107 protein-coding genes and 4 tRNA genes (1 of these 111 cut by a window edge) are annotated in these 112298 nt (G+C 65.2%); 57 read left to right on the top strand and 54 right to left on the bottom strand.

Annotation, left to right across the window (positions count from 1 at the left end):
* Nucleotides 1–71: 71 nt before the first annotated feature.
* From FGF80_RS15640 to FGF80_RS15650, 3 genes are read right to left on the bottom strand one after another with little or no spacing between them, the layout of a single operon-like run.
* Nucleotides 72–1232 (bottom strand): nicotinate phosphoribosyltransferase, encoded by a 1161-nt coding sequence (locus FGF80_RS15640; protein WP_138655029.1) that lies wholly within the window; start codon nucleotides 1230–1232, stop codon nucleotides 72–74.
* 30 nt (nucleotides 1233–1262) lie between these two features.
* The gene (locus tag FGF80_RS15645) at nucleotides 1263–2825 is read right to left on the bottom strand and encodes an Hvo_1808 family surface protein (protein ID WP_138655031.1); all 1563 of its coding nucleotides are present in this window, start codon (nucleotides 2823–2825) and stop codon (nucleotides 1263–1265) included.
* A gap of 51 nt (nucleotides 2826–2876) precedes the next feature.
* The gene (locus FGF80_RS15650; protein ID WP_138655549.1) at nucleotides 2877–4589 is read right to left on the bottom strand and encodes an Hvo_1808 family surface protein; all 1713 of its coding nucleotides are present in this window, start codon (nucleotides 4587–4589) and stop codon (nucleotides 2877–2879) included.
* A gap of 267 nt (nucleotides 4590–4856) precedes the next feature.
* On the opposite strand from FGF80_RS15650, the gene FGF80_RS15655 reads away from it, so the two are divergent.
* From FGF80_RS15655 to FGF80_RS19320, 3 genes are all read left to right on the top strand, one after another.
* Nucleotides 4857–5429 (top strand): cysteine hydrolase family protein, encoded by a 573-nt coding sequence (locus FGF80_RS15655; protein ID WP_006183881.1) that lies wholly within the window; start codon nucleotides 4857–4859, stop codon nucleotides 5427–5429.
* Between the two features lie 107 nt (nucleotides 5430–5536).
* Nucleotides 5537–5701 carry a hypothetical protein gene (locus tag FGF80_RS19315; protein ID WP_006183882.1) on the top strand — a complete coding sequence of 55 codons (165 nt, stop codon included), beginning with the start codon at nucleotides 5537–5539 and terminating at the stop codon, nucleotides 5699–5701.
* Nucleotides 5702–5842: 141 nt separating this feature from the next.
* Nucleotides 5843–6007, top strand: a complete 165-nt coding sequence (locus FGF80_RS19320; RefSeq protein ID WP_162831885.1) for a hypothetical protein — start codon at nucleotides 5843–5845, stop codon at nucleotides 6005–6007.
* Between the two features lie 55 nt (nucleotides 6008–6062).
* On the opposite strand, the gene FGF80_RS15660 is transcribed toward FGF80_RS19320, so the two are convergent.
* The 3 genes from FGF80_RS15660 to FGF80_RS15670 all read right to left on the bottom strand — a co-directional run bounded on the left by FGF80_RS15660 (nucleotide 6063) and on the right by FGF80_RS15670 (nucleotide 7828).
* Nucleotides 6063–6242, bottom strand: a complete 180-nt coding sequence (locus FGF80_RS15660; RefSeq protein ID WP_238705305.1) for a nitrous oxide reductase accessory protein NosL — start codon at nucleotides 6240–6242, stop codon at nucleotides 6063–6065.
* A gap of 21 nt (nucleotides 6243–6263) precedes the next feature.
* Nucleotides 6264–6755: a PaaI family thioesterase gene (locus FGF80_RS15665; RefSeq protein ID WP_006183885.1), complete on the bottom strand. Its 492-nt coding sequence runs from the start codon at nucleotides 6753–6755 to the stop codon at nucleotides 6264–6266.
* Between the two features lie 188 nt (nucleotides 6756–6943).
* A complete protein-coding gene (locus FGF80_RS15670) occupies nucleotides 6944–7828 on the bottom strand; it encodes a hypothetical protein (RefSeq protein WP_138655033.1) in 885 nt (294 codons plus the stop codon).
* Nucleotides 7829–7884: 56 nt separating this feature from the next.
* Here FGF80_RS15670 and FGF80_RS15675 point away from each other — a divergent pair, with 56 nt between their 5' ends.
* The 3 genes from FGF80_RS15675 to FGF80_RS15685 all read left to right on the top strand — a co-directional run bounded on the left by FGF80_RS15675 (nucleotide 7885) and on the right by FGF80_RS15685 (nucleotide 9940).
* Nucleotides 7885–8598 carry a lipoyl protein ligase domain-containing protein gene (locus tag FGF80_RS15675; protein ID WP_138655035.1) on the top strand — a complete coding sequence of 238 codons (714 nt, stop codon included), beginning with the start codon at nucleotides 7885–7887 and terminating at the stop codon, nucleotides 8596–8598.
* Between the two features lie 89 nt (nucleotides 8599–8687).
* On the top strand, nucleotides 8688–9242 hold the full coding sequence (locus FGF80_RS15680) for a class I SAM-dependent methyltransferase (protein ID WP_138655037.1): 555 nt from the start codon (nucleotides 8688–8690) through the stop codon (nucleotides 9240–9242).
* A gap of 131 nt (nucleotides 9243–9373) precedes the next feature.
* Nucleotides 9374–9940 (top strand): DUF7529 family protein, encoded by a 567-nt coding sequence (locus FGF80_RS15685; RefSeq protein ID WP_175417046.1) that lies wholly within the window; start codon nucleotides 9374–9376, stop codon nucleotides 9938–9940.
* A 6-nt stretch (nucleotides 9941–9946) separates the two neighbouring features.
* Here FGF80_RS15685 and nadC read toward each other — a convergent pair whose 3' ends face one another.
* From nadC to nadA, 3 genes are read right to left on the bottom strand one after another with little or no spacing between them, the layout of a single operon-like run.
* Complete coding sequence (gene nadC, locus FGF80_RS15690) at nucleotides 9947–10762, bottom strand: carboxylating nicotinate-nucleotide diphosphorylase (RefSeq protein ID WP_006183890.1); 816 nt, start codon at nucleotides 10760–10762, stop codon at nucleotides 9947–9949.
* 1 nt (nucleotide 10763) lies between these two features.
* Nucleotides 10764–12302: an L-aspartate oxidase gene (locus FGF80_RS15695; RefSeq protein ID WP_138655039.1), complete on the bottom strand. Its 1539-nt coding sequence runs from the start codon at nucleotides 12300–12302 to the stop codon at nucleotides 10764–10766.
* 2 nt (nucleotides 12303–12304) lie between these two features.
* The gene (gene nadA / locus FGF80_RS15700; RefSeq protein ID WP_138655041.1) at nucleotides 12305–13438 is read right to left on the bottom strand and encodes a quinolinate synthase NadA; all 1134 of its coding nucleotides are present in this window, start codon (nucleotides 13436–13438) and stop codon (nucleotides 12305–12307) included.
* A 205-nt stretch (nucleotides 13439–13643) separates the two neighbouring features.
* On the opposite strand from nadA, the gene gfo6 reads away from it, so the two are divergent.
* Nucleotides 13644–14714, top strand: coding sequence for a D-xylose 1-dehydrogenase Gfo6 (gene gfo6 / locus FGF80_RS15705; protein WP_138655043.1), 1071 nt, complete (start codon nucleotides 13644–13646; stop codon nucleotides 14712–14714).
* A gap of 142 nt (nucleotides 14715–14856) precedes the next feature.
* Here the strand turns inward: gfo6 and FGF80_RS15710 are convergent, their stop codons facing one another.
* The 3 genes from FGF80_RS15710 to FGF80_RS15720 all read right to left on the bottom strand — a co-directional run bounded on the left by FGF80_RS15710 (nucleotide 14857) and on the right by FGF80_RS15720 (nucleotide 17426).
* Nucleotides 14857–16284: a sodium-dependent transporter gene (locus FGF80_RS15710; protein ID WP_138655045.1), complete on the bottom strand. Its 1428-nt coding sequence runs from the start codon at nucleotides 16282–16284 to the stop codon at nucleotides 14857–14859.
* Nucleotides 16285–16488: 204 nt separating this feature from the next.
* Nucleotides 16489–16560 (bottom strand) — tRNA-Thr (locus tag FGF80_RS15715).
* Between the two features lie 98 nt (nucleotides 16561–16658).
* On the bottom strand, nucleotides 16659–17426 hold the full coding sequence (locus tag FGF80_RS15720; RefSeq protein WP_138655047.1) for a DUF7114 family protein: 768 nt from the start codon (nucleotides 17424–17426) through the stop codon (nucleotides 16659–16661).
* 60 nt (nucleotides 17427–17486) lie between these two features.
* On the opposite strand from FGF80_RS15720, the gene FGF80_RS15725 reads away from it, so the two are divergent.
* Both FGF80_RS15725 and FGF80_RS15730 read left to right on the top strand, forming a co-directional pair.
* On the top strand, nucleotides 17487–18191 hold the full coding sequence (locus FGF80_RS15725; protein WP_138655049.1) for an enoyl-CoA hydratase/isomerase family protein: 705 nt from the start codon (nucleotides 17487–17489) through the stop codon (nucleotides 18189–18191).
* An 88-nt stretch (nucleotides 18192–18279) separates the two neighbouring features.
* On the top strand, nucleotides 18280–18831 hold the full coding sequence (locus FGF80_RS15730; protein ID WP_138655051.1) for a GNAT family N-acetyltransferase: 552 nt from the start codon (nucleotides 18280–18282) through the stop codon (nucleotides 18829–18831).
* Here the strand turns inward: FGF80_RS15730 and FGF80_RS15735 are convergent.
* On the bottom strand, nucleotides 18828–19622 hold the full coding sequence (locus FGF80_RS15735; RefSeq protein WP_138655053.1) for an NAD+ synthase: 795 nt from the start codon (nucleotides 19620–19622) through the stop codon (nucleotides 18828–18830). The two genes, FGF80_RS15730 and FGF80_RS15735, sit on opposite strands and share 4 nt — an antisense overlap.
* A 367-nt stretch (nucleotides 19623–19989) precedes the next feature.
* Here FGF80_RS15735 and FGF80_RS15740 point away from each other — a divergent pair.
* A tRNA-Gly gene (locus FGF80_RS15740) sits at nucleotides 19990–20060 on the top strand.
* Nucleotides 20061–20148: 88 nt separating this feature from the next.
* On the opposite strand, the gene FGF80_RS15745 is transcribed toward FGF80_RS15740, so the two are convergent.
* From FGF80_RS15745 to FGF80_RS15770, 6 genes are all read right to left on the bottom strand, one after another.
* Nucleotides 20149–20724 carry a hypothetical protein gene (locus tag FGF80_RS15745; protein WP_238705306.1) on the bottom strand — a complete coding sequence of 192 codons (576 nt, stop codon included), beginning with the start codon at nucleotides 20722–20724 and terminating at the stop codon, nucleotides 20149–20151.
* Between the two features lie 418 nt (nucleotides 20725–21142).
* The gene (locus FGF80_RS15750; RefSeq protein WP_006183920.1) at nucleotides 21143–22108 is read right to left on the bottom strand and encodes a transcription initiation factor IIB; all 966 of its coding nucleotides are present in this window, start codon (nucleotides 22106–22108) and stop codon (nucleotides 21143–21145) included.
* A gap of 107 nt (nucleotides 22109–22215) precedes the next feature.
* A complete protein-coding gene (locus tag FGF80_RS15755) occupies nucleotides 22216–23721 on the bottom strand; it encodes a hypothetical protein (protein WP_138655057.1) in 1506 nt (501 codons plus the stop codon).
* Between the two features lie 116 nt (nucleotides 23722–23837).
* Entirely contained in the window at nucleotides 23838–24266 is a 429-nt protein-coding gene (locus FGF80_RS15760) for a universal stress protein (protein WP_006183922.1), read from the bottom strand.
* A gap of 78 nt (nucleotides 24267–24344) precedes the next feature.
* Nucleotides 24345–24707 carry a hypothetical protein gene (locus FGF80_RS15765; protein ID WP_138655059.1) on the bottom strand — a complete coding sequence of 121 codons (363 nt, stop codon included), beginning with the start codon at nucleotides 24705–24707 and terminating at the stop codon, nucleotides 24345–24347.
* A gap of 1 nt (nucleotide 24708) precedes the next feature.
* Nucleotides 24709–24948: an amphi-Trp domain-containing protein gene (locus tag FGF80_RS15770; RefSeq protein ID WP_006183924.1), complete on the bottom strand. Its 240-nt coding sequence runs from the start codon at nucleotides 24946–24948 to the stop codon at nucleotides 24709–24711.
* Nucleotides 24949–25272: 324 nt separating this feature from the next.
* Here FGF80_RS15770 and FGF80_RS15775 point away from each other — a divergent pair, with 324 nt between their 5' ends.
* Nucleotides 25273–26109 (top strand): NAD(+)/NADH kinase, encoded by an 837-nt coding sequence (locus tag FGF80_RS15775; RefSeq protein WP_138655061.1) that lies wholly within the window; start codon nucleotides 25273–25275, stop codon nucleotides 26107–26109.
* Here the strand turns inward: FGF80_RS15775 and FGF80_RS15780 are convergent, their stop codons facing one another.
* From FGF80_RS15780 to FGF80_RS15790, 3 genes are all read right to left on the bottom strand, one after another.
* Nucleotides 26110–26763 carry a DsbA family oxidoreductase gene (locus FGF80_RS15780; RefSeq protein ID WP_138655063.1) on the bottom strand — a complete coding sequence of 218 codons (654 nt, stop codon included), beginning with the start codon at nucleotides 26761–26763 and terminating at the stop codon, nucleotides 26110–26112. It lies immediately after the preceding gene.
* Between the two features lie 100 nt (nucleotides 26764–26863).
* Nucleotides 26864–27622: a hypothetical protein gene (locus FGF80_RS15785; RefSeq protein WP_006183927.1), complete on the bottom strand. Its 759-nt coding sequence runs from the start codon at nucleotides 27620–27622 to the stop codon at nucleotides 26864–26866.
* Nucleotides 27623–27844: 222 nt separating this feature from the next.
* Nucleotides 27845–28765 (bottom strand): nucleotidyltransferase domain-containing protein, encoded by a 921-nt coding sequence (locus FGF80_RS15790; RefSeq protein ID WP_138655065.1) that lies wholly within the window; start codon nucleotides 28763–28765, stop codon nucleotides 27845–27847.
* A gap of 403 nt (nucleotides 28766–29168) precedes the next feature.
* Between FGF80_RS15790 and tnpA the strand changes: the two genes are divergently transcribed.
* From tnpA to FGF80_RS15805, 3 genes are read left to right on the top strand one after another with little or no spacing between them, the layout of a single operon-like run.
* The gene (tnpA, locus tag FGF80_RS15795; protein WP_138655067.1) at nucleotides 29169–29561 is read left to right on the top strand and encodes an IS200/IS605 family transposase; all 393 of its coding nucleotides are present in this window, start codon (nucleotides 29169–29171) and stop codon (nucleotides 29559–29561) included.
* Nucleotides 29562–29563: 2 nt separating this feature from the next.
* Nucleotides 29564–30823, top strand: coding sequence for an RNA-guided endonuclease TnpB family protein (locus FGF80_RS15800; protein ID WP_138655069.1), 1260 nt, complete (start codon nucleotides 29564–29566; stop codon nucleotides 30821–30823).
* Between the two features lie 60 nt (nucleotides 30824–30883).
* Nucleotides 30884–31087 (top strand): hypothetical protein, encoded by a 204-nt coding sequence (locus FGF80_RS15805; protein WP_138655071.1) that lies wholly within the window; start codon nucleotides 30884–30886, stop codon nucleotides 31085–31087.
* Between the two features lie 219 nt (nucleotides 31088–31306).
* Here the strand turns inward: FGF80_RS15805 and FGF80_RS15810 are convergent, their stop codons facing one another.
* Nucleotides 31307–31720, bottom strand: a complete 414-nt coding sequence (locus tag FGF80_RS15810; protein ID WP_006183930.1) for a hypothetical protein — start codon at nucleotides 31718–31720, stop codon at nucleotides 31307–31309.
* Nucleotides 31721–32441: 721 nt separating this feature from the next.
* On the opposite strand from FGF80_RS15810, the gene mptA reads away from it, so the two are divergent.
* The gene (gene mptA, locus FGF80_RS15815; RefSeq protein WP_006183931.1) at nucleotides 32442–33368 is read left to right on the top strand and encodes a GTP cyclohydrolase MptA; all 927 of its coding nucleotides are present in this window, start codon (nucleotides 32442–32444) and stop codon (nucleotides 33366–33368) included.
* On the opposite strand, the gene FGF80_RS15820 is transcribed toward mptA, so the two are convergent.
* A complete protein-coding gene (locus FGF80_RS15820; protein ID WP_006183932.1) occupies nucleotides 33365–34168 on the bottom strand; it encodes a TrmB family transcriptional regulator in 804 nt (267 codons plus the stop codon). The genes mptA and FGF80_RS15820 overlap by 4 nt on opposite strands.
* Before the next feature lie 81 nt (nucleotides 34169–34249).
* On the bottom strand, nucleotides 34250–35887 hold the full coding sequence (locus tag FGF80_RS15825) for a DUF255 domain-containing protein (RefSeq protein ID WP_006183933.1): 1638 nt from the start codon (nucleotides 35885–35887) through the stop codon (nucleotides 34250–34252).
* A 132-nt stretch (nucleotides 35888–36019) separates the two neighbouring features.
* Between FGF80_RS15825 and FGF80_RS15830 the strand changes: the two genes are divergently transcribed.
* The gene (locus FGF80_RS15830; RefSeq protein ID WP_006183934.1) at nucleotides 36020–36613 is read left to right on the top strand and encodes an FxsA family protein; all 594 of its coding nucleotides are present in this window, start codon (nucleotides 36020–36022) and stop codon (nucleotides 36611–36613) included.
* A 79-nt stretch (nucleotides 36614–36692) separates the two neighbouring features.
* Nucleotides 36693–36766, top strand: a tRNA-Ile gene (locus FGF80_RS15835).
* 1116 nt (nucleotides 36767–37882) lie between these two features.
* On the opposite strand, the gene FGF80_RS15840 is transcribed toward FGF80_RS15835, so the two are convergent.
* The 4 genes from FGF80_RS15840 to FGF80_RS15855 all read right to left on the bottom strand — a co-directional run bounded on the left by FGF80_RS15840 (nucleotide 37883) and on the right by FGF80_RS15855 (nucleotide 41468).
* Nucleotides 37883–38242, bottom strand: a complete 360-nt coding sequence (locus FGF80_RS15840) for a hypothetical protein (protein ID WP_138655073.1) — start codon at nucleotides 38240–38242, stop codon at nucleotides 37883–37885.
* Between the two features lie 243 nt (nucleotides 38243–38485).
* On the bottom strand, nucleotides 38486–38941 hold the full coding sequence (locus FGF80_RS19325) for a hypothetical protein (protein WP_175417047.1): 456 nt from the start codon (nucleotides 38939–38941) through the stop codon (nucleotides 38486–38488).
* Nucleotides 38942–39362: 421 nt separating this feature from the next.
* Nucleotides 39363–40127 carry an IclR family transcriptional regulator gene (locus tag FGF80_RS15850; RefSeq protein WP_138655077.1) on the bottom strand — a complete coding sequence of 255 codons (765 nt, stop codon included), beginning with the start codon at nucleotides 40125–40127 and terminating at the stop codon, nucleotides 39363–39365.
* A gap of 177 nt (nucleotides 40128–40304) precedes the next feature.
* Entirely contained in the window at nucleotides 40305–41468 is a 1164-nt protein-coding gene (locus FGF80_RS15855) for an acyl-CoA dehydrogenase family protein (protein WP_006183938.1), read from the bottom strand.
* A gap of 276 nt (nucleotides 41469–41744) precedes the next feature.
* On the opposite strand from FGF80_RS15855, the gene FGF80_RS15860 reads away from it, so the two are divergent.
* From FGF80_RS15860 to FGF80_RS15875, 4 genes are all read left to right on the top strand, one after another.
* Nucleotides 41745–42782 carry a TAXI family TRAP transporter solute-binding subunit gene (locus tag FGF80_RS15860; protein ID WP_049907781.1) on the top strand — a complete coding sequence of 346 codons (1038 nt, stop codon included), beginning with the start codon at nucleotides 41745–41747 and terminating at the stop codon, nucleotides 42780–42782.
* Between the two features lie 8 nt (nucleotides 42783–42790).
* Nucleotides 42791–44974, top strand: coding sequence for a TRAP transporter permease (locus FGF80_RS15865; RefSeq protein ID WP_138655079.1), 2184 nt, complete (start codon nucleotides 42791–42793; stop codon nucleotides 44972–44974).
* 105 nt (nucleotides 44975–45079) lie between these two features.
* Nucleotides 45080–46633: a long-chain-fatty-acid--CoA ligase gene (locus FGF80_RS15870; RefSeq protein WP_006183942.1), complete on the top strand. Its 1554-nt coding sequence runs from the start codon at nucleotides 45080–45082 to the stop codon at nucleotides 46631–46633.
* Nucleotides 46634–46766: 133 nt separating this feature from the next.
* Entirely contained in the window at nucleotides 46767–47906 is a 1140-nt protein-coding gene (locus tag FGF80_RS15875) for an acyl-CoA dehydrogenase family protein (protein WP_006183943.1), read from the top strand.
* A gap of 205 nt (nucleotides 47907–48111) precedes the next feature.
* Here the strand turns inward: FGF80_RS15875 and FGF80_RS15880 are convergent, their stop codons facing one another.
* Nucleotides 48112–49254: a thiolase family protein gene (locus FGF80_RS15880; protein ID WP_138655081.1), complete on the bottom strand. Its 1143-nt coding sequence runs from the start codon at nucleotides 49252–49254 to the stop codon at nucleotides 48112–48114.
* Between the two features lie 171 nt (nucleotides 49255–49425).
* Nucleotides 49426–49776, bottom strand: coding sequence for a hypothetical protein (locus FGF80_RS15885; protein WP_138655083.1), 351 nt, complete (start codon nucleotides 49774–49776; stop codon nucleotides 49426–49428).
* 256 nt (nucleotides 49777–50032) lie between these two features.
* Here FGF80_RS15885 and FGF80_RS15890 point away from each other — a divergent pair, with 256 nt between their 5' ends.
* From FGF80_RS15890 to FGF80_RS15900, 3 genes are all read left to right on the top strand, one after another.
* Nucleotides 50033–50920 carry a 3-hydroxyacyl-CoA dehydrogenase family protein gene (locus tag FGF80_RS15890; protein ID WP_138655085.1) on the top strand — a complete coding sequence of 296 codons (888 nt, stop codon included), beginning with the start codon at nucleotides 50033–50035 and terminating at the stop codon, nucleotides 50918–50920.
* 354 nt (nucleotides 50921–51274) lie between these two features.
* Nucleotides 51275–54349, top strand: coding sequence for an FAD-binding and (Fe-S)-binding domain-containing protein (locus FGF80_RS15895; protein ID WP_138655087.1), 3075 nt, complete (start codon nucleotides 51275–51277; stop codon nucleotides 54347–54349).
* 668 nt (nucleotides 54350–55017) lie between these two features.
* Nucleotides 55018–56271, top strand: coding sequence for a Cdc6/Cdc18 family protein (locus FGF80_RS15900; RefSeq protein ID WP_006183948.1), 1254 nt, complete (start codon nucleotides 55018–55020; stop codon nucleotides 56269–56271).
* Nucleotides 56272–56727: 456 nt separating this feature from the next.
* Here the strand turns inward: FGF80_RS15900 and ahbB are convergent, their stop codons facing one another.
* Nucleotides 56728–57768 (bottom strand): siroheme decarboxylase subunit beta, encoded by a 1041-nt coding sequence (gene ahbB / locus FGF80_RS15905; protein ID WP_006183949.1) that lies wholly within the window; start codon nucleotides 57766–57768, stop codon nucleotides 56728–56730.
* Nucleotides 57769–57897: 129 nt separating this feature from the next.
* Complete coding sequence (locus FGF80_RS15910; RefSeq protein WP_238705307.1) at nucleotides 57898–58224, bottom strand: hypothetical protein; 327 nt, start codon at nucleotides 58222–58224, stop codon at nucleotides 57898–57900.
* A 403-nt stretch (nucleotides 58225–58627) separates the two neighbouring features.
* Between FGF80_RS15910 and FGF80_RS15915 the strand changes: the two genes are divergently transcribed.
* The 6 genes from FGF80_RS15915 to FGF80_RS15945 all read left to right on the top strand — a co-directional run bounded on the left by FGF80_RS15915 (nucleotide 58628) and on the right by FGF80_RS15945 (nucleotide 65144).
* A complete protein-coding gene (locus tag FGF80_RS15915) occupies nucleotides 58628–59710 on the top strand; it encodes an anthranilate phosphoribosyltransferase (RefSeq protein ID WP_138655089.1) in 1083 nt (360 codons plus the stop codon).
* Nucleotides 59711–59915: 205 nt separating this feature from the next.
* A complete protein-coding gene (locus tag FGF80_RS15920) occupies nucleotides 59916–60713 on the top strand; it encodes an enoyl-CoA hydratase/isomerase family protein (protein ID WP_138655091.1) in 798 nt (265 codons plus the stop codon).
* A gap of 710 nt (nucleotides 60714–61423) precedes the next feature.
* Nucleotides 61424–62356 (top strand): ferritin family protein, encoded by a 933-nt coding sequence (locus tag FGF80_RS15930; RefSeq protein WP_138655093.1) that lies wholly within the window; start codon nucleotides 61424–61426, stop codon nucleotides 62354–62356.
* Between the two features lie 82 nt (nucleotides 62357–62438).
* The gene (locus FGF80_RS15935; RefSeq protein ID WP_138655095.1) at nucleotides 62439–63602 is read left to right on the top strand and encodes a CaiB/BaiF CoA transferase family protein; all 1164 of its coding nucleotides are present in this window, start codon (nucleotides 62439–62441) and stop codon (nucleotides 63600–63602) included.
* Nucleotides 63603–63675: 73 nt separating this feature from the next.
* Nucleotides 63676–63882: an AMP-binding protein gene (locus FGF80_RS15940; protein WP_138655097.1), complete on the top strand. Its 207-nt coding sequence runs from the start codon at nucleotides 63676–63678 to the stop codon at nucleotides 63880–63882.
* Entirely contained in the window at nucleotides 63876–65144 is a 1269-nt protein-coding gene (locus tag FGF80_RS15945; protein WP_138655099.1) for an acyl-CoA dehydrogenase family protein, read from the top strand. Before FGF80_RS15940 ends, FGF80_RS15945 begins: the two co-directional genes overlap by 7 nt.
* Before the next feature lie 213 nt (nucleotides 65145–65357).
* Here FGF80_RS15945 and FGF80_RS15950 read toward each other — a convergent pair whose 3' ends face one another.
* Entirely contained in the window at nucleotides 65358–66143 is a 786-nt protein-coding gene (locus tag FGF80_RS15950; protein WP_138655101.1) for an SDR family NAD(P)-dependent oxidoreductase, read from the bottom strand.
* Nucleotides 66144–66304: 161 nt separating this feature from the next.
* Here FGF80_RS15950 and FGF80_RS15955 point away from each other — a divergent pair, with 161 nt between their 5' ends.
* The 5 genes from FGF80_RS15955 (at nucleotide 66305) to FGF80_RS15975 (ending at nucleotide 72378) form a co-directional block, all read left to right on the top strand.
* Nucleotides 66305–67453 carry a thiolase family protein gene (locus tag FGF80_RS15955; protein WP_138655103.1) on the top strand — a complete coding sequence of 383 codons (1149 nt, stop codon included), beginning with the start codon at nucleotides 66305–66307 and terminating at the stop codon, nucleotides 67451–67453.
* Between the two features lie 159 nt (nucleotides 67454–67612).
* Nucleotides 67613–68863, top strand: coding sequence for an acyl-CoA dehydrogenase family protein (locus FGF80_RS15960; RefSeq protein ID WP_138655105.1), 1251 nt, complete (start codon nucleotides 67613–67615; stop codon nucleotides 68861–68863).
* Nucleotides 68864–69076: 213 nt separating this feature from the next.
* Complete coding sequence (locus FGF80_RS15965; RefSeq protein WP_049907787.1) at nucleotides 69077–70087, top strand: FAS1-like dehydratase domain-containing protein; 1011 nt, start codon at nucleotides 69077–69079, stop codon at nucleotides 70085–70087.
* 130 nt (nucleotides 70088–70217) lie between these two features.
* Nucleotides 70218–70964, top strand: coding sequence for an IclR family transcriptional regulator (locus FGF80_RS15970; RefSeq protein ID WP_138655107.1), 747 nt, complete (start codon nucleotides 70218–70220; stop codon nucleotides 70962–70964).
* 655 nt (nucleotides 70965–71619) lie between these two features.
* Nucleotides 71620–72378 carry an SDR family NAD(P)-dependent oxidoreductase gene (locus FGF80_RS15975; protein WP_138655109.1) on the top strand — a complete coding sequence of 253 codons (759 nt, stop codon included), beginning with the start codon at nucleotides 71620–71622 and terminating at the stop codon, nucleotides 72376–72378.
* 25 nt (nucleotides 72379–72403) lie between these two features.
* On the opposite strand, the gene FGF80_RS15980 is transcribed toward FGF80_RS15975, so the two are convergent.
* Nucleotides 72404–73375 (bottom strand): succinylglutamate desuccinylase/aspartoacylase family protein, encoded by a 972-nt coding sequence (locus tag FGF80_RS15980; RefSeq protein WP_138655111.1) that lies wholly within the window; start codon nucleotides 73373–73375, stop codon nucleotides 72404–72406.
* Nucleotides 73376–73596: 221 nt separating this feature from the next.
* Between FGF80_RS15980 and FGF80_RS15985 the strand changes: the two genes are divergently transcribed.
* The 5 genes from FGF80_RS15985 (at nucleotide 73597) to FGF80_RS16005 (ending at nucleotide 76412) form a co-directional block, all read left to right on the top strand.
* Nucleotides 73597–74115, top strand: a complete 519-nt coding sequence (locus tag FGF80_RS15985; protein ID WP_138655113.1) for a peptidylprolyl isomerase — start codon at nucleotides 73597–73599, stop codon at nucleotides 74113–74115.
* Nucleotides 74116–74251: 136 nt separating this feature from the next.
* Nucleotides 74252–74848 (top strand): peptidylprolyl isomerase, encoded by a 597-nt coding sequence (locus tag FGF80_RS15990; RefSeq protein WP_138655115.1) that lies wholly within the window; start codon nucleotides 74252–74254, stop codon nucleotides 74846–74848.
* Between the two features lie 42 nt (nucleotides 74849–74890).
* Nucleotides 74891–75841, top strand: a complete 951-nt coding sequence (locus tag FGF80_RS15995) for an oxidoreductase (RefSeq protein ID WP_138655117.1) — start codon at nucleotides 74891–74893, stop codon at nucleotides 75839–75841.
* Between the two features lie 70 nt (nucleotides 75842–75911).
* The gene (locus FGF80_RS16000; RefSeq protein ID WP_006183970.1) at nucleotides 75912–76250 is read left to right on the top strand and encodes a hypothetical protein; all 339 of its coding nucleotides are present in this window, start codon (nucleotides 75912–75914) and stop codon (nucleotides 76248–76250) included.
* Nucleotides 76251–76328: 78 nt separating this feature from the next.
* Nucleotides 76329–76412 (top strand) — tRNA-Leu (locus tag FGF80_RS16005).
* 190 nt (nucleotides 76413–76602) lie between these two features.
* Here the strand turns inward: FGF80_RS16005 and FGF80_RS16010 are convergent.
* From FGF80_RS16010 to FGF80_RS16030, 5 genes are all read right to left on the bottom strand, one after another.
* Entirely contained in the window at nucleotides 76603–77511 is a 909-nt protein-coding gene (locus FGF80_RS16010; protein ID WP_138655119.1) for a hypothetical protein, read from the bottom strand.
* A 152-nt stretch (nucleotides 77512–77663) separates the two neighbouring features.
* Nucleotides 77664–79136, bottom strand: coding sequence for an aldehyde dehydrogenase family protein (locus FGF80_RS16015; protein WP_138655121.1), 1473 nt, complete (start codon nucleotides 79134–79136; stop codon nucleotides 77664–77666).
* A gap of 63 nt (nucleotides 79137–79199) precedes the next feature.
* A complete protein-coding gene (locus tag FGF80_RS16020; protein WP_138655123.1) occupies nucleotides 79200–79628 on the bottom strand; it encodes a hypothetical protein in 429 nt (142 codons plus the stop codon).
* Nucleotides 79629–79667: 39 nt separating this feature from the next.
* The gene (locus FGF80_RS16025; protein WP_138655125.1) at nucleotides 79668–80321 is read right to left on the bottom strand and encodes a DUF5806 family protein; all 654 of its coding nucleotides are present in this window, start codon (nucleotides 80319–80321) and stop codon (nucleotides 79668–79670) included.
* A gap of 100 nt (nucleotides 80322–80421) precedes the next feature.
* On the bottom strand, nucleotides 80422–82413 hold the full coding sequence (locus tag FGF80_RS16030) for a beta-propeller domain-containing protein (RefSeq protein WP_138655127.1): 1992 nt from the start codon (nucleotides 82411–82413) through the stop codon (nucleotides 80422–80424).
* A 191-nt stretch (nucleotides 82414–82604) separates the two neighbouring features.
* Here FGF80_RS16030 and FGF80_RS16035 point away from each other — a divergent pair, with 191 nt between their 5' ends.
* The 4 genes from FGF80_RS16035 to FGF80_RS16050 all read left to right on the top strand — a co-directional run bounded on the left by FGF80_RS16035 (nucleotide 82605) and on the right by FGF80_RS16050 (nucleotide 85363).
* Complete coding sequence (locus FGF80_RS16035) at nucleotides 82605–83741, top strand: thiolase family protein (protein ID WP_006183974.1); 1137 nt, start codon at nucleotides 82605–82607, stop codon at nucleotides 83739–83741.
* A 189-nt stretch (nucleotides 83742–83930) separates the two neighbouring features.
* A complete protein-coding gene (locus FGF80_RS16040; protein WP_006183975.1) occupies nucleotides 83931–84152 on the top strand; it encodes a hypothetical protein in 222 nt (73 codons plus the stop codon).
* Nucleotides 84153–84239: 87 nt separating this feature from the next.
* Nucleotides 84240–84557: a hypothetical protein gene (locus FGF80_RS16045; protein WP_138655129.1), complete on the top strand. Its 318-nt coding sequence runs from the start codon at nucleotides 84240–84242 to the stop codon at nucleotides 84555–84557.
* A 47-nt stretch (nucleotides 84558–84604) separates the two neighbouring features.
* Nucleotides 84605–85363 carry a TraB domain-containing protein gene (locus FGF80_RS16050; protein ID WP_138655131.1) on the top strand — a complete coding sequence of 253 codons (759 nt, stop codon included), beginning with the start codon at nucleotides 84605–84607 and terminating at the stop codon, nucleotides 85361–85363.
* Nucleotides 85364–85407: 44 nt separating this feature from the next.
* On the opposite strand, the gene FGF80_RS16055 is transcribed toward FGF80_RS16050, so the two are convergent.
* Nucleotides 85408–87093, bottom strand: a complete 1686-nt coding sequence (locus FGF80_RS16055) for an aldehyde ferredoxin oxidoreductase C-terminal domain-containing protein (protein ID WP_138655133.1) — start codon at nucleotides 87091–87093, stop codon at nucleotides 85408–85410.
* A 154-nt stretch (nucleotides 87094–87247) separates the two neighbouring features.
* Between FGF80_RS16055 and FGF80_RS16060 the strand changes: the two genes are divergently transcribed.
* The 3 genes from FGF80_RS16060 to FGF80_RS19425 all read left to right on the top strand — a co-directional run bounded on the left by FGF80_RS16060 (nucleotide 87248) and on the right by FGF80_RS19425 (nucleotide 88712).
* Nucleotides 87248–87913, top strand: coding sequence for a DUF2391 family protein (locus FGF80_RS16060; RefSeq protein ID WP_138655135.1), 666 nt, complete (start codon nucleotides 87248–87250; stop codon nucleotides 87911–87913).
* Between the two features lie 16 nt (nucleotides 87914–87929).
* Nucleotides 87930–88343 (top strand): EamA family transporter, encoded by a 414-nt coding sequence (locus FGF80_RS16065; protein ID WP_006183980.1) that lies wholly within the window; start codon nucleotides 87930–87932, stop codon nucleotides 88341–88343.
* A gap of 210 nt (nucleotides 88344–88553) precedes the next feature.
* On the top strand, nucleotides 88554–88712 hold the full coding sequence (locus FGF80_RS19425; protein WP_202978778.1) for an SHOCT domain-containing protein: 159 nt from the start codon (nucleotides 88554–88556) through the stop codon (nucleotides 88710–88712).
* 24 nt (nucleotides 88713–88736) lie between these two features.
* Here the strand turns inward: FGF80_RS19425 and FGF80_RS16075 are convergent, their stop codons facing one another.
* The 3 genes from FGF80_RS16075 to FGF80_RS16085 all read right to left on the bottom strand — a co-directional run bounded on the left by FGF80_RS16075 (nucleotide 88737) and on the right by FGF80_RS16085 (nucleotide 93975).
* On the bottom strand, nucleotides 88737–90641 hold the full coding sequence (locus FGF80_RS16075) for a cation:proton antiporter domain-containing protein (protein ID WP_049907803.1): 1905 nt from the start codon (nucleotides 90639–90641) through the stop codon (nucleotides 88737–88739).
* 188 nt (nucleotides 90642–90829) lie between these two features.
* Nucleotides 90830–92854, bottom strand: a complete 2025-nt coding sequence (locus FGF80_RS16080) for an AMP-dependent synthetase/ligase (RefSeq protein WP_138655137.1) — start codon at nucleotides 92852–92854, stop codon at nucleotides 90830–90832.
* Between the two features lie 197 nt (nucleotides 92855–93051).
* The gene (locus tag FGF80_RS16085) at nucleotides 93052–93975 is read right to left on the bottom strand and encodes an MBL fold metallo-hydrolase (protein WP_138655139.1); all 924 of its coding nucleotides are present in this window, start codon (nucleotides 93973–93975) and stop codon (nucleotides 93052–93054) included.
* Nucleotides 93976–94122: 147 nt separating this feature from the next.
* Between FGF80_RS16085 and FGF80_RS16090 the strand changes: the two genes are divergently transcribed.
* Complete coding sequence (locus tag FGF80_RS16090) at nucleotides 94123–95286, top strand: ATP-binding protein (RefSeq protein ID WP_138655141.1); 1164 nt, start codon at nucleotides 94123–94125, stop codon at nucleotides 95284–95286.
* A 51-nt stretch (nucleotides 95287–95337) separates the two neighbouring features.
* Here FGF80_RS16090 and FGF80_RS16095 read toward each other — a convergent pair whose 3' ends face one another.
* The gene (locus tag FGF80_RS16095; RefSeq protein WP_006183986.1) at nucleotides 95338–96273 is read right to left on the bottom strand and encodes a cation diffusion facilitator family transporter; all 936 of its coding nucleotides are present in this window, start codon (nucleotides 96271–96273) and stop codon (nucleotides 95338–95340) included.
* A 229-nt stretch (nucleotides 96274–96502) separates the two neighbouring features.
* Here FGF80_RS16095 and FGF80_RS16100 point away from each other — a divergent pair, with 229 nt between their 5' ends.
* The 4 genes from FGF80_RS16100 to FGF80_RS16115 all read left to right on the top strand — a co-directional run bounded on the left by FGF80_RS16100 (nucleotide 96503) and on the right by FGF80_RS16115 (nucleotide 98629).
* Nucleotides 96503–96910 carry a fluoride efflux transporter FluC gene (locus FGF80_RS16100; RefSeq protein ID WP_006183987.1) on the top strand — a complete coding sequence of 136 codons (408 nt, stop codon included), beginning with the start codon at nucleotides 96503–96505 and terminating at the stop codon, nucleotides 96908–96910.
* Nucleotides 96907–97335, top strand: a complete 429-nt coding sequence (gene crcB, locus FGF80_RS16105) for a fluoride efflux transporter CrcB (protein ID WP_006183988.1) — start codon at nucleotides 96907–96909, stop codon at nucleotides 97333–97335. The genes FGF80_RS16100 and crcB overlap by 4 nt, the downstream gene beginning before the upstream one ends.
* Before the next feature lie 137 nt (nucleotides 97336–97472).
* A complete protein-coding gene (locus FGF80_RS16110; protein WP_006183989.1) occupies nucleotides 97473–98048 on the top strand; it encodes a magnesium transporter in 576 nt (191 codons plus the stop codon).
* On the top strand, nucleotides 98048–98629 hold the full coding sequence (locus tag FGF80_RS16115) for a magnesium transporter (RefSeq protein WP_006183990.1): 582 nt from the start codon (nucleotides 98048–98050) through the stop codon (nucleotides 98627–98629). Before FGF80_RS16110 ends, FGF80_RS16115 begins: the two co-directional genes overlap by 1 nt.
* 115 nt (nucleotides 98630–98744) lie before the next feature.
* Here FGF80_RS16115 and FGF80_RS16120 read toward each other — a convergent pair whose 3' ends face one another.
* On the bottom strand, nucleotides 98745–99953 hold the full coding sequence (locus FGF80_RS16120) for a potassium channel family protein (protein WP_138655143.1): 1209 nt from the start codon (nucleotides 99951–99953) through the stop codon (nucleotides 98745–98747).
* A 123-nt stretch (nucleotides 99954–100076) separates the two neighbouring features.
* Between FGF80_RS16120 and serS the strand changes: the two genes are divergently transcribed.
* Nucleotides 100077–101456: a serine--tRNA ligase gene (gene serS / locus FGF80_RS16125; protein ID WP_138655145.1), complete on the top strand. Its 1380-nt coding sequence runs from the start codon at nucleotides 100077–100079 to the stop codon at nucleotides 101454–101456.
* A gap of 118 nt (nucleotides 101457–101574) precedes the next feature.
* A complete protein-coding gene (locus FGF80_RS19330; protein WP_006183993.1) occupies nucleotides 101575–101721 on the top strand; it encodes a hypothetical protein in 147 nt (48 codons plus the stop codon).
* 253 nt (nucleotides 101722–101974) lie between these two features.
* Here FGF80_RS19330 and FGF80_RS16130 read toward each other — a convergent pair whose 3' ends face one another.
* Both FGF80_RS16130 and FGF80_RS16135 read right to left on the bottom strand, forming a co-directional pair.
* Complete coding sequence (locus FGF80_RS16130) at nucleotides 101975–103174, bottom strand: hypothetical protein (protein ID WP_138655147.1); 1200 nt, start codon at nucleotides 103172–103174, stop codon at nucleotides 101975–101977.
* Nucleotides 103175–103758: 584 nt separating this feature from the next.
* Nucleotides 103759–105945 carry an elongation factor EF-2 gene (locus tag FGF80_RS16135; RefSeq protein WP_006183995.1) on the bottom strand — a complete coding sequence of 729 codons (2187 nt, stop codon included), beginning with the start codon at nucleotides 105943–105945 and terminating at the stop codon, nucleotides 103759–103761.
* A 261-nt stretch (nucleotides 105946–106206) separates the two neighbouring features.
* Here FGF80_RS16135 and FGF80_RS16145 point away from each other — a divergent pair, with 261 nt between their 5' ends.
* Nucleotides 106207–106962, top strand: coding sequence for a DUF5781 family protein (locus FGF80_RS16145; protein WP_006183996.1), 756 nt, complete (start codon nucleotides 106207–106209; stop codon nucleotides 106960–106962).
* Nucleotides 106963–107273: 311 nt separating this feature from the next.
* Here the strand turns inward: FGF80_RS16145 and FGF80_RS16150 are convergent, their stop codons facing one another.
* From FGF80_RS16150 to FGF80_RS16160, 3 genes are all read right to left on the bottom strand, one after another.
* Complete coding sequence (locus FGF80_RS16150; protein ID WP_138655149.1) at nucleotides 107274–107711, bottom strand: hypothetical protein; 438 nt, start codon at nucleotides 107709–107711, stop codon at nucleotides 107274–107276.
* Between the two features lie 173 nt (nucleotides 107712–107884).
* Nucleotides 107885–108493, bottom strand: coding sequence for a 30S ribosomal protein S7 (locus FGF80_RS16155; RefSeq protein ID WP_138655151.1), 609 nt, complete (start codon nucleotides 108491–108493; stop codon nucleotides 107885–107887).
* A gap of 2 nt (nucleotides 108494–108495) precedes the next feature.
* Complete coding sequence (locus FGF80_RS16160; protein ID WP_004267302.1) at nucleotides 108496–108924, bottom strand: 30S ribosomal protein S12; 429 nt, start codon at nucleotides 108922–108924, stop codon at nucleotides 108496–108498.
* 211 nt (nucleotides 108925–109135) lie between these two features.
* Between FGF80_RS16160 and FGF80_RS16165 the strand changes: the two genes are divergently transcribed.
* Nucleotides 109136–109789: a 4-vinyl reductase gene (locus FGF80_RS16165; protein ID WP_138655153.1), complete on the top strand. Its 654-nt coding sequence runs from the start codon at nucleotides 109136–109138 to the stop codon at nucleotides 109787–109789.
* A 54-nt stretch (nucleotides 109790–109843) separates the two neighbouring features.
* Here the strand turns inward: FGF80_RS16165 and FGF80_RS16170 are convergent, their stop codons facing one another.
* Nucleotides 109844–111355: an aldehyde dehydrogenase family protein gene (locus FGF80_RS16170; RefSeq protein ID WP_006183999.1), complete on the bottom strand. Its 1512-nt coding sequence runs from the start codon at nucleotides 111353–111355 to the stop codon at nucleotides 109844–109846.
* Between the two features lie 148 nt (nucleotides 111356–111503).
* On the opposite strand from FGF80_RS16170, the gene FGF80_RS16175 reads away from it, so the two are divergent.
* Nucleotides 111504–111698, top strand: coding sequence for a hypothetical protein (locus FGF80_RS16175; RefSeq protein WP_006184000.1), 195 nt, complete (start codon nucleotides 111504–111506; stop codon nucleotides 111696–111698).
* On the opposite strand, the gene FGF80_RS16180 is transcribed toward FGF80_RS16175, so the two are convergent.
* Both FGF80_RS16180 and rpoA2 read right to left on the bottom strand, forming a co-directional pair.
* A complete protein-coding gene (locus FGF80_RS16180; protein ID WP_006184001.1) occupies nucleotides 111691–112116 on the bottom strand; it encodes a NusA-like transcription termination signal-binding factor in 426 nt (141 codons plus the stop codon). The two genes, FGF80_RS16175 and FGF80_RS16180, sit on opposite strands and share 8 nt — an antisense overlap.
* Nucleotides 112117–112119: 3 nt before the next feature.
* Nucleotides 112120–112298, bottom strand: partial view of a DNA-directed RNA polymerase subunit A'' gene (gene rpoA2 / locus FGF80_RS16185; RefSeq protein ID WP_006184002.1) — the end only. Its footprint extends 1018 nt past the window's final position; only the last 179 of its 1197 coding nucleotides appear in the window; its start codon lies off the right edge, out of view — the gene reads right to left on this strand; the stop codon is at nucleotides 112120–112122.

Consider the following 112298-nt stretch of genomic DNA (forward strand, 5'->3'; position numbering starts at 1 on the left):
CGATAAAAAAGTTCAACGGTCCGATGGTTGTTCGCGGCCCGTCGACGGGCCGCCGACCGGACGCCGTCGGACTACGCCGTCGATCCGTCGAACCCGACCGCGCTGGCGTCCTCGAGACAGCGCTCGGTCGCGTCCTCGAGCGCGACCGTGCGGACGATTTCGCCGTCGCGGACGAGTGGCTCGAGCAGGGAGTCGCCCTCCTCGGGTCCGTCGCCATCGGCGAGCGCGACGTGGTGACCGCCCGCGGGCGTTCGATAGACATCCTTGACCCCCGATAGTTTGCCGCGTTTGGAGATCGGTTCGCCCTCGATTTCGACGATATCGAGGCTGAAGTCCACCGAGTCGGCACCGGTGATGTGGCTCCCGACGCCGAATCCGTCGGCAACGTCGCGCAGGGCACGGATCGAGTCGGGTCCGATCCCGCCGCTACAGAAGATATCGACGTCCTCGCGGCCTCGAGCGTCGAGTTCCCAGCGGACCTCGCGGATGATATGACGGAAGTCCCCTCGTCGAGACCCGGTGGTGTCGATCCGGACCCCGTCCAAGTCGTCACCGAGCGTCTCGGCTGCGAGCAGGCTTTCGCTTTTCTCGTCCCAGAAGGTATCGACCAGCGCGATTCGGGGCACGTCCTCGTCGACGGCCTCGTCGAACGCCGTCCACGCGTCGGCCTGATTGCCCTCGCCGAAACAAAACATGAGCGCGTGGGGCATCGTCCCGCCCGCTTCTCGATCGAGTATTTCGCCCGCCGCGACGTGGGAGAACCCGTCCAGCCCGGCCAGCAGCGACGCTCGTTCGACCGTCGAGGCGATCGTGGGATGGACGTGTCGCGCACCGAAGGAGAGGACGAGCGAATCCGGGGCGGCCAGCCGGGCCTCGAGCGCGGCCGTCGCGAAGCCGCTCGGCTGTGAGAGGAAGCCGAGCAGCGATGTCTCGAGTTCGGCGAACGCAAGGTACGGGCCCTCGATTCGGAGAACTGGACCGCCGTCGAACAGTTGGCCGTCCGGGAGCGCATCGATGTCGACGTCCCGCCCCTCGAACAGCGTCGCGACGTCTTTCACGCCAGTGAAGACGTCGAAGCTGCCGGTCGGGAACTGGTCGGCGGTCACTTCGGCGACGACGTGGGGGTTCTTCTCCGCGTGCTCGAGCGTGGCCCGCGTGCGCTCGAAGTAGGCATCGGTGGCATTCCCCTCGAGAATCGCTGCTGGGGGAACGGTGCCGAACGGGTTTGACATATCGCCGGTTTCCCGTGGGAGACAAAAAAACTACCCGTCTACCGGCGGGCGCGGCGGTTGCCGTCCCGTCTCCGGATCGGCGACGGCAGACGATGTCGGCACCGCAACGGTCGGTGCCACCGACGGGCTGACAGTCGCCGTCGACGCGACAGTGGCCCCCGACTCCAGAGCGGCCGCGGACTCGGGCGGCGATGTCGATCCGGGAGTTGCAGCGTGGATCGCCCCGAGGTCGCCGACGGCCGGTGCGCCGACGATGTCGACCGTCGTTCCGGTCTTCGAAACGCGATACGCGCCGGCAAAGGGGTCGCCGTCCGGAATCCGAAAGACGCCGGCGGCGGAGTCGACCGGCTCGGCCCCGCGGGTCTCGAGGAGCCGACGGTACGCGTCGGCGAACTCGGCCGCGTCCGCCGGGCTGTCCCACTGGAGTCGCCAGACGTGGCCGGTTCGAGTCGGCTCGTCCGCGTGCCGGTAAACCCGAATGCTGTCGCCGGCCCAGCCCGCGGTCGCGGGATGCGAGTAGTTGTACTGGGCGCGGTCCGGCGTCCCCGCAGTGAGCGGGCGGTCGATCGCACCGTTGGCCCAGAGGGTCGCGAACAGCGTCGCCTCGCCGACCGTCTCCGTTCGGGGCTCCCCGCCGGCCCCGGCGGTTCCGTTCCGGTCGTCGGTCGCATCCGCTCGGTCAGTAATGGGGTGCCAGTCGTCGCTCGAGCGGTCCGCAACGGTGACTTCGACCGGACGCGTGTCGGGATAGCGCTCGGGATGGATCAGTTGGGCGGTACTTCGGGGTGGCTCGTCGTGAGCGCGATCGACGGGATGCCAACCGTTGCGCTCGTGGAGGTCGGCGACGAACGACGGCCCCTCGGCGTAGGGGACGTAGATCGAGAGGAACAGGCCGACGTTGAACGGCCGATCGGTGAGCGCCGCGCCGGACGCCACCGGCGGCTGGGTGTCGGGGAGACACTGCCACTCGGCCCCGCAGCGACGATCGTACCGTTCGGGAACGTAGCCCGCCTCGCCCTCGAGCAGCCCGTTTTCGGCGCGGACACCGTCGATCGTCTCGCTCTCGCGTCCGATGCCGAAGTGCTGGTCCTGTAGCGCGTGTGTCAGCTCGTGGACCAGCGTTCGCCGATCGATCCGGATCTCGTCGGCGTCCTCGGTGACGATCACGATCCGGTCGTCGACGTAGTAGCCCTGGATCGAGTCGCCGTAGAGGTCGTCGAACGCCCGTTCGACGTCGGTCTCGCCGTCGACGACGAACGCGCCCCGCCAGACCTCGTTCTCGAATGCCGACGCGTTCCCGGTTCCGCCCGCCCGCCGGTCGCGGTAGGCGGCGCGGCTCACGATCTCGAGGGAGACGTCGCGCTCGTACTTCAGCCCGCGGATGGTCTCGATCCGGGCCATCGACCGGTACTTCACCGCCTCGAGTTGGGACTCGGTGAGTCCATCGGCCGTATCGAACGCGAAAATATCGTCGTGGGCGTAGTCGCCGACGTATCCGAGATCGCGGTCGGTGTCGAACCCGCTCTGGCTGCCGGGGAGTGCACAGCCCGAGAGAACGACCAGCGCGAGCACCGCGAACAGGCGAAGCCTCATTGCGTCAGTGTTCGCCGAGACCGTGAAATGGGCGTCGATCGGCCGCGTCAGTCAATCGCGATCGCGGCGGTCGGTGACGGCTCGGAACCCGGTCCCGAGCAGGGCGGTCGCGATCGCGCCCACTGCGGCCCCCGGACCGAAGCCGGACACGGTATCGCTCCGGTCGTCGATCTCGAGGGTGTCCTCGCCCTCGGGCGCGGCACCGGCCTCGACGCTCGACAGGTCGTCGACGGCGGGCGCGCGGACGATCGTCAGCGTCTCTCCCGTCCGATTGAGATAGTACGCGCCGGAATAGCCGCCGTCCTCGATCACGTAGGTGTCCTGTCGCCCGTCGACGGCGTCGGCACCGTGGTTCTCGAGCAGTCGGAGATAGCCGTTGACGAACTGCTGGGTGTCGGTCCCGGACTCCCACTGCGTCCGCCAGACGTAGCCGGCGCGGCCGGCCGCATCGGCCGGCCTGCTCGCGCTATCGGCCTCGTCGTTCGTGTAGGCGACCAGTTTGTCGCCGGCCCAGCCGTTCGTGTACGAGTGGTTGTAGTTGTAGTTCTCCGGTCCTTCGAAGAGGTCCGCGGCGTCGATCACCGCGTCCCGGTCGTCCGCGAGCGCGTCGGCGGCAAACATCGCGACCATGCCCGCCTCGCCGATAGTGTCCGTTGCGGCGTCGCCGTCGGTTCGGAGCTGTCGCCAGTCCGCGCTCGAGCGATCGGGGACGGAGACGTTTGCGGGCTCGCGCTCCGATCCTGGGTGGATCACCGCCGCGGTCGTCCGCGGCGGGTCGTCGTAGGCCGCGTTGACCGCCTCCCAGTCGTTGCCCTGGGAGCGCAGGTAGTTGACGTAGTCCGGCCCGTCGCTGTAGGGCTGGTAGACGCTGAAGTAGATGCCCCAGTTGATGTCGGGGAGCTGGCCAGTGCCGTCGTCGCGCGGGACGAGACAGTCCCACTCGCGACCGCAGGTCGCTTCGTACTCGCGTTCGACGCGGCTCGCGTCGCCTTCGATCAGCCCGCTCATGGCGGTGTCCTCGTCCTGGGTCGTCCCGTGGAACCGCGACAGGTTGAACCGCTGGTCCTGGAGCGCGTGGACGAGTTCGTGCCCGAGCGTGACCTCGTCTAACTCGGGGGTGTCGGGGTTCTCGGAGACGATGACGATCTGGTCGGTCTCGGGGTGGTAGGACCCGCCGACGGAACCGCCGTAGACCGTCTGTGTCGCGTTGGCCGCGTCGGTCTCCCGGTCGACCATGAACAGCGCCTCGTAGCCGACGTTCGCCTCGAGGCGGCTCGCCGAGGAGATGTTGGTAAATCGGTCGCCGTTGGTCTCCCGGTACTCCGACCGGGAGATGACGTTGACATCGACTTCCTCGGAGAAGGTGCGGTTACGGATTCGCTCGACGCGGGCCATCGCGCGGTAGACGACGGGGTCGAGGTCGTCCTCGTCGACGACCGCGTCGGACTGGTTGTCAACCGGCAGGGGATCGTCGTACCAGTAGCCCTCAACGTAGCCGACGGTATCCTCGGTCGAGGGGGTGTCGGGACGGGCGTCCTGGACGGCCGCGCTCGCCGGACTCGAGGCCGTCGTTCCCGTGGCCGTCGACCCCGCTGCAGTCGTCGAGTCGAGGGACGAGCCGCCGGTCGGGGTCGTGGACTGGACGGCGGCGTCGGTCGGGCCGGCGGCCGGCCCCGCCGCGAGGACCGGGCTGGCGAGCCCGCCGGTGACGAGGAGTGTCGCGAGAGCTACTGCGAGGAGGGCGGTGGAAGAACGGGTGCACATCCATGTCATCTGAATCGGATAGCTATCCGTAAGGAGAGGAGTGTAAAAAGGACGACGATTACGGGAACGGCTACGTCGGGAGGCAGTCCCACGACGGCGGCCGTCGGTGACTGGGCCGTGTTCGAGACAGGAGACACTCGCTCGCGTCTCGCGCCGCCTGACGGTTCGGGGTCGGCGGCCGACGGGCGGCGTCTCGATGGATCGCCCGCGCCGCGCTCGGGAGTCCCGCGAACGTTTTGCCGATCCCGGACGTACCGTCGCGTACTCATGCGTCTCGAGCCAGACAGCACGGCGGTGATCGTCGTCGACATGCAAAACGGGTTCTGTCATCCGGACGGGGCGCTGTACGCGCCGGGCAGCGAGGCCGTTCTCGAACCGATCGCCGACCTCGTCGATCGCGCCCGCGAGGCCGGCGCGTGGCTGCTGTTTACTCGCGACATCCACCCGCCGGAACAGTTCGACGATGCCCACTACTACGACGAGTTCGAACAGTGGGGCGAACACGTTCTCGAGGGCTCTTGGGAGGCCGAAATCGTCGACGAACTCCCGGTCGAAGCGGCCGACAACGTCGTGGAGAAACACACCTACGACGCCTTCCACAACACGGAACTCGAGGGATGGCTGAACGCTCGCGGGATCGACGACCTCGTTATCTGTGGCACCCTGGCGAACGTCTGCGTGCTCCACACCGGCGGTAGCGCGGGACTGCGTGACTTCCGCCCGATCATGGTCGAGGACTGTATCGGCGCGATCGAGGACGACCACCACGAGTACGCCCTCGAACACGCCGCGTGGCTGTTCGGCGAGGTCGAACCGAGCGCCGCGATCGAGTTCGCGTAACCGACCGGCGACGCAGCCACACCGGCGATTTTTCACGGTCTCGGTCCAACACTGGGTATGACCGCGATCCGAGCGCGCCTCGACGGGCCAAGCGACGGTGAGAGCGAATGAACCGACGGCGGTTGCGACCGCTCTATCTGGGTGGCATCGCACTGAACGCGGTGGCGTTCGCGTACGCGGTCACGAGCGGGACGTGGCTGTACGCCGCCGCGTTCGCGTTCGTGGCGGTGTATCTCGTGGTTCGTCTACGGATGCTGTCCGCCGATCGCTGAGAGACGCGTCCCGCGGTCGGCCTCGAGTGAGAGGCTTTTCCGATCGTCGGTCGAACGAGTGAGTATGAGCGGAGCGCAACCGGGGTCGACCGAGCCGATCGGTCGGGCCCGACTCGGGTCGAGAACGGGGCGGGATGTCGAATGAACGAGCAACAGCTGCGACCGGTGTACCTGCTCGGCATGGCGTGCAGCGCGTACGCGCTCTGGTACTACCTCTCGTTCGGTGCGACGGCGTACGCCGTCGTGTTCGGACTCATCACGGTGGTGCTCGTGTTCCGCCTCCGGACCGTGACCGCCGACGACTGACGCGAAACGGCGTCCCGGGCGGCCCGGACGGCTCGAGAAACGGTCTCGGTTCGACCTAGTCGACGAGGTGCTCCCACTGGCGCACGTTCCCGTCGTGGTCGTCGGCGAACGCGGTGGCCGCCTCGTACTCGGAGAAGGGGAAGTAGTCGTCACCCATCGCACCGCGTACGTCGCTGTCGACGACGTAGAAGCACTCCGTCGCGTCCGCGAACGCCGCGGCGGCCGCGTGGGACAAGCACGGGACGGCCGACGCCCGCTACTCGGATCGGAACACGCGGTATGCGCCCTGGCCGATCGCCACGGGGTTCGTCGTTCCGTCGGGGGTCGTGCTTTCGACGGTGATCTCGCTGACGCCGACGCTGCCGCCGACTCGGATCACGTCCGCAGTCGCCACGAGATCGCTCGTCGCCGGCCGGAGGTAGTTGACGTTCAAGTTGATCGTCGCGATCCGCGCATCGAACGGGTCGTCCATGGCCGTCCGCAGGGAGAGGCCGCCGACGGTGTCGATGAGCGTGGCCGCGACGCCGCCGTGGAGGTCCGCCTGCTCGTCGGCCGACGCCGTCGGTCGCGTGTTCGTCAGTTTCTCGTCGTAGGGGATCGACATCGTCATCGTCCCGTCGCCGACATCGTCGACGGTCGTCCCGAGCCACGAGAGGAACTCCTGGTTCTCGTCGAGAACGTACTGGAGCATCCCCTCGAGATCGTCGGCCTCGTCGAGTGCGTCCGTCGTCGGCGTCTCCTCGGTCATGGCCGCCCGTCCGTCGGCAACGGTCTTGACAGCTACGCTTCCCGGCGCGTCCGTTGTTCGGCGTTCATCAGGAGAAGTGCCCGACGGTCGGCTCAAACGGCGCGTTCGCGTTGGAGAGGGAAGAATATCGAGACCCGTCCTGGTACGGACACGACGGCGAACCGATGCAAGACGACTGAGCGGGCGTTTCAGAGGCCTGCGCTCGAGCGAACCCGAACCCGGACCCGTTCGCCGCGTGCGAACGAACGGTCCGGACAGATCAGTTTCGCACCGAACTCCCCGTCGCGAGCGCAGAACAGCGACAGGCCGGTGATCGGCTCGCCGTTTGCGGTGACAGTCACGTCGTCCCACGCGATCGTGCGGCCGTCGGCGACGCCGAGGCGGTCGCCGTTCAGCGAGACGGTCTGCTCGTCCGCCGCCGGCGGTTCGGGCCGCTCGAGCAGCCCGCCGCCGGCGTAGTGGGGGACGCCGCCGTCGAGGACGCCGCCGCCGTCGGCCCGTACGCCGACGAACGCCGCGCCCGGATCGGGGTGGGTCGGTGCATCGAGCACCGCGTAGGTGTCGCCGGTCGATCGAACCCGGCCGGTACCGTCCCACTCGAGCGGGCGCACCGTCGCGTCGAGGGCGATCGGGAGCGAGCCCGATGCCCGATAGGGGTTCCGGTCCGGGCTGCGAAACCCGACGTGGAGGTGGTTGTCGACCCAGGGTGCGAAAAACCCCGCGCGGACGAGCCGACCGAGCGAGTCCCCACGGTCGAGGCGATCGCCGGCATCGACCGCCGGGTCGACGTGCAGGATGCGAACCGTCAGCCCGGCGAACGGGCTGGAGTCCGCGGGCTCGAGCAGGATCAGGTGGTCGTTGTCGGGCGCGTAGGGCTTCGGCGGCGCGCGAACGGTTCGGGTCTCGCGGACGGTGCCCGCGACCGGACTCGGCGCGGCGGTCGTCCGCCCGTCGGCGAGGGTCCCGGGGTAGAGATCGATCGCACAGCCGCCGTCGTGGGCGGGATACGGGGAGTTGTACAGCGAGAAGCGCTCGTAGCGCGCCAGTACGGCCTCGGGAAGCGTGACGGCCATCGTCGTTTCGGTCTGGGTAGCGTGAACGTTTAGATGCACCGGGTCGAACGGCGGGTATGCGCGTATTTCGTGGGCGGGCATCGTCCGTCGCGGCCGATCGCGACGCGAGTCAGCGACTGCTCTCGGTGGCCGCCGCCGGCGAATCGGCCGTCCGCGTCTGGACGCCCCACCGACAGGTCGCGTTCGGCCGCCGGGACGCGCGCCGCGACGGGTACGACAGCGCTCGCGAACGCGCCGACGAGCGGGGCTTTCGGCCGGTCGAGCGCGGCGTCGGCGGGCGGGCAGTCGCCTACGACGGGACGACGACGCTGGCGTTCGCCCGCGCCGAACCGGTCGCGGATTTCCGGACCGGCTCGACCGAGCGCTACGACCGCGTCTCGGCGGCCCTCGAGCGGGCGCTTCGGACGCTCGGCCTCGAGCCGATCCCGGGGGAACCCGACGACTCGTTTTGCCCCGGAACGCACTCGTTGTCGGTCGGGGCCGCGAGCGCGGCCGGTCGAAAGCGAAAGGTCGTCGGTATCGCCCAGCGCGTCCGGAGCGACGCCGCCCTCGTCGCCGGCATCGTGCTCGTGGCCGCCCGCGAGGAACTCGCGGACGTGCTCGAGCGGGTCTACGACGCGCTCGCAGTGCCGCTCGATCCGGCGTCAGTCGGGACCGTCGCGGCCGCCGGCGGGCCGTCCGATCCCGATGCCGTCCGAACGGCGCTCGAGGAGGCGCTGATCGGCGACGCGAGCGATGTCTCGATCGAACACATCGGCGAGGGACGGTAGCGGCCACCGGCCTACGAGCAGAGGTGTGACCGCCGCCCGCCGCCGGACGGAGCCGAGAGGGTTTTCGACGCGCGGGCCGACGGTATCGTATGGGAGAAAACCACGACAGGGTGCGGGCGCTCGCCGCGTTCGCCGCATTCGTCGCCGACGGCGACCGAGAGCCGGTGGTCGTCGTTGCGGGCTGTGGCGCGGGGGCGACCGTCGCCGAGTTGCGCGCGGACGACGTGGCGGCCTACGGCTTCGACGCCTCCCCATCGATACTGGAGACGGCGGCACCGTCCACCCGGGAGCGACTGCTCGAGGCGGACGTTCGCGACGACGACCTCGTCGCGTCGCTGCGCGAGGCGTTCGGGATCGACGAGATCGACGTCTTCGTCACCGAATGCATGCTCTCGTTTCTGACCCTCGAGGAGGCGACGGCCGCACTGGACCGGCTCCGATCGCACGACCGAGTCGGGACGTTGCTCCACCTGGTACGGATCGACCCGCCGGTGGCGGCCCAGGACGGGGCGATCGACGCGACCGTACTGCCGCCGGCGGAGTGGCAAGCAGCGTGTGACCCCGACGGCGAGGATATCTGGCGTGACGCGATCGGGCCGCTCGACCTGCCGCCGTCGGACCCGAGCGATGACGGCGAGACGTAGACGCGGGTCGCCGAGCGCATCGGTCGCTCGAGGGGGACGCCGACCGGCGCAAAGAGGAGTGAGGTAACGTTTTTCCGCTCCGCGTCGTCGGCCTCGAGTATGACGACACGAACGCGATCGGAGGAGCCCCGATGACGCGCGACGAGTCGGAGCCAGCAGCCGGACCGGAAGCGACACACGAGTCAGCGGCCGCTGACGCCGCGGAACCCGGTGGCTCGCTGTGGGCGGACCTCCTCGCGGATGCGAGCGCCATCGCGGAGGAGTACCGCGACGAAGGCTGGGACGTCGTCGTCCTCGAGCCGACCGCCGTCTCGCCGGTCGATCGGGACGAACGGGTCGGGCTCGACGTAACGGTCAGCGCCGCGGAGTACGAGATCGTCGCGGACCTCATCGAGGAGGGAGCGGTCACGATCACGTCGGCGAACGTCTACTACCGCCCGGTCGCTGCCGACGGGAGCGAGCGCCGGCTCGCGTTGACGGTCGAGCGCGACGAATCGAGCGAGACGGCCATTTTCGTCCCGCTCACGTACGATCTATCGGCCTGTCGGGACGTGTTCGAAACGGCACTGCTGGAGGAACAGCTCCTGACCCACGTGACGACAGCGTCGACGGACCGGTGGGTCAGCTTCTCCCACGACGATCCGTCGCTCTTTCTCGAGGAGTCGGACGTGCGGGCGTGGAGTCCGACCGACGACTGAGGGCGGTCACTCGCCGGTCCGAAAGGAGAGGTCCAGCGCCGGTGCCGAGTGGGTCAGCGACCCCATCGAGATCACGTCGACGCCGGTCGCGGCGTAGGCCGGAACGTCCGCGACGGTGATTCCGCCGCTGGCTTCGGCCAGAACGCCCTCGTGATCGGCGAGCGCCGCGACGGCCGCCCGCGTTTCCTCGGGCGTCATGTTGTCGAGCAGGACGATGTCCGCGCCGGCCGCGGCCGCTCGCGGGGCGTCCGCGACGGCTTCGACCTCGACGTCGACCTTCGTCGCGAACGACGTGCGCTCCTGCAAGCGGGCGATCGCGTCCTCGAGTCCCAACGCCGCGATGTGGTTGTCCTTGACCATGACCATATGGGAGAGATCGAGCCGGTGGGTGTCGCCGCCACCCGCGACGACCGCGCGCTTCTCGAGGCCGCGCAGGCCGGGCGTGGTTTTGCGGGTCGCGGCGATGGCGACATCGTCGGACTCGGACCGAGCGTGTTCGACCGCCGTCCGCGTCCGCGTCGCGATCCCCGACGCGTGACCCGCGAGGTTGACCGCGACGCGCTCACCGCGAAGGAGGTCACGTGTGGTCCCTTCGACCCGGAGCAGGTCGTCGCCCGGTTCGACGGCGGTGCCGTCCGCGAGTCGATCGACGACCGTAACGCCGAGGTACTCGAAGACGGCCGCCGCGGCCTCGAGACCGGCGGCGACGCCCGCCTCCTTTGCGACGAGCCTGCCGGTCGTCTCGCCGGGAACGCGGTTCGTCACGTCGTGGTGGCCGACGTCCTCGCGGAGCCAGCGCTCGATCTGTGCGTCGGTGATCATCTCAGTCGTCCGCGGGCGGTTCGGCCGTCGATTCGTCGGCGTCGGTCGCGACGTAGTGACAGCCCACCGAATCGGTGTTCTCGCTCGCCGCACGCGCGATCAACAGCGCGACGACGCTGGCGTTGCGGAGTTCGTAGAGGTCCCGCGCCGTCCGGGTTCGGATGTAGGCGTCGACCTCGCCTTTGAGCCGCCGCAGGATGCTACTCGCGCGGGCGATCTCGTCGAGGTCGCGCTCGAGACCGAGGGACTCGTCCATCGTCCGCCTGAGACGCGTAAACTTCTCGGCGGCGAAGCGGTCGGGAAGAGCGGGGTCCCGGTTCAGGAGTTCGGGAGCCTCGACCGCTTCGGGGTCGAATCCGACCGCATCATCGCCCGCTCGGAGCCCCCAGACGAGTCCCTCGAGCAGGCTGGTACTCGCCAGTCGGTTCGCGCCGTGGACGCCGGTGCGGGCACACTCGCCGACGGCGTAGAGCCGATCGAGCGAGGTCCGGCCGCGGTCGTCGACGGCGATCCCGCCACACAGGAAGTGCTCGCAGGGCGCAACGGGGATCTCATCGCCGTCGATACTCCGATCGCGGCACTTTCCGGCGATGGCGGGGTACTCGGCCTCAAACTCGAGCGGGCTCACGTCGAGGACGACATCGCCGGTTGCCTCGCGCTCCGTTTCGACCGCGCGAGCGACGACGTCCCGCGGCGCGAGGTCGCCCTTGGGGTGGTACTCGTCCATGAAGCGTTCGCCGTCGCCGTTCCGGAGGACGGCACCTTCACCGCGCAGGGCTTCGGAGAGCAAGAACGGGTCCTCGCCGGCGTAGGCCGTCGGATGGAACTGGACGAACTCCATGTCCTCGATCTCGGCCCCGGCGAGCGCGGCCATGGCGATCCCGTCGCCGGTCGCGTCCGCCGGATTGGTCGAGCGGCCGTAGAGCGCGCCGATTCCGCCGGTCGCGAGGATCGTCGCGCCGGCGTAGATCGGGTGACCCTCAGGCGCTTCGTCGCTCACCACGCCGTGGACGCGCCCCTCGGCGGTGATTAGCTCGAGGGCGGCGGTATCCTGCCGCACTTCGATCCGCTCGTGGTCGGCGACGTAGTTGAGGAACGGCCGCAGGATGTGTGTCCCGGTCGCGGCGTCGACGTGGAGGATGCGAGACGCCGAGTGAGCGGCCTCGCGAGTGTAGTCGAACTCGCCGTTCTCGCCCTGGTCGAACTCGACCTCGAGGGTGTCGACGAGCACGTCCTCGACGGCGTCGTCGGCGTTCTCGACGAGGGTATCGACGGCGTCCGGATCCGCGGTGCCGTCGCTGGCGTCGATGATGTCGGTCTTGAGCGATGCCGGGTTCCCACGCGTCGTCGAGATCCCGCCCTGCGCCCAGTCCGTGCTGGCGTCGTCCGGTTTGGTCGCTTTGGTCAGGAGGAGGACGTCCGCGTCCTCCCGTGCGGCCGACAGGGCGGCCGCACAGCCCGCGATACCGCTGCCGACGACGAGGACATCCGCGACCTCGCCGTCGGTCGTCGTTGCCGTCCCGGTGTCTGTCTCGGTCATGGTTAGATCTCGAGCATGCGGTCGAGCGCGACGCCCGCGAGTTCCTTCTCCTCGGGGGCGACCTCGATCACGTTGTGTTCGCGTCCCGCCGCGAGTTCCTCGAGCACCCAGGTCAGGTAGTTCGGGTCGATCTGGCGCATGGCGTTGCAGTCCATACAGGCGTCGCCACAGAGCGGGACGACGTTCACGTCGGGGTGCCACCGCTGGAGGTGGTTCGTCAGGTGGATCTCGGTGCCGATGGCCCAGGTATCGCCGGGATCGGCGTTCGCGACGGTTTCGCAGATCGTCGCGGTCGAACCGGCTTTGTCCGCCGCCTCGACGACCTCGCGGCGACACTCGGGGTGAACGATGACGTTTGCGTCCGGGTTGTTCGCCCGGATCTCCGCGATGTGCTCCTCGCGGAACCGTTCGTGGACCTGGCAGTAGCCGTCCCAGAGGATGATGTCGCTTTCCGCGACCTCGTCGGCGTCTTTTCCCTCGGGGTCCCAGGGGTCCCACTCGGCGATTTCGTCTTCCATGTCGAGTCGGTGGGCGGTGTTCTCCCCGAGGTGTTTGTCGGGCAGGAAAAGGACCTTGTCACCCTTGTCGAAGGCGTACTCGAACGCCTCGTGGGCGTTCGAAGAGGTACAGACGAGCCCACCCTGGCTCGCACAGAAGGCCTTCAGGTCCGCGTAGGAATTCATGTAGGTGATCGGAATGATGTCCGCATCGGGCGCGGCCGCCGTGATCTCGGCCCACGCGCTGTCGACCTGGAGGGCCTCGGCCATCCCGGCCATCGGACATGACGCCTCCATGCTCGGGAGGATCACGGACTGGTCGTCGTCCGTGATGATGTCCGCGCTCTCGGCCATGAACGTGACCCCGCCGAAGATCACGTACTCGGCGTCGGCCTCGGCCGCCTCCTTCGAGAGCTGGTAGGAGTCACCGATGAAGTCGGCGTGCTCGACGATCTCCCGTCGCTGGTAGTTGTGTCCCAGGATGACGACATCGTCGCCGAGTTCCTCGAGCGCCGCATCGATGCGTTCGGTCCGTTCGTCTTCCTCGAGCTCCCGGTATCTCGGTGGGAGTTGCTCGAGGTTGTCGTATTTGAACAGACTCAGATCGGTATCCAGCTCCGCCGTTTCCATTTTGACCATCTTACGTCACCAGTGGCTGTTTGCATATCAGTGGCGGCTATTGAATAACTTTTTCCTTCGAAAGGCCGTTCCGGGGGAATACCATCGACGGATACGAGGTTCGAAAACCCGCTATCGGTTGTTCCGCGGGATCGATAGATCCCACGCGCTGACAGTCAGGACAGCGTTCAGTGTGGCCCTTTCCGCTGCAGGCCCTAGGAGAGGTATGGCGCTCGAGGACGCGTTCACGGACTTCACGCGACGAGACTGGGAACACGAATCGGTCGAGGGAACCGTCCGCCTCGCGGTTATCGGCATCGGTGGCTTCGCGCGCCAGCGTGCGCTTCCCGCGATTTCCGAGGGCGACAACTGCGAGACGACGGTCCTGGTCACGAGTTCGTCCGACCGGGTGAGAGACGTCGCCGAGACCTACGATGTCCCACACGTCATCGACTACGACGGCTTCTTCGCTGGAGAACGGACGGACGCCTACGACGGGATCTACGTCGCGGCACCGAACGCCTTCCACGGCGACTATGCGACCGCGGCGGCCGCGTTCGGGAAACACGTCCTCTGCGAGAAACCCCTCGAGATCACCGTCGAGCGCGCTCGGGATGTCGTCGACGCCTGTGCCGACGCCGGCGTGACGCTGATGACTGCCTACCGACTCCAGACCGAACCGACGGTTCGCCGCACGCGGGAACTCGTCCGCGAGGGCGTGATCGGCGACATCGTCCAGGTTCACGGCGGGTTCTCGAATCCGTTGCTCGAGCACGCGACTCCCGACACGTGGCGTCTCGATCCCGAACTCGCCGGTGGCGGCGCACTGGTCGATCTCGGGGTCTATCCGCTCAACACGACCCGGTTCCTCCTAGACTGCGAACCAACAGAGGTGTACGCGACCACCCACTCGCGGGGGGAGGCGTTCGACGCAGTCGAAGAACAGATCGCGTTTCAACTCGAGTTCGAGACCGGCGCGACGGCCTCGTGTACCGCGAGTCTCGACGCTCACGCCCGGAGCGCGCTCGAACTGGTCGGCACCGACGGCATGATCAACATCGAGTCGCCGTTCGGTGGCGTCGTTCCCCAGGATATGATCGTCGAGAGCGGCGACGTTCGCATGGAGTACACCGGCCCGCCGGTCGACGAGGTCCGCGAGGAGTTCGACTACTTCGGCTACTGCGTACTGACCGGCACCCACCCCGAACCCGACGGCGAAGACGGCCTCGCGGACCTGCAGGTCATCGAAGCCGCGTTCGAGTCAGCCGACACCAACTGTCGAATCGAACTCGAGTGAGCCCCGGTTCGGGTCCGGTGACGACCGATCACCCCTTCAAACCGCAGACCGGGGTCGAACCCACCGACGACTGCAACAGGACCTCGAGGCGGGAGAGGGGACGCTCGAGGGAGACCGGTGCTGTTTGAGCGACTCGTCCCAGTCAGTCCGGACTCTCGCTCGGTTGCGGCCGGCTGTCGGGGCCGGAACGGCGGGCCACGAAGACGAGCGCCAGCACCGTCAGCAGCGTCGCGACCGACAACAGTCCCGTGCCCGCAGAGAGCCCGAACAGGGCCGCGACGTCGGCGTAGAACGTAAAGAGGAGAAACGCCGGGAAGAGGGTCCCGATCGCGTATCGCCACGGGACAACCAGTGGGCGTGAGAGCTGTCCCGCGCCTTCGAGGTACTCCTCGATCGCGGCCGGACCGAGGACCCAGGCCGTGTACATCATGAACCCGGTTAGACCGAGTATCAAGAGCAGATCGACGAGCTGGTCCGCGAACAGCGTAAACACCGCGGGGCTGAACGCGTTCACGCCGCCTGTGAGGACGATCAGCGCGAACAGCCCCCGGGTCGCCGTCGACCGCTCGAGATCGAACTCGTCGACCAGAAACGAGACCGGAATCTCGAGCATGCTGATTAGACTCGTCAGGGCTGCGAGGAGAACGACGAGGAAGAAGACCGCGCCGAGAAGTCGCCCGCCGGGCAGGCTCGCGAACGCACCGGCGATCCCGATGAACAGGGCCCCGGGACCGCCCTCGGTCGGGCCCGGCGCGAACGAGAACAACAACGGGAACACCACGAAGCCGGCCAGGATGCCGATCCCGAGGTTGAACACGGCGATAGCCGAGGCGTCGAGGGGCAGCGAGCGATCGTCGTCGATGTAGGAGGCGTAGGTGATCATCGTCCCGCCACCGATCGAGAGGGTGAACAGCGCCTGGCCCGCGGCCCCTCCCAGTACCGAAAAGAAATTCTCCGCGAGGTAGGCACCGTCGAACTCGAGGTAGAACTCGTATCCCTGCGCGGCACCGGGTTGTTGGGCCGCCCAGATCGCGAGTCCGATGAGCAACACGACGACACCGGGTATCATCACCTTCGTCGTCGCCTCGATGCCGCGTCTGATCCCCGCGGCGACGATCAGAGACGTGGCCGCGAGGACGGCGAGTTGGTAGCCGAACGCTTCGGCACCGTAGCTGATCGCCGCGAAGTGGGTTTCGGGATTCGCGAAATAGGCACCCGTCACGCTCTCGAGGACGTACCGAAGGATCCACCCGCCGACGACGCTGTAGAACGACATCAGCATGATCGAAGTGACGACACAGAGCGCGCCCAACGCCGTCCAGAAACGCGATCCGGCGAGCGATTTGAACGCCCCCACTGGGTTCCGGTTCGACCGGCGACCGATCACGAACGCGGCCAGCAATCCCGGTACCCCGACGACGAGAACGATGAGTAGATACAACAGCAGAAAGGCGCTCCCGCCGTTCTCCGCGGTCATCCAGGGAAATCGCCAGATGTTCCCCAGCCCGATCGCACTTCCGACCGCAGCAAAGATAAATCCGGCACGACTCGCCCAACTCTCACGTACCATCCTGTCTCAGGGAATCGACTCGGCGCGCATAAGGTTTGTTTATCAGTGGCACAACTCCATTCGCGGTGACATAGAATCAGGCACGCTGAACACGACGCTTACTCACCTCCCGACAGACCGCCACGTTCGGAGAATCGGCAAGAAGTAGAGACGGAGCGACCAGTATCGGTCGTTATACCAACACGATGGGACCAAAGTGCGAGAAGCCTAGGCCGGGATTTGAACCCGGGCTCTCGTCCTTACCAAGGACGCGCTTTACCGCTAAGCTACCCAGGCGCGTACTTCTTCGTTGATCGGAGATGTCTTTATGGGTTTCGATTCGATCGGGCCGTGCGCCGGATTGTCGGGGTCCTCTCCGGAGGTCGACATCGACATCACGGGTCCGTCGCCGACGTGGCTCGATCGGTTGCGTGGTCCTCGAGGGACTGCTCGCGGGCCGAGGGCTCGAGGTTGCCAAGCGAGTCCTCGACCGGCGGAAACGAGGTCCCGACGGCGTCGGCGAGCGAGTCCACGATGGCGTGCAGGCGCGGTGACGGCGTTTCGCCGACCGCGACGGCCCCGGTGAGGGCGGCGAGTTCGAGCACGTCCCGCTCGAGGGTGGCGTCGAGATCGGACGCCGTCGGGTCGAGGTCGCCGTCGTCGGTCGCGAGGTCGGTACGCCGGGTCTGGTCGCGGCCGAACGACTGGACGGTTCGGACCGCCTTGTTGGCGGCGTCGGTACGGGCCAGCAGGTAGAACCCGCGGGCGACGAGGATGTCGGCCGCGAGGATCGCGAGATCGCCGTCGCCCGCGCTGGCGTCGGTCGCCGTCCAGGGTTCGTCGCGGGCGAGCGAGCGGGTCAGACGTAGACCTTCGTAGATGAGCTGGACGCCAGCCGCGTGGGTGACGACGCCGTCGGGGTTGCGATCGGCCGATCGCTCGCGTCCCCCATCGGTGGCGGAGTCGGCATCGAGGGACCGCTCGCAGTCGGGTCCAACGACGGGTCTCTCGGACCCCATCATTGCGGCGCTCTCGAGGGTGAGGGTTCCGGGTACCATCGATGCACGCTCGAGGGTGGCTTCGATGTAGTCGTGTAGCTGTGGTGGTTCGACGTCCGCGATTGCCTCGACGGCGGCACGCCGACAGCTGTCGGCATTCTCCATTAGCGGGGGGTTACGACGGGGGAGCCAAAGACCTTTGGAAACGCCCGATCGACTGCTGACATGATCGAGGTCGACGCTGACGGTCCGATTCGCACCGTGACGATGAACCGCCCCGATGCGCGCAACGCACTGACGGTCGATGGGCTCGAGGCCCTCGAGACCGCGATCCGCGAGGCCGAAGAATCCGTCGTCTACCTTCGCGGACGCGGCCCGGCGTTCTGTGCCGGTGCCGACCTGACCGAGGTCGCGGCCCTCGAAGGGGACCGCGACCGTGCAGCCGAGTTCGCCCGCCTGGGTCAGCGGGTGGCCCGGACCATCGAAGACTCGCCGGCGGTCGTCGTCGCGGGAATCGACGGCCCCGCACGCGGCGGCGGCCTCGAACTCGCGCTGGCCTGTGACGTCCGGGTCGGAACCCCCGACTCGACCTACGGGGAACCGGGGGTCAGTTTCGGACTGTTCGGCGCCTGGGGCGGCACCGTCCGGTTGCCACGCGTCATGGGCGAGGGGGATGCCCTCGAGTTCGCGCTGTCGGGTCGGTCGATCGACGCCGAGACGGCGCTCCGAACGGGGCTGATCTCGCGTCTCGAGGACGACCCCCGATCGGTGGCCGAGGGGATCGCTGATAACGCAGCCGACGCGCTGGCGGCCCTGAAACACCGGCTTCGGGACGACGGCGAGCGGGCGAGTCAGGAACGACGCGAGGCCGCGGCGTTTGCCGACCTCGTCACCGCCCACGCCGACGATATCGACGCGCTCCTCGAGTAGCGGCGACTCCGAAGCCGATATCGCTGGCGGCGCGGTGTCGGGACCGGCCCAGGGAAAGTCCTATGCTTGCTGACAGCTATGGGCGAGTATGCCCGGCCCAGTGTTTCTGAACGGCGATCGAATCGCGCTCCGACCGATCGAGGAGGCGGACCTCGAGTTCCTGCAAGCGCAGGTCAACGATCCGACGATTTGGCGGTCGATCGGGCGATCCAGACCGCTCAACGGCGAGCAGGAGCGCGATTTCTTCGATAACGTGATCTGTGGCGACGATACGGTCGACCTGCTGATCGGCGTCGATTCGACGCCGATTGGGACGATCGGTCTCTTCGAGTTCGACTGGGAGGCCCGGACCGCCGAGATCGGGTATTGGATCGCACCGGATCACCACGACCGGGGGTACGGCACCGAAGCGACGGAGTGCGTCGTCGAGTACGCGTTCGATCAGCTCGGACTCCACCGGATCGCCGCCCACGTGTTCGAGTTCAACGACCCATCACAGCGGCTTCTCGAGACGGTGGGGTTCACGAAGGAGGGCGTCCATCGCGACGCCGACTTCGTCGATGGGGAGTATCAGGACGTCTACTGGTACGGGCTTCTCGAGGACGAGTGGCGACGCCAGCGCCGCGATGGCGGTGATTAGTCCAGCGGGTCCGGGGCCGGCGGGACGGTTCGCTTGTGCTCGCTGCGGTCGTACATGCCGCGGACCCGTTCGACGGTCGCTTCGTCGACCTCGAGCAATCGCCCGGTCGCGGCGATCGACAGGGGCCCGTCGACGTGCGTCACCAGGATCGAGTCGAGCGTATCGTAGCTGATTCCGAGTTCGTCCTCGTCGGTCTGGTCGGCCCACAGTTCCGCGGTGGCGGTCTTGGCGGCGAGGTCCTCGGGGACGCCGACGTGACGGGCGAGTTGGCGGACCTGCGCCTTGTAGAGGTTGCCGATCGGGTGGCAGTCGACGGCCCCGTCGCCGTACTTGGTGAAGTAGCCCACCGCGGCCTCGCTGCGGTTGCCCGTCCCCAGAACGAGGCGCTGCTCGTGGTTGGCGACGAGATAGTTGAACACTGCACGGACGCGAGCGCGTGCGTTGCCGACCGCTTCGTGGTCGCCCTCGGCCTCGGGATAGGCCGACAGCAACGAGTCGACGATCGGCTCGATCTCGATCACGTCGGAGGTGATCTCGAGGTCCTGGGCGACCCGTTCGGCGTCGCTCATGTTCCCCTCGCTGCTGACGGTCGCCGGCAGGACGAGACCGTGGACGGCATCAGCCCCGAGCGCCTCGACGGCGAGGTGTCCGACCAGCGTGCTGTCGATTCCGCCCGAGAGGCCCAGGACGACACCGTCGGCACCCGCGGCGTCGACGCGGTCGCGAACGAACTGCGTGATGTGTTCGCGTCGCTGCTCGAGTTCCGCCTCCGAAAAGCGAACGTCGATCATGGAGGGGACTAGGGACGGCGTGACCTAATACTCTCCCCTCGCCGGGGAAAACTGACCGGACGGTCGATTTCGACGCCCGCACCCGGTTCGATGTATCGAACAGTGACCGCGACCGTCGGGAACGCCGAAGGTCCGGTTGCGAGAATCAAACGACGCGTCGCAGCCGCTCCGGCTGAAGGATCACCGCGTCTTCACTCCGGAGCACTGTCCGGCCGTGGGCCTCGCCACCACGGTAGCGAGACGAACCGCGGTCTGCAGCGAGTGGGACTCGAGGCTGGGTTCGTGGCCGACGACGGGACGGCCGACTCGAGAGCGCTACGTTCAAGTGTAACCGGCGGGTACCATCGAGTGGCGCGACCGACGGAGAGCGCTGGTGGTCTAGTGGTAGGACATGAGCTTCCCAAGCTCATAGCCCGGGTTCAATTCCCGGCCAGCGCATTCCGGGAGACCGTCGCGGCGACTTTTTGCGGCCGGATCCCTCCGCACGCGACCCGTTGGATCGTGAGCGACGTGAGCAAGGCCAGAGTCAAGTCGTGGTCGTTTCGGCGTATATCGAGATCGTTTCGTCCAGTGACTCCGGAATCGGGTTCGCAGTAACCGTGCTAGCGCGGGTGTCGACGATCACCCCGATATTGAGACGGTCTCCGGGGCGGATCGTCCGTTCCGTCTTCGAATCGACTTCGTCCTTGAGGCGGCCATCGACGAGCGTACTCCGTTCGAAACCGGTCGTGACCAGCCGCGGTCGAACCGCTGCCAACGAGTGGTCCATCTCCGCAGGCAGCGGGCTCGCCCAGCCGACGACGACGGCGGTTTCGTCCGTATTCACCGTGTATCCCCAGCCACCGGGGGGCTCGTCGTAGTCACCGTGCTCGAGCGCGTACTCGTCGTTGAACCCGACCGCGATCTCGGTCGGGCCGTTGTTCGTGACCTCGAGGAGCCGATCGACGGCCGTAACTGCGTGTTTGGAAACACCGTGTCGGCCGTCCTCCATCGCGGTCAGATCGATCTCGACCGTGCCGTTCTCGCGGACGTACCCGTCGCCCTCAGCACCGGGTTCGATACCGAGGAACGCGTTCGCATCCCCGGCTATGTCGACGGCCACCGTTCGTGTCGCGTCAACAGTACTGAACGCACTCGTTCCGAGAAGTGCGCCACCGCCCGCGATCACGCCGCCGAGCCGAGTTAAGAGTGTTCGTCGGTGAGAGGCCACAGATACGAAGAGTTGACGAAGCAGCTATTTTATGTTTCCGCTCGCTTCGTTCAAATGTCATCCATGTATTTATTTATGATTCAGTCTCGCCGCACAACCGACTCGGGACCGGGAGCGGATCGTACTCGAGATCGGCAGCCACAGCGCTCAGCGTGGGTGGAACGACCAACGCAGAAGCCCCGGCGAGACCGGGCAGTAGCGACAGTGTCTCTCGAGGCGCTTCGTGCCACCGCGTGGGGGCAGTCACCGCCGCGGCCGGCATCCGAGTGGCCCGAACACCCGTGTACCGATGCCGCGAGTTCGAGCCGTCCTATTCGTGAATGCCCATCGCCTCGATCTGTTCCTGGTACCGGTTACGGATGGTGACCTCGGTCACCTGCGCGACATCGGAGACTTCGCGCTGGGTCTTCTTCTCGTTACAGAGCAGCGAGGCGGCGTAAATCGCGGCCGCGGCGTAGCCCGTCGGCGACTTGCCCGAAAGCAGCCCCTTCTCCGTCGTCGTATCGATGATCTCGTTGGCCTTGACCTGGACCTCCTCCGAGAGTTCGAGTTCCGAACAGAACCGCGGCACGTACTTTTTGGGATTGACCGGTTCCATCTCGAGGTTGAGTTCCTGGGCGACGTAGCGGTAGGTGCGGCCGATCTCCTTGCGCTCGACGCGGGAGACGGCGGCGACTTCCTCGAGCGATCGGGGGATGCCCTCCATGCGACAGGCGGCATAGAGCGTACTCGTCGCGACGCCCTCGATCGAGCGCCCGCGGATGAGGTCTTCGTCGAGCGCGCGCCGGTAAATGACGCAGGCGACCTCGCGGACCGAGCGTGGGATGGCGAGCGAGGAGGCCATCCGATCGGTTTCGGAGAGGGCGAACTGGAGGTTCCGTTCGCCGGCGTCTTTGGTTCGAATCCGTTCCTGCCACTTTCGCAGTCGGCGCATCTGATTGCGCTTGTCCGAGGAAATCGAGCGACCGTAGGCGTCCTGGTTCTTCCAGTCGATGGAGGTGGTCAACCCCTTGTCGTGCATCGTCTGGGTCGTCGGCGCGCCGACGCGGGACTTGTTCTGGCGCTCGGAGTGGTTGAACGCCCGCCATTCGGGACCGTGATCGATGTTGGTTCCTTCGACGATGAGCCCGCACTGATCGCAGACGAGTTCGCCCTGATCCTCGCTTTTCACCAGCGTCCCGCCGTCGCACTCGTCACACACCCGCTCACGCTCCGGTTCCTGCGTTTTTTCTGTCGTTTCAGGATCGCGTTCGCGCTGACGGGTGGGGCTTGCCATGTCGTGTTGATAACGATGTTGGAAGGACTTAAGGGCTCGGCACCGAAGGACCACGGTTCGACCGTCGATCGGCTCCGGCCGGAGCGGGGCACCGGGTCGCCGGCCGCTCAGAAGTAGCCGAAGAGCGTTCCAACCAGGACGAGCAGCCACATCGCGGTGCCGACGAGCAACATGTCGTTGAACCGTGTGTTCCGAGCGGCCCGTTTGGCCGCACCGCCGGCGATCAGCCCGAGCGCGACGACGACGAGCATTCGCTGGACGACGATGTCGACGGGCAGCAAGGAGACGCCGAGCAGGCTGTAGTCGAGCCAGATCGCGACCGCGAGCGAGCCCGCGGCGACGACGGCGGCGTCGAGCCGTCGCGTGAGCCCGCGTGCGAGCAGGTAGGTCGCGACCGGGATGCCGACGCCGATCACCGGATAGAGGAGTCCGGCGATCTGGTGTGGCGTGAGGAACGCGGCCTGCCGTTCGAGCGCGAGGCCACCCATCCGGACGCCCAGATACAGCGCCAGGATGGTGAAGACGAGGAGGACGTGACCGGCCTCGAGGCGGGCGTAAGCCGCGGCGAGGCGTTTCCGGTCGACTTCGGTCAGGTGGTCGTCGATCGCGCCGGGCGTCCGCTCGGCGACGCGCTCGCTCGCGGCTCGATCGGTCCCGCTCGAGGCGGTGCCACCGCGTCGTCCGGCGCGAACGCCGACGAGCGTCGGGACGACGAGCAGGCCGGCGAGTTCGACGAGGGTCGCCCAGCCGTCGGCGTCGACGGAGTTCCTGTTGTCGAGGTAGATTCGGCTCACGTCGTCCTGAACGTCGACGCGTGGGTGTTTCATGAAATCGGTCTCGACCTTCGTCTGGGCGTCCTGGGAGCCGTGGACTCGATGCCGCAGGGTAAACCAGTCGAAGTGCTCCGAGTGTGTCTGCATGGCGACCCAGTCGTCGTCCTTGTTGGGACTCTCGTAGAGGCGGATGTGATACCGTTGCCCGAAGTAGTCGCCGTCCTCGAGCTGGCGCGTTTCGGTCGTCCAGTAGCCGCTCTCGTTCGGTCCGGGGTCGACGTAGGCGTAGCGGGTGCCGCCGTCGGCGTGCCCCCAGTTGAGGTCCGGAATGGGACCCCGTGGCTCGTCCGACGCGGCTTCCGCGGCGGTCCCGTTTTGTGACGAAGCGTTCGCCGTCGGGTCGTCGGCGGTCTCGTTGACCGGCCGGTCGCCGTCGGCGGTCGCGTTCGCCGGTTGCGTTTCGTTGTCGGAGACGTTGCCGCCGGTAAGCGAGTACGTCTCCGGAAGCGCTTCCTCCTCGGACTCGTTGACTGTCGACCAGTCACCGTCACCGCCCTCGGCGTCGGACAATACCAGCTCGACATCGTCGACGTCACCGCGGACGACCACGTTGATCGGGCTTCGTTTCTGGAACCGCTTGGTCGGACTGAGGTACTCCCAGAAGCCGCTCTCGGAGTCCTCGAACGTCACGAGTTCCGGGGTCGATTTTGTCTGCGTCGACTGAGCGGGTGGATCGGACGCCGTCTGGCTGGTCGACAGCGACAGGAACAGCGACGGCCCGCCGATCAGAAGGACGGCGAGAACGAGCAAAACGGCCGCGATCACGATCGATCGGCGCATCTCCTGATCACTAACGACGGCGGACACATCAACCCATCTGTATCACCACCCGTCCGCGCGAGCGAACTGGGCGGCCACCTCGAGCGGGGAGCGGTGGTCGTACTTCCCGGGGGCGCTCACACGTCGGGGCCGACGGTGGTGACCGGGACCGGTGCTTCGCGGACGACCCGCTGGGAGACGCTGCCGACGACGTTGCGTTCGTACTCGTCGCCGCTGGTTCCCATGACGATCAGATCGATATCGGCGTCCGCAGCGTACTCGACGATACACTCGGCCGGGTTGCCGGTATCGACGGCCGTGGTCGTCTCGATACCGTGTTCGGCGGCGCGGGTCACCGCGTCGTCGACCGCCGCGCGGGCGGTCGCCTCGAGGTCGCCGCGGACCTGCTCGATGCGATCGTCGTCGAGCACGAGGAACGCGCGGTCGTCGACGACCGAGAGGACGTGGAGGGTCGCGTTACGGGTGGCTGCGACATCGATGGCGTGGTCCGCGACGGTCGTCGCGTGGTCGCTGCCGTCCGTCGGAAGCAGGATCGTCTCGTACATTGCTATCTACGTGGACCACTCGCCCGGACGGAAAAAGGGGTTTCCCTCCGTCTTCGATGGCGGGAACGAGACGAACCGCTAGACGCCGGGAATGCCGAGCGCATCGGCCGTGACGAAGCCGATCACCGCGAGCGCATAGAGGATGCCGACCGCGACGATCCAGGCGACGAATCCGATCGCGGCCGCGGACCCCCAGCCGCCGGGATACCGCCAGTTGATGACGCCGACCCAGATGACCAACATGAGCAACACGCCGAGGATGGGGATCCAGCCGACGAAGAAACTCGTGATCCCCCAGGCGGCCGCCCCGATGAGGGCGGTCACGGCCGCGTTCACGAAGCCCGCGTCGCGATCCAACACCAGCCGCGCGCCCGCGAGGATGCCGATCGTTCCTACCAGCAGGCTCAGGACGAAGATCAGGATGGAGTCCGCGGCGGCCATATTAGGGTTTCCAACTCAGTTCGATTTCGACTGTTTCACGGTTCCCCCGGAGCATCGAGGAGCGCTCGACGGTCTCGACCGAGACATCGACGTTGTGGGGCGGGTTGAGCGATACGTTCTTGTTCCCGACCCGTATCGAGACCTCCTCGCTCTCGCTCCCGAACTCCGTCGCAAGCTCCTGGAGGTACGCGGCGAGTTCCTCTCGTGGCAGTGTTTCGTCGGCCGTCGTCCGTTGCGCCATGCGGGAACGTCGGCCTCCCGTCCGCAAAAGTATGGAGCATGAACATGTCGATAAGTGGCTATTACTGGATCGAGCCTGGCCGTAACGATTTGTTGGGCGGACCCGAAACGCCGGTCGAGCGGGATCGAATCGCCCGATAACGGAAAGAGACTCGCCTCGAGCGAGGGAGTCCGGCCCGACACCGACGGCGCGGTGGCGCGACTGCGCAAATCACTCCACGGGGGATGGTCAGCGGCGGAGTCGGCCGGCGGCGTTCGGCTGCTACCCATCGTCGGCGGCCGGACAAGCGTGGCTTTTTGACGACGGGGCGGGTAGCCGCCGACGATGGACGTCGCCGTCGGAATCGTCGCCCAACGTGACAACGAACGTGCACAGGCACTCGCCGCGAGCCTCGTCGACGCCCTCGAGCGCGAGGGAGCCAGCGTCGTCGTCGACGACGCGACCGGCGGAGCGGTCGGGACGAGTGCCGTCCCGGTCGCCGCGATGGCGGGTCGGGATCTCGTCGTGAGCATCGGCGGCGACGGGACGCTGCTGTTCGTCGCCCGCGAAGTCGGTTCGACGCCGATCCTGGGAATCAACCTCGGCGAAGTCGGCTTTCTCAACGCCGTCGCGCCCGACGACGCCCTCGGCGTCGTCACCGAACTCGCCACGGAACTCGACGAAACGGGGACCGTCGAGGAGCGCGAACTCGCGCGACTGCGGGCGACCGGCGTCGAAGCGGACTGGACGCTCGAGCCGGCGCTCAACGAGATCGTCGTCCACGGACCGCGGCGAGGGAACGGCGGCGGAGCCACTGTCGGGATCGACATCAACGGCCAACGGTACGCCGAGGGTCACGCGGACGGCGTCCTCGTGGCGACGCCGACGGGCTCGACTGCGTACAATTTGAGCGAGGGCGGACCGCTGGTCCATCCGTCCGCGGAGGCGCTCGTCGTCGCACAGATGGCCGCAACGGAATCGATGCCGCCGCTGGTCGTCGAACCCACGACCGAGATCACGCTCACCGTCTCCGGAACCGAAACCGCCTACGCGATCAGCGACGGCCGAAACCGCCAGCGTCTCGATCCCCCCGCCGAGGTGTCGGTCTCGCTCGCGAACGAAGCCGTCAGGCTGGTGGGTCCGCAGGCGAACTTCTTCGACGGGCTGGACAAGCTCGAGTGATTACCCGTCGCCCTCAACGAGTCGTTCTAAGTGCGCCGGCGGGACCGAGCCACGGGCGACGTGGCCATCCGAGACGAACGTCGGGACACCCGTAACGCCCCGCTGCTGTGCCTCGGCAACCGTATCCTCGAGTGCCGCCCGGATACCCTCGTCGGCGACCGCGTCGCGGATCTCGTCGGTCGGGAGGCCGATGTCCGCCGCGAGAGCGACCAACACGTCGGTCTCGCCGATGTCGCGACCGTCCCGCCACAGCGCCGTGTAAATCGCCTCGTCGAACGCCTCCCACCGTTCGGGGTACTCCTGTGCGACGTACCACGAGGCGACCTGTGCGTCGAACGAGTCGACGTCGGTCGCGAGATCCTGGGCCATCTCGACGTCGAACTCCTCCTGAAGCCGGTGGATGTTCCGTTTAGCCCGCTCGTAGTACGCGTCGTCCTTGCCGTCCGCGACATCGTGATCGATCGACCCGTCCGCGTTCCGCTGGCCGCTGCGCAGGTCGAAGGGGTGCCACTCGACCGCGAGCGGCTCGTCGCGGCTCTCGCGATACTGTGCGAGCGATCGCGTCCCCAGATAACAGAACGGGCAGACGTAGTCGGCGTAGATTTCGATTCGATCGGTCGGCTCGGCCGCCGATCCGAAGTCCCCGTCGGTCATAGCGCGGCTAGGGACCTCGGAGGGAAAAGCCGCCGGTCACCGGCAGCCGACTCGAGACGAGTGACCCAGGTCGACCGGACCCCGGACGATGACCGCGCCCTCAGCTCTCGGTGCCGACGGCCGCGTCCGTGGCTTCGGTCTCCGATCCCGTCACGTCCGGCAGGTTCGGGTCCCGATAGGGATTGCGCCCGTAGGCCGGCAGGTCGTCGTCGAGTTGAGACGTGAGGACGCGGCGCAGTCGGTTCAAACTCGTCGTGTCCAGCCCGTACTCGGCCGCGAGCCGCTCGAAGGCCGCTTCGTCGGTGATGTCGTGTGCACGATACCGGCCGAACAGCTCCTCCATCCGGTCGGCGGAGAGCGCTCGAGCATCGATGTCGTCCAGCCCGAAGTACTGCTGGCGGTCGACATCGACGACGTGACGGATCACCACGAGCGCGACCTTCTCGATCGCACGCTGGCTCCCGAACTCCGTGAGGTCGATCTCGTCCATGACGCCCAGCGCGAGATCCCGTTGCCACGGCGTCACCTCGAGAGCGTTGCAAAGCGCCTGCGTCGTTCGGAGCCGGTCGAGTCGGTGTGCGCGCTCGCTGTAGCCCGGCGTCGCCGCGTGCTGTTCGTCGTGGAGGCGACGAACGCTCTCGGAGAGGTCCGCGTCGGCCGAGTCCGCGCGGCCGATGACCGTCGCGCTCGGCGTGACGACGCCCCACTGGCGGACCGTCGAATCGCGCTGCACGTCGGCCCGCGAGAGCGATCCGGACCCGGGCCGGGTCTCGAGGCGGCGGTCACGGGCGGGCTCCGGTTCGACGCCGTCCACGGCTCGCTCGGAACCTGGACCAGAGTCGGCACCGTCGTCTTGCATCGTCTGTCGCTCGGAGAGGGAGCGTGAAAAAGGCTCGCTCCGTTCGATTTGCCAGGGAATCGGACAAACAGCAACTCTAACACGTCTCGGCGGGGTGCGTCCTCGATCGGAACCGGGCGCTCGCTGGTCGAGGTGCCTGGTCCGCGAAAAGCCCTTCGTAGCTTCACCTTGTGACCAGAGACACGTAAAGAGCGGCTCGGAAGCGAGGTGGGTCCGTCGGCGTCACTGGACCGCGGCGAGCAGGTCGTCGATGAATCCGTCCAGTCGGTCGGTATCGGGGCCATCTCGAGCGTGAGTATCGGGATCGATCGTTTTCGGCGGGTGGGCGAACTCGCGGCCGACGGCGTCGCCGATCTCGGTCGCGCCCTCGCCCGCCCGTTTCCGCTCGAGCAACTCACGAGCGCGGTCGATTCGATCGGCGTCGAAGACGGCGGGCGCGTGCTCGGTCAGGAACGTCTCGAATTCGAGGGCGGGTAACTCGTGTGCGCCACGTTCCCCGGTTTCCACGAGGTAGTATGCGAACATGGCTGCCCGGTAGATGGTCAGGTTTCGCTTCACCGTCGGTTTCGTCTGGGTCTCGCTGAACCGTTCGTCGTCGGACGGGACGGTCGTCGTTCCGTCGTCGGTTTCGACGGTATACGTGTCCTCGTCCGCATCGATGATCGGGAAGATCTCGTCGTCGGTCCGGACCAGATGGTGGGAGATGTACGTGCGGTAGTTGCTCGTCGCGATCCCGCGCCACGTGTGATACAGGTCGATCGGGTTGTACGTCCGCTCGAGATAGTCGGCGAGCGCGGCGGGATCGTACGCGGTCCGATAGCGGATCGGACTCCGGAGCAGATCGATCGCACCCTCGTTCGAATCCGCGAGCAGCCGTGCGAACGTCCGCACGTCCCAGCCCTGATACTCGAACTCGCCGCGGTCCTCGACGACGGTCCCCGGTACCGTCTCGAGGTGGGCGTACCGGCGCAGGTCGGTCGGCGCGGAGACGAATCCCACGTCGTAGTCGCTGTCGGGGCTCGCCGCACCCCAGGCGTGGCTCCCGCGGGCGACCGCCAGTACGACCGCGATGTCGTACTCGCGTTCGATCGCGGTCAGGTGGTCGTCGACGGTCCGGGACACGCGGTTCGGGAGGTGAGACATGGCTGTGGCTCGAGGGTTTGAAAACGAATCCCGAGACGGCCGGGTGACGAATGCCCTTCGTAGCTTCACCTTGTGACCAGAGGCACTTAAAGAACGGAGCAGAGCGCGGACGGTGTCGGCCACCGGACGTGATACGGGGACGAAAGAGCGACACTCGAGGCTCGAGATTTACGAAAATCCGGTGGATGAGGTGGTGTGCGACCAGAGCAGCCCGAAACTTGCTGCATTGCCCCAGATCTATATGTAACCCCACCCGCCTATCTTTTTTCAAGGCGAGAATCCAGCCCTTTAGCGCGGGCGTGAAGCCGACAACTCCTACGTGAACCACCGTCGGTTGCAGGCCGAATACCCCACGACCGCAAACCTTTATTAGAATTGGATGTATAGAAATTATTATGGCCAAATGAAGTACAACCTCGAAACTGGGTCGCACACGGTCTACGCACTCCAATATCACTTCGTGACCGTCACGAAGTACCGCGCAGACCTCCTTACCGACGAGATAGCCGAACGCATCGGTGAGATTGCCAGCAACATCTCCGAGGACTTCGGCGTGAACATCCAGAACGTCAACGGCGGTTCCGACCACGTTCACATTCTGTTCACGGCGAAGCCAACGACCGACCTCACCAAGTTCATCAACTCACTCAAGGGCGTCACGTCCCGCAAAATCCGTGACGAGAACCCCGAGGTTCGGCAGTCGTTCGACAAAGCGTTCTGGCAACCGGGATACTTCCTCGCCACCACCGGCCAAGTGAGTATCGACGTACTCATGAAGTACGTGGAGGAGCAATAGCGTTGTCCACGTCCGTCACGAAGACGTTGCAGGCGACGTTCGCGCCACCCACCGCGCACAAGCAGACCAAACTCAACGACCTGCTCGAAACCTACCGTGACGGTCTGCAAGAGGCGTTCGACGCTGGGGCGAGTACCATGTCGGCGGTGAGCGACATCGTGACTCCCTACGACTTACCGTATCAGGCGAAAGCCGCACTCTGCAACTACGTCCCGAAACTCCGCAAGACGTACAACGCCAAGGAGTTGGACGACGGCCACCCGATACGGCTCACGAACCAAGCCGCGAAATTCGACCACTCCGAAGAACGCGAGTACGAGTTCACGTGGTGGGTTCCCCGTCCCGGTCGGGGAACGAACTTCTGGATACCGCTCCGCATCAATCCCGAACAGGAAGGCCTCTGGCACGACCTCGTATCAGAGGACGCGAAGGCAGGCGAGATACGGCTTCAACAGCACCGGAAGAACTGGGTACTACACGTCACCGTCGAGTACGCGGTCGAAGAAACCAGCGACGGCGGTGACGCCACGCACATCGGCTTAGACATCGGAGAAACCGCCCTCATCACGGGCTGTGCCCTCAAGGACGGTTCTCCGACTGATCCGTTCGTGTGTAGCGGAAGCAGAGCGAAGCATCTCCGCAAAGAGATGTACACGACACTGAAACGACTCCAAGAGCGTGACGCATCCGAGTGGCGGATTGAAGACCGATTCAACCACTACCAGAACGCGCTTACCGACATCGTGGAGAAGGCGTCTCGACAGGCAGTCGAGTACGCCCGACAGTTTGAGAACCCGGTGTTGGTGATGGAGGATTTGACGTACATCCGTGAGCGTCTCGACTACGGGAGGTACATGAACCGTCGCCTTCACTCGTGGGCGTTCGCCCGACTGCAAGGGCGCATCGAGGACAAGGCGACGGAAGCGGGTATCCCGGTCGAGTACGTGAACCCGGCGTACACCTCGCAGACGTGCCACTCGTGCCATCGTATCGGTCGTCGGGACTCGCAGGCAGAGTTTCGGTGTCCGCACGACGACTGCCACGTTTCGACGTTTCAGGCCGACATCAACGCTTCCGCGAATATCGCACTACGGGTTGACCCGTGGGGAGAGAGCGTCCCGCTTGACAAGGCGGAACGCAATGACTCGCTTCGGGATGGGAGCGGTTGTGACACCGCCACGACTCACCGTGAGAAGAGCGTACCAGCGCAGATGACGCTCACGGCGTTTCAAGAGTCGGAACCCTCTGCTAGCGACGACTAACTGGTATTCCCCATGTGTGGGAAGCCTCGCCGTTTACCGCGAGGAGGATGTCACGAGATAATGTCCGCCCTCCGAACCGCACTGCTCGAATGGAATCTGAGCCGAATTTCATGGGTACTTCGCACCGCACTCGCCGTCTTCCTCGCACGCCGTGTCACGGACGGGTTCCTCACCGGCCTGGGTGCAGCGTTGCTCTTCCTGTTCGTGCTCGCTCTCGCGTGGGAAGCAGTAAGCCGACTCTCCACTGGCACGAGTGACTCGTGAATCCCTCGTCGATGAGACTGCCCGCCCACATGCCGTTCGACCGAGGATCGAAAACACGGCGTTGTGACTATCGGGTGTAAGTTACTGGCTGCAGAACGACCGTCTTCCCGTCATAGCTCTACCTTGTGACCAGAGGTACTTAAAGAAACGACGGCTCGCTCGAGGGCGTCACCGTCGAGACGCGTCTGAGACGCATGGCGGAGTGAGACCGGACTCTCCTCATCGAGTCTCGTTTGCCGTCCCGTTGTCGGTCGTCCAGTGGCTATCCGCCTCGCCCTCGCGGAGGATTTTCACTCGCGCGTCGTACGTCGCGTTCTCGAACACCGGTTCGTCGTACTCGAACGGAACTGCGAGCGTTCGCTCGGAAACGTCCGCGGGAACGACGTACTCCTGGATGAACGCGTGGTCGTAGTCGCCGGCGATCTGGAGCTCCGCGCGGAGCGTTACGTGTCCGGCGACGCCGCTCCGCTTTTCGACCGTTGTCACCACCAGAACGGTGCCAGCATCGGGTTGGTACGTCCGGACGGTTCGGATTTCGAACGCCGGATTCCGGTCTTCCCGGAGGGCCTGGCACCCCGAACCCAGTACGGCAGAAAGAGCACCCACGCCGGCGAGGAGTTCGCGTCGGTTCATGATCCCCCCGAAGCGGAGCCAATCGCATCGCTTCGATCACGCCATCGCACGGATTTCGCGTTCAACGGGGACGGCGCTACCACGGCACGATTCGGTCGAACGACACGGACGGCTCGCTCCAGCCATCGGTGAGTGATGGTCCAAACGGACACGACCAACGACCGTAGCGAGGGTCGAGGTCCCGTCGGGCTTTCGTCACATTCCAACATAAATCGTCTATCTGACATTTCGAAGACGGGAGTCATATTATTCACAGCTGTCGTAAGAATATATTATTTTTAATGATCATGTGTCGTGACATGAGGGAGCAATCTCACGCGGAGAACCGCTCTGAAAGGCCTCGGCGTGACTGGACTCGAGTTTCCCGTTTCCAGTGTCGCCTGTGTGTTCGATCATCGAGCACGACCCCATCTGCGCCGAGAGCATCGGGAGCGACGGCCACGCCGACCCGAGCAGCGGTCCAGTGATCGGCTGTTCCACTCCGGACACCCGTCGGAGATCCAGCTATAGTAGCAACGGAACCGGTTGACACACTGATCGTAACGCCGTCCTGCGGTCAGGTGTGCAGTGACGTTCAGTTGCTACGATAGTAGCGAGACGATCACCGTCGTCACTCTCTCCCTGCAACGAGAAGCGCTCAACCGATCGACGGCTCGAGCAGGTCGTCGAAGCGACACCCGGTTCCGAAAGGTTGAATCACCCGCTACCCTGAATGCGGTCAATGAGTCATCAGTTGCCGGACGTGCAGGCGACATCGCCGGACGTGACCGTTGGCCTGAGTCAGGTCGGCGTTACCGGCGTCGACAAACTCGTCAAGATCGCCCGCGAAGGCAAGCGACCGATCGTCCTCACCGCCGAGTTCGAGGTCTTCGTCGACCTCCCTGGCTGGCGGAAGGGCGCGGATATGAGCCGCAACATGGAGGTCATCGACGAGATTCTGGAGGATGCGACCCGCGAGGAGGCCTACGGCGTCGAGGAAGTCTGTGGCGAGGCCGCCGAGCGACTGCTCGAGCGCCACGACTACACCTCGAAGGCGGAGGTCTCGATGGAGGCCGAGTTCATGCGGCGCGAACGGACGCCCGCGAGCGACCGCGAGACCCAACACACCGTCGACATCGTCGCGTCGGCGACGGCGACCGAGGACGGCACCCGCGAGGAGATCGGCGCACGGGTCACCGGGATGACCGTCTGTCCCTGCTCGCAGGGCATGTCGACGGCCCGCGCGAAGGACACGCTCGAGGGGTTGGGTGTCGACGAGGAAACGATCACGGCGTTCTTAGACGAGGTGCCACAGCCGGGCCACTCCCAGCGGGGTCACGCGACGCTGACGGTCGAAGCCAGCGGCGCTCCGTCGGTCGATCTGAACGACATCATCGACATCGCTCGAGACTCGATGAGCGCGCGCATCTACAACCTCGCGAAGCGGCCCGACGAGGACCACATGACCTACGACGCCCACGCCGACGCGAAGTTCGTCGAAGACTGCGTCCGTGCGCTAGCTGAAGGCGTCGTCGAGGAGTTCGACCACCTGGCCGACGATGCGGTGATCACGATGAGTCAGTCCAACGATGAGTCGATCCACCAGCACAACGCCCACGCCGAGCGGATCGTCGAGATGGGGACGCTCCGCGAGGAAATCGAGACCTAGAACTCGAGCGGTTCGGCGTCTTCCCACCGCGGGACGAACTCCTCGTGGACGTTCGCGGCGAACTCGGGGTCCTTGAGGTCGATCATCCCGAAGGCTTCCCCCGAGGACAACGGGTTCGGGACCTGAATGCAGACTTCGACGCCGTCGATGATATTGAACGACCCCGTGACGTCGTCGTGGGTACGAACGTCGAAGTCGTCGCGTTGCTGTAAGGTCTCGCGATAGCGCCGGCCCACCGCCTCCGACATCGAGCCGACCATCTCACGAGTCAGCAACAGATCGACCGAGACGCCGCGATCGAGCGCGTTCTCGAGTTGGGCGTTGATCTCCTCGCTGACCGCCTGCATGTCCCACTGGGGGGAGGGATGTGAGGAGACCATGACGATGTCCCGATCGGCGGCCGCCAGCCGCTCCAAGAGGAGATCGATCGTCTCGTCGGGGCCGACGGCGGCGGTCCAGAACTGCTCTTCGACCGGTTCGGCCGCGTCGAGTTCGTTGGCCAGATCGTCGACGATCGACTCGTACTGGTCGGCTTTCTCCTCGAGTTCCCGTTTCTTGTCCTCGAGCAGGCGGTCGAGCGCCGTCGTGGGTTCGACGGCGACGTACTTCTTCGGCCGGCTCGCGGTCTGAGTTCGGACCAGGTTGTACTGTTCGATACTGTTGAGCACGTCGTAGATCCGCCCCATCGGGACGTCACTCGCCCGTGACAGCTCCTTGGCCGTTGTCGGGCCGGTGGTGAGCAGCGATCGGTAGGCTCGAGCTTCGTACTCGGAGAGCCCGAGGTCCCTGAGACTGGCCATGTCATAACGGACCGACCGAAGCGACATAAACGCTACGGTAGTTTGATAGGTATCCGTCCTCGGCCGTTTCGGGGCCGAATGTCAGTCGAGAATGGACTGGATGCGTTCGCTCAACTCGTTCGGAGTTTCGGCAGCCGCCGACACGCGGTCGCCCCGTTCGGCACGCGCCGTTCCGGCGGCGAGATCGGCGTCGGGGACGACCACCTTTTCATGGTCCGCGAGTCGGAGCGCCGCACGGTGGAGATCCGTTCCGGGCGCGGCGGCGACCCTGATCACCAGCGGCCCCTCGAGTAGACGGGACGTGGCCGTCGCGTAGCGGGCGACCTGGACGGTGAACCGGTCACTCGCCCCCGCGAATGCCTCGAGGGTTTCCCGGGCGAACTCGCGGTAGCGGTCGTCCCCGGTGAGGGTAGCCAGATCGATCAGCGCGTCCGCGAACGCGACGTTCGAGTCCAGCGGCCGGAGCGGCCGGTCGCACAGCCCGACGCCCTCGGCGGGACCGTCGAGAAACGAGTCCTCGTCGTGGAGTCGATCGATCGTCGTCTCCGCAACGGCCGTCGCGTCGTCGAGGACAGCAGTCTCAATGGTACTGGCGGCCGTCGTCAGCGCCGCCAGCACGCGGGCCTGATTCGCGAGGAGCGGGATCGCGTCGCCGTCGCTGACCGCCTCCGCGCGTGCGTGAGCGACGACGCCGTCCTCGAGCAGGTCCTCACGGAGGGTCGCGAGCGCGCGCTCGGCGTACCGGCGGGCCCGGTCGTCGTCGGTGTAGGCGTAGTAGGTGAGCAGCCCTTCGATCGCCAGCGCGTTCGAGCCGGCGAAGACGCCGTCGTCGACCGGCGGCTCGGCGGCGGCCGCTCGCTCGGTCGCGTCGAGACTGTGGGCGTCGTCCTCGCCGGGGGCCTGACTGTTCGCGAAAGCGTCGGCATCGGCGTTCCACAGCGTCGTCGTGAGGAAATCGATCGTGCGATCGGCGGGGTCGCGGTACTCGTCTTTCCCGGTGTGAAGGTAGGCGTTGGCGAACGCACGGACGAGCGCGCCGTTCGAGTCTAGGAGCTTCTCGCGTTGGAGCCCGGACCAGTCGCGGTCGGTCGCGAACCGATAGAAGCCGCCGTCGTACTCGTCTAGCAGGTTCGCACCGACCGCGTCGTACGATCGCAGCGCCATCTCGCGGTCCCGTTTGAGCGCGAACTCGAGGGCGTCGGGCAGCGGGAACTTGGGGCTTTGGCCCCAGCCGCCAGCGGTCTCGTCGTAGTTGTCGGATAGTTGGCCGAGCATAGTCGACTCGATGTCGGCCGTCAACTCACCGGCCGGAGGGTTGTCCTCGCGGAGCGGTCGAGGGATGCGCGCTGCACCGTCGCCTTTCGTCTCCCACATGGTTCGGACGCTGTCGAGGACCTGTCGCATCCCGTCGGGGCCGAGATAACCCGCACCGGTCAGGACCGTGCCGTCGGGTGCGAGAAAGACCGTCGACGGAAAGCCGCCCATGTTGTACCGGTCGCGAACGCGCGGATACCGGTCCACATCGGCCCGTACCGGGACGAAACTGTCGTTGACGTTGGCCGCGATACGGGGCTCGGCGTAGGTTTCCGCGTCCATCTCGTGGCAGTGATCGCACCACGTCGCGGTCAGCGAGAGCAAGACGGGAACGTCAGCCGCCGCGGCCTCGTCGAAGGCGTCCCGTCCCCACTCGCGCCACTCGACGCGGGTCGTATCGTCCATACCGGACCCAGGTGAGTCGGCGGCGTAAGCCCTTCGTTCGCTCGCAACCCATCGAGCGGGCCGCGAGCGGCGGCGATTCCGTTCGTGGCACGAGAGTAAAGGATTTTCACCCTTCGGTGGCTATATCGGAGTATGCTCCGGTGGATCTTCGCGCTGTTGCTCATCCCGTTTCTCGACGCCGTCTTGCTCGCGGTGATCGTCACCCAGTTCGGATTCATCAGTTGGGTCGGGATGGTGCTGCTCGTCGTGCTGACGGGACTCGTCGGGATGCTCCTCGTTCGTGCGGAAGGGCGGCGAACGATCCGGAAGATGCAACGGACGATGGCCGCGGGGCAGCCGCCGACCAACGAACTGCTCGACGGGGGCCTGCTGATCGCCGCCGGAGCGTTCCTGTTGACTCCCGGGCTGGTGACCGACGTCATCGGCTTCCTGCTCGCCGTTCCGCTGACACGGATTCCGATCCGGGCCGCCCTCAAGCGCTTCGTGATCGTCCCCTACGCGGACAAGAAGACCGGCGGGTTCGCCAGCGGCACCGTCTGGACGTTCGGCTTTCCGGACGACGAAACGGCGGGCAACGCCACCGAATCGACCAACAGCGGAACGTACGATCTCGGCGACGACGCCTACACCGTCGACGAAAACGACGACTCGTATACGATCGACTTCGGCGACGAGCACGCCGACGACGCGGACGACGAGCGGGACGACGATCCCCTCGCTCGGTAGCGATTCTCACGGGTCCCGGAGAAAGAAACGCTTAAACGTCCCACCGAGCAACTACTGAGTGCGAAGAAGGCGACGACGCGGGCCAATAGCTCAATTAGGTTGAGCGCCACTCTGATAAGGTGGAGGCTCTCGGTTCAAATCCGAGTTGGCCCATACTTTTTCGGCGGGCGACCTCGCGAGCCGCAAATACGGACCCCTACTCGAGTTTGAATCACGGGAGTCACAGTCCGGGAGCGAACGAAGCGAGCGGTCCGGAACGCCTTCCCGTGGTTCAAATCCGAGTTGGCCCACGTCTCGTCAGGAACTCGTGAGCGGCACCGCCGTGCGACTGCGGGGGCTGTCGTCTTCATCGAACCGAAACCCAACTCCTGACGCTCACAACTGGCGAAAATCGGAGAATCCGCGAGCAGCCAGGCGCTCGATGGCCTCGCAGTCCGCGGGAGAGACACGGACTCGAGCGACGGTACATTCACCACTCGTGTGGGAAGTACCACCGGTGACCGTTCGAAGGCCGCTACGACCGGACGACCGGGAGCGGACCGCAGTTGCATCCGTCGGAAGCTAATCGCAGCCGCTAACAGGACAATCCATCAGTTCACAGAACTACAGAATGTTATAGAGAAAGACACATAGATGGGACAGCACTTCGAGGCGATCAGTCGCTGACTGCCAACGGTGTCCAAGCCGCAGGAATCAATCCCTACGGTAGCGGTCGCTCCGTCGCTCGAGTCGTCCAATCACCTGGTGGGTCGAGTGAAGAGGTCGATTCGGTTTTAGCGCTCCGTCTCGGATAGGTCTGACGAGTATCGACTCACAAGGACCTGTACCGACCGATTCGAAACAATAGTGGGACAGGACAGTAGACAGAACGTATTCGATCCGTATTCGTACGTATCCAAATAGGTACGGTTGCTACTCTAGTATTCTACTAGATAAGTATCAGATTGGATATTGAACCGGGCGAGGGTCATGGTGGCGGTACACAGCGGAGCGGGATTCGGCGATGCCCGATACCCACGACTCCCACTCGGGAACGATCGGAGGCGTATCGATTGGGTCGGACGAGCTGCCAATTACAAATATATCGTTGTAAAGTTCCTGGCATCGAGTCGCGGCGACGGTCGCGGTCGATACCGCGTCAGCCCCGCGGCCCGTCGTCCGTCGACGAACCGGCGACGAGCACCACCGATGCGGTCGTGGCTACCCGCTCGCGGACCGTTCGCTTCGGGCCGCGACGCGACCGAGCGGGCCGGCGCGAACGCCGTTTGATCACGGCACGACCGGGGCGAGCAACGGCTCGCGAAAGACCAGGAGTACGACGTTGTTGCTCGCGAAGAGGGTGTACAGGACCACGGCAGACAGTACAAACCCGACATCGAACGGTTTCGAGAGAACGTGACCGATACCGATCACGAATCCGGCGTAGATGAGAGCGGCGACAACGACGCCGACGATCCCGACGAGATCATACAGGAAAACCGTCATGGGATTCAGTTCGTACGCATATGGGACGGTAAAGAACAGGATCGTCGCGATGAGATCGACGAACCAGACGCCAAAAAACGCGGCGCGGAGGCTGGCGGGACCCGGCCGATCGAACCCGAACTCGAGCGGGGACGGTTCCGTCATCGTGGTTCGACCCAGGCGACTCCGAGTATTACGCGTTGCACTTGCTGGTTCCGGCCAGTGTAATTGGTTCACACCCATCGATAGCGGCGAGACACGACTGGGAGTGAACGGCCTCGAGAGGGGACGGCCGCACCGTGATGGCCGGCTATAGTAGCCACTGAACGCCAGCACACCCGATCGCACGAGGGCTGTGCGATAGGTGTGAATCGGTTCAGTTGTGACGATAGTCGAGGGGTAGTCGTCTCACCCGTCGGACGGGAGCCGTGGGAAATCGGGATCGGGACACCCGTTCGGTTTCGATGGAACGCGTCGGTACGCATGCAATTCGCCGTCCGTAGCGGCGGCCAGCAGGATGTCGTCCGGCGCGATAGTGGCGAAGCGGTCGACCGGTAACACGAGTTGATCGACAACCGACTCGCCGTCCTCCAACAGGAGGACGACGTGTTCCCCATCAACGATGCGGTCGACGACGCCGATGTACAGATCGGTGCCGTCGAGGAGATCGTCGAGTTCGCCATCGGCCGACGACGACCCTCGGGTGCGTTGTTGTCCACGTCTCGAGGTCGGCGCATGATCGGGCCGATCGATGGACGTTCCGGTCGTCGCACCGGCAGTCGTCACTGCGGCGACCGCTCCCGTACTCAGGGCACCGACTGTTCGGAGAACTGTCCGTCGCGATCGTCGGGTGTAATCCGACATACCACCGTTGGCCGCGGGTTGACTGATAAACCCTCGGGCGAGAGAACGAGTCCGGATAGCCGAGTGGTTCGTTTGCCGAAATACACCCGGCTAATGCATCGAATCTCGACATTTCGTGGTGTGTTGTTGTTCTGCCATCGGAGCGAGACGCTGGTCGGAGAACAACGACCGGTTCTCGAGGGAGGTTTCGGACACACTGTAGACGGGCAGTTGTGCACGGATATCGACTGGCGGACAGGCCGTCGGCTCGTAACCGACTGCGCCGTTACGCGCGGTCGAGATCATGTTGACGAAACGCTATCCCGACATGCGAAACGACTCGTTCGTATCCTGAACGGAGGATCGATTGTCGCCATCCGCGTTTCAGTCGGTGAAACGCTCGGCGGGACGAGGATGGCCGCAACCGATACTCGTGGGCCGGTTAGCCGTAGGCGAGCGTCACCTTGATCTCGCCGGCTTTGTTCCGAAGCCGCGTCGGAAGTTCGTCGTGAACGTAATCGTCGGTGAACCGACTGGTCGGTCCGAAGACGGCCAGTGACCCGAGGAAATCGTCGTCGGGCGTATAGACCGGGACGGCGACCCCGCGAAGCCCCTCCATGTGTTCCTGATTGTTCACCCCGTATCCCCGATCGCGGATTCGCTCGAGTTCGTCGAACAGCGCGTCGGGATCAGTGATCGTGTTCGGCGTAATCGTCTCGAGGCCGATGTCGTCGATGTAGTCGGCGACCGCGGCGTCGTCCCACTCCGCGAGAATGACTTTGCCCGACGCCATCGAGTGCAGCGGCCGCCGGTGCCCGATCATCGTGTTCGAGAGGCTGCCGTAACGATGGACGTAGACGGCCTCGCTGGCCTCCTCGACGATGAATACCGCGCGCTCGTCAGTCTCCTGACCGAGTTCGAACACGGCCCGCTTGGCCGCCGTGTATCCCACCTTCCGGGAACGGGCTTGCTCGCCGAGTTCGACGAAGCGGAAGCCGACGTAGTACGCCCCGTCGCGCTCGATCACGTAGCCCAGATCGGTCAGCGTCTGGAGGTGACGGTAGACGGTACTCTTCGGGAGGTCCGTCCGTTCAGTAAGGTCCGCGATCGTGACGCCTTCCGCGTCTTTGAGCGCCTCGAGGAGTGCAAACGTTTTCCGCGTCGTCGAGACGCCCGCTCCGCCGGTCTCGTCCCCGTCCGTTCCCATACGCGATACTATTCGCACGTCGCAATCAATGTTCCGGAGACTGGGATTCGAATGCCGCCGAGCGGAACGGGCGTTCCGGATTCGACTCGACCGGGTGGGGCGAGCGGACGTGCTGGGCGCTGAATGCGGAAGACGAACGCGGTCGAGAAGCGGAAAACGGGTTCGAACGGTCGGTGGTTACTGGTAGGCGGGGATACCGGTGAACTCCTCGCCGAGAACGAGCGTGTGAATGTCGTGGGTGCCCTCGTAGGTGTAGACCGTTTCCATGTTGGACATGTGCCGCATCGGCGAGTAGTCCGTCGTGATACCGTTCCCGCCGAGCATTTCCCGGGCGATCCGGGCCTGGTCCCGGGCCATCCGCACGTTGTTTCGCTTCGACATCGAGACGTGCTGTGGTCGCATCTCACCGCGCTCTTTGAGTTCGGCGAGTCGGTGGGCCAGCAGTTGCGCCAGCGTGATCTGGGTCCCCATCTCGGCGAGTTTGCGCTGTTGGAGCTGGAACCGACCGATCGGACCGCCGAACTGGTCGCGGTCTTTCGCGTACTGGCGGGCCTCCTCGAAGCAGTCCCGGGCGGCACCGACAGCGCCCCAGGCGATGCCGTAGCGGGCCTGCGTGAGACAGGACAGCGGCCCCTTCATCCCCTCGACGCCCGGGAGGACGTTCTCCTCGGGCACGTGGACGTCATTCAGCCCGATTTCGCCAGTTATCGAGGCCCGCAGCGAGAGTTTGTCGTCGATCTTGTTGGTCGTGACGCCGTCGCGGTCGGTCTCGACGAGGAACCCGCGGACGGGATCGTCTTCGGTCGACTTGTCACGGGCCCAGACGATAGCAACGTCGGCGATCGGCGAGTTCGTAATCCACGTCTTCGAGCCGTTCAGGACGTAGCCATCGCCGTCGCGCTCGGCGCGGGTCTCCATCGCCGACGGGTTCGAGCCGTGTTCGGGTTCGGTCAGGCCGAAACAGCCGATCGACTCGCCGCGGCCCATCTCCGGCAGCCACTCCGCTTTCTGCTCCTCGCTTCCGTAGGCGTGGATCGGATACATGACGAGCGCACCCTGCACCGACGCCATCGATCGCAGCCCCGAATCGCCCGCCTCGAGTTCCTGCATCAAGAGCCCGTAGGCCGTCTCCGAGACGTTCGGCGAACCGTACCCCTCGAGATTGGGGGCGTAAAAGCCGAGTTCACCCATCTTCGGGATGAGGTCCTTCGGGAACGTTCCCTGCTCGTAGTGTTCGCCGATATCGGGTTTGACGTGTTCTTCGACGAATTCCCGGGCCGTATCCCGGATCATCCGCTCTTCTTGGCCAAGGTCCGCCTCGAGCTGAACGAAATCCAGCATACCTAGACGTATGGGAATGGCACAATAGGTATTGCGATACTAGTTGTCACATGACTGGTCAGCGAGATTGCGTTGGGCGGCCATCCGTGGTCGGTTGTCACGTAGTGCTCGAGGGGCATTCCGCGTCCTAGACCGGTCATGTAGAGTTCGGTGTGGCTCGGTTCTGACCGTCCCGTGTCTCGGCCGGCGGCGGATCGACTGATAGCGGAAGTATTATAATACGAAACTATGAAAGAATGTGTCATGGCGAACAGGCACAAGTTCACCGACAGGAGTATGACTCGCAGATCAGTCCTCGCAGCCGCCGGTGGTGGAGCCACAACGGCACTCGCCGGCTGTATCGGCGGTGAAACGAGCGGCAGCAATAAGAACTTCAAGACCCTCTCCGACATCGGCGAGAATACGGCGGTGTCGCCGACGCCGACGGGGTCGGGAACCGCTCCGGCACTCGAGCGTGCGCTCGATCACGCGACCGATGGCTACGATCGGGTGAGTACGAGCTACGGCGAACAGGGCAACGCGATCAACGAGAACCAGCTCGATGTCGGCGTCGGGACGCTGATGAACTTCTCGATCGTCCCCAGCTGGCTCCAGCAGATCGCGAGTACGGTCGACAACCTCCGCGTGCTCGACGTGACTGAGGAGACCGAACAGGCCTGGAACGACGACGACCGGCTGCTGATTCAGCCGGCCGAGACGGGCCAGATCGACAACGTCGACGCACCCGACGAGGTCCCCGCGCCGACCTTCGCGTACAACTTCGTCTCCCGGGCCGACCTCGAGTACGACACGGTTTATACGTTCCTCGAGACGCTGTACGAACAGAAACAGGAGCTGGCGGAATACAACGGCGTCCTGGCTACCTACGAGGACGAGGAGTTCTGGGTCGAGAACATGTACGACGATGTGCCCTTCCACGACGCCGCGGCCGACTTCTACGAGGAAATCGGCGTCTGGAGCGACGAGTTCGAGCGCGCCGGCGGCAGTGCGAGCGGCGGGGCCACCGGCGACACCAACGTCCGGATGCGGACGTCGACATCGACGACAACGGCATACACCGCCAACCAGGGGATGGCCAGCGCCGTCAACAACGGGACTGACGACCTGTTCGTCGAGGCCCAGACCAGCCAGGGAACCGAGGCCAACCTCGGTGCGCTCGATCAGGAGGACGCCGAGATGGTGTACATCCAGAACTGGTCGGCACAGGAGGTCCAAGACGGGGCTGGCAACTACAGCGAACTCGACTTCGAGATGGCACAGATCGTCCACTTCTATGATCTGCCGTGGTTCTTCATCGCCGATGGCGGTAACTAACGGGACCGATGTCTGAGACATATTCCGAGCGCGGGCGACTCGAGTCAGCCCTGGGATGGCTCGTGTACGCACTGGGAGTCTTCCTGACGGGATACACCGTCGTGTACGCCGTGTCCCTCGTGGGCGGGTGGCCCCTCAGCGGACTCGTTCCAGAACCAGGATGGGTAAAGCGGGACGCACGGTATATGATCCTCTTCTTCGGCATCGGGATCGCGCTGTACTACCTCGACTACGCTCACAGAACGTTCCGCAACGAGAGCGCCGACGTTGGTTTCGCCGCAGCGGAATCCTCGACGACCGGCGGAAGCATCGGCGACGGACTCAAGCGAGTGCGGCAGACCTGGAAGCGGGTCGATCCGTACGTCGCCCTTGCCCTCGCGGTCGTGGCGTTGCTCACGATGTATCACGTCTACACGAACTTCACCCGACTCGACGAGGACGCGTATATCCTCGGCTATACCACCACCGACCACCTCGTCGGCGTCGTCCTGATCGCGCTGGCGATCGATACCACTCGGCGGGCGTTCGGGACCGTGATCGCGGCCGTTGCCGTCGCGGCGATCGCGTATGCCCATGCTGCGGTCGGTCCGCGATTGTTCGGCGTCTTCCAGCACTCGGGACAGAGCTGGGAGCAGATCGCCGAAAACGGCGCAATCGGAATCAGCGGCGTCTATCACGAAACGCTCATGGGTATCGGGTCGACGTGGGTCGCGATCTTCATCATGTTCGCCGGGATCGCGAAGGCGTTCGGATTGATGGAGTTCGTCCGTGAGATCGGGACGGAACTCGGGACGAGCCTCCGGACCGGCGTCGTCCAGATCGCCGTCATCTCGAGTATGATCATGGGCTCGATCACCGGGAGTGCGGCGGCAAACACTGCGACGACCGGGAGCTTCACGATCCCGATGATCAAAGATCAGGGCGTCAGCGACGATATCGCCGCGTCGATCGAGGCGGTCGCCTCCGCGGGCGGCCAGATGCTGCCGCCGGTGATGGGCGTAGCCGCGTTCCTGATGGCCGACATCGTTCAGGTCCCGTATCTGGATATCGTTCGGGCGGGGATCATTCCGGCGGCGCTGTTCTACTTCAGCGTCTGTCTCGCGGTTCATTTCACGATCCTCAAGTTCGGCTGGATCTCGAACGATCTCTCGTCGTTCAGGTGGCGGCTCCTCCTCAAAGGAAGCCACTTCGTGGTCCCGATGGTCGTCCTCCTGTACACGCTCGTGTATCTGCGGTACACACCGCTGTCGGCGGGCATGAATACGATCTTCGCGATCGTCGGCGTGATGTTCGTTCGGAACTTTGTCGTCGGTGTCGTCGGCATCGGCTCCGACGAAGTGACAGCCGAAGTCCTCGGTCGGGAAGTACGGGGCGACGACGTGCTTGGGAACCTCGTCGCGACGAGCAAGCAGACCGTCGATGGGTTCAAACAGGGCGGCATCGACATGGCACCGCTGGTCGGCGTCCTTGCGGCCATGGGCGTGATCGTCAAACTGCTCGAGGGGACGGGACTGACGGCCCGCGTTGCGACATCGATCGTGAGCCTCGGCGACGTGAGTGTGCTCGGCTTCGGCGGGGGCTTGGTCATCGTGTTGGTCCTCGCGATGATCGCCAGTATCCTGTTCGGACTGGGAATGCCAACGCCCGCCGCGTACATTCTCGTGGCCATTCTGGTCGCGAAACCGATCACCGAACTCGGAACACCACCGATCGCGACGCACATGTTCGTGTTCTACTTCGCGATGCTGTCGGCGATCACCCCGCCGGTCGCGATTTCGGTCGCGATCGGATCGCGAATCGCGGGCGCGAACTTCCTCGATTCGTGTAAACAAGCGCTCCGACTCGGCGCGCCCGGGTTTGTCATTCCCTACGCGTTCATCGCGAACGAGAGTCTGATCTACTGGTCGTGGGAGACGCTCGTCGCGTTCCCTGTGGTACTCGCCGGCACCGTCGGCTTGATCGTCGCGACGATCGGCTTCGACGGGGCTCGAGAGCTCTCGGCACCGGCTCGTGGTCTCTACATCGCTGCCACGTTCTGTGCGATGTTCGGCTCGATCGTCCACGTCGCGGTACAGATCGCCGCAGCGGTCGTGATCGTCGGCGTGTTGGCGCACGCTCGATACGTCGTCGGCTACGACCTACCGACCGACCCCGAGGCCGAGTCACGTCCCGACGCGTCGACCCTCGACTAACCGCTCCGCAACCGGGGCGGCGCTCCCGGTTTCGGGAACAACCGAAGTAAATGTAATTACCGAGTAACAACCCTTTTGTGGGCCTCAGACAACCATACACAAGGTATGACAAATCTCGTGAGGGAAGTCGGCGAGACCGTGCAAGCGAACCCCGACTCGGCCGCGGTCGCGTATCAGGGGACCGAATGGACCTACGAGGAGTTCTGGGAGCGAGCCGGGCAGTTCGCACAGGCACTCGAGGACCGCGGCATCGGCGAGGGCGACCGCGTCGGAATCTATCTCCCGAACCTGCCCCAGTTCGTCACCGCCTTCTACGGCACGCTCCGCGCCGGCGGGATCATCGTTCCGATGAATCCCCAGTACAAGGCCCGCGAGATCAGCCACATGCTGGGCGACAGCGGGGCGAAAGCGGTCGTCTCGCTGGCGGATCTCGTTCCCAACGTTCTCGAGGTGCAAGACGACACCGCGGTCGAGCAGGTAATCAGCGTGGGAGCGGACGTCGAGGGAGCCACCGCGTTCGACGACTTCCTCGCGGACGACACCAACGGGATCGTCGAGCGTGCTGACGACGATGTCGCGGTCCAGCCGTACACCTCGGGGACGACCGGCACGCCGAAGGGCGTCCTGTTGACCCATCACAATCTAGCCTTTACGACGCGGGCGAACGCGAGCGTCCCGCCGGGCGGGTTCCAGGCCACCGACCGACTCATCGGGACGCTCCCGCTGTTTCACATCTACGGTATGTCCGTCGTGATGAACGGCGCGATGTACAGCGGCGGTACCTACTACCCCGTTCCCGAGTGGGACGCGCCGACGGTCATGGACCAACTCGAGGACGACGGGATCACGATCATGTTCGCCGTTCCCGCGATGTTCAACGACATGATCAACCAGCCCGACGCCGCCGAGTACGAGTTCGAGGCGCTGCGCTTTGCCAACTCCGGGGGCGCGAGTCTCCCGCTCGAGGTCCTCGACCGGTTCGAGGAGTTGTGGGACGTTCAACTCAACGAAGGCTACGGGCTGACCGAGACGAGCCCGGTTACCCACGCCAACACGAACGACGCGCGTCGGAAGGGCAGCATCGGGCAACCGCTCGAGGGCGTCGAGGCGAAGATCGTAGACGAGCACTTCGACGAAGTGCCCCGCGTCGCGGAGGGGCCGATCGACGAGGAGGCGGCCGACCTCCACGAGATCACGGGCGAACTCGTCATCCACGGCCCCAACGTGATGAAGGAGTACTACGGCCTCCCCGAGGCCAACGAGAAGGCGTTCACCGAGGCGGACGGCAAGCGGTGGTTCCACACCGGTGACATCGGTTACTGGGACGAGGACGACTTCTTCTACGTCGTCGATCGCGAGAAGCACATGATCGTCACCGGCGGCTACAACGTCTATCCGCGCGAGGTCGAGGAGTTGCTTTTCGAACACGAGGACGTCGCCGACGCCGCAGTGGTCGGGGTTCCGGACGACCGCCGCGGGGAGACCGTCAAGGCGTTTATCGTCCCCACACCCGACGCCGACGCGACCCCCGAGGAGATCAAACAGTACTGCCTGACGAACCTCGCGGAGTACAAACACCCCCGCGAAGTCGAATTCGTCAAGGAGCTTCCCCGAACGACCACCGGCAAGGTCCAGAAGTTCGAACTCCGCGACGAGTAGGCATCTGGGTCGTCCGGGACCGCATCGAACGCCGCCCCGTTTCCGCTGCGCGGTCGACATCGCGGCAGGGTTAACAGAATCAAATGGCGGGTGCATCCGAAGCTACTTTGTAAGACGACACCAAGCAAACGATATGGCATTCCAGCTGTCCGCTGAGCACGAGGCGATCCGTGACGCCGTCCGCGAATTCGGCGAAAACGAGCTGAAACCGGTCGCCGAGGAACACGACCGCGAGCACAAGTATCCCGAAGAGTTGCGCAGGAAGGCCGCCGAATACGACTTCGTCGCGCCGAACATCCCGATCGAATACGACGGTGCCGGGATGGACAAGATTTCCTCGACGATCGTCACCGAAGAGCTCTGGCGTGCCGACCCCGGTATCGGCTCGGCCGTCGGCTCCGCCGGCTTCGGAACGGACATGATTATCGAGTTCGGCGACGACTGGATGAAAGAGAAGTGGCTGCCCAAGATCGCCAACGGGGAGACCGCCTCCTGTTCGATGATCTCCGAGCCCGCCCACGGCTCGAACGTCGCCGGCATCGAGACGGTCGCCGAGAAGGACGGCGACGAGTACGTCCTCAACGGCAACAAGATGTGGATCACCAACGGGACCGTCGCCGACGTCGGCGTCCTGATGGCCAAGACCAGCCCCGACGAGGGCCACAAGGGCATCACCGCCTTCCTCGTCGAGATGGACCGCGACGGTATCGAGACCGACAAGATCACCAACAAGCTGGGCATCCGCGCCTCCGACCTCGCGGAGGTCGTCGTCGACGACGTTCGCGTCCCCGAGGAGAACGTCATCGGCGAGGTTGACGAGGGCTTCTACCAGCTGATGGAGTTCTTCGCCTCCGGCCGCACCAGCGTCGCCGCCCAGGCCGTCGGTGCCGCTCAGGGCGCACTCGACGCCGCCATCGAGTACGCCAACCAGCGCGAGCAGTTCGACCAAAAGATCTCGGATTTCCAGGCTATCCAGCACAAGATCGCCGAGATGGCCACCAAGGTCGAGGCCGCTCGCTCGCTGACCTACCGCGCCGCGACCCAGGTCGAGCAGGAAAACCAGGACGTCGCCGCACAGTACTCGAGCATGGCGAAGTACTTCGCGAGCGAGATTTCGGTCGAAGTCGCCGACGAGGGGATTCAGGTCCACGGCGGCTCGGGCTACGTCACGGACTACCCCGCCGAGCGCTACTACCGCGACGCCCGCATCACGAAGATCTACGAGGGTACCAGCGAGATCCAGAAGAACATCATCGCCGACCAGATCCTGTAATCGGGCTCCGCTCGCGGACGGCTCCGGGATGCGAACCATCGATCTGTGTGCAGTCCATACCGGGATCGCTGTCACGCTTTCGCAGGGTCAGTACGGCCTCCATCGACGATCTGATTCGTACTCTCGGATTCGGATTTCGCAGCGATCACTGGCGCGAGAAAAGGGGGCTCGAGCCCGTTCGGTCGACCGGCGACTCGAGTCGCCCTTACTGCGCCGGTACGCGGAACTCGATCGCCGCACCCTGCCCGTAGCCGACGCACATCGTCGAGAGCCCCAGCCCGCCGCCCCGGCGCTGGAGTTCGTGAATCAGCGTGACGGGCAGGCGGGCACCCGACGCGCCGAGCGGATGGCCGATGGCGATCGCCCCGCCGTTGACGTTGAACCGCTCGTCGTCGAAGCCGAGTTCGTCCCGGCAGTAGATCGTCTGGCTCGCGAAGGCCTCGTTGAGTTCCACGAGGTCGTAGTCGTCGGCCGAGCGGCCGTTGCGCTCCCAGATTCCCCGCACCGCTGGGACCGGGCCGACACCCATGATTGTCGGATCGACGCCCGCGACGTTGTGGTTCTCGATCTCGGCCATGATCTCGAGGTCCTCCCGCTCGGCGAACTCGCGGCTGGTGATGAGGACGCCGGCAGCGCCGTCGGAGACCTGCGAGGCGTTGGCGGCGGTGACGGTACCCGCCTCGCGGAACGCTGGCGGAAGGCCGGCGATCTTCTCTTTGGTCGTGCCGGGACGGAGCCCCTCGTCCTCCTCGACGAGGCCCGCCTCGGTCTCGATCGGGACGATCTCCGCGTCGAACTTGCCGTCCTCGGTCGCTTTACAGGCCCGCTGCTGGCTGCGCGCGCCGTATTCGTCCTGCTGGCCCCGGCTGATGTCGTACTTGTCGGCGACTGTCTCGGCGGTCTGGCCCATCGCGAGCCCGGCCGCGTCGTACTGCTCGGCGATGCCCGCGTAGGAGTCGATCCCCTTCCGGCGCTCGTTGCGGGACATGTTCTCGACGCCACCGGCGACGATGACATCGCGCTGGCCCGCTCGGATCGCGTCGCTGGCGCTCATGATCGCCTCCGCCGAGGAGGCACAGAGCCGGTCGATCGTGGTGCCGGGGACGCCCTCGCCCAGGTCCGACAGGAGGGCGATCACCCGCGCGATATTGTTGCTTTGCTCGTTGACCTGCTTGGCACACCCCCACCGGATGTCGTCGACGTCCTCGCCCGAGAGACCGGTCCGCTCGAGCATCTCGTCGACGAGCGGAACCGACAGATCCTCGCTGCCGGTCTCGGCGAAGACACCACCGTGTTTCCCTTGCGGCGTTCTGACTGCCTGGACGACGACTGGCTGCCGATCGCTCATTGGTAGTGAGTACCTCGCGCTCCGACACTAAAGTAGCTCCGTTCGAGCGGTTTCGGCCGTCGATCGGGACACCGTGCGTTCGCCGCTGACGAGTGCCCGGACGGAACGATCTACAGTAGCGAGCGGCGCTCTCGGTTCCGCGCGGCGCGGCGGTCCCGTCTTTGGTCCTCTCTATCGCGTCGCGAGCAGATAGCCGCCGACCAGTACGGTTGTCATTGCGACCGTCCCTGTCGTCCCGACGGGATCGATCGGAGCGTCGCCGCGACCGATCACGAACACCTGTCCGAGACCGAGACTCACGGAGGTCAGCAGAAGCGCGCCGTACAGACCCATGATCGCAGACCCGAGTTCGTCGAGTTGGTTCGTCGTAACTGCATGGACCAGCAGCAGCGAACCAGAGCCGATCGGGATCGCGATCAGCGCGTCGGTCGGCTCCGCCACGAACACGAATCCGGCGAGGAGGAGACAGATGGCATAGACGCTGACTGTGCCGAGCGTTCGGAGTCGGTACGGGACAGTCATCCGTGCCCAAATAGATTCTTGAAAAATATATTTCTTTTGATGAAACCATCTCTTGATGGGCGTGTCTCCGGACACGTGATTGCGAAGGGGTGTGTGCGGTCATACCGCCCTGCGTCCGCTGCTCGTCGCTCGAGGCCCGCGTCGGACGTGAGCACGGTCGGCAGCACGCGCCGTGTGTTCGCGGATGGGAGGGATGAGACGGGGCGCAGTTGTTCGAACGGGAACGCTTTTGGGCGTTTCCGCTGTGCCCTCTCACATGCGAATCGCAGTTCTTGGAGCCGGCAGCATGGGACACGGAATCGCACAGGTCTCCGCGATGGCGGGCCACGATGTGGTCCTGCGGGACATCGAAGCGGACCTCGTCGAGGACGGACTCGAGGGAATCCGCGAGAACCTCCAGGGGGGTGTCGACCGGGACAAACTCACCGAAGACGAGATGGACGCGGCCCTCGAGCGCATCGAGGGGACGACCGACCTCGCGGGCGCGGTCGCGGACGCCGACCTCGTCGTCGAAGCGGTACCGGAGGATATGGACCTCAAACGGGAGGTCTTCGCGGACGTCGAGGACGCGGCGAGCGAGGAGACGGTCATCGCGTCGAACACGTCCTCGCTGTCGGTGACCGAGATGGCAAGCGTCCTCGAGCATCCCGAGCGGGCGGTAGGGCTGCACTTCTTCAACCCGCCGCATATCATGGACCTCGTCGAGATCGTCATCGCCGAGCAGACCGACGAGCGCACCGAGGCGTTCGCCGTCGACTACGTCCGGGACATCGACAAGGCAGACGTAGTTGTTCGGGACACCGCCGGCTTCGCCACGTCGCGGCTGGGACTGGCGCTTGGACTCGAGGCGATCCGGATGGTCGAGCAGGGCGTCGCCAGCCCGGCCGACATCGACGAGGGAATGGAGATCGGCTACGGGCATCCGATGGGACCCCTCGAGCTGACCGACCACGTCGGACTGGACGTCCGCCTGCACATCGCGGAACACCTTCGCGAAGAGCTCGGCGAGCGGTTCAAGCCGCCCCAGTCACTGCGCCGAAAGGTCCGTGCGGGCAAGCTCGGCAAGAAGTCCGGCGAGGGCTACTACGTCTGGGAAGACGGCGAGCGCGTCGGCATGAGCGGCGAGTGGGGCGGCGACGCGTAACGCTGCCGTCGTCGGTCGCCACGCTGCGGGACGGCCCCGAACAGAGAGACCCCAACTAGTTAGGCAGATCGTTTGTTTCGACGCCGCGGCTACTAGAAGTACCGCCCGCCGATCGGGCGGCGGCCCCGGGGGCGCACGTGGAAAAACGACGGGGCCACTTTTCGATTCGGTCACCGTAGCGGGCATCGAAACAACCGCGTATCGGCCGGGTGGTCCGAGAGCCACCATCCGGCATCACCGTTTCCCGCCGACCGATGTGTCGGGCCGGGTAGACGACTCCGATATAGCGGGGGAGAGCCGCGACGGACCGTCGGAACGCGGGTACTTTTAGCCGCGCCTGCGTAAGGGTGACGTATGTCCCTGGAGCCGAGCGCCGACCCGGCCGCCGACCGGCGAGCGAACTACGACTATCAAAGCGATGATGTCGATCGCCCGGCCCTGGTCGCTGACCTCGAGACGATCGGCGACTGCGAGGTCCGGGCCGACTCCTACTCGCGCGAACTGTACGCGACCGATGCGAGCGCCTACGAGCGGACGCCGATCGCCGTCGCCTTCCCCGAGTCGACCGCCGATGTCGCGGGCATCCTCGAGTACTGTGCGGAACGGCGGATTCCGGTCCTCCCACGGGGCGGCGGGACGAGCCTCGCCGGGCAGACGGTCAACCGGGCCGTCGTGCTCGACTTCACGCGGTACATGAACGACATCCTCGAGATCGATCCGGACGCCCGGACCGCGACGGTCCAGCCCGGAACGATCCTCGGGACGCTCAACGAGACTCTCACACCCCACGGTCTCAAGTTCGCACCCGATCCCGCGTGGGGCGACAAGAGCGCCATCGGCGGCGCGATCGGCAACAACTCGACCGGGTCGCACTCGCTGCAGTACGGCAAAACCGACGCCTATATCGAAGAGGTCGAAGTCGTTCTCGCCGACGGTACCGTGACCCGGTTCGGCGAAGTCACCGTCGCGGAGATCGGCGAGCGGGCCGACCCCGACGGCGACCTCGAGAGCCGAATCTACGCCGCGGTCGAGCGCATCCTCGCGGACGACGCGGATCGCATCGCGGACACGTATCCCGATCTCAAGCGCAACGTGTCCGGCTACAACCTCGACCGACTCGTCGCCGAGGCTCGCGGCGAGGACCTGCCCGGCGGCGAGGACACCGGCGAGCCGGGGACCGTCAACCTCGCGCGCCTGCTCGCCGGCAGCGAGGGGACCCTGGCGATCGTCACCGAAGCGACCGTCTCGCTCGAGCCGGTCCCGGAGACGAAGGCCGTCGCCCTGCTGTGCTACCGCGACCTCCACGAGGCGATGGAAGACGTCGAGCCGATCCTCGCACACGATCCCGCGGCGGTTGAAGTGTTAGACGACGTGTTGCTCGATCTGGCACGCGATACCGCGGAGTTCGGGCCCGTCACCGCAATGCTGCCCGACGGGACCAACGCCGTCCTGCTCGTGGAGTTCTACGCCGAGGAGACGGCCCACGGTGAGGAACGAGTCGCGGGCCTGCTGGCCGACCGCGTGCCGTCGGCGACGCCGGCGGGGGAGCCGGCCGACGACGCCCCCGCCAGCGACGCCGACCCCCTCGCGCTCGAGGCGCTGGAGGCCTACGACGAGGCCGAGCGCGCGAAGTTCTGGAAGCTCCGCAAGTCCGGCCTCCCGATCCTGCTCTCGCGGACGACCGATGCGAAGCACATCAGCTTCATCGAGGACACCGCGATCCCGCCGGCGAAGCTCCCCGAGTTCGTCGCGGAGTTCGAGGCGATCCTCGAGCGACACGACACCTATGCCAGTTTCTACGCCCACGCCGGCCCCGGCGTGCTCCACGTCCGGCCGCTGGTGAACACGAAGACCGAGGTCGGCCTCGAGCAGCTCCACGGCATCGCGGACGACGTGACTGACCTCGTGGTCGAGTTGGGGGGCTCAGTCTCGGGCGAACACGGCGATGGTCGCGCCCGGACCCAGTGGAACCGGAAGCGCTACGGCGACGACCTCTGGGCGACCTTTCGAGACCTCAAGACCGCCTTCGACCCCGACTGGCTCCTCAACCCGGGCCAGGTCGTCTTCCGCGAGGACGAGCCCACTGACCTGCGGGAGAACCTGCGGTTCGATCCCGACTACGAGTTCGACGCGGGTTTCGATCCCGTACTCGAGTGGGACAACGACAACGGTATGCAGGGGATGGTCGAACTCTGTCACGGCTGTGGTGGCTGTCGCGGCGAACAGGAGACCACGGGCGGCGTGATGTGTCCGACCTATCGGGCGAGCCAGGAGGAGATCACGGCGACTCGTGGGCGGGCGAACGCGCTCCGGCAGGCGATGAGCGGCGATCTCGAGCCCGACGAGGCCGCCTCCGACGAGTTCGTCGAGGAGGTGATGGGGCTGTGTATCGGCTGCAAGGGCTGTGCCATCGACTGTCCGAGCGAGGTCGACATGGCGAAGCTCAAGGCCGAGGTCACCCACGAGTACCACCAGCGAAACGGCGCGACGCTCCGGGACCGGCTCTTCGCCAACGTCGGAACCCTCTCGCGATGGGGGAGCAAACTCGCCCCGCTCTCGAACGCCCTGCCGAAGCTCCCGGGCGCACGCAAGGCGCTCGAGGTGACCCTCGGAATCGATGCCGACCGACCGCTGCCGACGTTTCACGGGACGACGTTCCGGGACTGGTTCGACGAGCGCGGCGGCGCTCGCGTGAGCGAAGCCGACGCCGCCCGCAAGGCCGTCCTCTATCCCGACACCTACACCAACTACAGCCATCCCGAGGCCGGAACGGCCGCCGTCCGCGTGCTCGAGGCCGCCGGTGTCCACGTCACCGTCCCCGACGACCTCGGCGATACGGGCCGTCCCGCGTTCTCGAAGGGCTTCCTCGAGAAGGCGACGGACGCCGCCCGCGAGAACGTCAACACGCTCGCACCACGGGTGGCCAACGGCTGGGACGTGGTCGTCATCGAGCCCTCCGACGCGGTCATGTTCCAGTCCGATTACCGCGACTTGCTTCCCTCGGCGGCCGCCGAGACGCTCGCGGACGCGACCTACGGCGTCTGCGAGTACGTCGATACGTTCCGTCTGGACGAGGACATCGCGTTCGACGACCGTGCGGCGACCGACGACGTGATCTATCACGGCCACTGTCATCAGAAGTCCGTGGCCAAGGACCACCACGCCGTCGGCGTCCTCCGGCGGGCCGGTTACGCGGTCGAGCCGCTCGATTCGGGCTGCTGTGGCATGGCCGGCAGTTTCGGCTACGAGTCCGAACACGCCTCGATGAGCGACGCCATCGCCGGCATTCTGTACGACCAGATCGCGGACAGCGCGGGCGACCGTGTCGTCGCTCCCGGTGCCTCCTGTCGGACCCAACTCGAGAACAGGCCCGACGCCTCGGCGGAGCCGCCGACGCCGATCGAAGTCGTCGCCGACGCGCTCGAGTAACCGGATGGCATAGCCGGAGCCGATATCGACGGTCGTGTGACCCGAGACGACGGCGATGTGGCGTGACCCGGGACGACGGCGATGTGGCGTGACCCGGGACGACGATCACGGATTGTACGTGTTGGCTTCGGTCGACCATTATATATCTAGAATTATAGATGACACGCACACCCCGGGTGTCGAGTGTAGATAGGAAAATAGCCGCGGGAGAGCCCGAGTACGACTGATATAGGCAGCAATCAGGTATCGGATGAACGGCTCACGTCAGAGTAGGAGAACTAGAGTTGGAAAGGTTTATAATCGATAGATAGAAATGATATCCGTACTCTACCACGACTGTAACTAGAATAAGGCAGAAGCGATCCCTACACCCACCGATCACACGCTCTACAGCAGCTTTTCGGACATCTACACTCGACACCTGGGGTGTGGGAGTCCGTTCCACTGCGATCCCGCAAGGTACGCTTCCGCGAGGTGATCTCAGTCACTGATCACGGACTGGACACCCTGCCGCTGTGCGATCCATTTCATTCGACAGGAGGATAATCGGTCGCTGTATGATATCGATTACACAGGCTCGTTTTGTACCTATCTCCGCGATCTACATCCGACAGCTGGTGTCTCCGGATCACCAGGCTATAAATAAGCTCCATTGATACGTGACGGGTATGGAAGACGGCACCGGTGGCGAAAACGGGTCCCTCGAGGAGTTCTGGGCGACGGAGGACCCGATATTCAGCCGCAAGGAACTCCTCGATATCGACCTCGTTCCGAACGAGGACCGGATCATCGGCAGGGACAGCGAAATCAAGAACGTCGCCTCGAGCATTCATCCCGCGGTGAAAGGCCAGTCCCCCCGAAACACGCTTATTTATGGCAAAACGGGAACCGGGAAATCGCTCGTCGCGAAACACGTGACCAGAAGTGCCCAGCAGTATTCGGTCGAAAACGGGACCGAACTGGGGCGGGCGTACGTCGACTGTACGCAGACGAAGACCGAAACGCGCGTCGTGATCAATCTGGCACAGACGCTGAACGATCCGGAAGAAACGGGCATCAGCATCCCCGTTACCGGATTATCGACCGATGTCTACTACGAGCGCTTTTGGTCGATCCTCGACCACTGCTACGATGTCGCGATCATCATTCTCGACGAGATCGACAAACTCCAAGACAGCGAGATTCTCATGCAACTGTCCCGCGCGGGGGAAGCCGGTAAGCTGGACTCCTGTAACGTGGGGATCATCGCGATCAGCAACAAAATCTCGTTCAAGGAATCGCTCGACGAACGAATCCTCAGTAGTCTGCAGGATCGTGAGTTCGTGTTTCCGCCGTACGATGCGAACCAACTCCGCGAGATCATGTCCAACCGCGAGGATGCCTTCAGGGACGGCGTTCTCTCGGACGACGTCATCCCGTTGAGCGCCGCGTTCGCTGCCCAGGAGCACGGCGATGCGCGGAAAGCCCTGGATATCCTCCGAAACGCCGGCGAACTGGCAAAGGACGGGGACGCCGAGGAAGTCACCGAAGAGCACGTACGCAATGCTCGAGAGAGGGCCGATATCGACCGGTTTTCCCAGCTGCTCGAGGGGCAGCCGACACAAATCAAGGCGTCCGTATACGCGCTGTCGCTGCTCGCGGAGCAACACAGCGATCGGGAAGAGTTCGCGACCCGTGAGATTTACGAGATGTATCAGACTATCACGTCGGACAGCGCTCTCGGAATCGAAACGCTCTCGCAGCGCCGAATGAGCGATAAACTCGACGAGCAGGTCTTCCTCGATATTCTCGGACGGACCGAACGGGTCGGACGCGGGTACAGCAGCGGCGTGACGAATTACTACTACCTCCTGGAGGACCCGTCCGTCGTACAGGCCGTTATTCACGACGACAACCGCTTTTCCGAACTCGATCGAACGTAGCGACGGGAATTCACTCGACAGCCGGGGTGGTCCGCTAGGGCGGGTCCGGATTCGATACTCGGGAGTCGCTCGTTCGGTTCGAACCGTCTTTCGGATGATTTCACTCGACACCTGGGGTGGATGACAGATCACTCGCCGCTCGAAGGGGGCATGTCTCGCCATCACATTTCATTCGACAGTTGGGGTGCCCTGATTCGTGAAGGCCGGTACAAGAACATCTATCGGCCGATTTTGAGTGCTTACACTCGACGCCCGGGGTATTCGGGACGGTGCGATCGACGCTCGATTCGACTCGCTGGTTAGGGACCAATTTCATTCGACGGCCGGGGTCTCGAGTTCCGAAGCGGGGGGCGGGAAACGCTCTCCGACCTGTAAGCCACCGGAATCACCCGACACGTGGCTACGGCACGCCTTGCGGACCAGGACCAGACTGAGTCTGGTCCGCGCCGGATCGACTCAGCGGCCGACCAGTTCGTCGTAGCGCGCGCCGGTCTGTTTCAGCGTCTCGGTCGAGTACAGGCGCTCGTGGTCGACGGGGAGGTAGTCGGCGGCGAGTTCGTCGATCTTCGCGTCGACGGCCTCGGGATCGCGGCCGTGGATCATCGTAAACAGGTTGTACGACCACTGCTGGTCGGGTCGGCGGGGCCGGTGGTAACAGAGGGTAACGTACGGCAGTCCGCCCGCTCGCTCGCCCCACTCGTCGAGGGACTCGTCGGGCACGTCCCAGACGACCATGCAGTTGGCGTCGAACCCCGTCACGACGTGGTTGATCACGCAGCCGATGCGCTTGATACAGCCGCGCTCGAGCAGTCGCTCGACGGCCGCGAGCACGTCCGCAACATCATCGCCGATCTCGTCGGCGATGTCGCGGTACGGCGTCGCCGACAGCGGGAACCCGTCCTGAACCGCGAGCAGCAGGTCGGCCTCGAGCGCGGAGAGATCGCCCGTCGCTTCCTCGCTGATTCGGGTCGCCGCGGAGTCCAGTCGCTCCGCGAGCGATTCGCGTGCGAAGCGGTCGCCGTTGACGACGGGAAACTCGAGGTCGATGTAATAGTCCGTCAACATCGGCAGGTTCAGAACGTCACAGCCGGTCCGGCGCTCGATATCGGTGAGGATCTCGTCGCGAGCGTCCTGCGAGCCGGCGGTGACGACGAACCACATGTTCCACTCGTGGTCGCGAGCGTAGTTGTGGTTGACCTGCCGGTAGTCGTTGATGATCGCCGCGACTTCGTCGAAGCGATCCGCGGGGGCCTGGACCGCAGCAAGCGTCGACGAACCGATCACGGGCGGATTGAGGACCGCACCGAACCGACGGACAATGCCGGTCTCCCGCAGGGAGTGGACGCGGTCGACTGCCGCCGTTTCGTCGATCCCGAGGTCGGCAGCGACGCGGCGAAACGGACGTTCTTCGATCGGGAAGCCGCTCTGATAGCCGTCGATCAGCGCCGCGTCCACGTCGTCGATGGCCTCTCGCCAGTTCCCCGACAGGGTGCTCATTGGTTGCCCTAGGGAGAAGGGGGCCGTATCGTTTTCGGGTCCGCTCGAGCCGGCTCGCAGGACACCACGGGGACGTGTGTGATCCCGTAGTAGGGTGCGACGATCGCCTCCCGGTCGGCAGTGTCGCCATTACGGCGACCGAGGGTGACGAGCGATCACCCCACGGATCTCCTCGGTTACCGCCTCGATCGCCGCGTCGGCGGTCGAGAGGTTTCCGTCGGTCGCCGCCTCGAGATCACCGTCCGCGTCGTACTCGCGCGGATTCCTGTGGCGACGGGTGACGTTGTCGTCGGCGTCGTCGGCAGCCTGGAGGAGTCGGGACTGGGGCATTTCGACGGCCGAGACGGCCGACGCGTGGGACGCGGGCGCGGGGCCTGTAAGGACGCCGGCACCGCCGCTCGCGAGCACGAGGAGGACGGTGGCGAAGACGGCGCTACTCGCACGCGAATCACTCACGCCCTCGCGTTCGCGCCCGGGATACATAGCTATGCGTTCAGTTCGCGCCCACTGCGCGTCCGCGGGAAGTCTCAGGACCGTCTTACTGCGCCCGTTTCGCGGACCGAACCCGGCACACCTCCGGAACACGCGGCGGTTACGAGCGGGATCAAATCCGCTCACAGCCGTTCCGTCGTCGACTCGTCGTGTCCGTAACACTGGCCTACGGATGGCGATCTATAACATTTCGTAACTGTATCGAACCCTGATGCTCGAGGCCGTTCACCGATGACCGAACCGCCGCACTACCCACCGGTCCGCGCGCCGTTTTCGAGAGCCGTCCGCACCGCCGAATCCCGTCATTTGACCGCGCGAAGGGACCGGAAACGGGAGGTTTTTGCGCCGGCCGTCCCAACGAGTGCACATGGCGCAGGCAACACAGGAGTTCGGCGAATGGCCGTTGAAACGCCTGATGACGGAGGTCGTCGGCTCGGGCCCTAAATCGGCCGACGACATGAACCGCGCGCAGGCTCGCGAGGCCTTCCAGCGGATTCTGTCGGGCGAGCCGGACGCGACCACGCTCGGCGCGTTCTGGCTGGCCAACCGCTGGAAGCGCAACAACCCCGAGGAGCTGGCGGCCTACACCGATGTCATGCGCGAGGAGTCGGTCGTTACCGCCGAGCCCGACGCCGATCCGGTCGACTGCGGTGCGAACTACGACGGCAAGGATACCTCCGCGATCCTCGGCGTCGGTGCCGGCGTCGTCGCCGCCGCCGCGGGCACGCCGGTCGTCGTCCACTCCGGCGACTACGTTCCCTCCCAGAAAGCGCCGGCATACAAACACGTCCTCGAGGAGCTCGACGTCCGTACCGAGCTCGAGCCGACCGAAAGCGCCGACATGGTCGACGAGACCGGCTTTGGCTTCTACTACCAGCCCGCGTTCAACCCCGGCATCGACGACCTTTACGATCGACGCGACCAAATGGGCGTTCGGACGTTCGTCAACACCATCGAGACCGTCGCCAACCCCGCGAACGCCGACGTCCATCTGGGTTCGTTCTACCACCTCGCGTTCGCGAAGAAGCTAACCGATCTCATCACGAAAAGCGACCAGCTCGGATACTCCCGTGCGATCTTCTTCCAGGGGATGGAAGGGTATGACGACATCCGCCCCGGCTACACGAAGGTCGCCGAATGGGATCAGGTCGGCGACGACGGCGAGGAATCCTTCGCGGACTACGAGATCGAGACCGCCGCGTACGGCATGGAAATGGAGCGATCGGACCTCGCGGTCGACGACATTGCGACCGACTCCGCGTCGATCACCGAGGCGGTTCTCGCCGGCGACCGCGACGATCACTTCGCCGACGCGATCGCCCTCAACGGCGCGTTTCGGATGTACGCCCGTCAGGACGTCGACAGCGTCGAAGACGGCCTCGAGCAGGCCCGCGAGGTCATCGCCGACGGCAGCGCGCAGGCCGTCCTCGAGGAGCTGCAGGCGTTCTGAGCGGGCGACTTGTCCGCTCCACTCCGCATCGGTCTTCGTGTCGCTTCTCCTATGGGTTTCGTATCGTGACGGCTTTCGTATCGTTTCGGGACGGGAGTCTCGGTCGGCGACTGGCAGTCGCCGGCCCCGACGGGCGGTCGGAGTCGCCGTTCGAGGCGGGAGTCGAACCGGACACCTTTTTGATCGGTAGCAGTGACCATCACCCATGGACGAATCACTCGAGACAGTGCTGGTGGCGTTCGACGAGGATCGCGGCGTCGGGACGCTCACGATGCACCGCCCGGACGCGCTGAACGCCCTGAACGCACAGTTGCGAGCCGATATCGTCACGGGGCTCGAACTGCTCGAGGAGCGGAACGAGGAAACCGACGGCGTCGCCCTGCGCGCCGTGGTGCTCGAGGGGGCCGGCGAGAAGGCCTTCTGTGCCGGCGCGGACGTCGGCGGCTTCTCCGAGGCGTCGGCCGGCGGCACCTCGGCACGGTCGCACTACGACGTCATCCGGGAGTTCCCCGCGCCCGTCATCGCGAAGATCGACGGCTACTGTCTGGGCGGCGGCCTCGAGACCGCGCTGGCCTGTGATTTCCGGCTGGCCAGCGAGACCTCCACCTTTGGCTTCCCCGAGGTCACCCTCGGCATCCTGCCGGGTGCCGGCGGCGTTCAATACGTCAGCAAACTGGCCAGCCCCGCCGTCGCGAAGGAACTCGCGATGACCGGCGACCACATCTCCGCGACGCGAGCGGACGAGGAGGGCATCATCAACCACGTCTACGCCGACGACGAGTTCGACGACGCGGTCGACGAGTTCGTCACCGACCTCGCCGGTCAGGCACCGCTGGCGGTGCAGGCCATCAAGCGATCCGCCGACATGGCCGTTCACAGCGGGCTCGAGGAAGGGATTGAATACGATTCTCACCTCTTCAAGCGGCTCCTCGAGACCGAGGACCACGCGGAGGGGGCAGCGGCGTTCGCCGAGGACCGCGAGCCCGAATTCGAAGGGAAATAGTGGGGAAGACGACGGACGGCGTCCCACGCCGGACCGATTCCGAAACCTGCGGTGGCGCGCGCTGTCGGCTGCCCGAGTGACAGCGAGGGCAGTCGACGACGTTGCGCGAGGGATGAGCGAACGAACGCGAGTGAGTGAGCGAATCGGGTGGGGAGGGCGTGGTAATACCGTGGTGCCACGGGAGTCGGATACCCGTTCCCCCTTTTTCGGTCGGGAACCATGTCTCTGGAACGACGACTTCGAGAGCAACACCGACGACGGAGAGCGCCTTGTCGACTTGCGCCTCCGTCGCGATTCCCTCGTCGACGATCTGCCGGGCCTCCTCACATATCGCCGCGTGACAGCGGTTGGCGATGACGGTGATCTCGCGGACGGCCACCTCGTAGCCGCGACGTGCGAGTCCCTGTGCCATACGGAACCCATGCTGCCGCCGCCGACGGTAGCGCTCTTTCGTGCCATGTCCCTACCCGACATGGATGTCGACATCGGTCTTGGCAACGCTCGAGACAACCGGCGACGGCCGCCGAAACTGCCGGGCCGAGAGCGGCCGGAATCGCAACGACACGACGGGATGGTGGCTACGAGCACATCGACGGGAACGCCCGCGAAAGCGGCTATCGAGCGCCCTGTCGGCTCTCACGCCGGCCGGTTCGATCGACTCGTAACGACAGCTGGTACACATTTAATAGTCGCGGCGTAAAGCATGAGGTATGGCAACTGAGTACACGCCAACCGAGATGATGGATCGGGAGTCACGATCGAACCGCTACTATCGCAACGCGGTCGAACGCCACTGGGACCCCGGCGAGATCGACCTCGAGCGCGACGTCGAGAACCTGCTCGCGTTCATCGACGAGACGGAGACCGACGACAGGGAGCCGTGGTACGGGATGCTTAACGGGATCGCGAAGTTCGGGGCGGGCGAGGACGCGGTCACGGAGGACCTCGCGCCGCTGGGGACGGTCCTCGACGACATCGACGACCAGCTGTTCCTGACGACACAGCTGTACGAGGAGGCCAAACACGCCGACTTCTTCGATCGGTACTGGCGCGAGGTCGTCTGGACGGTCGAGGACGAGTTGGGGTGGGAGCGATCGAACCCGCGTCACGACCGGTGGTTCAACGATCCCTACATCGAACTGTTCAACCGCAACCGGCAAGCGCAGCGCCGGCTGCTCGAGGAGGACACCCCGGAAACCCGTGCGAAAGCCTACTGTCATTACCATCTCACGGTAGAAGGCATCCTCGCCCAGACGGGATACTACGGGATGCAGACCTCCTACGGCGGCGAGTTCGACGACCTGCCACATCTGCCGGGGCTCGTCCAGGGGTTTACCAAGATCCGCAGCGACGAAGGACGCCACGTCGGCTTCGGAATGAATCAACTCAAGAAGCTCATTGCCGAGGGGGTCGACCCGCACCTCATCGAGACGACCGTCGAAGACCTGCTCCCGCTCGTCCAGGGAATCACGGAGGACGACCGGTATCAGGCCGACGACCCCGAGGAGCGCGTCGGGCTCGACGACGGACAGTTGGCCGAGTACGCGGTCACGAAGCACACCGACCGGATGCGACAGATCACGGACGCCGCGGCGGACATTCCGGACGTCGACGAACTGGTGTCGCTCGAGGGCGACGACTGATGCCGTGAGACGAACCCGACGGTTCCGATCCCGGCACGACCGGCGACAGTAGGCTTTTGGGGGCGGATCGACACGTGGGACCATGCAGCTCGATTCGGTGCGGATACTCGATCTGTCGCGCCTGTTACCCGGGCCGTACGCGACGCAACTGCTCGCCGATGCGGGCGCGGACGTGATCAAAGTCGAGGATACGGACAGGGGTGACTACGCCCGCGATATCCCGCCGACGACCGGCCGCGGCGTCGGCGCGCTGTTCGAGAGCGTCAATCGCGGCAAGCGCAGTATCGCGCTCGACCTGAAGTCGGAGGCCGGCCGCGAGGCGTTCTACGAACTCGTCGCGGACGCGGACGTCGTCTTCGAACAGTTCCGGCCGGGCGTCGCCGACCAGCTCGAAATCGATTACGAGACGCTGCTCGAGTACAACGACGACCTCGTCTACTGCTCGCTGTCGGGCTACGGAGGGACCGGTCCGGACGCCGAGCGCGCGGGACACGATCTCAACTACGTCGGTGTGGCCGGATTACTCGATATGACCCGAGAGGACGAATCGATGGCCCCGCAGATCCCGGGCTACCAGATCGGAGACCTCGGCGGCGGGCTGTTTGCAGCCTTTTCGATCGTCGGCGGGCTGCTGTCGCGGGCGCTGGGTAACGGCGGCGAGTACGTCGACGTGGCGATGACCGACGTGGTCGCCTCCTTTTCGCAGGCCGTCGCCCACGAAGCACTCACGGGCGGCGACCCCCGGCCCGGCGAGACCCCGCTCACCGGGACGTTTCCCTGGTACGACGTGTACGAGACCGCCGACGGACGATACGTGACCCTCGCGGCGCTCGAGCCGAAGTTCTGGACGACCTTCTGCGAGGAAGTCGACCGCGAGGAGTTGATCGACGCTCACGGCACCGACGACCCGGCCGAACTGGCGGCCGTCCGCGAGAAACTCGAGGCGCTGTTCGAGAGCCGATCGCGGGACGCGTGGCTGGCGGACCTGAGCGAGGAGACGATGGTCGGGCCGGTGTGTACGCCGGCCGAAGCCCTCGAGCACCCCCAACTCGAGGCTCGCGGCCTGATCGAACGGCCCGCGGACGCGCCGCCGCGGATCGGCTTTCCCGCGAGAGGGTCGAACGTGCCCCAAACTCACGACGAATCGGTCCCGGAGCATGGGGAACACACCGACGAGCTGCTCGCGTCGGTCGGCTACGACGACGCCGAGCGAGCCGCCCTTCGCGACGCGGGCATCATCCGCTGACGGCCAGTTGTCCCGTCACGAGGACGCACTCGCCCCAACTAATAAGCTACTGGATGGAATATGTAGGACGACCATGAGGAATGTCGAGTTAACGCGTGACATATTCCGCGAGCGGGCGGTCGACCTGTACTCCGACCGGGAACTGGTGACGAAACTGCCCGGCGGGCGCACGCACCGGTACACGTACGCCGACGCCGACGAGCGGATCAACCAGCTCGCGGGCGCGCTCGATGGCCTCGGTCTCGAGGCGGGCGATCACCGACGGATGTTACTATGGTAGCAAACACCACTGGCGGCGTGAGTTTCGACACCGACGGCGAGACCGAATTGATCCTCGACAGTCTCGACGAGTTCATCGAGCGCGAAGTCGAGCCGATCGTCGAGGAGTTGGGAGACGTCTATACCAATCCCAGGAAGGGACACCACGAGAACGGGCGCTGGACCGACGAGGTGCTCGAGGCCCGCGAAGAAATACGGCGTCGATCCGCGGAGGGCGGCTTCTACGCGATGAACCTGCCCGAAGCCGCGGGCGGCGAGAGCGTCTCGCCGGTCACCTGGTACCGGGCGAAGAAACACCTCGCAGCTCACGGCGGCGGCCTCGAGCGCTACGTCCTCGCCGGGCCGGAAGGGCCGAAACCGCTCCTGTTGCAGGCGAAAGGCGAGCAGGTCGAGCGCTACCTCGCGCCGACCGTTCGGGCGGAGAAATCGACGGCGTTCGCTCAGACCGAGCCGGGTTACGGATCGGATTCGCCGAACATGGAGACCACCGCGGAGAAGAACGAGGCGCGGAGCGCCTCGGAACGTAGCGGCACAGCCGCGGAGAAAGACGGCGACGAATGGGTGCTGAACGGCCGCAAGCAGTGGATCACCAACGCGCCCTACGCCGACTTCGTCCAATTGTTCGCTCGGACGACCCCACAGGAGGAGGCCGGCCGCTACGGTGGCATCACGTGTTTCATCGTCGAGCGCGAGGAGTACGAACTCGGCTCGTACAACAACGCCGTCGGTGCCGAGGGGATGCAGGCCGAGATCGTGCTCGACGACGTTCGAATCCCCGAGGATCGCGTGCTCGGTGAGGTCGACGAGGCCTTCTACGCTGCGATGGAGTTCCTCTCACTTGGCCGGCTCGAGCTGGGTGCCGAAGCCGTGGGATACGCGGAGTACCTGCTCGAGGACGCCGGCGAGTACGTCACCGAGCGCGAGGCCTTCGGGCGGACGATCGGGAACTTCCAGCAGGTCTCCACGAAACTCGCGCGGGGGCGAGCGAAGACCTACGCGGCCGACGCGGCGGGGCTCAAACTCGCCTGGAAGATGGCCCAAGACGAGCGGACGGTGATGGATGCGTCCGTGCTGAAGTGGTTCGCTACGAACGTCCTCTGGGAGGTCGCCGACGCGGCCGTGCAGGTACACGGAGCCAACGGGCTGGCAGAGGACCACCCCTACATGGACCTGGTCCATCAGGCGCGGATCCTGCGGATCGTCGAGGGAACCGACGAGATTCAGCTCAACACGATCGCGAAGACGATGGGGATCGTGGACTGAGTCGGCGCTATCGAACGCTCGACGCACCCGGACCCCGAGCCCGTCAACTACTACAGCCCGGGTTTCGAGGGCATTGCCTCACGGAGCACGCAACTATGAGCGGGACAGTGAACTCGAGCCACTGACACCGCCTCAGACGGACTGTCGTACCGATTGCCCGGCGCACCCGCGAACCATCGTGCGGATGCCGTCACCGACGGACAGTCGCTCCTCTCAGAAGCTAAACAGGTCAATCCCACCCGTGACACCGATAATTTGCCCGGTGACGTAGGACGCCTGCTCCGAGCAGAGGTAGGTGACCATGTTGGCCACGTCTTCCTCCGTGCCGAGGTGACGCATCGGGGTGGCCTCGGCGATGCGAGCGAAGTACTCGTCGACGTTCGCCCGGAGTTCGTCGGGGTTCATGTCCGCCCAGTCCCCGACGACGATGTTCGGCGCGATGACGTTCGACGTGACACCCGACTGGGCACCCTCGAGGGCCATCGTCCGGCCGACGCCGATCATGGCGGCTTTCGTCGCCGAATAGGAGAGTTGACCGAACCCGCCATACCAGCCGGCCATCGAGGACATGGTGACGATCCGCCCCCAGCCGCGGTCGCACATCCGCGGGAACAGTTCCGTGCTGATGTTGTAGGTACCGGTCAGATTGATCTCGATGTCCCGGTCCCAGATCCCGTCGTCGTAGTCGCCAATGCGCGAGCGGGCGTCGACCATCGCCGCGTTGTTGACGAGGATGTCCACGCCGCCGAAGGCGTCTCGAACCTCGGCCATCGAGTCGGCGACGTCCTCGCGGTCCGTGAGGTCACACTCGAAGGCCATCGCCGCACCGCTGTCCGCGGTTTCGTCGATCTCCACGGCGATCTCCGCCGCGCCGTCGACATCGACGTCGAGGACGACGACGTTTGCGCCCTCCTCGGCCAGCAGTCGACAGTCCGCGCTTCCGATCCGTCCCGCACCGCCAGTGACGACCGCGGTCCGGTCCCGAATGCCAAGGTCCATTGCTCGATTGACTACTTCGTTATTTGACTTAATTATTGTGGAGTGATAGCAGACTCCACGGCCGGGAAAGACTCCGACAGCGGCGGAACGAGTCCAGTACGGGCGACCACGGATATATGCACAACAGCTATGACGAACGGAGAACTATTCAAACATACGTCATGAACTCCGCAGTCATCGTCGATGCCGTCCGGACGCCGTTCGGGAAACGCGACGGCTCGTTCAGGGACACGCACCCACAGGATCTGGCCGCCGAACCGCTCGAGGCCCTGCGCGAGCGCAACGGGTTCGAGCCCGGGACGATCGAAGACGTCATCTACGGCTGTGTGTCCCCAGTGAGCGAGCAGGGGCTCAATATCGGGCGACTCGCGCCCATGGTCGCCGGCTGGGGCGATGTGGTCCCCGGCGTACAGCTCAATCGGATGTGCGGATCGGGCCAGCAGGCGGCCAACTTCGCTGCGGCGAACGTCATGGCCGGCCAGCACGACGTCCTCATCGCCGGCGGGGTCGAACACATGACCCGCGTCCCGATGGGCTCGGACGGCGACGGCCTGACCGACACCTACTTCGACCACTTCGACGAGCTGACCACGCAGGGCGAAGGGGCCGAGCGAATCGCGGAGCACTACGGTTTCACGCGATCGGACCTCGACGGGATCGCCGTCGACTCCCAGCGGCGCTGGAAAGAGGCCTGGGACGAGGGCCGGTACGACGATCAGGTCGTGCCAGTCGAGACCGAACTCGAGGGCGAGGCGATCGTCGTCGAACGGGACGAACACCCGCGGCCGGGCACGGACGAGGAAACGCTCGCCAACCTCCCGCTGTCGTTCCGCGAGGAGGGGGAGGGCGTTCACCACCCTGGCAACTCCTCGGGGATCGTCGACGGCTCCTGTGCGCTGTTGATCACGAGCGAAGCGGCCGCCGAAGAACACGGCTGGGAGCCGATGGCCCGCATCGTCCAGACCGAGGTCGTCGGCGTCGACCCCGTCACGATGCTTCGCGGCCCCATCCCGGCGACGGAGAACGTCCTCGAGAAAGCCGACATGTCGGTCTGCGATATCGACCGCTTCGAAGTCAACGAAGCGTTCGCGTCGGTCGTCGCCGCCTGGCTCGAGGAGACCGGCGCGCCCTGGGAGGACGTCAACGTTAACGGCGGCGCGATCGCCCACGGCCACCCGCTGGGCGCGACCGGCGCGATGTTGCTGACCAAGCTGGCCCACGAACTCGAGCGGACCGACCAGGACACCGCGCTCTCGACGATGTGCATCGGCTTCGGCCAGGGTATCGCGACGATCATAGAGCGAGTCTGAGCCGGGCGCGGTCGGCCGACGGGAGCCGAACCCAGCTGGCGACACCGCCGACCAGGGGCGTCTCGAGAGCGAAGCGCCGACCGGTGCCCGACAACCGGTTGCCAATTTATGCGATCTCTTACCTATAGCTTTACAATGCTGTATCCTGTCATGAGTGATATGGAGTACCACGACTCCGAGACGGCAAAGGAGGTTGCGGGCCGCGTAGCGGACTTCATGGACGAGGTCGTCATCCCGCGCGAGCGAGAGGCGCTCGCCACGGGCGAGGAGATCACGACGGGCGAGATCGAGGACCTGTGGGAACTGGCCAAGGAACGCGACCTGTTCGCGCCGCAGGTGCCCGAGGAGTACGGCGGACAGGGGCTGGACTTCAGCGACATGCTGCCGTCGTTCGAACAGGTCGGTCGCTCGCTGATCGGCGCGCTCGCGATCCGCGCGAACGCGCCTCAGGAGGGGAACATGCACACCTTGGAGATGGTCGGGACCGAGGAACAGAAAGCGGAGTATCTCCGACCGCTCGTACAGGGCGAACTCTCCTCGGCGTTCGCGATGACCGAGCCCAAGGTCGGTGCCGGCTCGGACCCCAAGATGCTCCAGAGTACCGCGGTCAAGGACGGCGACGAGTGGGTCGTCAACGCCCACAAGTGGTGGACCTCCGACGGACTGGACGCCGATTTCTATCTGGTGATGGCCCGGACCGACCTCGACGCCCACCCCTACGAGGGAACCTCGATCATCCTCGTTCCGCGTGACGCCGACGGCGTCAACGTCCAGCGGAACGTTCCCCACCTCGGCGGCCACGGCATCACCGAGCGCGAGGGCGGCCACGCCGAAGTGAAGTTCGACAACGTCCGCGTCCCCGTCGAAAACACGATCGGCGAGGAGGGGGCCGGGTTCCGGATCGCGCAGATGCGACTCGGCGGCGGCCGACTGACCCACTGCATGCGCTACTCCGGCATGGCCGAGCGCTCGCTCGACATCGCCAAGGCCTACCTGCAGGAACGCGAGGCCTTCGGCACGAAACTCGAGGACAAACAGGCGCTGCGCCATCGGATCGCCGACGCCGAGACGCGTTTGCACGCCGCTCGCTGTATGGTTCGCCACGCCGCGCGCGAACTCGACCGCAGCGACGCCCGCATCGAGGTCGCGATGTCGAAGATGTTCACCGCCAACGTCACCAACGAGACCATCGACCTCGCCCTCCAGTGTTGTGGGGGCAACGGGATCGGCAAGGACCTGCCGATCGCCCACTTCTACGAGAACGTCCGTGCGTTCCGCATCGTCGACGGGGCCGACGAGGTCCACCGCCGTTCGATCGCTCGCTGGGCGTTCGAGGACATCGACGAGGCCGAAATCGAGAACACCCTGCAGTTCGACGAGGACCTGCGGATCGACGGCCTCGACGAGTAACGGTCCGGACTCGAGCGAGCCGTTTCGAACCCCGACCGAAAAGCGGGGCTCGCGTCGCCGTCCGAAGATTATGCAGTCCCGTCCGAGAAGGGTACTGTTATGTCAGTCGTCCACAAACCATGGCGGCAATGAAACGCGGACACCGCGCCGAGGTGCGATACGACGCGCCGACCGACCGGTCGACGACTCTCGCGCGAGCCACGGAGGGCGTCCATGCCGAATAGGCCGCTCGCGGAACTCGAGGCAATGGTCGGCGACGCCCGCGTCACCGTCGAAGCGTTTCGTATCGAACCCGGCAAAGTCGAGGAGTTCGCGCGGGCGATCACGGCCGCAGACCCCGTCTTCCGCGACGGGTCGGTCGCCGCGGACCGGGACTACGATCGCGTCCCCGCGCCGTTGACCTACACGCAGGTCGGCCGATTCCCCCGCTACACGCCCGCCGACGTCGACGGGAAGGGGTTCGATCTGGGCTTCAAGCCGGAGTACGTCCTCCACGGCGAGCAGGCCTACGAGTACGAACGTCCCATCTACGTCGGCGACGTGCTCGAGGGGACGACCACCCTCGTGGACGTCTTTCAGCGCGAGGGCGGTCGTGCGGGGACGATGACCTTCGCCGTCCTCGAGACCGAGTACCGGACGCCGGACGGCGACCTCGTCCTGACCGACCGCTCGACGGCGATCGAAACGGAGGGAGCGGTCGACAACGGCGACGAGAGCGGCGACGGGTCCTCGAGCAACGCGTCGACCGAGCCCGACGGCGGCACCGCGAATCCGGAGCCGGCAGCACCCACGGCAACGGTCGACGAGTTCGATCGCGTCCGCACCGTCGACGGCCTCGAGCCCGGTGCCGCCGGCCCAACCGTCGTCGTCCCGAACCTCGAGCGCCAGCAGTTCGTCAAGTACGCCGGGGCCAGCGGCGACTTCAACCCGATCCACTACGACGAGCCCTACGCGACGGCGGCGGGCAACGAGAGCGTTTTCGGCCAGGGGATGTTCACCGCCGGCGTCACCTCGCGGGTCGTCGCCAACTGGTTCGAGCTGCGGGACGTAACGAGCTTCGGCGTGCGGTTCCAGTCCCGGGTCTTTCCCGACGAGACAATCGTCGCGAGCGGCGAAGTCGCCGAGATCGACCCCGACGCGGGAACGGTCGAGACGGCACTCGAGGCCCGGACGACCGACGGCGAGACGCTGCTGACGGGGACGGCGACCGCCGCTCTCGAGTGAACAAGGCCACACTCGGTTGTGGCTCCGGCGCGAACCCGGACTCGCGGCCCTGTCGGAGCCCCGCCCGAAATGGTCGCCACTGAAACGCGTTCCGGACTGACCGTAACGCCGTCATGCGGTCAGGTGTGTAGTGACGTGGAGTGACTCCTGTAGTGCGCCCGTCGTGCTCGAGGCACTGTGGCAGGCGGATGGGGCCGGCGTCACGGTACTCGCCGAGCGGACGGGGCTCGCGAAGAGCACGGTTCACGCCCATCTGACGACGCTGCGGTCAAAGGGGTACGTGGTCCAGGAGGACGACGAATATCGGCTGAGCCTCCGATTCCTCTCCTTCGGCGAGCACGTCAAATACGCCGAGTCGCTGTACGCGGCGTCGGAGACCCCGATCGCCGAGCTATCGGAGCGGGTTGGGGAACGAGTGCTCTGTTCGACACACCAGAACGGACTGGGAACGGTCGTCAACGTCAGCGAGGGCACCCGGTCGTTCACCAGCGACATCGATGTCGGGACGCACACCTATCTGCACAGTTCGGCCGGCGGAAAGGCCATGCTCGCCCACTTCCCCGAGGAGCGAATCGACGGGATCATCGACGAGTGGGGACTCCCGGTTTTTACCGAGGACACGATCGGCGATCGCGACGCCCTCGTCGATGAACTCGCCGCGGTTCGCGAGGCGGGCGTCGCGTACAGCCGCGAGGAGTACCTCCAGGGGATCAGTGCGATCGCCGCCCCGATACGCGACACCGACGGCACCGTCTACGGCGCGGTTACCGTCGCCGGACCGGACCGCCGACTCGCGAACGAGTGGGAAGAACGCGACCTCCGCACTCAGTTGCTGTCGACGGCGAATACGATCGAGGTGAATCTGCTGTTCTCGTAGCCGTTCGATGACAGTGAACACATAGCACATCACTCGAGACATCGCGGGGGCCCGTCGGTCCCGTTCGACCGGGAACTCAGTGCGTCATCGACCACTGAATTACAGAGATATGTCTGTAATATCGGTCTCGGTCGTGACGCCGGACAAATTCCCCTCGGATACTCGAACCCGTTCGACTGAGACGGACCATTGATTATCAAGTATGCAATAATACCACTATCCCAGCTATCTATGAATAATGAAACGACCGTAGAGATCGCGAACTCGGCGAGCGATCGGTAACTCCGCTCTGGCTCTCGGAGAGACCATTTCCGAGCCTCCGTATCACCCGTACGGTACTCCGAACTGGAACCACTCGAGACCGGCGTCGAAGCGGCGTCTCGGCCACTGAAGCAACGGACTGTCGCCATTGATCACCCGGGCTCCGTGTTTCACGGTCGGCCCATTCATGACAGATCAATTATTACATTCGGGAATGGAAAATATTGGAGAATGGGAGGCGGGGTCATCGTTCCGGCGACGCACCGCTCGGTCGCAGGCCCCGTGCGATGGTTGGCTTCCACTGTTCGACCACAGTGAATATTTCGAAAACAGCGTCGGGAATAGATCGAAAATGATGAACGAATTTATGTACTGCCCGCTCGATACGGGATCTATGCGACTCGAAAACAAGACAGTAGTTATCACGGGTGCGGCGTCGGGTATCGGACAGGCGACGGCCGAGCGCTGCGCCGAGGAGGGCGCACGCGTCATCGTCACTGATGTCGATACCGAGGGCGGAGACGCGGTCGTACGGGCGATCGAGGACGCCGGTGGGGAGGCCGCGTTCCACGAACTCGACGTCACCGACAGCGACCAGTTCCACGCGGTCATCGACGCGGTCGCCGACGACGACGGCCTCGACGTGCTGATCAACAACGCCGGGACCGGCCATCCGGCCGGGAGTCTCGAGGACGTCGACGACGATATGCGCGACTTCGTTATGAACGTCAACGTCAACGGCGTCTGGAACGGTTGTCACGCCGCGCTCCCGCATCTGAAATCGCAGGGCCACGGTGCCATCGTCAACGTCGGGTCGCTGGCGAGCATCCTCGGGCTCCCCAAGCAGGCTGCCTACTCGATGAGCAAGGGTGCGGTCCTGAACATGACGAGGGCGGTCGCCGCGGAGGCCGGTCCGTACGGCGTCCGCGCGAACACGGTCTGTCCCGGCTTCACCGAGACCTCCCTGCTCGAACGGTACCTCGATGAGCAGGAGAACCCCGACCGGGCTCGCGAGCAACTGATCGAGCAGTACCCGCTCAAGCGCCTCGCCGAACCCGAAGAGATCGCGGACGCGATCCTGTTCCTGGCCAGCGACGAGTCCTCGTTCGTCAACGGCCACGGACTGGTCGTCGACGGCGGTTTCTCGGCCTGAACTGCGCCGCCACACCGCCGTCGTCTCACTCCCCGTGGACCAGCGCCACGCTCGCGAGTTGGTCGCCGGCGGTCACGGTCGCCTCGCGAGTGAGCGCGTAGAGTATGCCCTCCCGGTCGGCACGCGCCTTGTGGAGCGGGTCGTAGCGCGTCGGATGATAGACCGTCCCCAGAAGCGTTCCGTCGGCGATCGACTCACCTACCTCGAGCGACGGGTTCGGGCGGAAGAGCCCGGAGTCGTCCGCGGTGACCTGGCCGCAGTGGTTTCGGGCGACGACCTGCTCGCGCTCGGGAACGGTGCCGGGCAGCAGACCGAGATACCGACAGACATCGCAGAGGCCGTCGACGCCCGCCTCGATGACGTCCTCGAGGAGTTGTTTGTTGTGGGCGAGTTCGGGCGTGATCGACGGGAGGTTTTCCTCGGCGGCGACGACGCGAAGTTTGCCCGCGAACCCGCGGCGGTGCCACTCGTCGGAGGCGTCCTCGGCGGCCCGTTCGGACAACAGGAGGTCGGCTCCGAACGCTTCGGCGAGTCGGCGGGAGCGCTCGTCACCCTCGCGGTAGACGACGTGGGGAAGCATATCGGGGCTCCCGGTGTGGAGGTCGACGAGCGCGTCGGCCGCCGTGACGTACTCCCAGAGGCGGGCGGCCATGCGCTGGGTGATGCTCCCGTCGCTGTTGCCCGGCCAGATTCGGTTCATGTTGGGATTGACGCTGTCGAATTGCTCCGGCGTCGTGTACGAGACGCGATCGAACGTCAGCGGGTTCGCGACGGGAACGGCGATCACGGTTCCGGACAGCGACTCGAGGGGCAGCCGCTCGTGGAACCGCCGCAACACCTCCGTTCCGTTGATCTCGCGGCCGTGCTGGGCGGCCTGCACGTACAGCGTCGGCCCCGGCTCGTCGCCGCGGTAGGTGTGGACCGTCGTCGTCAGTTCAACGCCCGACGGCAGCCGGGCGAGCGGTATCTGCTCGGCCGTGTGCGTGCCTCCGGTCATATCCCGTCGTTCCACGCCCGGCGATATGTACCTGCGGCCGCCCGTTGCCGAGTCGGGAAGGTCGATGGATCGGTACGGGAAGGCGGCCACCAGCTGTCCCCGCACAGCCGCCTCACAGCGCCACTCGGGGAACGACAGGGCTACTGCGTATCGGCCGTCGGTACTCGAATCGGCCAGCCGAGACCACTAGCGTTTTCACTCGTCCGGTCGTTCCGGCTCCTATGGGAGACGTTACTGCTACGCTGCACACCAACAAAGGCGACATCGATGTGGAACTCTACGACGAGCGCGCACCGCGGACCGTCGACAACTTCGTCGGACTCGCGACCGGCGGGAAGAGCTGGACCGACCCCGAAACGGGCGAGGAAGTCGAAGGCGAGCCGCTGTACGACGACGTGGCCTTCCACCGCGTCATCGAGGACTTCATGATCCAGGGCGGCGACCCGACCGAGACCGGTCGCGGCGGCCCCGGCTACGAGTTCGACGACGAGTTCCACGACGACCTGCGCCACGACGACGAGGGCGTACTGAGCATGGCCAACTCCGGCCCCGACACCAACGGCTCGCAGTTCTTCATCACGCTCGACGCCCAGCCACACCTCGACGGCCGCCACTCGGTCTTCGGCAAAGTCACCGACGGGATGGATGTCGTCCACGAGATCGGCTCCGTCGACACCGACGCCAACGACCAGCCGAAAGAAGAAGTCGTCCTCGAGTCGGTCTCCGTCGACTACGAGTAATCGCTGCTCCGGCCCGCCACCGTCGGCAGTCGGTCGCGAGTGACTCCGATATCCTTACTTCGATGCCGGTCCCACGACCGGTATCATTCACTATCGACGACCGCTACTGGCCGGCATCGCCTCGAGTCTCGGACTCGTGCTCGCGGGCTGTACGAGCGACGGCGGAGATGAGACGACCCCCGACGCGGACGAATCCGTGACGAGCGCAGCGGTAGAGGGAGACCGTACGGCGACGCTGCACACGAGCGAGGGCGACATCGAGGTCGAATTCTACGGCGACCGCGCGCCCCGAACCGTCGAGAACTTCGTCAGGCTCGCAACGGGCGAGCGCGCGTGGATCGACCCCGAAACGGACGAAACAGTCGAGGGCGAACCGCTGTACGACGACGTGGCCTTCCACCGCGTCATCGAGGACTTCATGATCCAGACCGGCGATCCGACCGGGACCGGCCGCGGCGGCCCCGGCTACGAGTTCGACGACGAGTTTCACCCCGACCTCCGTCACGATGAGGCGGGCGTACTGAGTATGGCCAACGCCGGCCCCGACACCAACGGCTCGCAGTTCTTCATTACACTCGCTCCGCAACCGCACCTCGACGGCCGCCACTCGGTCTTCGGCACCGTCACCGACGGGATGGACGTCGTCCGCGAGATCGGCAGCGTCGACACCGACGGCAACGATCGGCCGACGGACCCCGTCGTCCTCGAGTCCGTCGCCGTCAACACCGAGTGACTCGACTGGTATCCATTTAGGGACGGCAACACTAGGTGTGGTATGAGTTGGACAGCCGACGACGTTCCCGACCAGCGCGGCCGCACGGTCGTCGTCACGGGCGCGAACAGCGGTCTCGGCCTCGAGACGACCCGTGAGCTCGCGCGCAACGGGGCGACGGTACTCATGGCCACTCGAAGCACCGAGCGCGGCGAGGACGCGGCTCGGGACGTTCGCGAGGACGTTCCCGATGCCGACCTCCGCGTCGAGGAGTGTGACCTCGCGAACCTCGAGTCGGTCCGGTCGTTCGCGGACCGACTCGCGGACGAGCCGATCGACGTCCTGATCAACAACGCGGGCGTCATGGCGATTCCGCGGTCGGAGACGGACGACGGGTTCGAGGCCCAGTTCGGCATCAACCACCTCGGACACGTCGCGCTCACTGGACTCCTCCTCGAGACCCTGGCGACCGACGAGGGCGACCCGGCGCGGGTCGTCACCGTCTCGAGCGGCATCCACGAGCGCGGCGAGATCGATTTCGACGACCTCCAGGGCGAGGAGGCCTACGACAAGTGGGACGCCTACGCCCAGTCGAAACTGGCGAACGTCCTGTTCGCGTACGAACTCGAGCGGCGGTTCCTCACCGCAGGAATGAACGCCGAGAGCATGGCCGTGCATCCGGGCTACGCGAACACGCAGTTGCAGTTCCGCGGTCCAGAGCAGAGCGGGAGTCGGATCCGAATGGCGGCGATGAAATTGATGAACACGGTGGTCGCGCAATCGGCCGAGATGGGCGCGCTCCCGACGCTGTACGCCGCGACCGCGCCAGGGGCCGAGGGGGGCGCGTACTACGGCCCCGGCGGCCTGCTGAACATGCGCGGCGCGCCCGAACGGCAGGCCTCTTCGGATCGGTCCTACGACGAGGAGACGGCCCGCCGACTGTGGGCGGTCTCGGAAGCACTGACCGGTGTCAGCTACGACCTGCCGGAACCGAAGGGCGAAGTCTCGGCGTAAGACCGCTCTCGGTCTCTCCGGCGTCGCCCCAACCGTAACGTGAAAGACGACGCGGCCGAAGGAATATACAATGAGCAACGACGGCATTCAGCGCGCCAGTGACATCGGCTCGGCCGATGCGCCGCCGGTCGACGAAAAACCCTACAAGATCGTCTTCGAGGCCAACAAGTGCTTCGGCGCGGGCAAGTGCGCCGAAGTCAGCGCCAACTGGGAGATGTCCATCGCCTCGGGCATGGCCCAGCCGAACGAGTACTTCTTCGACGAGGACGACCTCGAGCACAACATCCGCGCCGCGGAGATCTGCCCGGCGAAGAAAGACGACGGCTGCATCCACGTCGTCGACCGCCGGACCGACGAGGAGATCGCGCCCGATCCACACGGTGACGGCACGCTGAGCGTCGACTGGTAGGGACTCGTGGCCGGAAGCGGCGAGCGCACACCGAAACGCACATCCCCGCCCCGCGACAATCTTCGCGTGCACTTCTGTGCGAGGGTAGCCAAGCAGGCCAACGGCGGTGGGCTTAAGACCCGCTCCCGTAGGGGTCCTTGGGTTCAAATCCCAACCCTCGCACTCGCCACGAACGCTTCGTGAGTGACGAGTACGTAACGCGGGATTTGAACGAGAGAAGTCGCAGCGTGAACGGAGTGAGCGACCGTCTTCCCGTGGTTCAAATCCCCACCCCTCGCATGTCGCTGCGAGCAATCCGCGAGCAGTACAACGACAGCCCTCGAGCCGAAATCCGTGATCTCGATCGACGGGATCAGTCCGACGGCCCGTAGTGTTCCCGATGGACGACCGTCTCGGTGTCCCCCTGGACGGCAGTTACGACGATCTGATCGCCGTCGGCGTTGAGCCGAACGTTCGCCCAGGTCCCCGCCCACGAGGTCGACGGCTCGTCCTTGCTCTCACCGTAGAACTCGAACGTCGAGTCGGCGATCGTCGATTCAATGCGGATCAGATCGGCCTTGCGGCCGGGCGAATCGGTGAGGTGGACACGGGCGTAGTCCCCGGTTTCGATGTCGGAGCCCTCGGGAGAATCCACCGCGTCGACGCCCCACTCGATCCGCTCGACGACATCATCCTCGGTGTCGATAATCTCCGGCTCGAACGCGTCCTCGGGGTTTTCCGGGGTGTCGTCCTCGCTGCTGATCCAGAAGATCTTCCACTCGTCGTCCTCGGTCACGAGCGCGTAGACGCCGGCACTGTCGCCGGCGGCCGCATCGTCCAGTTCGGCGCGGACCAGCGTGATCTCCGCGTCGTCGATCTCGGCCTCGAGGTCGGCGTCCTCGAACCAGACCGCGGCTCCCTCGAGTTCGCGGATATCGTCGACGGAGCCGTCGGCGGTGACGGTCTCGGTCTCGAGGGCGTCGAGATCGGCATCGCCGTTCGATTCGAACTCCCACTCCGGATCGGTGAGCAGCCCCTGTAACGGGCTCGCGCTGTGGACGACCGCGGCCATCGCGTCTGGATCTTCGGCCTGAGCGGCCTCGAGGTAGGTTTCGATGACCTGCTCGTGGTCCGGTTCGCTTTCGGGTTCGGACTCGCCGCCGTCGGCGTCCGGTTCGTCGTCGCCGTCGGATTCGTCGTCGCTCGGACCGTCGCTCAGACAGCCCGCAAGGAGGGACGAGGTGCCGATGCCAGCGGTGACCAGGAAGGTTCGGCGTTCCATGCCTACTAGTTGGTTAATTCATACTATCATAAGGACCACGCTTCCAGCCGGGAGAAGCGAGACGAAGCGGCGAGGGCGGACCCCGATCGAATCGGACGCAGCGACGGACCGAGACGGTCGGAACCGCCGTGGATCCGTGGACTAGGTGGCACTCAGAACGGGTACTCGCGAGGCTCGTGCTGGATCGAGATCCACTTCGTCGTCGTCACTTCCTCGAGGATCTGCTCGCCGTTGTACCGGCCCATGCCCGATTGCTTCATTCCGCCGAAGGGGACGTGCGGTTCGTCGTTGACCGGTTGGTCGTTGATGTGGATCATCCCCGTCTCGATCCCGTCCGCGATCCGGCGAGCCCGTTCGATGGTCTCGCTATGGACCGACCCCGAGAGGCCGTGGATCGTGTCGTTGGCCAATTCGATCGCCTCGTCGTCGCTCGCGTAGGGGATCACGGGCGCGACGGGACCGAAGTGTTCGTTGCAGGCCGCGGCCATGTCGTTGTCGGCGTCGGAGAGGACTGTGGGTTCGACGACGAGTCCGTCGTGGTCGCCGCCGGTCTCGAGGGTCGCGCCCGCGTCGACCGACTCCTCGACGTACTCGAGGATCTGATCGCGCTGACTCTCGTCGATGATGGGACCGATGACGGTGTCGTCGTCGGTCGGATCGCCGGTCGGCAGCGACGCGGCCCGGTCGGCCAGCGCGTCGACGTACTCGTCGTAGACGTCCTCGTGGACCAAGTGGCGGTTGATGGAGATGCAGATCTGGCCCTGGTGCAGAAAGGAACCGAAGACGCCGCCGTCGACGGCCCGCTCGAGGTCGGCGTCGTCGGTGACGACGTGGACGTTGTTCCCGCCGAGTTCCATGGCGGGTAGGGCGCAGTTGCGCGCCGCCGTGGCGGCGACCCCCTGTCCGATCTCGGTCGAGCCGGTGAAGGCGATAGTCCGGGGGGTGTCGTGGCCGGCGACCGCGTCGCCGATCTCGGAGCCGCGGCCGGGGACGACGCTGAGGACGCCCTCGGGAACGCCAGCGGCCTCGAAAATCCGCGCGAGAAGCAACCCGCCCGTGATCGGCGTGTTCGAAGCGGGTTTGAGGACGACCGAATTCCCGGCAGCGATCGCCGGCGCGACCGCCCGCATCGAGAGATGCAGCGGGAAGTTCCACGGCGAGATGACGCCGACGACGCCGACCGGTACTCGCTCGGCGACGTTTTCCTTGCCCGGCGTGATCGAGTCAGCGTGCTGGCCGTCCATCCGGAACGGGTAGCTGGCGGCCTGTTGCATCATTCCCCTCGCAGTCTGTAATTCGGCCTCGGATTTGACCCGCGTGCTCCCCGACTCGCGGGCCAGGAGTGCCACGATCTCCTCGCGGTGGTCCCCGACGAACTGGATGGCTGCGCTGATCACACCTGCGCGGGCCTGTGGCGGTTGCTGGGCCCACGTCTCCTGTGCCGACGCGGCGGTCTCGTAGGCCCGGTCGACATCGGCGTCGGTCCCCGCCGGGACGGACGCGATCGACTCACGCGTGTACGGGTTCTCGACGGTGATCGCGTCGCGATCGCCGCCGTCGGTCCAGTCGCCCGCGAGATAGAGCGATTCCCAGCCGCCGTCGGGTGCCAGTGGAAGGTCCGTCATGCGAGCGACATAGCCCTCGAGCGGGCATAAGTAGCGGACGCGCAAGCGCAACGATCGGCCGCGTCAGGAGAGTCGTCGCGGCAGCAACACTGCAAGTGGGGCGTAAATCGCCAGGCCAATCACGGCCGTCGCGAGGACCCCAAGCAGGACGTTCTCGTTGACGAACCGCCATGCGAACAACAGGATCCCCGCCGGCGGGAGCGCGAGCCCGGCCGCCGTGCGATGGAACCGACGGAGCCGGTCGCCGACGGGTTCCGGAGCCGTCTCGATCTCGCTGGAGTCGTCGTCCGCCACGAGGGCGGGAAAAGAAAGGTACGTTCCGAGCCCCAGTACGAGCCCGACGAACGCGCCGAAGATCGGTTGGCCGAACAGTACGAGCCCGAGATAGCCAAACACCGGCAACTCGAGGATGCCAATGCCGGCACCGATCAGTCCGGGCGAGAACCCGCCGTCGTCGGCCGATCCCGACCGTTCGTCACGAGAGTCGTTCATGTCCGTGTCGACTCACTACAGCCATATTACCGTTTTCTGTCACTCGCCGTCCTCCTCGCTCTCGGCGAGGTCCTCCGTACGCAGTTGTTCGCTGGCCTCGCGGACCTCCCGCATGACCGTCGAGATGCGTTCCTCGGCCTCGAGTTCGTCCTCGACGGCGAGGTCGACGCCCTCGACCTCGAGCAGGAACTTGGCGACTTCGGTGGCCTCATACATCACGTCGTCGAGTTCCTCGGCGGTGAAGAAGTCACACATCGCGCCGTAGAGGAACGTCGCGCCGGCGGTGCGGACCTTGTCCTCGAACGACGAGCGGGCCTGGTTGACCGCCTGCGGCGAGTAGGTGTCGGTCATAAACGGGACCAGATCGGGCAGGTTCTCGCCGATCTTGGTCATCTCGACGCCGGTCTCGGTCCGGAAGTCCGAACAGAGGCGGGCGATGGCCCACTCGCGAGCGGTGATGTAGGTCCGATCCCGAAGGAACTCGTTGACGCGGTCGTACTGCGCGCCGTCTATCTTCTTGAAGCGGGCGTACTTCCGGACGTCGTCGGGAACGTCGCTCTCCTGCGGATCGGGGTCCGGAACGCCCGGCATCGACGCGTCGCCGTCGCTCGAGTCGTCGGTCGTGCCGGTCGGCTCGTCGGACCGCTCCGGAGCGTCGGTATCGGGCCGGTCGACCGTCTCGTTGCCGTCCATGGCGTGGCATTACGAAACGGCGGGCAAAAGGATTCCCCTCCCCTACGAGAGAGGGCAGGGGCGGCTACCGGGCGAGTCCGCACGAAAGCGGCCTGCAGCGTTACAGATCGATGCGGGTCTCTTCCGTCCAGGTCGTCTCGTCGAGGACGACCGCGTGGTCCTCCCCGAAGACGTAGAGACGATCACCGACGTACATCGCGCGGGTTCCGGGCCCACCCACGTCGACGCGGGCGACCTCCTCGAGATCGCCGCCCTCGTAGTCGAACACGTAACTGCCCTGGCTGGCCGGCATGAAGAAGACGCCGTGGGCCTCGTCCTGTAGGAAGGCGGTGTGCGTTCGACTGACATCGCTGCCGTACTCGCTGGAGAGGATTTCCGAGTCGAGTTCGACGGGATCGGTCGGATCGCTTACGTCGAATAGCGTTGCCTTGGGACGACGGTCCTCCTGACCGATGCCGAGCACGAGGTCGTCCTCGAGCGGGTGGAGGTACTCCGAGAAGCCCGGGAGTTTGAGTTTGCCGTCGACGGCGGGATCGGTCGGGTCGGAGAGATCGAGCGTGTAGAACGGATCGATCTCGCGGTAGGTGACGACGTAGCCCTCGTCGCCCTCGAAGCGGACCGAGTAGATGCGCTCGTCGACGCCGAGCCCGGTCACGGAGCCGACCGTCTCGAGGTCCGAGTCGAGGACGTAGACATCGTTCACCGAGTCGACGCCGTGGGTTCGGGGAATCGTCGTCGCGATCCGGAGGTGGTCGTCGTGTTCGTCCATCGAGAACTGATTAAGCGGCGTCCCGGGAACCTCACCGCTGGCGTCGACGGACAGGTCGCCGTCGATATCGACCCTGACGATCCCCGTGGTCGTCAGTTCGCGCTGGTGCGCCGCGGCGTAGTCGCGAAGTCCCGTCTCGAACGCGCGATCGGAACTCCGGCGCGCGTCCCCGTCCATTCGGTCGCGCCAGTCGTCGAGGATCTCCTGTAGTTCGACGGCCTTGGCGCGTTTGGACACGTCGATGTCGTCCAGCGCCGCGACGCGCTCGCGGGCCTCGGCGTCGAGCAGCGCGGAGCCGTTCTCGCTGCCGAGGTACGACCGCCGCAGGTCGTACTCGTCGGTCGAACGGGTATAGGAGAGGTAGATTCCGTTCTCCGAGACGTAGGTCGCCGACAGCGAACGCGAGCCGACGACGCTTGTCTCGCTTTCCAGGCGGCCCGTCTCGGGATCGACGCGGGCAGCCGTGTAGACCGCATCGGCGTCAGCATCCGTGGTCGGTCGAACGACATCGGTACACGCGATCGTCCGATCGCCGTACGGTTCGATCGGACACGGATCGTCCCCCGGCCGGTCGACGAGGACGAGGTAAAGGTCACCGTCATACAGGCGGGCCGTCTCGAGTCGCGCCTCGAGGTCCGTGCGCCACTGCTCGTCGGGGGCCTCGGGATCGCTCACGTCGTAGCCGGCGGCTTCCTCGTCGCCGAGGACGATGAGGGTCTCTCCCGCGAGCAGCAGGTCGCCGGAGAGGGGAATCGAGCCGATCGTTTCGGGGGCTTCGGGGTCGCTCACGTCGACGATCGACGTCTCACCCCATCGGGACGTGTAGCGATGGTCGGCGTAGTAGACCGATTCGCCGTCGGTTTTCAGTACGTCGGGTTCGTCGAGGGCCGCTTCCTGAACGTTCGTCTCAGAGTAGCGGGGCTCGCCGTTCGAGGCGGACGTCGTTTCGCCCGCGCCACCGTCGGACATTCCGCCGCCGTCGGCCATCCCGCCGGCGTCGGTACTCCTGCCGCTCTCGGCCACGTCGTCGGCGTCCGCTTCCGCGTCGACCGCCGCGTCGTCACCGGCCGCCCGAACCGTTGCGGACGGTCGAGTCAGAGCAGCGGTCTCCGATCGATCGGCAAAGTACTCGGCGAACGCATCCTCGGACGCGAAGGTTGTTAGTTCGGGTTCGCTCCGACCGGCGAGTGACCCGTCCGCTCGCTCGGTGTCGGTCCCGTCAGTCCGCCGCTCGTCGAACAGGCCCGTGAGGCCGGCACCGATGACCGACCCCACCACCAGCGCTGCGAGGGCGACCGCGATCAGAGTCGTTCTGCGATCCATATTCCTTCAATCCAACCCTCGTAATAAGGGTGCACCGCTAGGTAAAACGCCACTTTCACCCACCGAACCCGAGGAGCGCCATCACCACTCGTCCAGAGAGCGCCGCTCGGCGGCGTTCGCGTCGCGTAAACCCTTTTCCCGCCCTCGAGAGTTCGACCGGATTTAAGTTCGTGAGGGGCATTCGGTAGTATATGTCACAGACGCCAGTCGTAGTCAAGGCAGTCCGGACGCCACAGGGGAAAGAAGACGGCGTGTACGCCGACGTTCGTAGCGAGGATCTCTCGGTGCCACTGATCGACGAGATTCTGGCCGAAACCGGTCTCTCCGGGGAGGAGGTCGACGATCTGATGTGGGGCTGCGCCCAGCAGCGCGAGGAGCAGGACAACAACCTCGCCCGCGTCATCGCTCTCCTCTCGGAACTCGGGGAGTCGGTGCCGGCGACGACGATCAACCGCTGGTGTGCCTCCTCGATGCAGTCGGTCATCTCCGCCTCCGACGCCATCGCGGCCGGCAACCGAGACGCCATCATCGCCGGCGGCGTCGAGAGCATGAGCCGCGTCGCGATGGGCGAGAGCTACGGCCACATTCACCCGAAGATCTCCGAACTGTACGACCTCGGGGACCTCCAGATGGGGATGACCGCCGAGAAAGTCGCCGCGGAGTACGGCGTCAGCCGCGAGGAACAGGACGAGTACGCCGCCCGTAGCCAGCAGCGAGCCACCGAGGCGACCGAAGAAGGCCGCTTCGACGACGAGATCGTCCCGATCGAAACCGAGGACGGCACCGTCGAGGAAGACGAGGGCATCCGACCGGGCACCACCCCGGAGAAACTCGCCGAGCTTCCGACCGTCTTCAAGGAGGACGGCACCGTCACGCCCGGCAACGCGTCCCAGATCTCCGACGGAGCCGCTGCCCTGCTGATCACCAGCGAGGCCTTCGCCGAGGAACACGACCTCGAGATCATGGCCGAGATCGGGCAGAACAACGTCGCCGGCGTCGATCCCACCGTCATGGGAATCGGCCCGGTCCCGGCGACGAAGGGGCTGCTCGAGCGCAACGGCCGCGACATCGACGATTACGATCTCGTCGAACTCAACGAGGCCTTCGCGAGCCAGTCGATCTACTCGCGCGACGAACTCGGCATCGACCCCGAGATCTTCAACGTCAACGGCGGGGCGATCGCGCTCGGTCACCCGCTGGGCGCGTCGGGCGCTCGCCTGCCGGTGACCCTGATCAACGAACTCCAGAAGCGCGGCGGCGGCCTCGGACTGGCGACGCTCTGTGTCGGCTTCGGACAGGGTGCGGCGATCGAGTTCGAGGTTAACTGAAGCGCGGTTCGGAGACCAACGGCCGAAAACCGCGGATCGAGAGCGATCTCGAGGGGCCGTGTTACGGACGGCGCAGGACCGAGGATCGGCCGCGAGACGAATTCAGCGCGTGATCTGACCCGATCTGCCCGCTTCGATGGGTGCGAACGTTTCGACAGGATATTTACGTTCGAGTCGTTTCGGGAACATATGGGCGGCGTGAAACGTCTCTATGACCGCACCGATGCGTGGTTGCGGGGGCTCTCCCGCGGACGGTACGCGGCCGTTTTGGGGTTGGCGACGGGTATCGGGGTCCTCGCAGTCGGCTTCCTGTTGAGTCGGGACCTCCTCCTCGTTCAAGCGGTCACGATGGCGCTCGTCATGTTCGGCCTCGAGTGTGCGTTCGGGCGATGGGGGGAGTACGCGAGCTAACAGCATGTCCGTCGGCTCTCCGCCGCCCATCCTCGAGCCCCCATCAGGTGGCGGGTCGTTTAGTACCCTCGAGTCCGTAGGTTTCGTATGCGCATCGGGTTGCTCGCGATCATCGTCGGAATCCCGCTGGCCTGGCATCTCGGGCTCACCGCACTCGCCTACTGGGACGCCGGTCGGGTGGGCCTCGAGCCCCAGTGGAAGTGGGCGGCGATCACCTTCTGTATCCCGCTGATCGGGTTTTTCATCTACATCTTCGAGCGCAGCGAACTCTCCTACGATCCCGAGACCGACCCCTATCGGGGGCACAACGTCAACATCCACCCCTCGCGGGCCGACGACACGTCGCTGCCGTCGCGCGGTGACGACCGCCTCGAGCCGGCGCTCGAGGAAAGCGACGACGAGTAGCAGGCGGGGTCGTGGCTTCAAGCCGCTGGCCGGTGAATACACAGGGGATGTCCGACCACGGCACAGTCACCGTCGTCCCCAGCGTCCACTTCTCGCCGACACATTGCCGACGGGTCCGAGAACGAATCCGCGCGGTCGAGCCGGACCTCGTCGCTGTCGAACTCGACGAGTCGCGCTTCGAGCGCCTCGAGGCCGCGACCGGGCCGGACCTCGCCGAGCTGAGCCGCGAGTTGTCGCCGCCGGCCGCGGCCACCTACAGTGCAGTCCGTGCGTTCCAGCGGACGGTCGTCCGGCTCGCCGGGCTCGACCCCGAGTACACCGACATGGAGGCGGCCATCGAGACGGCCGCCGAGCGAGACCTCGACGTCGCGCTGATCGACGATCCGGTCGCGGAGACCCTGCGGGAACTCGCCCGTCGCGTCGGCCCGTTGACGATCCCTCGAAGCATGCTCCGTGCGCAGTCGATGGGACCGGACGCGTACGCCGACCTGCTGGCGCTGCTCGAGCAGCCCGTCGCGGAGATTTCACACGGTGACGACGTCCGGCCGGCGATCGACCACCTCCGGCGGCTGTTCCCCGAGGTGGCGGCGGGACTGATCGACCGCCGGGATCGGTCGATGGCACGGCGGCTCCACGCGCTCCGGCGTGAGGGCCACGACGTCGTCGCGGTCGTCGGCGCGGGCCACCACAACGGAGTCGAGCGGCGACTCGCGACGCTCGAGGGCGAGCGCAACGCCGCCGAGCGGACCGAGTCGGTCCCGATCAGAACGCCCGCACGGACGGTAACGCGAATTCCGATCGAGTGAGCGGGCTCGAACCGCTCGCGCCGACCGGGGAGACCGAGTTGCGATCAGTCGTCGGCCGGTGCCCCACTGTCCCCGCCGACTTTCGTGTCGGGGACGGTGCCGTCGTCGTTCCAGCCGCGCTCGGCGTAGTACTCCTCGAGCCCCTGCTCGAAGTCGGGCAGTTCGTAGGGCAGCCGGTCGTCGCCGCGGTCGAAGCCGCGCTGGTTGTTGAAGTGTCGTTCCAGCGCGACGACCTCGCCGCCGAGGGCGAGCAGATCGTCGTAGTCGGCATCGAGCAGCGTCTCGATGCGCTCTTCGGTCAGGAAGTCCCGGGAGAACTTACAGAAGATCGCGCTGTCCTTGACGGCGTTCAGGTTCTCGAGTTCGACGAGCTTTGGCGGCTTGTCCTCGAGTCCCTCCTTCTGGAACGCGTCTTCCTCGCCGACCAGCGGGTACTCGTAGGGGTAGAACTCGGCGTACATGTGGTCGGCACCGCGGTTCGAGGTCGCGAAGGCGAGTCCCTGGCCGTTCAACGTACGGCCGTCGTGGGCGGCGAACTCCATGCCCTTGACCGACCAGTTCTCGACGCCGAGCTCGTCGTGAACCCGGTCGATACCCTCGGCGAGCGTGTCGCCGACGCCCTCGCGGTAGGCGATCCGCTCGACGAGATCGTGAATGAGGTCGACGTTGCCGAACTCGTCCTCGCTGGCGAGGTAGGCCGCGACGGTGTCGCCCGCCGAGATGGTGTCGAGCCCGTACTCGTCGCACAGCTTGTTCGATTTCATCACGTCGACGATATCGTCGACGCCGGAGTTCGAACCGAACGCCATCAACGTCTCGTATTCGGGACCCTCGGTCTCGAGGTCGGACGCCTCGTCCCGCGTCGGCAGCTTGCAGGCGAACGCACACGACGAGCAGGTGCCTTTCTTGTACTTCTTCTCCTCGACGCGGTCGCCGCTGATCCCGTCGATGCCGTCGAACGACAGGTCCTCGAAGTAGTAACTCGGCAGGGCCTCGACCATGTTGGCGTACTCCGCGACCGACGTGGTCCCCTGGGCCTTCATGGGGTGGTCGGCCTGGGCGGCCTCGCCGTGGATCTCCATCTGGACCGGCGGAATATCGACCTCGGCGGTCGAGTCGCCGTCGAAGGTGATCGCCTTGACGTTCTTCGAGCCGAGGACGGCACCGAGTCCGCCCCGACCGAAGGCACGCTCCTCGGAGGTCATCATCGAGGCGAATCGAACCCGGTTCTCACCGGCCGGGCCGATGACCACAGTGTGTTCCGCGCCGAGGTCGCGTTCGCCCTCGATGTACGCACAGGTTTCCGGGACGGTCGCCTCGGCGAGGTCCGGGACTGCCTCGAACTCGACGCCCTCGTCGGTAACGTGAACGATAACGAGGTCGTCGCTCGCGCCGGTGATCTCGACAGCGCTGTAGCCGGTTCCGGTGAAATTCCGCGAAAGGAACCCGCCGGCGTTCGAGGAGAGCAGGCCATCGGTCAGCGGCGAGACGCCGGTCGCCGACATCCGGCCGGTGAAACTCATCGTCGAGTGCTGCATCGGCCCCGTTGCGAAGTACAGCCGGTTGTCGGCTCCCAGCGGATCGGCGTCGAACGGGACCCGTTCGTGGGCGAGTTTCGTTCCGAGCGCCCGTCCGCCGACGTACGACTCGAGGACGTCGTCGATGTCCTCGGTCTCGACGGTTCGGTCCCCGACATCGATCGAGCACAGCGGTCCCCGTACGTGTCTCATGGTCACACAGTGGTAGGCACGGCCGCAAAACGGTACCGGTTTTTCAGGCAGGTTCGCCCGGTGGAACGGTGCGTTGCCAGTCGGCGAACGGCGGAGTGTCGACGGGACCGCGTCGAGACTCGGCTTTATGTAGCCGCGGTCGCTGGGTTCGTGCATGTCCCGGTCGAAGCGGCCCCGCGAGGAGACGACCCTTGACGACGTTTACGACCAACTCGAGGCGCTCGAGGAGACGGTCGATACGTCGGACGAACGGTCGGAGGTACACCGGACGATGCATCTCGTCAGTCGGCTGTCACACAACGCGGCGGTCGGGAAGGTGATTACCGGATTCACCCGCAAGGACAAGGCGGAGGCGTTCGTTGGCAGCGTCGTGATCGGCCTTCCGATGGTGGTCGAAGACGGCGTATTCAGTATCGGTTCGTTCCTGGCGACGCATCCCGGCTTGCTGCTGCTGCACTTCGTATTCACGGTCGGGCTGGTCGTCGGCATCCTCTACGTCGCCGATTTCCGGGAGGTCCAGATTCACAATCCCTACTTCGGCGTCGTTCCGCGTCGCCCCGTCTGGGTGTTGCTGATCGCGTTCGCGACTGCCGCGGGGGTGATGACGCTGTGGGGCCGAATCACGTGGGCCGAGCCGTGGGTCAACTGCTGTCAGGTTTCGGTCGTCTTCACCGCGATGGCGCTGGGCGGTTCGCTGGGCGACATTCTGCCCGGGGAGAGCGAGCAGCGGGCCCTCGACGACCGGGGCTCCCCCGACGGCGGTCGGCGGGTCGTCTCGCGGGCGGAACGGTCCGCGCGAACGGAACGTTTATCCGAGTGACGGCAAAGCCGGCCCCATGGTCAGTACGGCGATTCTGTTCGCACTCGGCGCATTGCTGCTCTACGGCGGCTGGGCGGTCACCGGCGGCGTCGCGACGCGCTCGCTCTCGCCCGTGAACGCGGTCTTTCTCTCCTACGTCGCCAGTCTCGTGATCGTCGGCGGTTACGTGCTCTCCCTGCGCCGCCCCATCGTCGGTACCCGCGTCGACATCACCTTCGCGCTCGTCTCCGGGGCGTTCCTCGCAGCCGCGTCGATCTGTTTTTACGCCGGTCTCGCACGCGGGAACATGGCGATCGTATCGGCGATCGCCGCCCTGTACTTCGTCGTCCCGGCGGTCGTCGGCGTCTTCTATTTCGATGCCCAACTCTCCGCAACGAACGTCGCCGGACTCGCGCTCGCGGTGGTCGCCGTCGGCCTCGTCGCGACCTGACTGCGGCGTTCGGCGGCCGCCCGTGACGTCACGGGGTGTTCGTCCTCGGTTCCCTCTTCGAATTCCTCGGCCTCGCGACGGTCGTCATCGGGTGGTTCATCCTCGCACCGGCGTACTACTTCCACACGCGGACCGAGGCTCGCGAGACGGAGTCGGCCGACGGGCGCGATTCGACGGGCCGAGCGTCGGAACCGGAGTCGGCGGCTGCCGATGACCACCCTCCGGCGACGGTACGCCGCGGGCGAACCCTCCGAAGCGGAGTTCGAGCAGAAAGTGAAACGGTTGCTCGAGACCGACGCCGGCGAGACCGAGGGCTCGAGCGATGGACGCATCGACGACGAACTGGACCGCGAACTCGAGTACGAGTGAGCGCTGCGAGCCCCCGACGACCGCCTAGACCGGCCTGCCACACTGCTCGATGGCCTCGCGAACCGCCTCGGAGCGGCCGATGAGCGTGATGTGATCGCCGCGCTCGAGTTCGACATCGGGGGTTGGTACTTCGCTCGTCCCGTTGCGACTCACGAGCGCGATGAGGACGCCGTTCGGGAGTTCGCTGCCGAGATCGACGATCTGCTTCCCGACGAGGGCTTCCTCGGTGATCTCGATCTCCTGAACGTCGCCGGAGCGACCGAGTTCGGACATCCAGTTCGAGAGCGCGGGTCGTTCGATCTGGTTGTCGATCGCCCACGCGGTCGACTCGGCCGCCGAGATGGTCTGGACGCCGAGGTCCTCGAACGCCGACGCGTTCGAGGGCTGGTTCGCCCGGGCGATCACGTTCTCGACGTCGAAGTTCGACTTCGCGAGCTGTGCCACGAGCAAGTTCGCGTCGTCGTCACCGGTGGCCGCGACGACGGTCTTGGCGTTCTCCGCGCCCGACTCACGCAACACCTCGACGTCGGTGCCGTCGCCCTGACGGGCGGTAAAGCCGTCGTTGCGCAACTCCTTGAGGACCGTCAGGTCCTCCTCGATCAGTACTACGTTTTCACCGCGCGCTTCGAGCCGTTCTGCCAGCGAGCGACCGACGCGGCCGCCGCCGATGATGAGTACACGCATGGGTATCACGTCGAGTTTCTCCGCGATCTGCCGGGCCAGGCCGCCCTCGAGGACGACCGAGACGAGGATGACGAGGAACACCGTTCCGACGAGCAGATCCGCGCCGGCCGGATTCGTCGGCGGGGCGCCACCCTCCGCGACCCCGGTCTGCAGTCGGATCGCGAACAGGGTCGCGACCGACGCGGGGATGATGCCCCGCGGGCCGACAAAGCTCATGAACAGCGTCTCTCGGAACGTAAACCGGTCTCCCCGGGTCGTCAGAAAGACCAAAAGCGGTCGCAAGACGAACATCACGGTCACGACGACGGCCACGCCACCGAGTCCGAGCATGAACAGTTGATCGAACTCGAGCAGTGCCGCGAGCGTGATGAAGACGAAAGACAGGACGATCAACGTAATATCGCCTTTGAACGCCTCGATATCCTCCTCGTAGGGGAGCCCGGCGTTCCCGAGGATCAATCCGGCCGTGGCCGCGGCCGCCACGCCCGCCTCCGAAAAGACGTAATCAGCCGTCCCGAAGGCGACGATCGCCCCCGCGAGCGTGAGCAACCGAGCGTTTTGCGGCGCGTTATCCGGCGAGAGATCGACGTACTGGAGCACCGACCAGACGACCGCAGCGACGACGACCCCGACGAGGAGCCCCGTCCCGAGCCGTTCCGCGAACAACTGGAGATAGAGTTCGGTGGTCAGCGTCTCCTCGCCGACGGCCATCGCCTTGAACAGCACGACCGCGAGGATCGCCGCCGTCACGTCGTTGACGATACCCTCCGTCTCGAGGGTCGCAGCGACCCGGTCGCGGACGGGGACGACCTTCAGGATCGGTGTGATGACCGTCGGCCCCGTCGCGATCAGGAGCGCGCCGATCAACAGCGCGATGTCCCAGTGGGCTCCGAGGAAGAAGTGGACCGCGGCGGCGGTCCCGAAAAACGCGATCGCCGCGCCGATCGTGGTCAGCCGTAACACGGCCGACGGTGCCTCTTTGATCTTGTCGATCTTGAGGTGGAACGCGCCCTCGAAGACAATGATGGCGACGGAGAGGCCCACGATCGTCGAGAGGCCGCTCTCGCCGAAGGAGTCGATTGTCAACACGCCGAGCCCTTCCGGTCCGATCGCGACCCCGGAAACGATGAGAAAGAGGACGCTCGGCACGCGGAACCGGGCCGAGAGGAGCTGTGAGAAGACGCCCAGGCCAACGATCGAGGCGACCAACAGAAGCAAATCGGCACCGCCTTCTGCCCCGGTCATAGTCGTCGCTGCGGTCCCATGATCGGTCGACATACCGACGCTGCTGATCCGTCCATTCGTCCCGACGGACTCAGTCCAACCGGTTAACTCCTGTGAGAAACTGCCGCCGCGATAGTCGAGGGGCGCACTTCCCGTCTCGAGCCCCTCAGGCGCGTAAGCGGGCAACAGCGACCGTTATCGATCGCCGCTCAATCGTTCTCGAAGATTCGATCGACACGGTCCTCGAACCGCTCGAGGATGACCCGCCGCTTCTTCTTCATCGTCGGCGTGAGCATGTCGTTTTCCTCGGTGAACTCCAGCGGGACGAGTTCGAACTGCTTGATCGTCTCGTGTTTCTCGAAGTTCTCGTTGACCCGGTCGACCTCCTGCTGGATGTGGTCGCGGACGCGGTCGTCGTCACACATCGCCTGGGGGTCGTCGGGGAGATCGATCCCCGCTGATTCGGCCCACTCGCGGACGTGGTCCGTGTTGGGGACGAGCAGGGCTCCGATGAACTTCTCGCCATCGCCGACGACCATCGCCTGCTCGACGATTTCGCTCGCGGCGAAGGCGTCCTCGATCGGTCCGGGCGCGACGTTTTTCCCCGTCGAGAGGACGATGATCTGCTTGACGCGGTCCCGAAACTCGAGGTAGCCGTCGGGCCTGATGTGGATGATATCGCCGGTGCGGAACCACTGCCCCGACGAGGCCGCCGATGCTCCGCTCGCGTCCGCGGCTCCCGACTCGCTCGAACGGGCCGCGGTCTCCTCGGGGGCGGCGTCGATAAACGCACCCTCTGTCGCGCCGGGTTTGTTCCAGTAGCCCTGGGTGACGTTTGGCCCCCTGACGAGGAGTTCGCCGACCTTGCCGGGATCGTCGGCGAACGCCTCCTGATCGGCGACGGTCTCGTCGACCGTCACCTCGACGTTGAACAGCGGCGGCCCGATCGTTCCGATCTTCGCGGCCTCCGGGGGATTCGTCGCGACGATCGGCGCGGTCTCGGTCAGCCCGTACCCCTCGAAGATGGGGAGCCCCATCGCGTGATAGAGCCGGCAGAGTTCCGGCGAGAGGCTCCCGCCGCCGCTGATCAGTATTTCGATGTTGCCGCCCAGGGCCTCCCGAACCGTCGAGAAGACGAGCGTATCCGCGAGCGCCTGTTTGGCCGAGAGGATCGGCCCCGGCGACTCGGCTTGCTGGTACGCGACGCCGACATCCGTCGCCCACTCGAAGATCCGTTGTTTGGCCGGGGACTGGCTCGCTTCCTCGCGGATGCCGTCGTATATCTTCTCGTAGACCCGGGGAACGCTCGTGGCCGTCGTCGGCTCGACGAGGCCGAAGTCCTCCTGGAGCGTGTCCGGACTCTCCGCGTAAGCGACACAGGCACCGCTTGCGAACAGCACGAAGTGCCCGGCGGTCCGCTCGAAGACGTGGGCCAGGGGAAGGTACGACAGCGCTACCGACTCCTCGTTTAGCACCGGCACGTCGTCGCCCTTGTCCGGCCGCGGGCCGAAGCGTTTCCGGGACGCGTTGACGTTCGACCGGAAGTTCCCGTGGGTCAACTGGACGCCCTTTGGCTGCCCGGTCGTCCCGCTCGTGTAGATCAGGCTCGCCAGATCGTCCAGTTCCGTCTCCTCGATCCGGGCCTCGTAGGCCTCGAGGTCGAAGGTTGCATCGCCGCGGGCATAGACCTCGCCCAGCGTGAGGATGTCGTCGCGGTCGTCGTATCCCTCGATGGCGTCCATCGAAACGATGAACTCGAGATCGAGGGCGTCCTCGACCGAGAGGACGGTCTCGAGCAGGGCCTCGTTCTCGACGACGACGCCGTCGGCATCGGGGTCATCGAGCAGGTACTCGACCTGCTCCGGTGAGGAACTCGTGTAGACGGTCGTGACGACCGCGCCGGCTCCGAGGAGGGCGAAGTCGGTCTGGGCCCACTCCATCCTGGTGTTGGCGAAGAGGCCGATCCGGTCGCCCGTTTCGACCCCCAGATCGCGGAAGCCGGCCGAAAGCCGCCGAACGATATCGCGCATCTCGGCGTAGGAGAGCGTCCGGAACTCACCGGACGTTGCGGCGGGAATCACCGAGTCGGTCAGCGATCGCTCGTAGACACCTCCCTTGTACTGCTGTGCCGGTCGATTCGAATTGCGTGCGGCCGACTCCTCGAACAGTCGTGCGAGGGTCGTCTCGCCGATCACCTCGTCTTCGTACTCGCGTTCGGCATCCCGCCAGTTCATATCCCTATGGGAGTTTCTCCCGTGCGATAAAACGTGATGAAACGGACATAATCAGTGAGTGTGTTTATCACTCGGCCGAGGACGGTCGAGACGCCCGCTGCGGGCCGAACACTCCATCTGACGGAGTACCTAACGGTAATCGTCGGCCGCGATTGCGTCGGCCGGCTCGCGGCTCGTCCCCGCAGCATGTGTCTCGGTCACCCATCTCGATGATCGAGATACCCAAGCACACCCCGCGTGTTCAGTTTCGCCTCCTCGCTGGCTTTCTCGTCGCCCCAGACGTCGGTCAGGTCGGACGCGTTCGCGAAGTACTCGATCACCGCGTCGTCGTCCCCGAGTTCGCGGCGTTTCGCCGCGACCGCGTCGACCCATTCCTCGAGAACCGTCGCGTACTCCTCGAGAGCGACATCGGTGTCGTCGCCGACGTAGCGGGGGCCGAAGTGGGGATAACAGAACACGTCCGGGTCGAGTTCGGCCAGCATCTCGATGTCGGCGAGACACTGCTCGAGGTCGAAGTTCGACGGCGGCGAGGTTTCCCTGATCGCCTCGATCTCGGGCACCCAGATGCCGGCGGCGTCGGCGGTGAAAACCGCGTCGTTCGCGGGGTCCTCGAAGACGACCTGGTGGGGCGCGTGACCGGGTGCCCCGTGGACACGCAGTTCGTGGGTGCCGAGGTCGATCACGTCGCCGTCGTCGATGTCGACGATTCGCGATTCCGGGATCGGCTCCGGTTCCACGTAATGCGTCCACTGTTCGCCGACGGCGTTTTTCGTCCCCGCGACCAATCGCGAGGGATCGGCCATGTGGTCGGCACCTAACGCGGGGACGTAGACATCGGCGTTCGGATAATCCGCGGCGAGAAACCCGGCCCCGCCAGCGTGATCCAGATGCACGTGCGTCAGGGCGATGACCTCGAGATCGGCCGTCCCGATACCGACCTCGGCGAGTCCCTCGCGGAGCAGGTCGTAGTTCGTCCCGATACCGGTGTCGACGACGGCGGGCCGCTCGTCGTCGAGGATGTAGACGGCACCGTACCCGTTCGTATCGTACATTCCCGTGTCGAGGTAGTAGAGGTCCGAGCAGTCGCCGGTAGCCACGTTACGGATGTCTCCGACTTCCATAGCGAAAGCGCGTCAGCGAACGGGATAAAAGCTCGCGTCGCGGCGACCCACCCGGGTAGTAGGCCGTTACAGACTTCACACCCCGGACTCTTGAACACCATAGATGCGTCGAATCGACGCCGAACCACGACTGAGTCTCGAGGCGACATGAGCCACGATACGCCCGCCCGGTCCCGTACCGAGACCCCCCGCTCGTGGCTCACCCAGAAGTACGTGCCACGGCTCATCGGCTGGTTCGGCGGACTCTCGGTACTCTCCCTCGTCGGCTGGACGGTCGCGTTTGCCGGCATGATCGACGTTCCGGGCCTCCTGCTCAGTGCCGCGTTCACCGGCGGGCCGGCCCTCGGGCTGATCTGGGGCGGCTATCGACTCGACCGAAGCGACATCGAGACGGGCCGGTACGCTCGGATTCTCCAGTGGTGTGTCGGCGGGTCGGTCGGCTTCCTGGCGATCAACCTCCTGACGATGGTCTTCTTTCCCTGGTACAGTCAGGCAGGCAACATCTCCTGGGCGCACTTCTCTGTCAATGCGGGTGCGGTCGGCGGCTTCGCCGTCGGGTACGTCGAAGCGCGAGCGATCCAGCGCGAGGTCGAGGCGACGATCGCCACCGTCCGTGCCGACCAACTCGCGGACGAGCGCGAACTGCTCCTGTATCTGAACGACCTCCTCCGACACGAGGTGTTGAACTCCGCACAGATAATCAGCGGCCACGCGTCGCTGCTGCAGGCGGAGTGTGACGACGAGCGGGTTCGTACGCGCCTCGAGATGATCGAAGGCGAGAGCGACGACCTCGTCGATGTCATCGACGATATCCGGGCGATGCTGGAGGCGAACCGAGACCCGGAGACGCATTCGACCGTCGACCTCACCACGTTACTGAGGACACAGGTGGCCGAATGTCGTGCGCGCTTCGACGAGGCCGTCATCGATATCGAGTGCCCCGCGTCGGCTCACGTTCAGGGCAATGAGGGGCTCAAATGGGTCTTCTCGAACCTCCTCGAGAACGCGATCGAACACGCCGACGCCGCGACGCCACATGTCCGCGTGACCGTCGATGAGCAACCCGAGACCGTCATCGTCACAGTCGCCGACGACGGCCCCGGGATTCCCGAAAAAGAGCGGGAGAGGCTGTTCGAACGCAAGTCGACCAACCACGGACTCGGCTTGTACCTCTCGCGCATCCTCGCGAACAGGTACGGCGGCACTGTCGACCTCGCCGACACCGGCCCCGACGGGAGCGTCTTCGTCGTGGCGTTACCCCGCGCTTCGGCCGCCGACGATGCCGAGACGTCCGACTACCGTCGCCGCTGACCGTCATATTCACCCGAGCACACGACGGCTGTGCAATCCGCACGAGTCGGTTCAGTTGGGACTGTCACGGCCCTCGAACTCGTCGGCCGATTCCTTCCACTCGCCGATGCCCGAGGGATCGAGGTGGACGTGGGCGTCGCCGACGTCTTCGAGACCCCGCAGTCGTGCGACCAGTTCCGACTCGATATCGTGGGCCTCCCGAAACGGCATGTCGCCGTCGACCTCGACGTGGACTTCGACCTCGAGGACCGTGCCGTCGTAGAAGACGGTCAGGTCGTGGACGCCCGCGACGGCCGGGTGCCGCCGGAGGGCGGCCGTGATCTCCCGTCGCTTCTCGGGACCGGGCGCGGCACCGATGAGGTAATCGACGTTTTCCCTGCCGATCTCGATGCCCTGATAGACGACCAGCAGACTGACGAGGCCGCCGGCGACGGGATCGAGTATCGGATAGCCGACGAGGACGCCGAGAACGCCCACGATGGCGGCGACCGAGGTGTAGATGTCGTTCAAACAGTCCTTCGCGAGCGCCGCGAGCGCGGTCGACTGCAGGTGCTCGTTGATCGCCACAGTGTAGCGATAGACCAGATACATGTCGACGATCGAGAAGCCGAGCGCCACGAGGAGCAACGCACTGAACTCGATGTCGGTTCCGTACAGCAGTCCCTGACCGGACCGGTAGAGCAGGTTCAATCCTAACAGTGCGATGACGGCCCCGACGAACAGCGCCGTCAGGGGCTCGATCCGGTCGTGACCGTGGGGATGCGTGTCGTCGGGTTCGTCGAACGCGCTCCGTCCCCAGACGAGGACGACGACGCTGGCGACGAGATCGGCCAGCGAGTGAGCCGCGTCGGCCAGCAGGGCAACGCTGCCGAACGCGAACCCCGCACCGCCCTCGGCGACGATCTTGGCGATGTTCCCGAGGACGTTCGCCCACGACGCCCACGCGAACCCGCGTCGCCCGCCGTCCGCCGCGTCCGCTTCGGACATGGCTCGGTTTAGAGGCAGTCTAACCTTGGCTCTTTTCCTTCCCCGCTCGAGGCGCGCGCCGTCGATCGGGCACCGATCACAACCCTCATTGGGGGACCACGAGAGGGACGAAACGACCGGGCGATGGGGCCCGCCCGACCCAACCGCCGGAGCGACATCGACCGCGTCCGGAGCGAGCACGGACTCGCCGAGCGTCGTCCGGCTGACGGTCCCTGCGTGAGTCCCAGTCATGGCAGACACACATCCACTCGTTCGCCTCGAGACGGTCGCACTGATCGCTGTCGGCGGGTTCGCCGGCTCGAACCTCCGGTTTTTCGCGATGGGGCTGCTGCCCGACGTGCCGTCGATCGTTCTGGTCAACGCCGTCGGAAGCGCGGTCCTCGCCTTCCTGGTCTACGAAGCCGACTACGCGAACCGCCTGACCGCACGGACTCGACTCGTCTTCACGACGGGGGTGCTCTCCTCGCTGACGACCTACAGCACGTTCGCGCTCCAGACCGCGCTCGCGGCGCGCCCGCTCGCGCTGGGCGGCATCGTCGCCGCGAACTACGGGCTCGGCCTCGCCGGCGTCCTCGTCGGCCGGTTGCTCGCGCGTCGGTTCGGCGTGCCGCGGCCGACCGGTGGTGAGACCGCATGAGCGTGCTCCTTCTCGAGGGGATCGACATGCTCGGTCGAACGGCCGCCACCATCGATCTCGAGCCGGCCCACGTCGTCGGCACCGGCGGGGCGATCGGAGCCAGCCTTCGATACGTGACCACGCAACGGGTGACCGAACGGCTCTCGAGCGAGCGGGTCCCGCTGGCGACGTTCGTGGTCAACGTCGTCGGCAGTTTCGTCCTCGGTCTCGTGGTCTTCGCCGGCGTGGGCGGGTCGACGCTCCGACTCGTCGGGACCGGTATCTGTGGCTCGTTCACGACGTTTTCCTCGTTTTCGGTCGAAACGGTCCGGCTGTACGAGCGCGGCGATCGGACCCTCGCGGTCGCCAACGCCGCGGTGACTCTCGTCTGCTCGCTCGCGGCGATCGGACTGGCGTGGCTACTCGTCGCCGTCACCGCCCTCTGAGCGTCGCACTCCCCGCCGAACGCGGGCCACGGTAGGTTAGCGACCCGTCACGAACGGGGCCAACCACCACGACCTCGCGCGGTCGGGTCGCCTTCGACCCGCGGTAGGTTTATGTCCGGCTTCCGTGAGACGACAGTATGGAGGCTCGCCAAGACGCGTGGCGGATCTACCGCGAGTCACTGCCGATCCTCGTGGTCAGCCTCGCCGGCGGGATCTTCGCCGGATCGGTCCTCGGATCGGAAGGAATGACCGAGGGGTTCGAGCGGTTCCCCGGGCTCTTACTGTTGCTTCCCGCCTTCCTCGCGACGCGAGGGAACGTCTACGGCGCGATGGGGGCGCGCATCTCGAGTGGACTTCACCAGGGGATGATCGACCCCGAGTTCTCGTGGGACCGGCGGCTGGTCAACGCCGTCGCCGCCTCGTTTATCAACGGCATCGGGATCTCGGTCGTCATCGCGGTCCTCTCGTGGGGCATTTTGCATCTCCTCGGTCGTGAATCGGCCAGGCTCGTCGAACTCGTCGGCATCATGCTCGTCTCCGGCGTCCTCACGTCCGTGACCCTGATCTTCGGACTGCTGGGGCTGGTGTTCGCGAGCTACAAATATGGGCTCGATCCGGACAACCTGATCGGCCCGATCGTCACCACGCTCGGCGACATCTTCGGCGTCGTCTTCCTCTTCGTCGCGATCACCGTCGTGGGGGGGATCTTCTAATGGCGGCCGCGGGCCCGGAGGAGCCGCTCGATACCTGGGCGATCCGCAGCATCGTTACTACGATGTTTCCCATCCTGCTCGTCCTCTCGCTGCTCGAGATGGGATCGGGCTACGTGCTCGAGGCACTCGAGAAAACCTATCTCTCCAATCCGACGCTGCTGGTGCTCGTCCCCGTCATGATCGGGATGGGCGGCAACCTCGGTGCGATCCTCTCCTCGCGGCTCTCGACACGGCTCCACCTTGGCCTGCTCGAGTTCGATCCGCGCGACGAGGTCCTGTGGACGAACGTACTGGCGATCATGGGACTGGCGGCGACGATCTTCTCGGCGCTGGGCGTCGCGGCCTGGATCGTCGGACGGGTCATCGCCGAACCGATGGCGCTGGCCGATCTCATGCTCATCTCGACCGTCAGCGGTCTGCTTCTGGCCGTGATCGCGATCGTACTCAGCATCGGCGCGACCTATATCTCCTACACGCAGGGTCTGGACCCGGACGATACGACGATCCCGGTAGTCACGAACGTCTGTGACATCCTCGGCGTGATCGTCCTCTCGGGGGTCGCGATCGTCGTCCTGAACTAACGGATCGGTCCGAAACGGGGGAGTCGGACGCCCTCCCGTCATCGCTCCACGTTGTGACCGAAGGTACGGAAAGAACGGACGGAACAGACGGTCGTGACGACGGACCGGGTCGGAGCTACGCGGACGCGAGGTCGCGAAACGCCGCCGCGGCCGTCCGGGTCCCCTTGGAGATGAGTACGTCGCCGCCGCGCAGTTTCGCGTCGGCGTCCGCGACCAACAACCAGCCCTCGTCGGGCCGCCGAATGGCGATCACGGACATCGTCGAATCGGCATCGGGAACGCCGGCGGTCACCGCGGTCCCGTCGAGATCGCTCCCCTCATCGACCTCGACGCGGGTGATGATCTCGTCGCTCTCCTGGACGGCCATCTGCACTACCGGATGGACATCGATCTCCCTGAGAACGCCTTCGCTGATCTCGATCGCGGCGTCGCTGATCCGCTCCGTGCAGTTCCCCAACTGGATCAACCCGCGGAGAACGACCGGGTCCGTCGCGTCCGCGGCGGCCCGGAGCGTCCACGCCTCGAAGCGCGATTGCATCGCGTCGACCTCGACCTCGAGATTCCGGACCTCCTCGGCCAGTTCCTCGCTGTCGAACAGCACGCTGCTGTAGGCCAGATCGACCGCCAACTCGGAGAAATCCTTCATGTGGATGATCGTATCCACGGCGCGCTCCAGGTCGTCGATATCCGGCGTTTCAGCGGTCGGGGCCTCGTAGGCCTCGCCGGTCAGTTCCGCGCAGACGTCACCGATCGCCGACTCGGGGCCCCGGAGGAGCGCGACGTCGTCGGCCTCGATGCGGGTCGTCGGTCCCGGATTGAGCAGCCAGTCGCTGCCCCGCCGGAGCGCGATCACGCGCACGCCCGTCACCGACTCGAGGTCGATGTCCTGGAGCGTCCGGCCGGCGTAGGCCGAGTCCACCGCGACGACCCCGCGAAGGAGCGCCTCCGCAGCGTCGGGCAGCGCCGCGCGCATCGCCTCGGGGAGACCCATATCTTCGAGGACGATCTTCGCGATATCGCCGGCGGCGTCGCTGATCCCGTCCGCGGCCCCGACGATCCCGAGGACGGGAGCGAGCTGTTCCGCGTCCGCCGGCTTCCGGGCGGCCATCAGGAGGCTCATCCGCGCCCGCATCTCGAGGACGTCCATCCGCTCTTCCAGGCGCAGGACTTCCGTCGCGAGCTGCTCGCTTTGGTGGAGCACGGCCGAGTACGAGAGGTCGATCAACAGCTCGGCGGTGTCTTTCATCTCCACCAGCACGTCCTTGACGCTGACGGGCTCGTACTCGATCGGGGCCGACGATGTCTCGCCCTCGAGCGGGTCCATACTTCGGGAGAAGGTGGCCCGCGGAAAAAGCGTTTCCCGCTTGGGAGTCTGGATCGGGCGATCGAACGACGCGGCCTTCCGACACGGTTTTGCCCGGGCACAAAGAACGGACGATCAATACCAATGCTCGACCGGACCCATCTGCGCGAGAATCCCGACGAGGTACGCGACGCCCTCGACGACCGCGGGGCCGACGTCGATCTCGACGAACTCCTCGACCTCGACGACCGCTGGCGGGAGCTCAAAGCCCGCGGCGACGACCTGCGCCACGATCGCAACCAGATCACCAAGCGGATCGGCAAACTCGTCGCCGAAGGCAAAGACGAGGAGCGGGAGGAGGCCATCAAACGCTCGCGGGAACTCAAAGCCGAGATCGAGGACGTCGAGGAAGAAGCCGCCGAACTCCAGTCGGAGCTCCGGGAGCGGATGCTCGAGATCCCGCAGCTCCCCCACGAGAGCGTCCCGCTCGGGGTCGACGAACGCCACAACGTCGAGGACCGGCGCTGGGGATTCGACGACGCACACGAGTTGCCCGAGGAAATCACGCCCCACTACGAACTCGGCGAGGAGTTGGACATCATCGACGAGGAACGCGCCGCCAAGACGACCGGGGCGGGCTTTTACTTCCTCAAGGGCGAGGGCGCACAGCTCGAGCACGCTCTGATCCAGTTCATGATGGACATCCACCGCGAGCAGGGGTACGTCGATCTCTTCCCGCCCGTCCCGGTCACGAGTGAGTCGATGCGCGGGACGGGACAGCTCCCGAAGTTCGCCGACGACGCCTACCGAGTGGGCGGCAGCAACGAGGAGGCGTACGAGGACGACGACCTCTGGCTCTGTCCCACGGCGGAGGTCCCGGTTACCAACATGTACCGCAACGAAATCCTCCTCCAGGACGACCTCCCGCTCAAACACCAGGCCTACACGCCGAACTTCCGCCGCGAGGCCGGCGAGCACGGTACCGAAACCCGCGGCATCGTCCGCGTCCACCAGTTCAACAAGGTCGAACTCGTCAACTTCGTCGAACCGTCGGAGAGCTACGACCGACTCGAGAACCTCCTCGCGGAGGCCGAAGACGTCCTCAAACGCCTCGGGCTTCCCTACCGCATCCTCGAACTCTGCACCGGCGATCTGACCTTCGCCAGCGCCAAGACCTACGACATCGAGGTCTGGGCCCCCGGCGACGACATGGACGACGGTCCCGACGAGGGCGGCCGCTGGCTCGAGGTCTCCTCGGCCTCGAACTTCGAGGCCTTCCAGGCCCGACGCGCCGGCCTTCGCTACCGGCCCGAGCGCCACGAATCGGCCGACTACCTCCACACGCTCAACGCCTCCGGGCTCGCGATTCCCCGAGTCATGGTCGCCATCCTCGAGTACTACCAGAACGAGGATGGTACGGTGACGATCCCCGAACCGCTGCGGCCGTACATGGGCGGCAAAGCGGTCATCGAGGGCCACGAAAAGGTCGGGGAGTCGGCGCTCGGTGCGGGCGACCGCGAGTAGCGACACCCGGTACCGTCGTGTCAGGGCGTCCGCCGGCCGGGGGCATCGAGTCCGGTGCTCGAGTGGATCGGGACTCTGTCAACGAAACAACTATAGTTCGGAAGCAGAGTCGACAGGTATGTACATCGATCTCCGGCAGAAAGTGATCGCATCGATCATCGGAGTGCTGTTCCTCGTCGGCGCGCTGGTCCTGTTCCCGTGGTGGGTCGCGCTGTTCGTCTTCGCCGTCATGCTTCCGTTCTACAGGAGAGTGCTGACGGCGTGACGGCCGGTGGCAACGATCGCTCGAGCAGCAAACAGCACCGAGAGACTGAGACGGTGACCGGAACGGTCACCGAACCAGCCGGCCGCAGTGGGTGCGGTCTCGACGTGCCGACTCGATGGGGGCTGATGCCGACGGCGGAGCAGTCGCCGGGGCGCGTCCCGGCAGCCGATTCGGAAGTGCTACCACGCCGGGATCGCCGTCGGTGTTCGGCGGCCGCTCGGCGGACCGGTCGTCCGCGTTGATGCCATCGGCGTTACGTGTCGGCCAGGTTTCGGATCTCCTCGACGGCGTCGGCCGCGTTGTTCAGCGCGTCCGCGATCGGCGGAAGCGGGGCGTTCTCGGCTGCCTCCCGCGCCTCCGCGACCGTACTCACGTCGTACTCCATTCCCGATTGGGCTTCGATCTCCGCCGTGACCTGCGTGAAGATTTCCGCGGCGAGATCGTCGATCGTCCCGCTGTCGGTGTTCTCGATCGTGCCGACTGGATCGACGTTCTCGAGTTGCGCGTTGATGTCCTCGACGATGGCGTTGATTTCCGCGACCGTTTCGTTACCGCTGTCGCCGTCGCTGCCGTCGTCGATGGTGTAGTCGGCGAGGGATGCGATTTCTTCGACGGCATCGGCCGCGTTGTTCAGCGCGTCCGCGATCGGCGGGAGTGAGGCGTTCTCGGCCGCCTCTCGTGCCTCCGCGGGCGTGCTAACATCGTACTCGACGCCAGCCTGGGCTTCGATCTCAGCCGTGACCTGCGTGAAGATCTCGTTGATAAGCGCACCGATCGTCTCGTCGCTGGTGTCCTCGATCGTGCTGACCGGATCGACGTTCTCGAGTTGCGCGTTGATGTCCTCGACGATGGCGTTGATTTCCGCGACGGGACCGTCGTCGGGGTCGTCATCGGGATCGTCTTCCTCCTCCGTGACGACCTCGCCGTCGGCCTCGCCGCCGACGCCCGCGTCGGCTTCCGTGTTGCGCATGACGACGTTCAGGTCCGTCTCGCTCGAGCCGCTAACGTCGTTAACGGTGACCACGAGACGGAGGGCGACGTTCTTCTCCGTCGTACTGCTGTCCTCTTCCGCTTTGAAGTCCGATGCCGAGAGACCGTCGTGGTCGAGGACGCTCCCCGCGAGTTCCTCGCCGAGGGCAACATTCGACTGACTGGTGCCGTTCACCTCGGTGGTCGCCTCGTCGATCGTCTCCGCTTCCCCACCGTGTACCACCTGAAGTTCGACCGTCGCTTCCCCAGGCTCTTCGTCCAGCCCTTCATACCTGAAGCCGACGTTGACCGCCTCCGCACGGATGTCCGTTACGGACCCGTCGTCACTTTCCCCGCTGATGCTGGTTCCTCTGAACGTGTGATCCCGAATCTCCGCCGCCGCCGATCCGGACAGTATTACTGTAGTGCCGATAGCTGCCGTGCCGATACCGCCTGTACTAGCGATGAACTTTCGTCGATTCATATCTGATCGATGACGCCGTACGACGCCCGGCGCTGGCGGACTCACAGCATTGCCACTCGTCGGTGACCTGCGCTGACCGACCGTTTCGCAACGCGTCTTAATTGCGTGTGAGTGGCGGAACAGACCATGTTTTCATGTATAAAAATTTCTGATTATAAATTATAAATACTGTACAACTGGTTTTTGGTTTATTTAATATAATAGCTGTTTGATAACAATAACGAACAGTGAGCCGCGTGCAAGCCCGCGGCCGTGACACGACCGGGACGGCACTGCCCGACTCTATAGTAGCCACTGCAAGTCACTGCCCACCTGATCGCACGACAGTTGTGCCATCAGTGTGTGATTGTTACTATAGCTCCTGCCTCCCGTCCCTCTGTTCCTGTGTGGAGGAAGCTCCCGAGCCTGTCTCCCCACAGAGGATCTTCGACTGCGAGCCACCGGGCTGGGTCTCCGGATAGCCGACGAGGGAGACGGCCGTCGCTACTCGAGGTCGAGCGAAGAGAGCGACCGATCGGGCAAGAATCGAACACCCGATCGGCGTCGATACAAACGGAACTGTGGGTTCGAACGCGGACGCGGCGTTATATGTAGTCGATACTCGGCGGCAGCTCGAGCTTCATGCCCTTGCGTTCGCGGATCTCCATGGTCTTGTCACGCTGGAGCGAGTTGGACATGACCTCGAAGCCGGCGTTCTCCGTGTTCCAGGAGGCACGACCCTCGGTCGCGGAGCGGATATCCGAGGCGAAACCGATCATCTCGCCGACGGGCGCGATGCCCTCGACGACCATCAGGTCGCCTTCCTGGTACATGTCGTCGACGCGGCCACGGCGACCCTGAATCTCGCCCGAGGCTGCGCCCATGTGGTCGTTGGGCACGTCGATGCGCACGTCCTGCATCGGCTCGAGCATCTTGATCTTCCCATCGATCAGCGCCTTGTGGACGGCTTCGCGGGTCGCGGGGATGACCTGTGCCGGGCCACGGTGGATGGTGTCCTCGTGGAGCCGTGCGTCGTGCAGGCGGATGAGCGTCCCCTGAACCGGCTCGTTTGCGAGCGGACCGTTGTCGAGGGCTTCCTCGAGCCCCTCGATGACGAGTTCCATCGTCTCGTTCAGGTGCTGGATCCCCTTCGTGTCGTCGATGAGGATGTTCGTCCCGTGCATGTGCTCGACGTTCTGGGACGTGTCCTTGTCCATGCCGGCGTCCTGCAGGGCTTCACGACGGTCCTGCTCGGGCATGTCCATCGAGGCCTCGCCGAGCTGGATCGTCTCGACGATCTCCTGGTCCATCGGTTCGATGGAGATGTAGAAGCGGTTGTGGCGGTTCGGCGAGATGCCCTCCACCTGGTCGCTGGCCTGCTGGGGCGCTTCGCGGTAGACGACGATCGGTTCGCCGGTGTTGACCGGAATGCCCTGGTTCTTCTCGATACGCTGAGTAATGACTTCGAGGTGGAGTTCACCCTGGCCGGAGATCAGGTGTTCGCCGGTGTCCTCGTTGATCTCGATCTGGATCGTCGGGTCCTCCTTGGAGACCTGTCGCAGCGTCTCGATCAGCTTCGGCAGGTCGTCCATGTTCTTCGCCTCGACGGCCTTCGTAATGACCGGCTCGGAGATGTGCTCGATCGACTCGAACGGCGTCATCTCGACGCTCGAGACGGTCGAGCCGGCGATCGCGTCCTTGAGCCCGGTGACGGCGGCGATGTTCCCGGCGGGAACCTCGTCGACCTCCTCGCGTTCCCCGCCCATGTAGACGCCGACGGACTGGATTCGGTTCTTGCCCGCGGTCCCGGAGACGTACAGCTCCTGTCCCTTCTCGAGGGTCCCCGAGAAGACGCGGCCACTGGCGACTTCGCCCGCGTGGGGGTCCATCGCGATGTCGGTGACCATCAGGACGACTTCGCCGTCCTCGTCGACCAGACGCATCTGTTCGGCGATGTCGGACTCGTCGTCGCCACGCCAGACACGCGGGATACGACGGGGCTGGGCGTTGATCGGGTTCGGGAAGTGCTCACAGACCATGTCGAGCACGACGTCCGACAGCGGCGTCCGCTCGTGGAGCTCCTGGCGCTTGTCGGCGCGCTCGAGTTCCATGATCTCGGCGAAGTCCATCCCGGTACGCTGCATCGACGGCATGGAAACACCCCACTTGTACAGTGCGGAACCGAAGCCGACGGTGCCTTCCTCGACCGAAACGGTCCAGTCATCGATGTCGTCCATGTCCTCGGTCATCCCGCGGATGAGTTCGTTGACGTCGCGGATGACCGAGAGGAGTCGCTCCTGCATCTCCTCGGGTCCTTCCTGGAGTTCGGAGATGAGACGGTCGACCTTGTTGATGAACAGGGTCGGCTTGACACCCTCTCGCAGTGCCTGCCGGAGCACCGTCTCGGTCTGGGGCATCGCCCCTTCGACGGCGTCGACGACGACGAGCGCACCGTCGACGGCGCGCATCGCTCGCGTCACGTCGCCACCGAAGTCGACGTGGCCCGGCGTGTCGATGAGGTTGATGAGGTGGTTCTGATCCTCGTACTCGTGGGTCATCGAAACGTTCGCCGCGTCGATGGTGATCCCGCGTTCCTGCTCGTCTTCTTCGGTGTCCATCGCGAGCTGCTCGCCGGCAGTCTCGTCGGAAATCATGCCGGCACCGGCCAGCAGATTGTCCGTAAGGGTCGTTTTTCCGTGGTCAACGTGAGCGGCGATGGCGATGTTCCGGATGTTCTCCGGGTCGTCCATCAGCCGTTCACACTCCTGGACGATCTTCTTGCGTCGGCCCATATACCCCCCAATACCGCCAGCGGGGTCAAAAGGGTAGTGTTTCGTCGCCGCCGGAATTCGTCGGCTTTCCCCATCCGAACGCTGTAATATCCAATTTGAGTGAGTGAACGACTCTCATAATTGTACGGATCGATGGTACGAGGCCCCGCACCCGGACCCGGACCGCAGTCGGGCGACTTCCCGACGGTCCAACCGCGCGATTCGACCCCGTGCAACTGCACACAAGAGTCAAATCCCGTCGGCCTCTTGCTAGGGCTACACATGGATATCCGCGTACAGGGACCGGGTCCGACCTCTCCATTCCTCAGCGCCCGCGACCTCTTCGAAACCGAACAGGACCTCTCGCTGCCGGTTCACGTCCGCCTCCGGGACGACCCCGACGAACGGACCTGGGCCGCCCACTACGACGATCACCACGTCCTGAACATCTCGAGACAGGCCGCGTCATCGGCCATGGCCCGCGAACTCGCGCTCCACGAGTTCGCCCACATGGCCCGCCACGAACAACAACACCCCTCACACACCCAGTCGACCGAAGAAGTCCTCTACCTCGCACTAGCCGGGAAGAGCGTCGAACGGCGCAAGCTCTCCCACTGCTATCAGATCGCCAATCACATGAAGGACATCTACGCCGACGACATCACCCTCTCGGTCGGCCCCGGCGAGAAACTGCTGTCCTTCCTCGAGTCCAGCCTCGCGGCGGCCGTCGCCGATCGACCCGGGACGCCGTCCCGCCCGGGGTTCAAGCGACTGTCCGCGAGCGCCGACCCCGAGATCACGGCGGTGAATGCGGCCTTCGCGCTCGCGCTTGCGGAACGACACGATCTCGTCGACGAGGAGCACCGGCTGTACGATCTGGCGTACGCGGCCGCGATGGACGCCCCGGAGATCGACTTCGAGGGGTTCAAACGCCGCTTCCGCGAGCTAGTCCGCGAACCGGATACGAGCACCTATCGCCAGGTGCTCGTCGACGCGACGCGCTCGTACGTCGGCGGAACGAGCCGCGCCGCGGACTGAGGGACCGTCGTCGAGAACCGGTCGGTTGGAGTCGCCACTACCCATCACCGTCCACCGGATCGCACGACGGTTGTGCGGTCAGTGTGTCACTCGGTTCGGTTGGACGGCTCTGGTGAATCGCTATACGACGGCGACTTCTAGAACGATTTCCAGTGACTCAGCCCACTACGCTTGGACCAGCCTGGCTACAACTTCCAGCAAATCCATGCTGGTGAAGCGATTGGATACATTCAGAAATCCAAGTGTTAAAATAGATAATGAGGTATAAGAACGATCAAAACTACTATTCAATAGACACAGACACCGTATTACTATGAATTGGACGTGTCGGACTCAAACGACATACTGTAGTGCATTAATAAGAAAGGAACACCGTTATAATTAACAAATTTGCTACCCGACTCGAGATAATTCTCTACATTAGTGAGTTCATTATCGGTTACGGAGGCGAGAATAATGTCCTCATTTTTACCAAGATCATCTTCCATTCCATCCTCATACTGCTTATATGCTTCTTCAAGTACTTTCGAAATATATTTATCATTCATCAGTCTTTCCACATCATCTTCAACCACATGTGCACCATCAGGTATAGACCCTACAAGAGAAGCCTGTAGAATATCACTTGATGATTTAACATCTGAGTCCTCAGACGATTTTTTCTCCTCGCTACTCTCAATAGAGGGGTTTTGAGATCTATTTGTACTCCCTAAACAACCAGAAAGGGAGATTGGCGCAATTCCAATCATACCAAGCAGTGAACGCTTTCTCATTACTAATTGTTATATCGTTGCCTGACATATAGCCAACGGTGTTCAGGAATAGAGTGTTAGAATACGAATGAGATAGCTATGCCGATTGCGTCCAGACCTCTAAGAGGATTGCTCTTAGAAACGACCGCAAATCGAATCGGTGAGCCGCGTTAGCGGGCGGCTGCCGCGACGCGCTCTTTCTCTTCTTTCTGGCTGACCGCGTAGGTCTGGACGTCGTAGTTGGCCGCGCCGATAAGCTGGTTGGCGATGGCCTCCTCGATGTCCGTGGTGGTCTTGAACGAATCGTTGTAGACGCCTTCCGCGAGGAACTTCAGCGACTGGTCGACGCGGCGCTGCGGGGCAACGTCGACGGCCTTCGGAACCGAAATACCGCCGTATTTCAGGCGAACGGTCTCCTCTCGAGGAGCCGCGTTCTCGACGGCCGTGACGAGCACCTGGATCGGGTTGTCCTCGGTCCGTTCGTGGATGATGTCGAAGGCATCACGGACGTAGTTGAGCGTCTTCTGTTTCTTGCCCGTGTTCTCCTCGGTCTGCATCAGCCGGTTGATGAACCGCTCGACGATGGAGATCTGGGACTTCTTGAACTGCTTGCCGGCGTGGCGACCCGCGGTGTGAGCGACGGGGGTCACCGTGATGTAACGCTCGGTCGAGGGGTCGGCGTACTCGAGGTCGACGAGTTCCCACGTGCCAAAGAGCTGTGCCGAAACGTCCGTGCCACCGGCCGGGGCGTCCGGGTCCGGTTGATCTTCTGCCGCCATGATTATCGCACCGGTTTTTCCGCGTTGCCGCGAACGAGTTCCTTCAGGGCGACGCCGTTGACCTTGTCGACCTTGTAGTTGACACCGGAGAGGTCACCCATCGCACGACCCTTGGCCCCACCGATCCCGGCGATGGTGACTTCGTCGTGTTCGTCGATGAACGAAATCGCGCCGTCACCGGGACAGAACGCGGTGACCTGCTTGCCGTTCTTGATCAGCTGGACTCGGACGCACTTTCGGATCGCCGAGTTGGGCTGTTTGGCTTCGATGCCGACCTTTTCGAGTACGATACCGCGGGCCTGGGGCGCACCCTCGAGCGGGTCGGACTTCTCGCGAAGTCCGCGGGCGCGGCGCGCGTAGTCCGAGTCGGACCACCGCTGGTTCTGGCGGTCCTTCTTGAGCTTGCGCGCGGCGTATTTGCCGTTTGCCATGGGCGTCGCTATCCGACGAAGGCACTTAAGCGACCCGTTTCGAGTCGGCGTTACGGCGTGAGAGCGGTCGATCGGGGTCGACGAAGGAATCTGAGCGGGTTTCACTACCGCGTAACAGCTCTCGGGCTGTCCGAGCGGACGGACCGCCCGATATCAGATCGTATAATTAACTAGGAGTTATAAGGTAGGTGGGTCGTATTTTCTATCCGTTATGGCTACAATCGAGACGGTGTTCGTGACGACATCCTGGGTCAAGCGACTCCTCGGTGGGTCCGACGACGAGTCTCAGTCTCCTGATGAGTTACCGACGGTCTCCGATCGCATCGGGTTCGATGGCTCGCTCAAGGACGCGGAAGTGATCGGTCGCAGTCCCCTGTCGTATGTCGCGGCGGGTGAGTCGATTTCGTCGTTCGTGGGGAAACAGATCACCAATAAACTCGCCGAGCACGGACTCGAGAATATCGAACCCGACGAGTGGTACTCGCTCAAGATCCCACTCGCCATGTTGTACGATATGCGCGACGAGTACGGATCGTTGCGAATGCAGAACATGGGGCAGAACGTCCCCCAGCACGTCGAGTTTCCGCCGGAGCTTTCGGAAGTCGAGAACGCGCTCGCGTCGATCGACGAGGCGTATCACCAGAACCACCGCGGCAGCGAAATCGGGTCCTACGAGTTCGAGACGGAGGGATCGAACGAGGGAGTGATGATCTGTGAGAACCCGTACCCGTGTGAGTTCGACAAGGGCCTCATCAAGGGCGTTGCGAAGAAGTTCGTGAACAACCCCGTCGATGTCCAAGAAGTCGGCGACCAGTGTCGCTCGGACGGCGACCAGCACTGTACGTACCACGTCGAGTGGCGCTGATCGCACGCGCCGAACTCACCGACAGCCGTTTTCCCTCCTCGCGTGTCACCCGAGTCAGTACGGATACTCTCGAGGCTCGCGCTGGATCGAGATCCACTTCAGCGTCGTCAGGGTGTCCATGATCCACTCGTCGTTGTACCGCCCGAGTCCCGACGCGCCGACGCCGCCGAACGCGACGTGCGGTTCGTCGTTCAACGGCTGGTCGTTGATGTGGACCATACCCGTCTCCATCGCGTCGGCTACGTCACGCGCACGAGCCACGTCCGTCGAGTGCACCGAGCCCGACAGGCCGTACTCGGTGTCGTTGACGATCTCGATCGCCTCCTCGTCGGTCTCGAAGGGGATGACGGGCGCGACCGGTCCGAAATGCTCGTTGCAGGCGACTGGCATGTCGCTGGTGACGCCCGATAGCACCGTGGGTTCGATGAACAACCCGTCGTGGCCACCGCCAGCCTCGACCGTCGCCCCGTTCGCGACCGATTTCTCGAGGAAGCCGACGATCTTGTCCCGTTGGCTCTCGTTGATGACCGGGCCGACCAGGGTCCCCTCCTCGCGCGGATCGCCGATGGGGAGTTGCTCGGCGCGATCGGCCAGGCCCGCGACGTACTCGTCGTACAGCGACTCGTGAACCACGTGGCGGTTGATCGAGATGCACTCCTGTCCCTGATGGGTGAACGACCCGAACGCGCCGGCGTCGATCGCACGCTCCAGGTCGGCATCCGGGAGGACGACGTGAGCGTTGTTCCCGCCCAACTCGAGGGCCGGCTCCGTGTACGCGCCGACGGCACGCTGGCCGACGCCCCGCCCGACCTCCGAGGAGCCGGTAAACGACATCACCGACGGCACCGAGTGGCCCGAGAAGTGGTCGCCGATCTCGTGGCCGTAGCCGGGGACGACGTTCAGGACGCCGTCCGGGAGTCCGGCCTCCTCGAAGACCCGTGCGAGCACGAGCCCGCCCATCAACGGGGTGTGTTCGTCCGGCTTGAGGACCACGCTGTTCCCCAGCGCGATGGCTGGTGCGACGACTCGGCTGGTGAGATACAGCGGGAAGTTCCACGGCGTGATGACGCCGACGACGCCGGCCGGTTCGCGCACGAGCAGGTTCTCCTTGCCGGGCGTCACCGAGTCCTTACGGCGGCCACCGTCGCGCATCGCCAGTCCGGCACCGACCTCCATCGTGCCTTGTGCGAGCTGGGTCTCGAAATCGGCTTTCAGCTGGACCCCGCCGCACTCGACGGCGAACAGCCACTCGAGGTCGTCGGCGTACTCGCCCAGCAACGCACACGCATCGGAGACGATCGCGGCGCGCTCCTGTGGCGGTCGCTGGCCCCACGCCGATTGTGCCTCCTCCGCGACCGCATACGCCTCGTCGACGTCGTCCTCGGTCGCCGACGGAACCGTCGTCAGCGTCGTCCGCGTCGCGGGGTTTTCGACATCGATCAGGTCCCGATCACCGGCGGGCACCCACTCGCCGTCGAGGAATAGGGCGTTCCACCCGGTCTCCGGCGCAATATCGAGTTCGTCAACGTCTCGTCCGTCGGCGGATCGCGTACTCGTATCCGTCATACGACTCCCTCTATCGGTGGAATTTGTTTATTGGTTTGGGTATGTCATTCGCGATCGATAACTACTGATAGCTATCCGTAGGGGGCATGAACGGGGCGAACGTGCGATCGGTTGCGTACCGAGATCCGCACACACATAAGTACGTTGAATGGAAGAGCGCGTCGAGTTCGCACGGGCCGACGCGAACCGGAAACGAGGGCCACGGCTGGGCGGCCACTGGGAGTTCCTCCAAGGTTCAGTCGAGAAGACTGCGCGTTCGGTTCGGTCACCGGACGCGATCCGGTCGACCGGCGGCGACTGTGCCGCAGCGGGCGGCACGAGACGCCGGCTCGAGATCAGATGAGCTGTACGTCGTCGATTCCGAAATGCCGATCCGCAAGCTGCCGTGCGGCGTCGATCGTCCGCCCGTCCGTCCCGATCGCGATGCCGTGATCGGCCTCCGCAACCTCGACGTAGGCGACGGTGTCGTTGTTCTCGCTGACCGTGACGTTGTAGACTGCCGCGGGCGCGAGGACGTTCGCGACGAACGCCTCGGGCGTGTCCGCGTCCTCGACGAGGCGGACCTGCGCATCGACCCGTTCTTCGAACCGCGTTACGGTCCGGCCGCCGGGGCCGATCGCTTCGCCCATCCCGCCGCTGGCAACGACGATCAGGAGCCGATCACCGCCCTCGGTGACGAGACAATCTCGGCCGTCAACGCCCGTCACATCCTCGAACGCGGCGAGATACTGCCGGGCGTCGTCATCGAGGGTTACACCCATCGATCAGTCTGCCTGACCGCTGCCGGAGGTGGTCGATCCCATCCGAAGATCGACATCGCCGGTGCCGAGCTTGATCGGCTTGCCGACGATGACGTTCTCCGTAACGCCGTCAAGCTCGTCGACTTCGCCGTGGATCGCGGCATTGAGCAGGTGGTTGACCGTCACCTCGAACGCCGCGCGAG

It is taken from the genome of Natrinema pallidum (assembly GCF_005890195.1).
GTDB lineage: Archaea > Halobacteriota > Halobacteria > Halobacteriales > Natrialbaceae > Natrinema > Natrinema pallidum.

Bases quoted from the DNA above. Each gene is read 5' to 3' on its own strand.
- FGF80_RS15640 (WP_138655029.1), bottom strand. From the start codon at position 1,232: ATGTCAAACCCGTTCGGCACCGTTCCCCCAGCAGCGATTCTCGAGGGG.
- FGF80_RS15645 (WP_138655031.1), bottom strand. From the start codon at position 2,825: ATGAGGCTTCGCCTGTTCGCGGTGCTCGCGCTGGTCGTTCTCTCGGGC.
- FGF80_RS15650 (WP_138655549.1), bottom strand. From the start codon at position 4,589: ATGTGCACCCGTTCTTCCACCGCCCTCCTCGCAGTAGCTCTCGCGACA.
- FGF80_RS15655 (WP_006183881.1), top strand. From the start codon at position 4,857: ATGCGTCTCGAGCCAGACAGCACGGCGGTGATCGTCGTCGACATGCAA.
- FGF80_RS19315 (WP_006183882.1), top strand. From the start codon at position 5,537: ATGAACCGACGGCGGTTGCGACCGCTCTATCTGGGTGGCATCGCACTG.
- FGF80_RS19320 (WP_162831885.1), top strand. From the start codon at position 5,843: ATGAACGAGCAACAGCTGCGACCGGTGTACCTGCTCGGCATGGCGTGC.
- FGF80_RS15665 (WP_006183885.1), bottom strand. From the start codon at position 6,755: ATGACCGAGGAGACGCCGACGACGGACGCACTCGACGAGGCCGACGAT.
- FGF80_RS15670 (WP_138655033.1), bottom strand. From the start codon at position 7,828: ATGGCCGTCACGCTTCCCGAGGCCGTACTGGCGCGCTACGAGCGCTTC.
- FGF80_RS15675 (WP_138655035.1), top strand. From the start codon at position 7,885: ATGCGCGTATTTCGTGGGCGGGCATCGTCCGTCGCGGCCGATCGCGAC.
- FGF80_RS15680 (WP_138655037.1), top strand. From the start codon at position 8,688: ATGGGAGAAAACCACGACAGGGTGCGGGCGCTCGCCGCGTTCGCCGCA.
- FGF80_RS15685 (WP_175417046.1), top strand. From the start codon at position 9,374: ATGACGCGCGACGAGTCGGAGCCAGCAGCCGGACCGGAAGCGACACAC.
- nadC (WP_006183890.1), bottom strand. From the start codon at position 10,762: ATGATCACCGACGCACAGATCGAGCGCTGGCTCCGCGAGGACGTCGGC.
- FGF80_RS15695 (WP_138655039.1), bottom strand. From the start codon at position 12,302: ATGACCGAGACAGACACCGGGACGGCAACGACGACCGACGGCGAGGTC.
- nadA (WP_138655041.1), bottom strand. From the start codon at position 13,438: ATGGTCAAAATGGAAACGGCGGAGCTGGATACCGATCTGAGTCTGTTC.
- gfo6 (WP_138655043.1), top strand. From the start codon at position 13,644: ATGGCGCTCGAGGACGCGTTCACGGACTTCACGCGACGAGACTGGGAA.
- FGF80_RS15710 (WP_138655045.1), bottom strand. From the start codon at position 16,284: ATGGTACGTGAGAGTTGGGCGAGTCGTGCCGGATTTATCTTTGCTGCG.
- FGF80_RS15720 (WP_138655047.1), bottom strand. From the start codon at position 17,426: ATGGAGAATGCCGACAGCTGTCGGCGTGCCGCCGTCGAGGCAATCGCG.
- FGF80_RS15725 (WP_138655049.1), top strand. From the start codon at position 17,487: ATGATCGAGGTCGACGCTGACGGTCCGATTCGCACCGTGACGATGAAC.
- FGF80_RS15730 (WP_138655051.1), top strand. From the start codon at position 18,280: ATGCCCGGCCCAGTGTTTCTGAACGGCGATCGAATCGCGCTCCGACCG.
- FGF80_RS15735 (WP_138655053.1), bottom strand. From the start codon at position 19,622: ATGATCGACGTTCGCTTTTCGGAGGCGGAACTCGAGCAGCGACGCGAA.
- FGF80_RS15750 (WP_006183920.1), bottom strand. From the start codon at position 22,108: ATGGCAAGCCCCACCCGTCAGCGCGAACGCGATCCTGAAACGACAGAA.
- FGF80_RS15755 (WP_138655057.1), bottom strand. From the start codon at position 23,721: ATGCGCCGATCGATCGTGATCGCGGCCGTTTTGCTCGTTCTCGCCGTC.
- FGF80_RS15760 (WP_006183922.1), bottom strand. From the start codon at position 24,266: ATGTACGAGACGATCCTGCTTCCGACGGACGGCAGCGACCACGCGACG.
- FGF80_RS15765 (WP_138655059.1), bottom strand. From the start codon at position 24,707: ATGGCCGCCGCGGACTCCATCCTGATCTTCGTCCTGAGCCTGCTGGTA.
- FGF80_RS15770 (WP_006183924.1), bottom strand. From the start codon at position 24,948: ATGGCGCAACGGACGACGGCCGACGAAACACTGCCACGAGAGGAACTC.
- FGF80_RS15775 (WP_138655061.1), top strand. From the start codon at position 25,273: ATGGACGTCGCCGTCGGAATCGTCGCCCAACGTGACAACGAACGTGCA.
- FGF80_RS15780 (WP_138655063.1), bottom strand. From the start codon at position 26,763: ATGACCGACGGGGACTTCGGATCGGCGGCCGAGCCGACCGATCGAATC.
- FGF80_RS15785 (WP_006183927.1), bottom strand. From the start codon at position 27,622: ATGCAAGACGACGGTGCCGACTCTGGTCCAGGTTCCGAGCGAGCCGTG.
- FGF80_RS15790 (WP_138655065.1), bottom strand. From the start codon at position 28,765: ATGTCTCACCTCCCGAACCGCGTGTCCCGGACCGTCGACGACCACCTG.
- tnpA (WP_138655067.1), top strand. From the start codon at position 29,169: ATGAAGTACAACCTCGAAACTGGGTCGCACACGGTCTACGCACTCCAA.
- FGF80_RS15805 (WP_138655071.1), top strand. From the start codon at position 30,884: ATGTCCGCCCTCCGAACCGCACTGCTCGAATGGAATCTGAGCCGAATT.
- FGF80_RS15810 (WP_006183930.1), bottom strand. From the start codon at position 31,720: ATGAACCGACGCGAACTCCTCGCCGGCGTGGGTGCTCTTTCTGCCGTA.
- mptA (WP_006183931.1), top strand. From the start codon at position 32,442: ATGAGTCATCAGTTGCCGGACGTGCAGGCGACATCGCCGGACGTGACC.
- FGF80_RS15820 (WP_006183932.1), bottom strand. From the start codon at position 34,168: ATGGCCAGTCTCAGGGACCTCGGGCTCTCCGAGTACGAAGCTCGAGCC.
- FGF80_RS15825 (WP_006183933.1), bottom strand. From the start codon at position 35,887: ATGGACGATACGACCCGCGTCGAGTGGCGCGAGTGGGGACGGGACGCC.
- FGF80_RS15830 (WP_006183934.1), top strand. From the start codon at position 36,020: ATGCTCCGGTGGATCTTCGCGCTGTTGCTCATCCCGTTTCTCGACGCC.
- FGF80_RS15840 (WP_138655073.1), bottom strand. From the start codon at position 38,242: ATGACGGAACCGTCCCCGCTCGAGTTCGGGTTCGATCGGCCGGGTCCC.
- FGF80_RS19325 (WP_175417047.1), bottom strand. From the start codon at position 38,941: ATGTCGGATTACACCCGACGATCGCGACGGACAGTTCTCCGAACAGTC.
- FGF80_RS15850 (WP_138655077.1), bottom strand. From the start codon at position 40,127: ATGGGAACGGACGGGGACGAGACCGGCGGAGCGGGCGTCTCGACGACG.
- FGF80_RS15855 (WP_006183938.1), bottom strand. From the start codon at position 41,468: ATGCTGGATTTCGTTCAGCTCGAGGCGGACCTTGGCCAAGAAGAGCGG.
- FGF80_RS15860 (WP_049907781.1), top strand. From the start codon at position 41,745: ATGACTCGCAGATCAGTCCTCGCAGCCGCCGGTGGTGGAGCCACAACG.
- FGF80_RS15865 (WP_138655079.1), top strand. From the start codon at position 42,791: ATGTCTGAGACATATTCCGAGCGCGGGCGACTCGAGTCAGCCCTGGGA.
- FGF80_RS15870 (WP_006183942.1), top strand. From the start codon at position 45,080: ATGACAAATCTCGTGAGGGAAGTCGGCGAGACCGTGCAAGCGAACCCC.
- FGF80_RS15875 (WP_006183943.1), top strand. From the start codon at position 46,767: ATGGCATTCCAGCTGTCCGCTGAGCACGAGGCGATCCGTGACGCCGTC.
- FGF80_RS15880 (WP_138655081.1), bottom strand. From the start codon at position 49,254: ATGAGCGATCGGCAGCCAGTCGTCGTCCAGGCAGTCAGAACGCCGCAA.
- FGF80_RS15885 (WP_138655083.1), bottom strand. From the start codon at position 49,776: ATGACTGTCCCGTACCGACTCCGAACGCTCGGCACAGTCAGCGTCTAT.
- FGF80_RS15890 (WP_138655085.1), top strand. From the start codon at position 50,033: ATGCGAATCGCAGTTCTTGGAGCCGGCAGCATGGGACACGGAATCGCA.
- FGF80_RS15895 (WP_138655087.1), top strand. From the start codon at position 51,275: ATGTCCCTGGAGCCGAGCGCCGACCCGGCCGCCGACCGGCGAGCGAAC.
- FGF80_RS15900 (WP_006183948.1), top strand. From the start codon at position 55,018: ATGGAAGACGGCACCGGTGGCGAAAACGGGTCCCTCGAGGAGTTCTGG.
- ahbB (WP_006183949.1), bottom strand. From the start codon at position 57,768: ATGAGCACCCTGTCGGGGAACTGGCGAGAGGCCATCGACGACGTGGAC.
- FGF80_RS15915 (WP_138655089.1), top strand. From the start codon at position 58,628: ATGGCGCAGGCAACACAGGAGTTCGGCGAATGGCCGTTGAAACGCCTG.
- FGF80_RS15920 (WP_138655091.1), top strand. From the start codon at position 59,916: ATGGACGAATCACTCGAGACAGTGCTGGTGGCGTTCGACGAGGATCGC.
- FGF80_RS15930 (WP_138655093.1), top strand. From the start codon at position 61,424: ATGGCAACTGAGTACACGCCAACCGAGATGATGGATCGGGAGTCACGA.
- FGF80_RS15935 (WP_138655095.1), top strand. From the start codon at position 62,439: ATGCAGCTCGATTCGGTGCGGATACTCGATCTGTCGCGCCTGTTACCC.
- FGF80_RS15940 (WP_138655097.1), top strand. From the start codon at position 63,676: ATGAGGAATGTCGAGTTAACGCGTGACATATTCCGCGAGCGGGCGGTC.
- FGF80_RS15945 (WP_138655099.1), top strand. From the start codon at position 63,876: ATGGTAGCAAACACCACTGGCGGCGTGAGTTTCGACACCGACGGCGAG.
- FGF80_RS15950 (WP_138655101.1), bottom strand. From the start codon at position 66,143: ATGGACCTTGGCATTCGGGACCGGACCGCGGTCGTCACTGGCGGTGCG.
- FGF80_RS15955 (WP_138655103.1), top strand. From the start codon at position 66,305: ATGAACTCCGCAGTCATCGTCGATGCCGTCCGGACGCCGTTCGGGAAA.
- FGF80_RS15960 (WP_138655105.1), top strand. From the start codon at position 67,613: ATGGAGTACCACGACTCCGAGACGGCAAAGGAGGTTGCGGGCCGCGTA.
- FGF80_RS15965 (WP_049907787.1), top strand. From the start codon at position 69,077: ATGCCGAATAGGCCGCTCGCGGAACTCGAGGCAATGGTCGGCGACGCC.
- FGF80_RS15975 (WP_138655109.1), top strand. From the start codon at position 71,620: ATGCGACTCGAAAACAAGACAGTAGTTATCACGGGTGCGGCGTCGGGT.
- FGF80_RS15980 (WP_138655111.1), bottom strand. From the start codon at position 73,375: ATGACCGGAGGCACGCACACGGCCGAGCAGATACCGCTCGCCCGGCTG.
- FGF80_RS15985 (WP_138655113.1), top strand. From the start codon at position 73,597: ATGGGAGACGTTACTGCTACGCTGCACACCAACAAAGGCGACATCGAT.
- FGF80_RS15995 (WP_138655117.1), top strand. From the start codon at position 74,891: ATGAGTTGGACAGCCGACGACGTTCCCGACCAGCGCGGCCGCACGGTC.
- FGF80_RS16000 (WP_006183970.1), top strand. From the start codon at position 75,912: ATGAGCAACGACGGCATTCAGCGCGCCAGTGACATCGGCTCGGCCGAT.
- FGF80_RS16010 (WP_138655119.1), bottom strand. From the start codon at position 77,511: ATGGAACGCCGAACCTTCCTGGTCACCGCTGGCATCGGCACCTCGTCC.
- FGF80_RS16015 (WP_138655121.1), bottom strand. From the start codon at position 79,136: ATGACGGACCTTCCACTGGCACCCGACGGCGGCTGGGAATCGCTCTAT.
- FGF80_RS16020 (WP_138655123.1), bottom strand. From the start codon at position 79,628: ATGAACGACTCTCGTGACGAACGGTCGGGATCGGCCGACGACGGCGGG.
- FGF80_RS16025 (WP_138655125.1), bottom strand. From the start codon at position 80,321: ATGGACGGCAACGAGACGGTCGACCGGCCCGATACCGACGCTCCGGAG.
- FGF80_RS16030 (WP_138655127.1), bottom strand. From the start codon at position 82,413: ATGGATCGCAGAACGACTCTGATCGCGGTCGCCCTCGCAGCGCTGGTG.
- FGF80_RS16035 (WP_006183974.1), top strand. From the start codon at position 82,605: ATGTCACAGACGCCAGTCGTAGTCAAGGCAGTCCGGACGCCACAGGGG.
- FGF80_RS16040 (WP_006183975.1), top strand. From the start codon at position 83,931: ATGGGCGGCGTGAAACGTCTCTATGACCGCACCGATGCGTGGTTGCGG.
- FGF80_RS16045 (WP_138655129.1), top strand. From the start codon at position 84,240: ATGCGCATCGGGTTGCTCGCGATCATCGTCGGAATCCCGCTGGCCTGG.
- FGF80_RS16050 (WP_138655131.1), top strand. From the start codon at position 84,605: ATGTCCGACCACGGCACAGTCACCGTCGTCCCCAGCGTCCACTTCTCG.
- FGF80_RS16055 (WP_138655133.1), bottom strand. From the start codon at position 87,093: ATGAGACACGTACGGGGACCGCTGTGCTCGATCGATGTCGGGGACCGA.
- FGF80_RS16060 (WP_138655135.1), top strand. From the start codon at position 87,248: ATGTCCCGGTCGAAGCGGCCCCGCGAGGAGACGACCCTTGACGACGTT.
- FGF80_RS16065 (WP_006183980.1), top strand. From the start codon at position 87,930: ATGGTCAGTACGGCGATTCTGTTCGCACTCGGCGCATTGCTGCTCTAC.
- FGF80_RS19425 (WP_202978778.1), top strand. From the start codon at position 88,554: ATGACCACCCTCCGGCGACGGTACGCCGCGGGCGAACCCTCCGAAGCG.
- FGF80_RS16075 (WP_049907803.1), bottom strand. From the start codon at position 90,641: ATGACCGGGGCAGAAGGCGGTGCCGATTTGCTTCTGTTGGTCGCCTCG.
- FGF80_RS16080 (WP_138655137.1), bottom strand. From the start codon at position 92,854: ATGAACTGGCGGGATGCCGAACGCGAGTACGAAGACGAGGTGATCGGC.
- FGF80_RS16085 (WP_138655139.1), bottom strand. From the start codon at position 93,975: ATGGAAGTCGGAGACATCCGTAACGTGGCTACCGGCGACTGCTCGGAC.
- FGF80_RS16090 (WP_138655141.1), top strand. From the start codon at position 94,123: ATGAGCCACGATACGCCCGCCCGGTCCCGTACCGAGACCCCCCGCTCG.
- FGF80_RS16095 (WP_006183986.1), bottom strand. From the start codon at position 96,273: ATGTCCGAAGCGGACGCGGCGGACGGCGGGCGACGCGGGTTCGCGTGG.
- FGF80_RS16100 (WP_006183987.1), top strand. From the start codon at position 96,503: ATGGCAGACACACATCCACTCGTTCGCCTCGAGACGGTCGCACTGATC.
- crcB (WP_006183988.1), top strand. From the start codon at position 96,907: ATGAGCGTGCTCCTTCTCGAGGGGATCGACATGCTCGGTCGAACGGCC.
- FGF80_RS16110 (WP_006183989.1), top strand. From the start codon at position 97,473: ATGGAGGCTCGCCAAGACGCGTGGCGGATCTACCGCGAGTCACTGCCG.
- FGF80_RS16115 (WP_006183990.1), top strand. From the start codon at position 98,048: ATGGCGGCCGCGGGCCCGGAGGAGCCGCTCGATACCTGGGCGATCCGC.
- FGF80_RS16120 (WP_138655143.1), bottom strand. From the start codon at position 99,953: ATGGACCCGCTCGAGGGCGAGACATCGTCGGCCCCGATCGAGTACGAG.
- serS (WP_138655145.1), top strand. From the start codon at position 100,077: ATGCTCGACCGGACCCATCTGCGCGAGAATCCCGACGAGGTACGCGAC.
- FGF80_RS19330 (WP_006183993.1), top strand. From the start codon at position 101,575: ATGTACATCGATCTCCGGCAGAAAGTGATCGCATCGATCATCGGAGTG.
- FGF80_RS16130 (WP_138655147.1), bottom strand. From the start codon at position 103,174: ATGAATCGACGAAAGTTCATCGCTAGTACAGGCGGTATCGGCACGGCA.
- FGF80_RS16135 (WP_006183995.1), bottom strand. From the start codon at position 105,945: ATGGGCCGACGCAAGAAGATCGTCCAGGAGTGTGAACGGCTGATGGAC.
- FGF80_RS16145 (WP_006183996.1), top strand. From the start codon at position 106,207: ATGGATATCCGCGTACAGGGACCGGGTCCGACCTCTCCATTCCTCAGC.
- FGF80_RS16150 (WP_138655149.1), bottom strand. From the start codon at position 107,711: ATGATTGGAATTGCGCCAATCTCCCTTTCTGGTTGTTTAGGGAGTACA.
- FGF80_RS16155 (WP_138655151.1), bottom strand. From the start codon at position 108,493: ATGGCGGCAGAAGATCAACCGGACCCGGACGCCCCGGCCGGTGGCACG.
- FGF80_RS16160 (WP_004267302.1), bottom strand. From the start codon at position 108,924: ATGGCAAACGGCAAATACGCCGCGCGCAAGCTCAAGAAGGACCGCCAG.
- FGF80_RS16165 (WP_138655153.1), top strand. From the start codon at position 109,136: ATGGCTACAATCGAGACGGTGTTCGTGACGACATCCTGGGTCAAGCGA.
- FGF80_RS16170 (WP_006183999.1), bottom strand. From the start codon at position 111,355: ATGACGGATACGAGTACGCGATCCGCCGACGGACGAGACGTTGACGAA.
- FGF80_RS16175 (WP_006184000.1), top strand. From the start codon at position 111,504: ATGGAAGAGCGCGTCGAGTTCGCACGGGCCGACGCGAACCGGAAACGA.
- FGF80_RS16180 (WP_006184001.1), bottom strand. From the start codon at position 112,116: ATGGGTGTAACCCTCGATGACGACGCCCGGCAGTATCTCGCCGCGTTC.